Origin of the sequence: Halospina sp. K52047b, from assembly GCF_008709855.1 — a bacterium.
In the GTDB taxonomy this organism is placed as follows: Bacteria; Pseudomonadota; Gammaproteobacteria; order Pseudomonadales; family Oleiphilaceae; genus Halospina; species Halospina utahensis_B.
In genome coordinates, this window is sequence record NZ_VYJH01000001.1 from 171207 (window position 1) to 283447 (window position 112241).

Below are 112241 nucleotides of genomic sequence, written 5' to 3' on the forward strand. Positions count from 1 at the left end.
TGGTGACGTCGACAGTGCTGACCTTGTTGGTGCTGCCAGCGCTCTATAAGTGGTTCTCGGCCCGCGTTGAGGTTGACGAGGGCTGATATTGGGAGGAAAAGCGATGAAAAAAATTGAAGCATACATTAAAGAGGATCGGATCGAGCCGGTCGCCAATGCCCTTCGGGGCATTGACGGCCTTTCCGGGGTCACTGTTATTCACGCGGAAGGGTTCGGGCGGCGCGAGGCAGCCAACGAACGGGAACCGAGCCCGGAGATGATCCATGATTTCAGGGGGGTTGGTCGTCTTGAGACGTTCTGCAGTGATGAGCTTGTTGAGAAGGTTGTCGAGACCTTGAGGGAAGCGGCCCACACGGGGTTGCGTCATGACGGGAAGATTTTTGTCCTGCCTGTCGATGATGCTTTGCAAGTGGCTTCAGGGAAACGGGGGCCTGACATTCTATAGGTCCATTTGATGGATAGGTGTATGTTTGGTGGATGCCTTTCTTTAGGGCATCCACTGTAGACTTGCCTCAGTGTCGGGAGTTTGTGGCCAAAAATGCCAACGCGTTGAGAACTGATGGGCATTTGGAGGCTATCCGCGATGGTAGACTCCGGGCACCATCTGAAAACCGATACAACAAGAGGACGTGTTCATGAAACAGATGCTGACCTTCGCGTTTGCGCTGCTGTGCGCCTTAGCGATGACGGCCCAGGCTCAGGAGATGACCGTTGAGGGCGTTGAGCTGCCGGGGACCATCAAGGTTGCCGATAACGAACTCAGCCTGAATGGTGCTGGCGTGCGCTCCAAGTGGTTCATGAGCCTGTATGTGGGGTCACTCTACCTGCCGCAGGCATTCGACAGCGCCCAGGCGATTGTTGAGGCGGATCAGCCCATGGCGATCCAGCTGGACATCATCTCGGGCATGATCAACAGCGAGAACATGACCGAAGCGACCATGGAAGGCTTCAACAATGCCACCGGTGGCAACATGGAGCCGATCCAGGACGATATTGATGCGTTCATGAGCCTGTTCGAGGAAGAGATCAAGGAAGGCGACCAGTTCAAGATCACCTATATCCCCGAAGAAGGGATTGTTGGTTTCAAGAATGGTGACCGCATCGGCACAGTGGACGGCGGCATGGATTTCAAGAAGGCTGTCTTCGGCATCTGGCTTGGCGAGGTTCCGGCCCAGGAAAGCGTGAAAACGGCCATGATGGGCGGCGAGTAAAACGGTCTCAGTCGACCGTTTTCTCCCTGTACTCGCACAGATCCTCGATGACGCAGCTGCCGCAGCGTGGCTTCCGCGCCAGGCAGGTGTAGCGGCCATGGAGGATCAGCCAGTGATGCGCGTCCTTGAGGTACGCCTTCGGGACGCGTTTCATCAGCCTGTCTTCCACTTCCCGAACGTTTTTGCCGGGCGCGATGCCGGTCCGGTTCGCCACCCGATAGATGTGCGTGTCCACCGCCATGGTGGGCTGATCAAACGCGGTGTTCAGGATCACATTGGCGGTCTTGCGGCCGACGCCCGGTAACGCTTCCAGCTCCTTGCGGGTCTGTGGTACCTGCGAATCGTGCTTATCAACCAGCATCCGGCAGGCCTTGATGATGTTCGTGGCCTTGCTGTTGTAGAGCCCGATGGTCTTGATGTACTCCTTCAGGCCCTCTTCCCCCAGTTCCAGGATCGCCTTCGGCGTGTTGGCGACGGGGAACAGTTTCGCCGTTGCCTTGTTAACGCCTACGTCAGTGGCCTGGGCGGAAAGCGTTACGGCCACCAGCAGCTCAAACGGGGAGCTGAAGTTCAGCTCCGTGGTGGGCGCGGGGTTGGCTTCCTTAAGGCGGGCGAAGATGGCTTCACGCTTGGCGTCGTTCATGAGAATGTCCCCGTTACGCGGACCCGCTTGTGCCCGCTTTCCACGGGCGCCTGGCGGGCCTGCTGCTGTTGCTGGATATGGTGATCGATGCGGTTCCGGAGTGCGATGATCAGGCCCAGGCCGATGAAGGCACCGGGGGGAAGAACGGCGATCAGCGCCTGCCGGTAGTCCGGGAAGACCGTCAGTGTCCAGCCCCGGGCGGCCTCGCCGAAGAGCAGGTGGGCGTCCGCCAGAAGCGTGCCGTAGCCCACCAGTTCGCGCATTCCCCCCAGGAGCACCAGGACGGCGAGAAACCCGAGTCCGGTCATCAGGCCATCCAGGGTTGCCTTGGGCAGGGGGTTACGGCTGGCGAAGGCCTCGGCTCGGCCCAGGATGGCGCAGTTGGTGACGATAAGGGGAATGAAGATGCCCAGGATCTGGTAGAGCCGATAGGCATAGGCCTGCATGATCAGCTCGGTACAGGTCACCAGGGCGGCGATGATCATCACGAAGGCGGGCAGGCGCATGGAGTCGGTTACCCGGTTGCGGATAAGCGACACCGCCATGTTGGAGCCGGTGACCACCATCAGCGTGGCCAGGCCCAGGCCAATGGCATTGACCACCGTGTTGGTGACCGCCAGCAGAGGGCACAGGCCCAGCAACTGCACCAGCGCCGGGTTGTTGTGCCAGAGGCCATCTCGGATGATCTGGTTGGCACCTGTACTCATGGTGTTCCGGCTCCCGTTTCCCCGCCTTCGCTGTTGAACAGACGGTCGTGATGCGCGGCCGTGAATGTAAGCCCGCGTTTGACGGCATCCACGACGGCGCGGCTGGTGATGGTGGCTCCGCTCAGGGCATCAAAGGCACCATTCTGGCCAACGCGCCATTGTTCAGGGTTTGGATTGTCCAGTGAGCGGCCATTGAAATCCAGTATCCAGTTGCTCTTCGCCACTTCGATGGCATCGCCCAGCCCCGGGGTCTCCTGGTGGTCGGTGGCGCGTACGCCCGTGAGCGTCCCATCTGCCCGGATGCCGAGGATCAGCTCGATGCGGCCGGAGTAACCATCCGGTGCCGTGACCGGAAGGATCAGGATGGGATCGGCGTCGCCGGGAGTGACCCGTATGGCCTCGGCGCCTCCACGGATACCGGTCACGTCGTTCCGTGGCAGAGTGATCGGACGGGTGGCCCCGGCTGTCAGGGACACATCGTCCGGCAGCACGGCAGCGCGGGCCCTTGCGGTCGCCAGTTCGCGCTGCTGCTCGATGCGCTCGGCGGTGAGGATCTGGGTGACGCCAATGGCCCCGGCCGTCAGGGCTGCGAACAGGCCCAGTCCCAGGGCATTGCGCTGGATGGCCTGGAGTGCCTCGCTCATGACGGCACCCCCCGCCCCGCACGTTTATGGCCTCGTGTCCGCGGCCGGGTGTAATAGTCCAGGAAGGGCACGGCCAGGTTCATCAGCAGGACCGCGAAGGCGACGGCGTCCGGGTAGCTGCCCCAGGCGCGTATCGTGTAGAGCAGCACACCGATGCCGGCACCGTACCAGAGCTTGCCCCGGTTGGAGGTGGCGGCTGAAACCGGGTCGGTGGCGATGAAGAAGGCGCCCAGCATGGTGCCGCCGGCCAGCAGGTGCAGGCTCAGGGGCACGGACTGGTCCGGGTCATAACCGAACAGCAGGGCCATGATGGTCAATGCCCCGAGCAGGCTGACCGGAATGTGCCAGGTGATGATCCGGCGCTGGATCAACAGCAGGCCACCGGCAAGAAAGCCCAGGTTGACCCATTCCCAGCCCAGGGCGACCCGATCGCCGTAGATGGGCGCGGTGGTAACCTGGCTGGCGATGGCACCGTCAATGGCATGCTTGTAGTCATCCAGGGGCGTGGCGCCGGTGAAGGCGTCCACGGAGGTCGAACCCAGGCCGGTGAACACGGACAGGCTGTCCAGGAGGCTGAGCGGTGTCTCCTGCAGTGACAGCGGCAGCGCCCAGCGCGTGCTCATGGCTTCCGGGAAGCTCACCAGAACCAGGGCGTAGCCCACCATGGCGGGGTTGAAAAGGTTGCTTCCGAGCCCGCCATAGAGGTGCTTGGCCAGGATGATGGCACTGGCGGTGGCCACCAGCGCGATCCACCAGGGCAGCAGTGGCGGCAGGGACAGGCCCAGAAGCAGGCCGGTCAGCGCGGCACTGCCGTCCATGAGGGTGTGCTGGACCGGGCGGGCGCGAATCCAGAGGATCAGGGCCTCGGTGGCCATGGCAATGCCCATGCACCAAAGCACGTTGATCAGCACGCCCCATCCGAAGAAGTGGATGAGCGCCAGCAGGCCGGGCAGGGTGGCCGCCATGACCCAGAGCATGATCCGCTGGGTGGTCAGCATGCTCAGGTATCCTCCTGCGCGTCGCTGAGCGCTTTCTCGGCGGCGTCCAGGCGTTTCTGGTGCTTGTTCAGGGCCCGTTCCAGCTTGGGCACGGCTTCCGGGGTCTGTTCCCGGGCCTCGGCCAGTTGTGCCTGCGCCTCCTCGACCTTCTGTCGGGCCTGGTCCCGGCGCTGGATCAGGGTTTCACGGTCCGGGCCGGGCGCCGTCGGTGAGGTCGCTGCTGCGGTGGCGGCTTCGGATGCCTCTGCGGGCGCCACGTTGTGGTGCTGTTCCCGGGCCTGCTGGCGCGCCCGGCGACGTTCCTCGCGTTCCGCCTGTTCCCGTTCCAGTCGGGCCTGGCGTTCCTCAAACCGCTGGCGGGCATGATCCGCCTCCGCCTGCTCCTTCTGTTCCTGGCGCAGCACGCCCTTGCTGTGTCGGTAGTACTCCGTCAGGGGCAGGTGGCTGGGGCAGACCCAGTCGCAGGCGCCACACTCGATGCAGTCGAACAGGTCGAAGTGCTCGGCCTTGCGGTGCTCACCGGCGCTGGCGAACCAGTAGAGCTGCTGGGGCAGCAGATCCACGGGGCAGGCCTGTTCGCACAGGCCGCAGCGGATGCACGGCTGCGGGATCGGCGGGTCCGGGAATTCCCCGGCGGTGCCCGCGATCAGGCAGTTGGCGGTCTTGATCAGGGGCAGGCCGGTCGTGGTCAGGTCGAACCCCATGAGCGGACCGCCCATGATAAGCCGGTGCAGCTGGTCCGGATCCAGTCCGGCTTCGAACAGCAGGTGGTCCAGGGGCGTGCCGATGCGGGCCTCGATGTTGCCCGGCGCCCTCAGGGCCTGGCCGGTAAAAGTGGTTATACGCTGGATGACCGGTTCGCCGAGTCTGAGGGCCCGGTCCGCCGCCACCGCCGTGGCGACGTTCTGGCAGAGGACGCCCACGTCTGCCGGGAGGCCCCCGGAGGGCACCTCGAGGCTGGTCAAAAGCTGGATCAGCTGGCGTTCGCCGCCGGAGGGGTAGCGGGTCGGCACCACCCGGATCTCAATGCCGGTGCCTTCCGCCGCCTGTTTCAACGCCTCGATGGCGTCCGGCTTGTTGTCCTCGATGCCGATCAGGCACTGGCCGGCTCCCACCAGTTCCCACAGGGCCCGGGCGCCGGCGATGACCGAGTCGGGGCGTTCGCGCATCAGGGCCTGGTCGGCGGTGATGTAGGGCTCGCATTCGGCGCCGTTGAGGATCAGGACGTCGGGCGCTTCCTCCGCGCTCTGGAGCTTGTCACGGGTCGGGAATCCGGCGCCGCCGAGCCCGACGACGCCGGTGCGGTGGAGGTGGTCGTAGCGTTCGAGGGTGCTGGCATCGGCCGGGCAGGGGGCCAGATCGCACCACTGGTCCCGGCCATCGGCCTCGATGTGGATGCAGGTCTCCTCCAGCCCGGACGGGTGGGGCACCTCATGGGGGCCGATGGCCGTAATAGTGCCGGAGGTGGGTGCGTGCACGGGCACCGACAGGCCCGGCTCGCCCTCGCTCAGTGGCTGGCCGGTGAGAACACGGTCACCCACCGCAACCAGCCCATGGCCGGGATCCCCCCGATGCTGGCGCAGCGGCACGATCAGCTGTTCTGGCAGGGGGGCCTGGCGGATCGGTGTCTGCAGTGACTGCTGCTTGTTGTCCGGCGGATGGATCCCGCCGGGGAAGTCGTATCGCGTGCCCATCACGCGCTGGCCTCCGCCGGGCGTTGATCGGTGGCGATCACCGGCTCATTGGTCAGGGGCCGGTCCTCGGGGCGAGGGGGAACCCAGTCATCAATGCCCTTCGCCACTTCGATCATGTCGATGCAGTCGACCGGGCACGGGTCCACGCACAAGTCGCAGCCCGTGCACTCGCTCTCGATCACGGTGTGCATGAATTTCGGCGCGCCCACGATGGCGTCCACCGGGCAGGCCTGGATGCACTTGGTGCACCCGATGCATTCGGCCTCGCGGATGTAGGCCACCCGCTTGGGCTGCTCCTCACCATGCTCGGCATCCAGTGGCTGGGGTTCCACGTCCAGCAGGGTGGCCAGGCTCTGGATGGTGGCCTCGCCGCCGGGCGGACACTTGTTGATGGCGTCGCCCTCAGCGATGGCCTCCGCGTAGGGGCGGCAGCCGGGGTAGCCGCACTGGCCGCACTGGGTCTGGGGCAGGACCGCGTCGATCTGTTCCACCAGCGAGTCGTCATCCCGACGCAGGCGCACCGAGGCATACCCCAGCAGGGCTCCGAAGGCGCCGGCCAGCAGCAGCAGGGTCGCGATGGCGAGGAGCAGGTTCATCCACATGCCGGTAACCCTCTCACACCTGCACCATGCCGGTGAAACCCATGAAGGCCAGCGACATGATGCCGGCGGTGATCATGCCGATGGCGGCGCCCTGGAATGGCTGGGGCACGTCGGCGGCGGCGATGCGCTCGCGCATGGCGGAAAACAGCACCAGCACCAGCGAGAAACCGGCGGCGGCGCCGAAGCCGTAGAGTACGGATTCGAGGAAGCTGTTTTTCTCCTGGATGTTGAGCAGCGCCACGCCCAGAACGGCGCAGTTGGTGGTGATCAGCGGCAGAAAGATGCCCAGTACCCGGTGCAGCAGGGGGCTGGTGTGGCGTACGGCCATCTCGGTGAACTGCACGACCACGGCGATGACGAGGATGAAGCTGATGGTGCGCAGGTACTCGACCTGCAGGGGCTCGAGGATCCAGGTGTTGACGAGGTAGCTGCAGACGGAGGCCAGTGTCAGCACGAAGGTGGTGGCCATGGACATGCCCATGGCCGTCTCCAGTTTGTTGGAGACGCCCATGAAGGGGCACAGCCCCAGGAACTGGGCCAGCACGAAATTGTTCACCAGGACGGTGCTGATCAGTATTAACAGATACTCAGTCATGGTTCTCTTTGTGTCTGGCGTGGTTGCCGGGGCTTGGGTCGGGTAGTGCCTTACGGGAATCGCTGTAAATACATCCCTGTACGCTGCTATTCCGCCATCCATGGCTCCATAGCTTCCCGTAAGGCACTACCCGACCCAATCCCTTCAAGCTCGCAGCTGGCTGCCAACCTCTTTGATCGGAAGCGAAACCATGGCGCTGGGTAGGCGGGGAGCCGGGAGGTCTTCCCGGGAAGCTATGGAGCCATGGATGGCGGAATAGCAGCCTACAGGGACGTACTCGTGGCGATTCCCGGGAAGACCTCCCGGCTCCCCGCCCCGCGATCCGTCATCATTCCTGAGACAATCACATAACCCGCAACCCAGGCGTCGCCCCGGAGTCGGGAGCCAGAAGCCAGATATCCTCACCCCCGGGCCCGGCCGCCAGAACCATCCCCTCGGACACCCCGAACTTCATCTTCCGCGGCTTCAGGTTCGCCACCATCACCGTCAGCCGCCCGATCAGGTCCTCAGGTGCGTAGGCCGTCTTGATGCCCGCAAACACCTGGCGCTCTTCCGCCCCGATATCCAGTGTCAGCTTCAGCAGCTTGTCCGCGCCCTCAACATGCTCGGCGTTCTCAATCTTGGCCACCCGCAGGTCCACCTTCGCGAAGTCATCGAACTCGATCTGGTCGGCAATGGGCTCCACGTCCGGGGTCTCCTTCTGCGATTGTGCGGGCTGTTGGGTGGTCTGCTGATCCTGGGCCACGTCTTCTTTCGAGGCTTCGAGCATGGCCTCAATCTGCTTGGAGTCGATGCGCTTCATCAGCGGCTTGAACTTGTTGATTCCGTGATCCAGCAGATGATCCTCAAGCCGGCGCCAGTCCAGGCTGGTGTTGAGGAAAGCCTCCGCGTTGCGCGCAGTTTCCGGCAGCACGGGCGCCAGGTAGGTCATAAGGATGCGGAACATGTTCAGCGCATTGGTGCTGATGGCCTGGACCTGGTCGCGGGTGGTCTCGTCCTTGGCCAGGACCCAGGGCTTCTGCTCGTCCACGTACTGGTTGGCCCGGTCGGCCAGTTCCATCACACGCTTCATGGCGCGGCCGATTTCCCGTTCCTCGTAATAGCCCGCAATCTCTTCGGCGGCGTCGGTGAATTCCTTCAGCCGCTCCGGTTCGGTGATTTCAGAGCCCAGGCGGCCCTCGAACTGCTTGGTGATGAAACCGGCGCTGCGGCTGGCGATGTTGACCACCTTGCCCACCAGGTCCGAATTCACTTTCTGGATGAAGTCATCCAGGTTCAGGTCCATGTCGTCCACACCGGCGGTGAGCTTGGCCGCGAAGTAGTAGCGCAGGTACTCCGGATGCAGGTGGTCCAGGTAGGTGCGCGCCATGATGAAGGTGCCGCGGGACTTGGACATCTTCTGGCCGTTCACGGTCACAAAGCCGTGGCAGTTGATGGCCGTGGGCGTGCGGAACCCGGCCGTCTTGAGCATCGCCGGCCAAAACAGGGCGTGGAAGTTGACGATGTCTTTGCCGATGAAATGGTAGACCTCGGCGGTGGAGTCTTCGCGCCAGTAATGGTCGAAGTCAATGTCGCCACGCTGGTTGCACAGGTTCTGGAAGCTGGCCAGGTAGCCCACCGGGGCATCGACCCAGACGTAGAAGTACTTGCCGGGCGAATCCGGGATCTCGAAACCGAAGTAGGGCGCGTCGCGGCTGATATCCCAGTCGTGCAGGCCGGCGTCGAGCCATTCCGCCAGTTTGTTGGCCATGCCGGGCTGTAGAGCGCCGCTGTTGGTCCAGTCCCGCAGGAAGTCGGCGAAGTCCGGCAGTGTGAAGAAGAAATGCTCGGACTCGCGCTCCTCGGGCGTAGCGCCGGAGAGCGCGGATCTGGGTTCAATCAGCTCCATGGGCGTGTAGGTGGCGCCGCAGGCCTCGCAGTTGTCGCCGTACTGGTCCGGGGTGCGGCAGCGCGGACAGGTGCCCTTGATGAAACGGTCTGCCAGGAACATGCCCTTTTCGGGATCGTAGGCCTGCGTGATGCTGCGCGTTGCGATATGGCCGCGGTCGCGCAGTTTCTGGTAGATGTAGGAGGACAGCTCGCGGTTTTCCTCGGAATGGGTCGAGTAGTAGTTGTCGAATTCGACCAGGAAACCGGCAAAGTCACGCTCGTGTTCGGCTTGGATGCGGCTGATCAGCTGTTCCGGCGTAATCCCCTCGCGCTCCGCCCGGAGCATGATGGCGGTGCCGTGGGCGTCGTCCGCGCAGACATAGTGGCAGTTCTCCCCCCGCAGCTTCTGGTAACGCACCCAGATGTCGCTCTGGATGTACTCCAGCAGATGGCCCAGGTGGATGGGGCCATTGGCGTAGGGCAGGGCACTGGTGACCAGGATGTCGCGGCGATGGGCGCTCGGCTCGCTCATGGGGGTTGGCTGGCTCCGTGTGATTGGTTTTGGAGTTGCCGATGATACCGCTCAGCCGCGTTTTTTTCATCCCGCCTGTATGGCAGCCTCCCCCGCGCCGGGCGTATCATTGAGGCATTGGAATCCTTTGTTTCGGGAGCAGCATGACGGATATTGACCAGAGCGCGGTCGAACAGGCGATCCGCCAGTACACGGACCCCTATCTTAAGCAGGACCTGTTGTCGCTGGGGGCCATCCGGAATCTGTCCATTGAGGACGGTACGGTGTCCTTTGAGGTCCAGCTGGGCTATGCATGGAATGGCATCGCGGGCGGTGCCCGGTCGCTCCTGACCCATGCCATCGAGGATGTGGAAGGCGTGGAGGATGTGCGCATCACCACCAGTCACAACATCCATCCCCACAAGGCTCAGGGCGATCTGCATGCCATGGGTGGGGTGAGCAACATTATCGCCGTGGCCTCCGGCAAGGGTGGCGTGGGCAAGTCCACAACCGCCGTGAACCTGGCTCTGGCACTGGCGGGCGAGGGCGCGCGCGTGGGCATCCTGGATGCGGACATCTACGGGCCGAACGTGGGGCTGATGCTCGGGATCCCCGAAGGTACCCGGCCGGAGACGAAGCAGGAGAAATACTTCGTACCGATTGAGGCCCACGGTATCCAGGCCATGTCCATGGCTTTCATGATCACGGATAAAACTCCCATGATCTGGCGCGGGCCCATGGTCAGCGGTGCTGTCCAGCAGATGGTTGGGCAGACCCTGTGGGATAATCTGGATTACCTGGTGGTGGACATGCCGCCAGGCACCGGCGATATCCAGCTGACCCTGGCGCAGAAGGTGCCCGTGACCGGTGCGGTTGTGGTCACCACGCCCCAGGACATGGCGCTGATGGATGGCCAGAAGGGCATCGAGATGTTCCGCAAGGTGGATATCCCGGTGCTGGGCGTGGTTGAGAACATGAGCACGCACATCTGCAGCCATTGTGGGCATCATGATCCGCTGTTCGGCAGTGACGGTGGCGAACGCCTGGCCGCGGACTATGATGTGGCGCTTCTGGCGCAGTTGCCGCTGCACCGCACCATCCGGGAGCAGACTGACGGGGGCAACCCGACGGTGGTGGCGGAACCGGACTCGGAAGTCTCGCGGATCTACGCTGATCTCGCCCGGCGGGTGGGAGCGGCACTGTCGCAGCGGGAGCGGGATACCAGCTCCCCCATCGCCGCAATGAGTTCCTGATTACAGGTCGTAAACGAGTCTTAATGGCCTGGAGGGTAACCATTGAGTTATAAACGGTGCGCTTGCAGTCTCCAGCATCCATTGGCCAGGGGCGTATGAAACGATTCCCCACACTCCAGGCCCGTTACCGGGTCCTCCGACGCCGCGGCCATAACTGGTTGGTGGGCCACCCCCGTCTGTGGCATCTGCTGTACGTGACCGGGTGCCTCAGAGGCGGCGTTGAGTCGGCTGCCCGTGGCGTCAGCGTCGGTCTGTTCGTGGGCCTGACGCCCACGGTGGGTTTCCAGACGATTTTCATGATCATCGGCTGTGTGGTGCTGCGGGGCAACTTTCCGGCGGCCTTTGCCGTGTCCTGGTTGAGCAATCCGATCACCATGGCGCCGCTCTACTGGGGGTTCCACGAGTTGGGTGAGCTGCTGACCGTGCTGCTGCCGGTGTCCATGGATTTCATCCCCTCATGGATGTTCGAGCGGGCGGGGGACACCATGACGTTCACCATCATCGGGAGCCTGATCGTTGCCGTGCCGTTCGCGGTGGGCGGCTATCTGGCGACCCATGGCCTCTCGCGATGGATTCTTGCCCGCCGTCGCCTGCGCAAGCAGCGCCGCAACGGAGCGGCTTCCGGTCCCTGACTTTCGGTGCCTGTGTCAGCTGCGGTATGATTCCCGGCTATCCCAATCATCCAATCGTGGACGTTGACGCAGCATGAGCATCAAATCCGATCGCTGGATCCGCCGGATGGCGGAGGAATACAGCATGATCGAACCCTTCGAGCCTGGTCAGATCAAGGAGACTGCGGACAAGGGCAAGGTCATCTCCTACGGTACCTCCAGCTACGGCTACGACGTGCGTTGCAGCTCCGAGTTCAAGATCTTCACCAACGTTCATTCGGCCACGGTCGATCCCAAGAATTTTGACGAGGACAGTTTCGTCAACATTTCCGGGGAATCGTGCATTATCCCGCCCAATTCATTTGCGTTGGCGCAGACCGTGGAGTACTTCCGGATTCCGCGCAACGTGCTCACCATCTGCCTGGGCAAGTCCACCTATGCCCGCTGCGGGATCATCGTCAACGTCACACCGCTGGAGCCGGAATGGGAAGGGCAGGTAACCCTGGAGTTCTCGAATACCACCAACCTGCCCGCGCGCATCTATGCCAACGAAGGGGTGGCCCAGATGCTGTTCCTGGAGTCCGATGAGGTCTGTGAGACCAGCTACGCGGACCGTAAGGGCAAGTACATGGGCCAGCGTGGCGTGACCCTGCCCAAGACCTGAACGCCGGGAGCGGCCCATGAACTCGAAGCAGTGGCAGCGGGAAATGAACCGCCTGACCGGCTGGCGCCAGTACGCTTTCATACTGGCGCTGGCCGAAAGGGCTTTCCCCAACTACGCGCTCTTTGCCGAGATCACCGAACCCGAGTGGGGTGACCGCTTCCGGGATGCCCTGGACTGGGGCTGGCGGATGCTGGCCATCAAGGACCATGACGTGGACCCTCTGAAGCAGCTCACCCGCCTGGAAGATGTGTATCCGGACCCCGCCGAGTATGATTTCTACGGGGTGGCCCCGGCCATGGATGCCTGGCACCTGCTGGAGCAGGCCTTCCTGTGCCATGTGAACCCGGAAAAGAAACGCGCCTTTGAGGCGGCAGCCCGGGCCCTGGAGACGGTGACCACCTTCATCGAGGTCACCGAGGGCGAGGGGCTGGAGGACGACGCGCTGGTGAAGCTGTTCGACGGGCATGAACTGGTGAAAGCGGAAAAATCGTTCCAGAAGACCCTGGCCGAGACGCTGCGTCGTGCCCCGGCACCGGATGGCGAAACCCTGAATGAATTGCACGAGATGGCGCACAACGACGGTGTCAGCAGCCTGGGCCTGGAAGTTCCCGAGCGCTGGGCGAACGCGAACCAATCCTGAACGGGAGCCTGCATGAAACTCTCATCCTTCGGTCAGAAGCTCGGCGAGGACGCCGGCATCAATTCGCTGATGGACGATCTGGGCGAGGCCATGGCCTCCGGTGGCGACGTGGTTATGATGGGCGGCGGCAACCCGGGCCATCTTCCGGAGGTAACCGACCGGTTGCAGGCGATCATGAAGGAGCTGGTGGACGACCCGGAACAGTTCCGGCGCCTGACCGGTGTCTATGACCCGCCCCAGGGCGAGAAGCAGTTCATTGCCAGCCTGGTGGAGCTGCTCAACCGCGAGTATGACTGGGGGCTGACCACCGAGAATGTGGGGCTGACCAATGGCAGCCAGTCCGCGTTCTTCATGCTGTTCAACATGCTGGCCGGTGAACATCCGGACGGCAGCCACAAGCACATACTCCTGCCGCTGGCGCCGGAGTATATCGGCTATGGCGATGCCGGGCTGACGCCGGGCCTGTTCCACGCGGTCCGCCCTGAAATCGAGGAGCTGGGGGACAATCAGTTCAAGTACCGGGTGGATTTCTCGCAGCTCGAGATCACGGAAGACACCGCCGCCATCTGCGTGTCCCGCCCAACCAACCCGACCGGCAACGTGCTGACCGATGGCGAAATGCTGGGCCTTGAGGAGCTGGCGCGGGAACATGATATTCCGCTGATCGTGGACGGCGCCTATGGCACGCCCTTCCCGGACCTGATGTATACCGAGGCATCCCCGCGCTGGACACCCCAGCATATCCTCTGCCTGAGCCTCTCAAAACTGGGTATCCCGGCGGCGCGCACCGGTATCGTGATCGCCGACAAGCCGGTGATCCGGGCCCTGTCAGGCGTGAACGCCATCATGAACCTGGCCACAGGGAGTTTCGGCGCCATGCTGGCGGAGCCGCTGGTGCGCAGTGGCGAGATCATCAGCATGAGCCGGGATCTGGTGCAGCCCGTCTACCAGCGCAAGATGGAGGCTGCCGTGGCAGCCTTTCGGGAAGCCATGGGTGATGAGTGCCCCTGGCGGGTCCACAAGCCGGAGGGCGCCATGTTCCTGTGGCTCTGGTTCCCTGATCTGCCCATCAGCAGTCTGGAGCTCTACAAGCGGCTCAAGGCCAGAGGGGTGCTGGTGGTGTCAGGGCACTACTTCTTCCCAGGGCTTCCGGACGAGGGCTGGCGCCACCAGCATGAGTGCCTGCGTGTGACCTATTCCCAGGACGAGGCGGACGTGGTCCGCGGTCTCCAGGCCATTGCCGAGGAAGTCAAGCGGGCCTGGGCTCAGGGCTGAATGCGTTCGCCGTCGAGGGTGGCGCTCTTGAGGTAGATCTCGAAGTCCTCGCCCTCGTCATTGGTCTGCTCCAGCCGCACCAGCAGGTGATCCCATTCAGGGGCGAACCACATCAGGGTGGTGCGGGGTGAGTCCTCGTCCCGCACCCGTTCCACCACTACGGTTTCGACCTTGCCGAACTCGCGGGTATCCAGGGTCTCCTCACGCAGCACTTCGAACTGGTAATCCTTGAATTCGCCCTCGTCCGGGATCACGTACTCCATCGTCTCCCTGCCGGCGCGCAGGTCCACCCAGAGCTGGAGCTGGGCCCCGAGCTGATCCTGAACATCCGGGTGGTCACTCATGTCCGTGCGCTGGTCGTTCACCCGGTCCACAATGACGCTTTCATCCCAGTTGAAATCGAGCTTTTTGTAGCGGTTGGACAGGAAGAAGCCTTCCAGGCTGTAGCGGTACCGCTCTGAGATCACGGTCTGGTCCTCGAAACGGAACCGGCTGGACTCGCGGATATCCGCCACGAAGGAGTCCACATCAAAACGGTAGATCCAGCGGCCGGTGTCCGTGGGTTCCAGTGAACGCGTGGCTTCGCCACTGATGGTGATGCCGCGTTCGAGCTCCGCGCCATAGGTGGTGGTCATGGGGTAGAGGCCCAGGTCCTGCGCGAAAGCGGCGGAAGGCAGAACGGCGGCGGCAGCGAGTGTGAGCACCAGGCGGCGGATCGGGTCCATGTCAGCATCCCTTGTTGGACGGTTTGCTTCTACCCTATGAGAACCCTGTGACCGGCTCAAGTGTTTTGGGAGTCGGGGTCCACCGGTTCGTCCAGGGGCGTGCCGTCGAGCTGCGCCCGACCCTGCACCAGGCGCAGCCGCCCCTGGCAGAACCAGCGTACGGCCTCTGGGTAGATCCGGCGCTCCTGCACGCCCACGCGGCCTGCCAGGCTGTCCTCGTTATCGTCAGGGTGTACCCGGACCCGGCCCTGGATGATGCGTGGGCCACCGTCCAGTTCCTCGGTGACGAAATGCACGGTGGCGCCGTGCTCCTTTTCCCCAGCCTCCAGCACCTTGCGATGGGTGTGCAGGCCGGGCCAGGCCGGCAGCAGCGAGGGGTGGATATTGAGCAGCCGCCCCTGGTAGTGCTGTACGAAAGCGTCCGTAAGAATGCGCATGAAGCCGGCCAGGACCACCAGATCCGGCCTGAACCCATCAATGGCGGCCATCAGGGCCTGGTCGAAGGATTCCCGGCTGTCATGGTCGCGGTGCGGAATGGCCTGAGCGGGAATGCCGGCGCTTTCAGCCCGATCCAGGCCCTTGACGCCGGTACGGTTGCTGATGACGCCGGCAATGGTGCCATCCAGCGTACCGGCGGCCTCGGCATCAATCAGTGCCTGAAGGTTGGTTCCCCCCCCGGAAATGAGGACAACGATACGCGGCAGGGTGTCCGGCATCAGCGTTCGTCGTTGTCGGGGACGAAGCGGACACCCGCAGGGTCATCGGATTCCTGGATATAGCCCAGGAGCCAGGCGTCCTCGCCCGCGTCATTGAGGGTTTCCAGAACCTGGTCACGCTCGGTCTCCGGAATGCAGACCACCATGCCGATGCCGCAGTTGAAGGTACGGAACATCTCGTCGGTGGCCACGTTGCCGGCGCGCTGGAGCCACTGGAAGACGTCCGGCCACTGCCAGCTGTGGGTGTCGATGACTGCTTCCGTGCCCTCGGGCAGCACGCGCGGCACGTTTTCCGTGAGTCCGCCACCGGTGATGTGGGCCATGGCCCGGACGTCGAACTGGTGCAGTATCTCCAGAAGCGGCTTCACATAGATGCGGGTGGGGGCCATCAGGGCCTCGCCCAGGGTCTCCGTGCCCACGGACTGTTTCAGGTCCGCGTCGGTGTGCTCGAGGATGCGGCGGATCAGGGAGTAGCCATTGGAGTGGGGGCCCGAGGAACCAAGACCAATAAGGGCGTTACCGGCCTCCACGCGGCTGCCATCGATCAGGCGTTTGCGCTCCACAATGCCCACACAGAAGCCGGCAAGATCGTAGTCGTTGCCCTGATACATGCCGGGCATTTCCGCGGTCTCGCCGCCAACCAGCGAGCAGCCGGCGTTCTCGCAGCCGGTTGCGATGCCCTTGATGACGTCGGCGGCGATGTCATTGTTGAGCTTGCCGGTGGCGTAGTAGTCGAGGAAGAACAAAGGTTCGGCGCCGGTGACGATAATGTCATTCACGCACATGGCCACCAGGTCGATGCCGATGCGGTCGTGGCGCTCTGTGTCCATGGCCAGGCGGAGCTTGGTGCCGACCCCGTCGGTCCCGGAGATCAGCACGGGTTCCTTATAGCCCTCGGGAACCGCGAAGGCCCCTCCGAAACCGCCCAGGCCACCCAGAACCTCCGGCCGTTGGGTGCGTGCAACGCTCTCGCCGATGCGGTCGACCAGCTCACTGCCGGCATCAATGTCGACTCCGGCGTCGCGGTAGGTCATTCCCTGGTTGGTGTCGCTCATGGGGCGTTCCTCGAAACGGGCATTGCGCGGATTCTAGCACCGTGGTCATCCCCGGCCAAATGCTGTGGGTGTCGTGGTTGGGGTGGTTGTTGTATCCTGAGCCGACCTTTGAGGGCGAGACAGTGGACAATGGGAGTTCGGGTGGAACAGCGCATAGATCGGTTCCGGGCAGGGCTGCTGGCAGGCGGTCTTCTGCTGCTGTTGATGCTGGCCGGCCCAGCTCAGGCAGTGGTTGTGGATCGTCTGTATCAGGCGGTAGTGCCGGTTGAGGATACCGGGACGGGGGCACGGGATGAAGCTTTCCGGGAAGCCCTGCGCCAGGTGCTGCTGCGCCTCACGGGTGATCCCGCCGAGGTGCGGGAGCTGGTGCCGGTTGCCGGTGGGGACAGTGCCAGCGAGCGTGCCCTGGATGGACGCACCACCCGCTTCATTGACGCCTTCAGTTATCGGCGCAATGGGGAAGAGCTGGAGCTCCATGCCACCCTGAGTGCTCCCGCGGTTGGTCAGATGCTGGCTGAGCGGGGCGTGGCGGTGTGGGGCGCCAATCGCCCCCGGGTTCTGGTCTGGTTCGCGGTGGATGATCGCGGTGATCGTGAGCTGATCCACCGGGAGAACACACTGCCCCCCTTCCTTACGGAACCCATGCAGCCTCTGGACAGGGAGGCCATTGCCGCGGAACGGGGCCCCTGGAAAGAGCCGCTCTGGGCGGAATCCCAGCGGCGCGGGTTGCCGCTGGCATTGCCCTTCCACGATGAGCGGGATCGCGCGGAAGTCAGTCTGTCCGAGCTCTGGGGGCTGTTCCAGGGACCCATAAAGGAGGCTTCCCGACGCTATCCCCATGACCTCATGGCGACGGTCAGGGTCAATCGGGCCGGTGGTGGCTGGCGGGCACGCTGGCAGTTGTGGCGAGGGGATGACCGGGTTGCGGAGGGCGTTGCCCGTGACAGCGAACGTGCCATGGTGGTGCGGCAGCTGGTGGATGCCTGGGCTGACCGGTTGGCCGGGCGTTATGCCGTGGCGCCGCCCAGGGGCGAGGACCTGCGTTCCGCCCGTATGCGGGTGACCGGTGTTGGGACACTCGCGTCCTATGCCGGTGTGCGCCGGTCACTGGCCGGGCTGGAGCCGATCCGGTCGGTGCAGGTGGACACGGTGAAGCAGGACCATCTGACTCTGGACCTGGCGTTCAATGGTGATCTGGGCGTTCTGCGTGACTACATTGGGCTTGATAAGCGGCTGGTGCTGACGGGCGGGCCGCCGGACGGTGCGGTTCCGGCTGATCCGCAGGATGACACGCTGAGGCTCTACTATCGCTGGGATGAAGAGCGGGGCAGCAGCATGCTGCCTGGCCGTGGTGAGGTGCAGGAGATCGTGCCGCTGGATTCGGCAGAGGAAACCGGAGGAAGCGGTGCCACGCTGCAGCAGTAGAATGGGGCCATGACACAGACACCTTCCCAGTTTCCCCTGCGGATCCGGCTTCGGGATGAAGCCGGATTTGCCAATTTCCATGCCGGATCCAACGGGGCCGTGGTCGAGCGGCTTCAGGCCTGGCCGGTATCGGCAGACGCCGGTTCCCTGGTGCTCTGTGGTGATGCCGGAGCGGGCAAGAGTCACCTTCTCAATGCCGTCTGCCTCGCCGCGGAGTCTGCCGGCCTCCAGCCGGTGTCGCTCAGTCTGCGCGAGGCAGCGGCACTGGCGCCGGAGGCGCTTCAGGGGTTTGAGGGGTTCGATCCCGTCTGTCTGGATGATCTGGACGGATTGCCTGCGGATCCCGCCTGGCAGGAGGCGTTGCTGCACCTGTTCAACCGTGTGCAGGATGCCGGTGGCCGCCTTCTGATCGCCAGCCGGCAGCCGCCGGCGGCGCTGGACTGGGCGCTGCCGGATCTGGCATCACGGCTCAGGGCCCTGCCCGTGTGGCAGCTGGCCCTCCCGGACGATGATCAGCGTGCGGCCATGCTCCGGGCGCGGGCGGAAAACCGGGGGCTTGCCATGCCGGAGGAGGTGACCCGTTACATCCTGCGTCGTGCCCCCCGGGATCCGGGCCAGCTCCTGGGGCTTCTGGATCATCTGGATGAGGCCTCGCTGCAACAGCAGCGGCGGCTGACGGTACCCTTCGTCAGGCAGGTGCTGGGCTGGTAGACTCCGGATCTGCAGGGATTTCATCGATAACAGCAAAAACACAGGGGGAAAGCCATGCGCCGGGTTGTTTTCAATCAGAAGGGCGGTGTGGGGAAATCCAGTATCGTCAGTAATCTGGCGGCCATCAGTGCCAGCCGTGGTGTGCGGACACTGGTGGTTGACCTGGATCCACAGGGGAATTCAACCCAGTATCTGCTTGGCAGACCCGCGGAAGAGCTGAAGGACACGGTGGCCGACCTGCTGGAGCAGTCCATCGCCTTCCGCATCTCCAGCCGTCGCCCTGAGGAGTTCGTGCATGCCTCGGCGTTCTCCAACCTGCATGTGCTGCCCTCGAGTCCCGAGCTGGACTACCTGGAGCGCAAGCTGGAAGCCAAGCACAAGATCTACAAGCTGCGCGACCACCTGAGCCGCCTGAGCGATCTCTATGATGCCATCTACATCGACACGGCACCGGCGCTGAATTTCTACACCCGTTCGGCCCTGATCGCGGCGCAGCGCTGCCTGATCCCCTTTGACTGCGACGATTTCTCCCGCCAGGCGCTGTACAGCATCATGGGCGAGATTCAGGAGCTTCAGGAGGACCACAACCCCGACCTGATGATTGAGGGCATCATTGCCAACCAGTTCCAGAGTCAGGCCAGCCTGCCGCGCCGGCTTGTCCAGGAGCTGACGGATGAGGGGCTGCCGGTGCTGCCGGTCCGGCTGCCGTCCTCGGTGAAGATGAAGGAATCCCACCAGGCGGGTCGGCCCCTGATCCACATGGCGCCGAAGCACAACCTCACGGCGCGTTTCCAGGACCTCTACGGCCTGCTCAATGGTGAGACCGTGGACGTGGAACCGCTGGGAGCCTGAGGCGCATGGCAATGGACCGGGAACACGCGCGTCAGGCGCTGCCTGGCAGCATGAAACGTGTGGAGGAGGCGTTGTCGGAGCTGGCACTGCGCAGCAGTACGCCACCGTCGCCCGAGGCCTTTGCCAGTGTGCAGCCCTTCTGTGTGGATACCATGACCTTCCCGGAGTGGATCCAGTTCGTGTTCCTGCCCAAGCTGGAGGGAATGCTGGAAGGTGGCGAACCCATGCCTCCCTGGTGTGATGTGGCCCCCATGGCCGAGGAATACTTCCGGAACCTGGAGCAGGACGGCAGCCTGCTGATCGAGGCGCTCCGGCGGTTGGATGAGCTGGTAACGGCGGCGCGCTAGCTCTCCGTCGCGCCGGCCTCGTCCGGTTCCTGGGCCAGCGGCCAGCGCTCCCGCACCCTGTACACGGGGCCGTGCAGGCCCTGCTCGCTTTCGTAGAGACAGACCTCCGCCACCGGCAGCTCCGCCTGCCAGGGCGTGGCTGTTATGGGGCGCGGCTTGCGGTCCCGGAAATGGGCGACCGTGATGTGTGGGCACCACTGCTGTTCCTGCCGGGAATGCCCGAGTGTCTCTGCCAGGCCCTCCCTGAGGGTGCGCTGGAGCGTTTCGATGGTGGGGGAGGCGTAGCCTTCCAGAACCAGGTGGCGGGGGCTTCCTGGATCGGGGAAGCCCGCCACCTGGCGGAAGTGGATCCGGCCCGGGCGTGCGTCGGCGAGCAGTTCACCCATCCGCGGGATGACCTGCTCATCCAGGACTGTTCGCGGAATGGCGCCCAGGAACACCAGTGTGAGATGCAGGTTCGCCCATGGGGTAACCCGCAGCGGCGGCAGGGCGTGGGTTGAGGCGTTGACCGTGGCCATCAGGGGTTCCGCCACGGATTGCCCCACTGGCACGGCAAGAAAGCTTCGGATCGCGTTGGCCACCTTCGGATCCTCCTCTGTCGCAGGCACCCCGTCTGGCCATTACTATAGACGTTTACCGTCCGTTGTGCCGTTCAGGCCTCATCCCGTATGCGCAGCGAAAGGTCCACGGCCGTGACATCCTTGGTCAGTACGCCCAGGGAGATGAAATCGACGCCGGTTTCCGCAATGGCTGCCAGGTTCGCCTCCGTGATGCCGCCGGAGGCCTCAAAGCGGGCCTGACCACGGTAGCGTTCCACCATCCGCACCATGCTCTCCAGCGGGAACTCATCCAGCATGATGCGTTCGGCGCCGGCAGCGATGGCCTCCGCCACTTCCGCTTCGGTTTCGGTTTCCACCTCCAGGGGCACATCCGGTGATGTCTGCCGGGCACGCTCAACGGCGGCGGTTATGGAGCCGCAGCTGGCGATGTGGTTCTCCTTGATGAGAATGCCGTCGTACAGGCCGATACGGTGGTTGGCGCAGCCACCACATCCGACCGCGTATTTCTGGGCGATGCGCAGTCCCGGCAGGGTCTTGCGGGTGTCCAGGAGTCGGGCCCCGGTATGCGCGATAAGGTCTGCATAGGCGCGACAGCGCGTTGCCACACCGGAGAGCGTCTGGAGCCAGTTGAGCGCGATGCGTTCGGCGGTGAGCAGGGACCGGGCAGGGCCGGTGATGGTGAGGAGGTGCGAATCCGCGGCGACCCGCTCCCCCTCACTGCAGTGCCAGACCACGCTCAGGCGCGGGTCCACCTGCCGGAAGCACTCATCCACCCAGGGTCTGCCGGCGACCACCGCCTCATGACGCACAATGACCCCGGCTTCGACCACGCGCGCCGGATCAATAAGGGCGGCGGTGCGGTCACCGGAGCCTTCATCCTCGGCAATACTGGCGGCGACATCGCGTGTCACGGCCTGACGCAGTGTGGCAGCGGGGATCGGGTTCATCATGGTCTGGCCCTTGCTGGCGGTGGTCACAAAAGGTGACAAATTCTGACACAGATTGACGCGCTCCGACTCTATAGTGGAACCGTTGAAAATCCAACCGGCGTTTCGCTGAAGTTCGGGAGCCAGACAGATGAGTCGTGGAGAGAATGTAGTCACCCTGGGGCAGTCCGGGGAAGGGCGCCAGCTGCCATCCCCGCTGATCAGCCTGCGCGACAGGGCGGCGGTTCGTTTCCGCACACTGCTTGACGCTTTCTTCGACAGCGCCGATGACGCGCTGTTTGATCTGTCCGAGCGCTCACGCTCCAATGCCGAGCAGACCACCTACTTTGATGCCATGCGTGAACTGCGCATGCAACGCAAGTCCATGACCCTGGCCTTCCAGCAGTGGCTGAGCCGTGCCTTCAATGAAGGTGGCCACTTCGAGCCCGCGCCGGGCCGGCACAGCGAAGGGGAGTCCGACCTGGAGTCGCTGTCGCTGGTGGAGGACGACGACCTGGAAGAGCAGGTGGCGGTGGACAATATGATCCAGCGCATCCGCAACCGCTACACCGACCAGGTGGAGCTGCTGCGCCAGCGGGTGGCGGAACTGTTGCGGAACCCGGACCTGGCGTCCTCGCGCAATCCCCTCGGGCCGGAAGTCATCTGTCACGGCCTTGCTGAGGCCTGCTCCTCGCTGTCCATCGATATACGCTCCCGGCTGGTGATCTATAAGCTGTTCGACAAGCTGCTGATCAACCAGCTGGACAACCTGTACACCGAGGCCAATCAACATCTCAGCGATGAGGGTGTGCTGCCCAACCTGAAGAATCCTATGCCGCAGCGTCAGCGCCGCAACACCAGTCAGGGTGCGCCGACCGGCACGGCAGGGCAGACCAGCAGCGGCCCGGCTTCCGGTGACGGTGCCGAGCAGTCCAGTGGCACCGACATCCGCAGCCTGATCGAGATGATGCATTCGGGCGGTGGCCAGGGCGGTGGCATGCCGGCCGGCTCCATGGGTGCCGGCCAGGGCTTCCCGGTCATTGGCGCGGGTCAGGGGGCTACACCGGTGCAGACATCCGAGCTGGTGCAGATGCTCTCCGGTGTTCAGCTCTCGGCCGAGGCCTCACAGGCGGGTGGTATGGTTCCTGTTGTGCAGGGACTGGTTAACAGCAATGATCGCAATGTGCGCCAGGTGGATTCGGACGTGATCAACCTGGTTTCCATGCTGTTCGATTTCATCCTTGAGGATCGCCGCCTGCCCGAGACGATGCAGGCACTGATAGGCCGGCTTCAGATTCCCATGGTCAAGGTGGCCCTTGTGGATCCGGCCTTCTTCGAGCGTGGTGGTCATCCTGCCCGTAAACTGCTCAATGAGCTGTCCTCGGCGGCGCTGGTGTGGAACGAGGGCAACGACAGCAGCCGTGATCCGCTCTACGAGAAGATGGAATCCGCGGTCAGCCGGATCCTGAATGAGTACAGCGATGACGTGAGCGTCTTTGAATCCGTTCTGGACGACTTCACGGCCTTCATGGAGAAGGACCGGCGGCGGCGTGAACTGGTGGAGCAGCGCCTGCGCGATGCCGAGGAAGGGCGCGCCCGGGATGAGCAGGCCAGGGCCGAGGTGGAACGTTTCCTGAGCGAGGCACGGGCCCGGTACACGGTGCCGGAGAGCCTGCAGGGCTTTCTGGAGAGTGCCTGGTTCCGTGTGCTCAAGTGGCATTACCTGCGCGAGGGTGATGAGGGCGAAGGCTGGAAGGCGCAGTGCGAGCTGACCGACAGGCTGCTCTGGAGCCTGGACCCAGCACCCTTCCTGGCCTCCACCCGCTCAGTGCTGTTGCGTGAGATCCCCGGCATTGTGCGAAGCGTGCGCGAGAGTCTGGAACAGATCGGCTGGGATCCCTTTGAAACGGACCGCAGCCTGCATCAGCTTGAGCTGGTGCATGTGGATGTGCTTCAGCGCCTGAAGACCGCACCGAAGGAAGAAGCGCCGCAGGAGACCACGGGCGGCAGTGAGCTGGATCTCACCAGCGAGGCGCCCCCAGGCCTGGCCGAAGCGTCCGGTGATGAGGTCGCCGCGGAGCAGCCGCTTGAAGCGCCTGCCGAGGTCGTGCCCGAGCAGCCCGAGGAAGAAGCCGAGGCGGTGACGCCCCCGGATCTGAGCGTGGGGGCCTGGCTTACATGGCAGCCCCCTGAGGGCAGCCCTGTGCGCTGCAAGCTGGCGGCGGTCATCCGCGCCACGGGCAAGTACATCTTTGTTAACCGCAACGGCGCCCGGGTGGTGGAGTACATGATGCCGGAGGTCAATCAGGCCCTGGCTGATGGCACCCTCGAGATGCTGGATGATGGCCTGATCTTTGACCGCGCCCTGGAGTCGGTCATCGACAGCCTGCGCCAGGGGCAGACCGCCTGAGGCTTCGGGTTCCCTCTTGCAAAATATGGCCACTGTGCTTCACTGCCGCCTGAACCCGCGAGTGAGGGAAGCGCATTGGCCAGTGATCCTGTTGAATTCCTGACGCCCAACCCGGAGGGATGGCTTCCGGCGGCGACCCCCATGCCCTCGGACAACCACGATGCCCGCCCCGAAGGCATCGATGTCTCGTTGCTGGTGGTTCACGGCATCAGCCTTCCTCCCGGTGAGTTCGGGGGCGACGCCATCGAGCGTCTTTTCTGCAACACCCTGGACTGCGGTGAACACCCCTGGTTTGAGCGGCTGGGCGACCTGCGTGTATCGGCCCACCTTCTGATCCGGCGCGACGGGCAACTGGTGCAGTTTGTTTCCCTGCTGGATCGGGCCTGGCACGCCGGGCGTTCCTGTTTCAATGGCCAGGCGGAATGCAATGACTTCGGCATTGGTATTGAGCTGGAGGGCACCGATGACACGCCCTACACGGAAGCCCAGTACGACCGCCTGATTCCGCTGGCCCGGGGCATCATGCGCAGTTTCCCGTATATTACCCCGGACCGGGTTGTGGGGCATGCCGACATTGCGCCGGAGCGCAAGACCGATCCGGGGCCCGCCTTTGACTGGCTGCGGCTCCGGCGGGGCATTGCACAGACGGCAGAGGGACTGAGCTGATGCGTCTTCTGGTGATTCTTCTGGCCTGGATGCTGCGCCGGCAACTCGATGCCCGCGGCTGGCTGGATCCGGGCCGCTGGCAGAGGCGGCTCCTGGAGCATGCACCGCCGGAAAAGGACGGGGGGCGGGGTACGCTGCGCTGGCTGCTGCCCCTGTACGGACTGCTCGTTGTTCTCACCGGTCTGCTTTCATGGGGGACAAGTGGTATCGCCGGGGGGCTCTGGGCAAGCCTGCTGGCGCTCGCACTGCTGGTGGCCGGTACCGGCATGCCGGGCTGGCGGGCACCGCTCAGGGCCTACAGTGCGGCCTGGCGCACCGGGGATATGCAGGCAGCCTGGCATCATGTCTCGCCACTGCTGCCTGTGGAGCAGCGGGGCGCGGCACTGGCGCCGGAACAACTTCACTTGAGCGTGTGCGGTGCGCTGATCCAGACCACCTTTGAGCGCTACTTCCTGCCGCTGTTCTGGTACGCTCTTCTGGGCCCCGCCGGGGTGGTACTGATCCTGGTCGCCCTGATGCTGCGCGACCACTACCCTTCCACCAGAGTCCGCGCCCGGTTCGGGCGCTGGGTTCACTGGTTCGCTGTACCGCCGCGCTGGCTGCTGTCATTCAGCTTTGCCCTGGCGGGAGACTTCTCCGGCTGGTCGGGTGAACCCCGTAATCGCCGTCCCCGGCGGACGGACAGCTGTGGCGAGGTGCTTCTGATCGCCGCCGGCAGCGCCCTTTCCAGTTACGCCCTGGATCCTGCCCGCTTCCAGGCCCATGACCCGGATGGGTGGTCGGATTACGGTCACAGGAGTCTGCTGGCCGTGCGTCATCTGCTGAACCGCAGCCTGCTTGTCTGGCTGGCGGTTCTGGCTGTGCTCGCGCTCATGGGGATTCTGCCCTGAAGGCTCAAGATCCGCGGGAAAAAGTCGTTAAACAGCCCATGGAACTGACGGATCATGCTTGTCCCGGTGCATATCTGACCTAGACTTCCGGGCACGGAATGATTCAGAGGCTACTGTGAATCGAATAACGCCGCATCGGAGTGCGGCACACAGGCGATAGCGCCGGCAGGATCCAGGGCCGGCCTGCCAGTACGACTGGTGTGTTTGAACGCTCGGAGGGCGTACCGTGAAGAAACTGCTGACCCCCGCCATTCTGCTGATGAACAGGCTGAAGTTTGTCTACAAGTTCAGCCTGATCAGTGTTCTGTTCCTGATCCCTATAGCGGGACTGGGGTATCTCCTGGTGAGCCAGCTGAATGCCTCCATTGATGACCTGAACAAGGCGATCGATGGTACAGAGGCGGTTGCCGAGGCCAATGACCTGGTGCGCAGTGCCCAGCGCTTCCGCGATTACCACACGGTGGTGCGGGTGCGGGAGCTCGAAGGCGGACTCCGGGACAAGTCGCAGCAGGCCAGGGCGGCCGTTACCGAGCAGCTGCAGGTACTGAGCGACTATGCGGATACCCTGGATAACGGGGATACCCTGAAGACGCAGCTGGATGAGGTGACCTCGGCCTGGACCCGTATGCTGGAGGAGGATCAGTACCTGCAGACCCCTGATCGTCAGTTCAATCTCTACGACCGTTTCTTCCAGAAGACACTGGCGCTGCGCAACACGGTGCTCCAGGTCAGCGGGCTGGGGCAGGATCCGTCCAACAGTGTGCAGATGCTGCTGGAACTGGTCATCAATGGCATGACGCCGGTCGCCGATGAGATGGGCCAGGCCCGTGCCTTCGGCCTTCATGGCCTCAATGAGGGACGGCTCTCGGGGCCGCTCAGTGAGCGGATGAACGGCATCTATGACAGCCTCACCAATGTCAGCAACCAGCTGCAGACGGCCTTCGACCTTGGTTTCGATGCGGCACCCGTCATCGGTCAGCGTTTCACCCAGGACGCGGAGCGGCTCAGCAAGGCGCCCATCGAGATCCGTGACCTTATGGAAGAGGAGGTGATCACTCCCTTCAGGCTTGAGTTTCCGGCGGAGGAGTACGATGCCCGTGTGTCCGAGCCCATCGGTCAGCTCTACTCCGTGGGCAATGACATACTCGACGCCATCCGGGGCCAGCTGCAGGCGCGTCTTGCCAGTGAACGCCAGCAGCGGACCATCATCTTTGCCTCCCTTGCGGTCGTTCTTCTGATCATTGTCTGGCTATATACCGGTTTCTACTACTCAGTGCGCTCCTCCATCCGCAAGTTTGCGGATTCAGCCCGCCGTGTGGCGGATGGCGACATGCGGGTGCAGCTTGAACTCAACAGCCGGGACGAGCTGGGCGAACTCAGCACCGAGTTCAACGGCATGACCGAGAGCATCCGCGAGCTGGTGGAATCCGTGCGTGAGACGGTCAACCGGGTGGATCAGCAGGCACGGCGCGTAAACGAGACAGCCACCTCCAATTCGGATGCCGTCTCCCGCCAGATGCAGGAGACGGACCAGATCAACGACGCCATGAAGCAGATGGTGGATACGGTCCAGGAAGTGGCCCAGAGCTCCCAGCAGGCGTCGGACTATGCCAATGAAGCCGATTCCGAGGCGGACCAGGGGCGGGCCGTGGTCGGCGATACGGTGCAGACGATCAACCGGCTGGCGGATGAGATCAAGGGCTCCGCGGACGTCATCAACCGGGTCAGCAACGACAGCGACAGCATCAGTCAGGTGCTGGACGAGATCAAGGCGATCGCCGAGCAGACCAACCTGCTGGCCCTGAACGCGGCCATTGAGGCGGCCCGGGCCGGGGAGCAGGGGCGCGGCTTTGCGGTCGTGGCGGATGAGGTGCGCTCGCTGTCACAGCGCACGCACAAGTCCACGGAAGAGATCGAGGAGATGGTCGGGCGGCTGCAGTCCGGCGTGAAGGACGCCGTCAGTGCCATGAACAACAGCCATGAGGTGACCAACGAGACGGTGACCAAGTCCAGTGAGGTGACCGAGGCACTGGAGAACATCGTCAGCGCCATTTCCCGGATCGTGGATATGAGTCAGCAGATCGCCCAGGCGGCGGAGGAGCAGTCCGCGGTCGCTAACAACATCAACAGTAATGTCGAGACGATTTCCGAGGTGGGTCGCGAAACGGCGGGCAACGCCGAAGAGACCCTCTCCGCAAGCCGTGAGCTATCGGACCTGACCGCCTCACTGCACGAACAGGTCGAGCGCTTCAGGGTGTAGGCTTGCTCATCTGCTGGTCCCAGAGCACTTCCGCCGCGCCCTCGCGGCGGGCCAGCACCCGGGAGGCGACGAACAGGAAGTCCGAAAGCCGGTTGAGATACTGGCGGGCGTCCGGGTTGATGGACTCCTCATGACCAAGCGCCACCGTAATCCGTTCCGCGCGGCGGCATACCGCCCGTGCCATATGGCACTGGGCCGCGGGCATGGACCCACCGGGCAGGATGAAGTTCTTCAGCGGCGGCAGGTCCTGGTTCCAGTGGTCGAGGGTGCTTTCGAGCCAATCGATGTGACTGTCCGCGACCACGCGACTCCCTGGAATGGCAAACTCGCCGCCCAGATCGAAGAGGTGATGCTGAACCCGTTGCAGCACTTCCTTCAGTTCCGTTTCCTCGCTGCCGAGTGACTCGATCAGGATGCCCATCTGAGCATTGAGCTCGTCCATGGTGCCCATGGCTTCGACCCGCAGACTGTTTTTGGCGATGCGGTTGCCATCGGCGAGACCGGTGGTGCCGTCATCGCCGGTGCGGGTGTAGATCTTGGAGAGGCGGTTGCCCATGCGTCCGTCCGTTTTCCGTTGTGACTGATTCCCGGAATACGCTGTCTTACAGCGCCCGGATCTGTTCCAGCTGCTCGTTCAGCCGCTGGCGCTGGCTTTCCGCATCCTCCAGCTTGGCCTTTTCCTTCTCCACCACCTCTGCCGGTGCCTTTTCGACAAAGCCGGCATTGCCGAGCTTGCCGCCCAGGCGCTGGATCTCCTTGTCGAGCTTTTCCAGCTCCCGGCTCAGGCGCGCGATCTCTTCATCCTTGTCGATGAGGTTGGCCATGGGCACCAGCACTTCCAGCTCGCCCACCAGCTGTGTGGCGGAGAGCGGGGCCTCGCCGTCATCGACCCAGTCGATGCTTTCAAGCTTGGCCAGGGATTTCAGGAAGGTCCGGTTGGCCTCCATGCGCTCACGGTCCTGTTCGTCGCCGTGGCGAAGGAGCACTGGCAATGCCCGGGCCGGGGAGATGTTCATTTCGCCACGGATATTGCGCACGGCCAGGATCACGCCCTTGAGCCACTCGATATCCGCCTCGGCGTCGGCATCCTCCAGGTTGCGGTCCGGCTCCGGATAGGCCTGGAGCATGACCGTTTCGCCGGTCACGCCGGCCAGCGGGGCCACGCGCTGCCAGATTTCCTCCGTGATGAAGGGCATCAGCGGATGGGCCAGCCGCAGTACCGTTTCCAGAACCTGCACCAGGGTCCGCCGGGTGCCACGCTTGTGCTCGGCGGATTCATTGTCGTCGTAGAGCACTGGTTTGGAGAGCTCCAGGTACCAGTCGCAGTACTCGTTCCAGAGGAAGTCGTAGATGCTCTGGGCAATACGATCAAAGCGGTAATGGTCGAAGAAGCTGTTGGTTTCCTCGATGCAGGTCTGGAGGCGGCTCAGGATCCAGCGATCGGCCAGTGACAGCTCCAGAGGTTCGCCCGAGGTGCCGCAGTCTTCGCCTTCCGTGTTCATCAGCACGTAGCGGGCCGCGTTCCAGAGCTTGTTGCAGAAGTTCCGGTAGCCCTCGAGGCGCTTCATGTCCCAGTTGATGTCGCGGCCGGTGGTAGCCAGCGCCGCCAGGGTAAAGCGCAGGGCGTCGGTACCGTGGGCCTGGATGCCTTCCGGGAATTCCTCGCGTGTGTTCTTAGCGATCTTTTCGGCCAGCTGCGGCTGCATCATGTTGGCGGTGCGCTTGGCCACCAGGTCCTCGCTGCTGATGCCGTCGATCATGTCCATGGGGTCAAGCACGTTGCCCTTGGACTTGGACATCTTGTTGCCGTGCTCGTCACGGATCAGGCCGGTCACATACACCTGCTGGAACGGAACCTGGGGCGTGCCGTCCTCGTGCTTCATGAACTGCAGGGTCATCATGATCATCCGGGCGACCCAGAAGAAGATGATGTCGAAGCCGGTGACCAGCACCTGGGTGGGATGGAAGGTGCGCAGGCGCTCGGTATCTTCGGGCCAGCCCAGGGTGCCGAAGGTCCAGAGTGCGGCGCTGAACCAGGTGTCCAGTACGTCCTCGTCCTGCTGCATTGTGCAATCGTCGGACAGGCTGTATTTGCTGCGGACCTCGCTTTCGGTGCGACCCACGTAGACGTTGCCGTCACCGTCGTACCAGGCCGGGATACGGTGACCCCACCACAGCTGGCGCGAGATGCACCAGTCCTGGATCTCGCGCATCCAGGCGTAGTACATGTTGGCGTACTGCTCCGGCACGAACTCGATATCGCCGTTCTCAACGGCCTTGATGGCGGGTTCGGCGAGGGGCTTAATGGCCACGAACCACTGGTCCGTCAGCAGCGGTTCAATGATCAGGCCGGAACGGTCGCCGCGCGGGACCTTGAGCGTATGGTCATCCACACCCTGCAGGCGACCTTCCGCCTTCATGGCTTCCACGATCTTCTCGCGGGCGTCAAAGCGGTTCAGGCCCGTGAAAGCCTCCGGCATGGTGCCGTTGAGCTCATGGTTGGGCGTGCCGTCGGCATTGAAGACCTCGGCCTGCTCACGGATGCTGGCATCCGGCGTGAGGATGTTCACCAGTGGCAGACCGCAGCGCTGACCCACCGCGTAGTCGTTAAAGTCGTGGGCGGGCGTGATCTTGACGCAGCCGCTGCCCATCTCCGGATCGGCGTGCTCATCGCCCACGATCGGGATGTCGCGTTCCACCAACGGCAGACGGATGGTGCCGCCGATCAGGTGTTTATAGCGTTCGTCCTCCGGGTTCACCGCCACGGCGGTATCACCGAGCATGGTCTCCGGGCGGGTGGTGCCGACCACCAGGTAGTCCGCCCCTTCGGAGGTGGTCTGCCCGCCGTTGATCGGATACCGGAAGTGCCAGAAATGGCCCTGTTCCTCGGCGTTCTCAACCTCGAGATCCGAGATGGCCGTGTGCAGTTTGGGGTCCCAGTTCACCAGGCGCTTGCCGCGGTAGATCAGGTCCTCGTCGTACAGCCGCACGAAGACTTCCTGGACGGCGCGGTAGAAGCCGTCGTCCATGGTGAAGCGTTCATGGTCCCAGTCCACCGAGGTGCCCAGCCGGCGCATCTGGCTGGTGATGGTGCCGCCGGACTGCTGCTTCCATTCCCAGACCTTGTCGATGAAGGCCTCGCGCCCGAGGTCATGGCGTGTCTGGCCTTCGTCACTGGCCAGGTTGCGTTCCACGACCATCTGGGTGGCGATGCCGGCATGGTCACTGCCCACCTGCCAGAGGGTGTTGTCGCCCTTCATGCGGCGGTGACGGATAAGCGCATCCATGAGCGTGTGCTGGAAGGCATGGCCCATGTGCAGGCTGCCGGTCACGTTGGGTGGCGGGATCATGATGCAGAAGGGATCGCCCTCGCCGGAAGGCGCGAAATAGCCGCGCTCTTCCCAGGTCCGGTACCACTGGTTCTCGATCTTTTCCGGCTGGTAGGTCTTGTCCATGCTTGTTCGGCCCGGGTCTGCTGGTGTGGGTTAAGGCATTAAAGGTTAACAGACTCGCGATTATACATGGTGGTCCGTCACCGGCGAACCGTCAGTCCCGCTTGCGGAAATCGTGGACCTGCGGGGTGATACCCAACTCACGCAGCTGCCGGTACTGGGCGCGTGCCCGCTGGAGGCTGTCGTCGTCATTGCTGGCGATCAGAGCAAGGCGGGCAAAGCCATCTGCCGTGGCGGGGAGGCTGGGCGCGACGATGATCAGCGTGTCCCAGTCTGTGGTTGTCGGCTCGCATTCCAGTACCGCCACGGGTGCGTCCGCACGCTGGTCGCTGCTCCGGAGCCGGTCATGGGGCAGGAAGGCCTCCGGGCGGAAGGACCAGAGCATCCCGTCCAGCGCTTCGGCGGTCTCCGGGGCATCACAGAAAAGGGCTACCCGGTCACCATCCTGCCAGGCTTTTTCCGCCAGTCTCGCCGCGTGCAGCAGGCGGGCGTCACGGCCGGAGCCGGCCAGGATGTGGAACCAGTGACTCATGGTGTCTTCCGGGGTTGGCTGTCATTGCTGCTACAGGTTATCTAGAATGGCCCTTCCTGTCAGGCGATGCGAGACGCTGGGACTGCCTGTGTTCATCATTTTCCGGTACCTGGGCCGTCAGGTCCTGACCACCATGACCGCCGTTGCGCTGGTGCTGCTGCTCATCTTCATGAGTGGCCGCTTCCTGCAGTATCTGGCGTCGGCTGCGGAAGGCGAGTACGCGGCCAACGTCATTTTCATCGTCATGGGCTACCGCCTGCCGGAATTCCTTGAGCTTATCCTGCCGCTGAGCTTCTTCCTGGGAATCCTGCTGACCTACGGGCGCATGTACCAGGAGAGTGAGATGACGGTGCTGACCGCCTGCGGGGTCAGCGAGCGCCAGGTCCTGTTCCTGACACTGGGCCCCGGTCTGCTGGTGGCCTGCCTGGTGGGGGCCATGAGCCTGTGGCTGACGCCGGCAGGGATCCAGCAGGTCGACCGTATCTTTGCGGAACAGGCCCAGCACACGGGCTTCGAGATGCTGGCGCCGGGCCGTTTCCAGGAAGTGGGATCGAACGACCGTGTCACCTATACCCGGGCCATGAGCGATGACAAGCAGACCCTGGAAGGGGTTTTCATGGCGGAGGGGGGTGACGACGGGCGTTTCACGCTGATGAAGGCGGTTGAGGGTACCCAGATCGTCGAAGGCGATGGTGAGCGTTTCCTGGTGTTGCATGAGGGCGTCCGTTTTGAGGGGCGCCCGGGCGGGGCGGAATTCGATGCCATGACCTTTGAGGATTACGGGCTCAGGATCGAGTCGCCCGGGGGCGTGAGCTCAGGGGGGTCCCGGGAAGGGCAGTCCACAGTGGCGCTCATGGCGTCTGATGCACGTGCCGACCAGGCCATGGTCCACTGGCGCCTGTCTCTGCCGCTGCTGGTTCTGGTGATCACGGTCCTCGCCATTCCGCTGAGCCGGGTGAATCCACGCCAGGGCCGTTTCTTCCATCTGTTGCCGGGGATTCTGGTGTTCATCAGTTATCTGGGCGTTCTGATCCTGGGGCGGGATGCCATTGCCTCGGGTCAGGTTCCGGCCAGTGCGGGGCTCTGGGCTGTGCATGGCGCCTTTCTCGCCCTGGGTGTGGCAATGCTGGGGTGGCCTGCAATGCGGCTGCGCAGGGCTGCGGGGGTGCGTCATGCGTCTGATTGACGGCTACATCATGCGGGTGGTGGCCGCCGCCATCCTTCTGGTGCTTCTGGTGGTGCAGTCACTGGATTTCGTGTTCGCCTACATCGCGGAGCTGGAGGATACGGTCAACGACTACCAGGCGTGGGAGGCTTTCCTCTTCATGCTCTATACCCTGCCACGGCGGATCTATGAGTTTCTGCCGCTGGCCGCATTCATGGGGGCCCTGGTGGGCCTGGGACAGCTGGCGAACAATTCCGAGCTGGTGGTGATCCGGGCCGCTGGCGTTTCGCTGGGGCGTGTTACCTGGTCCGCCATGAAGCCGGCGCTGGTGGTGGTTGTTATCAGCCTGCTGATCGGGGATTTTGTGGCCCCGCCGCTGGAGCAGGCCGCCCAGAGCAACAAGGCAGTCGCCCGGCACGGAGGGCAGGCCGCGGCAACCCATGGGTTCTGGCACCGCGAGGACGATGTCTTCATGCATTTCAACACGGTGCTGCCCAATGGCGAACTCCATGGCGTTTCCCTGTTCCGTTTCGGTGAGGACGAGTGGCTGGAGGAGGCCCTCTATGCCGAACGCGGGGAATACCAGGGCGATTACTGGCTGCTGCACGATGTGAGCCACTCCCGGATCCGGGAGCAGTCCGTGAGCACGGAGGAGCAGGACACGTTCCGGTGGGAGAATGGCCTCTCGCCCGATGTGCTCAGTGTTCTGACCGTGAGGCCGGATCGGCTGGCGATCAGTGGCCTCTATACCTACGCCACCTATATGGAGAACCAGGGGCTGAATGCCAGCGACTACTGGCTGGCGCTCTGGAAGAAGACCCTGCAGCCGCTGGGGACCGCCGCCATGGTGCTGCTCGCCATTTCCTTTGTCTTCGGTCCGCTGCGTTCGGTCACCATGGGGTTCCGGATCTTCTGTGGGCTGCTGGCCGGGCTCGGCTTCAAGTACACCCAGGACCTGCTCGGGCCCATGAGTCTGGTCTACGGCTTCAGCCCCGCGCTGGCCACCATCGTGCCGATTGCGATTGCCGGGAGCATCGGTGTGGTGCTGCTGCGCCGGGCAGGATGACGCCGTTTACTGCTTTTTGTTCCTTTTCGGCAGCTGCACCGTGCGGCTTCCCGACAGGCGATCCGTCCAGCTCCGGTGCTGCGGATCCAGCCACTGCCACAGCCAGCCAAGCCCGAAGGTTGCCCAGCTCACAACGCCTGCAACGATCCTCAGTAAAGCCTGGCTCCAGCTGACCACGGATCCGTCCGCGTTCTCGACCCGGATCCGCCAGGTCTGCATGCCCAGCGTCTGGCCTGCACGGCGCCAGAAGAACCCAAAGAACAGCCACAGGCTGCCGGCCAGCACCAGCGTCAGTACCGGATCATGCCCGATGCTGCCCCCGGGCTCCGCCATGGTGGCGTAGCGGTCGCTGAAAAGGCCGATGTTGATCAGCAGCTTGTGCAGGCCGGTGTAGACCGCTGTGACCACAAAGACCAGCGCAATGCACAGCAGGCTGTCATAGAGCATGGCCATCAGCCGGCGCCAGATCGGGGCCGGAGGGTGCGAGTCGGAGGTGGCGGGGGCGCTGTTCATCAGGGTCACGGCTGTTGCTGGAGGTGGTCGGTATTGTACCGGCTCAGGGCTGGCGCGGCGAGGCGGCGGGTTGCCCGCGGCGTGATGCGGTCCCCGTATGGCGCGTTCCCCGGCTTTTTTCGGCTGTGTTAGAGTGTCGCCTTCAGAATCAATGCAATCCTCATCACTAAGAGAATGGGTCCGAGTCCGCTATGAAAACAGCCGAGCTGCGCAGTGCATTTCTGGAGTATTTCCGTCAGAACGGCCACACCATTGTTCCCAGCAGTTCGCTCGTGCCGGCGGACGACCCAACCCTGCTGTTCACCAACGCGGGCATGAACCAGTTCAAGGACGCCTTCCTGGGGCGCGAGGACCGGGGCTACACCCGTGCGGTTTCCTCCCAGCGCTGTGTGCGCGCCGGTGGCAAGCATAATGACCTCGAGAACGTGGGCTACACGGCGCGTCACCACACCTTCTTCGAGATGCTGGGCAACTTCAGCTTTGGCGATTACTTCAAGCGCGAAGCCATCAACTTTGCCTGGACCTTCCTGACTGACCCGCAGTGGCTGGGCCTGCCCGCGGAAAAACTCTGGGTCACGGTCTACCAGACCGATGAGGACGCCTACCGGATCTGGAATGAGGAGATCGGGGTGCCCGCGGACCGGATCATCCGTATCGGCGACGAGGACGGCGTGCCCTACAAGTCCGACAACTTCTGGTCCATGGGTGATACCGGCCCCTGTGGTCCCTGCTCCGAGGTCTTCTACGACCATGGTCCGGACGTGGCCGGTGGCCCCCCCGGCAGTGAGGATGAGGACGGCGACCGCTACATCGAGATCTGGAACATCGTCTTCATGCAGTTCAACCGCACTGCCGATGGCGTGATGCATGATCTGCCGAGCCCGTCCGTGGACACCGGCATGGGCCTTGAGCGCATCGCCGCCGTGCTGCAGGGCGTGCACAGCAACTATGAGATCGACCTGTTCCAGTCCCTGCTGGGGTCGGTTTCCGAACAGTTGGGGGGCGTGGACAAGGATCAGGCATCGGTCTGTGTGGTCGCCGACCATATCCGTTCCTGCGCCTTCCTGATTGCCGACGGCGTGATGCCCTCGAACGAGGGGCGCGGCTTCGTGCTGCGCCGGATCATCCGCCGCGCGGTCCGCCACGGCAACAAACTGGGTGCCACCGGCCCCTTCTTTCACAAGCTCATAGAGCCGCTTGAAGCGCTGATGGGCGAGGCCTATCCGGAGCTGACCCGGGCACGCCCGCAGATCGAGAAGATCCTCAAGCAGGAGGAGGAACAGTTCGCCCGGACCCTGGAAAAGGGCCTGAGGCTGCTGGAGGATGATATTGCCCAGCTCAGCGGCAGTGAGATTCCCGGAGAGACTGTCTTCACCCTCTACGACACCTACGGCTTCCCGGTGGACCTGACCAACGACATCGCCCGGGAGCGCGGCCTGACGCTGGACCATGAAGGCTACGAGAAGGCCATGGAGGCGCAGCGTGAACGCGCACGGGCGGCGAGCAAGTTTGGCATGGACTACAACGCCGGGCTCAGCCTTGACGGCCAGACCGATTTCACTGGTTACGGCAATTTCGAGGACGAGGGCGAGGTCCGGGCCGTGCTCGTTGATGGTGAGCGCCGTGCTGCGGGCGTAGGCGAACGGGCCGTGGTGGTGCTGGATCGCACGCCCTTCTACGGCGAATCCGGCGGCCAGGTGGGCGATACCGGTGTGCTGAGCTGGTCCGGCGGCCGTTTTGAGGTAGAGGACACCCAGAAAGAGGATGGCCACCATCGACACATTGGTCGGGTCGTCGCCGGTACGGTTGAGCCGGGTATGGCCCTGCATGCCGAGGTGAACGGTGAGCGCCGGGCCCATACGGCGCTCAACCACTCCGCCACCCATCTTCTGCACGCAGCCCTGCGGACGGTGTTGGGCGAACATGTAGCCCAGAAAGGCTCGCTGGTGAATGCCGAGCGGCTCCGCTTCGACTTCTCCCACTTCGAGGCGGTAACCGGCGAGGAGCTGGCGCGTATCGAGCGGATGGTCAACGAACAGGTCCGCGCGAACACGGCAGTGGAAACCCGCGTCACGGATATGGATACGGCGAAGACCATGGGCGCTATGGCGCTTTTCGGTGAGAAGTACGGAGATACTGTCAGGGTGCTGTCCATGGGAACAGAGGGCTTCTCCATCGAGCTCTGCGGTGGCACCCATGTTGAGCGCACCGGCGATATCGGCCTCTTCCGCATTGTTACGGAAACCGGCATTTCCTCCGGCGTGCGCCGCATAGAGGCGCTGACCGGTGAATCGGCCCTCGCCCATGACCGCGAGCAGGAGGCCCGTCTCGGGCGCATTGCGGCGCTGGTCAAGGGAGCGCCTGAATCTGCGGTCGAACGTGTGGAATCCCTGGTGGAGTACAATCGCCAGCTGGAGAAGGAAGTGGAGCAGCTCAAGGGCAAGCTTGCCAGTGCCGCCGGCAGTGATCTTGCGGACAGCGCCGTGGACGTCAATGGCGTTAAGGTGGTGGCTGCAGACATGCAGGGAGCCGACCGCAAGGCCCTGATGGAAACCGTCGACCAGCTCAGGAACAAACTCGGCAGCGCCGTGGTGCTGCTGGGGGCTGCGGCCGAAGGCAAGGTCACACTCGTGGCTGGCGTGACCAAGGATCTCACTGGCCAGCTCAAGGCGGGTGACCTTATGCAGGCCATTGCACCGAAGGTCGGCGGTAAGGGTGGTGGCCGTCCTGACATGGCACAGGGGGGCGGCAGTGACCCGGAGGGCCTGCCCGAGGCGATTGCCGCCGTGGAGAACTGGGTGCGCGAGAATTCAGGGGGGGTGAGGGCCTAAGGGCTATCCCTACCTGTACAGCCGCCCAAACAGGGCTATAATTCGTCCGGCGCTAGCAGTGAACCGGGATTCATTTAATCCGTTCGGACAAGGAATACGCACGCATGGCGTTGTACGTAAAAAAATTCGGTGGCACGTCCGTCGGTTCGGTTGACCGTATCGAGGCGGTTGCGGATCAGCTCCAGGCCGCCCGTGAGGGCGGGGATGACGTGGTGGTTGTGGTTTCGGCCATGAGTGGTGAGACCAATCGATTGATTGATCTGGCCAACCAGGTGATGGACGATCCGGATCCGCGCGAGATGGACGTCCTGGTTTCGACCGGCGAACAGGTGACCATTGCGCTTCTGAGCATGGCCCTGCTCAAGCGGGGTGTGGATGCGCGCTCGTACACTGGGGGCCAGGTCCGCATCACCACGGACAGCTCCCACACCCGGGCCCGTATCCAGGACATTGACGAACACAATATGCGTGGCGATCTGGATGCGGGCCGAGTGGTGGTGGTGGCCGGCTTCCAGGGGATGGACGAGGAAGGTCACATCACCACCCTTGGCCGTGGTGGCTCGGACACTACGGCCGTGGCGCTTGCGGCTGCGCTCAAGGCCGACGAATGCCATATCTACACCGATGTGGATGGCGTCTACACCACGGATCCGCGGATCGTGGACGGTGCTCGCCGTCTTGAGACCATCACCTTCGAGGAGATGCTGGAGATGGCCAGCCTGGGCTCCAAGGTGCTGCAGATCCGTTCCGTGGAGTTTGCCGGCAAGTACAACGTACCGGTGAGGGTGCTTTCCAGCTTCAAGGAGGGCCCCGGAACCCTGATCACCTTTGATGACGAGGATGATATGGAAAAGCCAGTGGTCTCGGGCATCGCGTTCAACCGCGATGAAGCCAAGCTGACGGTGGTGGGTGTGGCGGACGTTCCCGGCGTTGCTTCACGCATCCTCAAGCCGGTCAGTGATTCGGGTGTCGAAGTGGACATGATCGTCCAGAACGTCGGGTCGGATAACCGCACCGACTTCACGTTTACGGTTCACCGGAACGACTACCGTCAGTCGCTGGAACTTCTGGAGAACCTGGGGCGTGATCTCGACGTACAGGCTGTACAGGGCGACGAGCACATTGCCAAGGTATCCATTGTAGGTGTGGGGATGCGCTCCCATGCGGGCGTTGCCTCAAGGATGTTCGATGCGCTTTCCGCTGAAGGCATCAATATCCAGATGATCTCGACCTCCGAAATCAAGATATCGGTGGTGATCAACGAGAAATACCTGGAGCTGGCAGTGCGCACGCTGCACAGCGCATTCGGCCTTGAAGAGGCTGAAATCCGGGAAGAAAGCTGAATAATCATAACAAAACATGACTGGCGAAAACGCGTGCGGGCTCCAATAATTAGGAAGCCGAACTGAAAACGACACGGGGGAGCGTCTCGCGACTGAGCCGGAAGGGGCAGTGGGGCGTATAACCGGAAAGCGGTTAAAACGGAACAAGGAGTTTGGGAAATGCTGATTCTGACACGTCGCGTCGGCGAGACACTCATGGTCGGTGATGAGGTGACTGTGACCGTTCTCGGCGTCAAGGGAAACCAGGTGCGTATCGGCGTGAATGCGCCGAAGGAAGTGGCCGTGCACCGGGAGGAGATCTATCAGCGCATCCAGCAGGAGCAGGACGAGGACGAGCCGGAACGCGAGTGAATCCGGTCCTGTGCGGCGGCTGCCATGAAATTTCGCGTCAACCCTATGAAAACGCGTCACATATGGTAGTATACGCCGCGTTCCAACGGAGAGGTGGGTGAGTGGCTGAAACCAGCTCCCTGCTAAGGAGCCGTACGCATTGCGCGTACCGAGGGTTCGAATCCCTCCCTCTCCGCCATTACTTGCGGCTGTAGCTCAGCTGGATAGAGCACGTGGCTACGAACCACGGGGTCGGGGGTTCGAATCCTCCCAGCCGCACCAGATTCAGGACTGATGCCAGAGTGGTATCAGTCTTTCTCAGAAAAACCTGCCTGTATAAGCGGCTGTAGCTCAGCTGGATAGAGCACGTGGCTACGAACCACGGGGTCGGGGGTTCGAATCCTCCCAGCCGCACCAATTCAAAACTCTGCCATTCAGTATCAGAACCTGTTCAATCAGACTGAGCAGTAACGTATTGCTGGGCGGTGAGAATCGTCGTCTGTGATCCTGACTGTAATACGCCTGCCATCTTCCTTTCCTGTCCGCCTTGGCTGGAACGACTTGCGGTTTATCAATCCTTAGCTTGCAATCATCTGAATTTGTGGGTATAAAACGCGGCGCTGCGGCTGGGCGACGGGGTTTTTCATTGCCCGCCGGAGCGAGAAACTGTAAATTGTGGCAGATTTTGCGAAGTCTCTGAGTCGGTTTCGCAATCAATGAATCCCGCTTAAAGGTGATTTCCATGGATGAAGTGATGCAGGGGGCTGTGGACCTGATGCTGGTTGGCATGGGGTTCGTGTTTTCCTTTCTGATCATTCTGGTGTTCGTCACCATGCTGATGTCCCGCATTGCGGGCCGCATCGCGCCCCCGGAGCCACCGCGCCCCACGGGTGGCGGATCAGGGGGTGCTGATCCCATGCAAGACCCGAAACTCAAGACGGCCATTTCCGAAGCTGTTGCCAGGCACCGGGCTCGTCGCCGGCAATGAGCTGCCGCGCGTAAGCGCGGCCGGGAACCCAATACGAGATAAAAAAGGTCAGAACGATGACAGATAGCAAACAACCGCTGGGGATCACGGATCTGGTGCTGCGTGACGCGCACCAGTCCCTGTTCGCGACCCGCATGCGACTGGACGACATGCTGCCGATCGCCGAGAAGCTCGATCAGGTCGGCTTCTGGTCGGTGGAATCCTGGGGCGGCGCCACGTTCGACTCCTGCATCCGTTATCTGGGTGAGGATCCCTGGGAGCGGATCCGGGAGTTGAAAAAGGCCATGCCCAATACCCGCCAGCAGATGCTGCTGCGGGGCCAGAACCTCCTTGGTTACCGTCATTACGCGGACGATGTGGTTCGGCGCTTTGTGGAACGTGCTGCCGAGAATGGCGTGGATGTCTTCCGGATCTTTGACGCGATGAACGACCCGCGCAATCTGGAAACCGCGATCCAGGCCACGAAGGAGACGGGCAAGCACGCCCAGGGCACCATCTCCTACACCGTAAGCCCGGTCCACACCATTGAGATGTGGGTGGATCTGGCCAAGAAGATCGAGTCCATGGGCGCGGATTCCCTCGCGATCAAGGACATGGCCGGGCTCATGAAGCCCTATGTCTGTTACGACCTGGTGAGTCGCCTCAAGAAGGAACTCGATATTCCCATCCAGTTCCATTCCCATGCCACCACCGGCATGTCGACCGCCAGCATCATCAAGGCGGCCGAGGCGGGTGTTGACCGGGTGGACACCGCTATTTCCTCCATGAGCATGACCTACGGGCACTCACCTACCGAGTCCGTAGTGGCCATGATGCAGGGCACCGACCGCGAAACCGGTCTGGATATCGAGCTTCTTGAAGACATTGCCAAGTACTTCCGCGAAGTCCGCAAGAAGTACGCCAAGTTTGAGGGCTCGCTGCGCGGTGTGGATTCCCGCATCCTGGTGGCCCAGGTGCCGGGCGGCATGCTTACCAACATGGAAGGTCAGCTCAAGGAGCAGAACGCCAGCGACAAAATGGACGAGCTGCTGTCCGAGATCCCGCGCGTGCGCGAGGATCTGGGCTACATTCCGCTGGTCACGCCGACCTCCCAGATCGTAGGCACCCAGGCGGTGCTGAACGTGCTGACCGGCGAGCGCTACAAGTCCATTTCCAAGGAAACCTCCGCCGTGCTCAAGGGTGAATACGGCGCCGCCCCGGCGGACTGCAACAAGGAGCTGCAGCAGAAGGTGCTGGAAGGCGGCGAGCCGATCACCTGCCGTCCGGCTGACCTGATCGAGCCCGAAATGGAGCGTCTGACCGACGAGCTCCGTCAGGAAGCGAAGGACAAGGGCTTCACCATTGCTGAGAACGAGGTGGATGATGTCCTGACCTATGCGCTTTTCCCGCAGATTGGTCTGAAGTTCCTGGAGAATCGCGGTAACCCGGAAGCCTTTGAACCGGTACCGACCGGCGAGGAAGCCACCAAACCGGCTGCGCCCGGTGAGCCCGAGACCTATACGGTCACGGTGGAGGGGCAGTCCTATGTGGTGGAAGTTGCCGATGGTGGCGACATCACCAACATCCAGCCCGCGCAGGGCGGTGGCCAGCCCCAGGCTGCGGCCGGAGGAGGCCAGGCGCCAGTGCCCGCGGGTGGGGGTGAACCTGTTTCCGCGCCGCTGGCCGGCAACATCTTCAAGGTTCATGTGAGCCCCGGCCAACAGGTCAATGAGGGCGATGTGCTGATCATTCTCGAGGCCATGAAGATGGAGACCGAGGTAAAGGCGGATCGTTCCGGTACGGTCGGCTCCGTTACCGTCAAGGTCGGCGACAGCGTGGCCGTTGGCGACGAACTTCTGACTCTGGGATAAGAAGGGCTGTACGGCATGGACAACCTTATGACTCTATGGACCGGTAGCGGTCTGTACAATCTGACGCCGGGCGCGCTCACGATGATCGTGGTGGGCCTGGTGCTGCTCTACCTGGCAATCAACAAGAAGTTTGAGCCACTGCTCCTCGTACCGATCGGTTTCGGTACCATCCTCGCCAACCTTCCGGAGGCGGGGCTGGCCCAGAGCGCGATTGAGGCGGCCATCTACAGTGAGTCGCCCAAGGTGCTCGCGGCACTTGCTTCTGTGATGGATGTCAGCTTTGACATGGGGCAACGGGTCACCCCCGAGGTCATCAAATCCTTCATTGAAGCCTATAAGAACATGGATGCGGAGACTGCCCTGAGCGCCAAACAGGTGGCGACGGACGCGGGCTATTCTCCGGGGATCATCCAGTCGTTCTATGCGGTGGCGATCGGAAGCGGCGTTGCGCCCCTTCTGATCTTCATGGGCGTCGGGGCCATGACGGATTTCGGGCCGCTTCTGGCCAACCCCAAGACAATGCTCCTCGGGGCTGCCGCCCAGTTCGGCATCTTCGCCACGGTACTGGGCGCGGCGCTGCTCAACTCGAGTGGCCTGATGGAGTTCTCCGTGGCCGAGGCTGCGGCTGTTGGTATCATCGGTGGTGCCGATGGTCCCACCTCCATCTATGTGTCCAGCATATTGGCGCCGCACCTTCTGGGGGCGATCGCGGTTGCGGCCTATTCCTACATGGCCCTCGTGCCATTGATTCAGCCGCCCATCATGCGAGCGTTCACCACTCCCGAGGAGCGCAAGCTGAAGATGAGTCAGCTGCGTGAGGTCGGTAAGCTGGAAAAGATCCTGTTCCCGGTCTGCATCCTGGTCCTTACGGGCATGTTCCTGCCGGACGCAACACCACTTCTGGGCATGTTCTGCTTCGGTAACCTCATGAAGGAATGCGGCGTGGTCGAGCGTCTGAGCGACACGGTGCAGAACTCGCTGATCAACGCCGTGACGATCATTCTCGGTCTCGCGGTTGGCTCCAAGATGGCCGCCGAGGCGTTCCTGAACACCCAGACGCTGGGCATCCTGGTGCTGGGTATCGGGGCCTTCGCGGTGGGTACCATGTGTGGTGTTCTCATGGCCAAGCTCATGAATGCGCTGACCAAGGAGAAGATCAACCCGCTGATCGGCTCAGCCGGGGTCTCCGCAGTGCCGATGGCGGCCCGGGTATCCAACAAGGTGGGTCTGGAGGAGAACCATCAGAACTTCCTCCTGATGCACGCCATGGGCCCGAACGTGGCCGGTGTGATCGGCTCCGCCGTGGCGGCGGGTGTCATGATCAAGTTCGTCGGCGGCTGATCCCGGCGTGATAGGCGCTCCCGGCAACCGGGGGCGCCTTTCCCTTTCCTGTTTCAGGCTTCGCCGGGTGACGGCGGTGGCCATCCTCCCAGAGACTTCCAGCGGTTCACGATCAGGCAGAACAGTTCGGCCGTCTTGTCCGCGTCGTACAGCGCGGAGTGGGCTTCTTTGTTGTCGAACTCAATGCCGGCCAGGCGGCACGCTTCCGCAAGGACCGTGTGACCCAGCGCGAGACCGGACAGGGCTGACGTGTCAAAGGTCGAGAAGGGGTGGAAGGGGTTGCGCTTGATGTTCTGGCGATCCGAAGCGGCCTTTACAAAGCCGAGATCAAAGGTGGCGTTGTGGCCGACCAGCACGGCGCGCTTGCACTGGTTGCGGCGCACGGCCTGGCGGATGGACTGGAAGGTGCCGCGCATGGCTTCCAGTTCCGGCCGTTCATCGCGCAGGGGGTTGCCGGGATCGATGCCCGTGAACTGGAGCGCGGCTTTTTCCAGGTTCGCGCCTTTAAAGGGCTGGACGTTGTACTGGATGCGTTCGCCCGGGTAGAGCCAGCCCTCGTCATCCATTTCCAGCAGGACCGTGGCGATTTCGAGCAGCGCGTCGGTGGCGGCATTGAAGCCTCCGGTCTCCACGTCCACCACAACCGGCAGGAATCCCCGGAAGCGCTGCTGCATCAGTGTCGGTGTTGGCTCATGGCTGCTCACTCCGGGCTCTCCCCGTCGTCGATCCGCCAGTTCAGGGTGTCGCCGGCATTCAGGGGCACAATGGGGTGACCATCTTCATGGAGGACATCGGGAATCGGGTGCGGTTCACGGCGCAGGGTGATGCGGCCGGTATTGCGCGGCAGCCCGTAGAAGTCCGCTCCATGCAGGGAAGCGAAGCCTTCCAGGCGCTCCAGGGCACCGGCTTGCTCAAAGAAATGGGCATAGAGCTCGATGGCTGCGTAGGCTGAATAGCAGCCCGCACAGCCGCAGCCCGTTTCCTTGCGGTGGCGGTCATGGGGCGCGGAGTCCGTGCCCAGAAAGAACCGGGGATCACCACTGGTGGCGGCTTCCTGCAGCGCCTGCTGATGACGCTGGCGCTTGAGGATCGGTAGGCAGTAGAAATGTGGCCGGATGCCGCCCACCAGCAGGTGATTGCGGTTGAACAGCAGGTGCTGGGGCGTGATGGTGGCTCCCAGGTTGCGCTCTCTGGATCTGACGAAGTCAGCGGCGTCCGCCGTCGTAATATGCTCCATGACCACCCGCAGCCGGGGAAGCCGTTCGAGAAGGGGCGCCAGGACCTCGTCGATGAAGACCTTTTCCCGGTCGAAGATATCGACTTCGGGGCGGGTCACTTCACCATGGGTGAGCAGCAGCAGGCCCTCTTCCGCCATGGTTTCCAGGGCGGCATCAATATGACGGATGTCGGTGACGCCGGAGTCGGAGTTCGTGGTGGCGCCCGCCGGGTAGAGCTTGCAGGCCACCACGCCCGCACGGGCCGCCTCGCGGATCATGTCCGGCGTGGTATTGTCCGTGAGGTAGAGCGTCATCAGTGGCTCAAACGCGCTGCCGGCCGGCACAGCGCTCCGGATCCGCTCACGGTAATCCAGGGCCTGAGCTGCCGTGGTGACCGGCGGTGTCAGGTTGGGCATGATGATGGCGCGTCCGAAGCGTCGTGCCGAGGCGGGAACCACCTGGCGCATGAGGTCACCATCTCGGACATGCAGGTGCCAGTCGTCGGGTCGGATCAGTGTCAGCGTGTCAGTCATGGCGCGAAGTATACCAGAAGATCCGGGGCTCAAGTTCCGGTGCTTGCTGCCGATACCCGGGGGTGAAGCGTCAGAACAATGGTTCCAATCACCATGAAATCACGTCACTGGATTGTCGCCGTGCTGGTCATGGCCGGGTTGCCCTCGGGCGCCCTGGGCACGACATTCTCCGCCGGCATCGAAAACAGCCGTTGGATCCTTTCGGATTCAATCTTTGCGTGCACGCTGACGCATCCGGTCCCCGGTTATGGCGAGGCGGTGTTCTATCACCGTGCCGGGGAGTCACTGCGCTTCTTTCTGCAGCCTGTCCGCAATCCCATGCGCGCTGGTGAGGCAGCGCTGGTGATCGAGCAGCCTTCCTGGAAAGCAGGTAAGCCAGTGGATGATCTGGGGTATGTCCGGGTTGAGGATAACCATGACCGGCCCGTGGAGCTTTCCTCCGGCACCAGCGAGCGGATGCTTGCGAGCCTTCGGGAGGGGCGCAGGCCCACCTTCACGCGCCGGGCGCGTCAGAGCGATCGGCCGGTGCGGGTTCGACTCAATCATGTCAACTATGGCAGTCCCCACCAGTCTTTCCGCCGCTGTCAGAGTGAGCTGCTGCCGGTGAACTACGATCAGGTCCAGCGCACCGTGGTCCTGTTCGATCTGGACGAGTCCGACCTCAGTCAGGAAGCCCGTGAGCGCCTTGATGACGTGGCCCTGTACGTGAAAGCCGATGACCGGATCACGCAAGTCTACGTGGATGGGCATACGGACAGTATCGGCACCCCTCTGCGCAACCGTGAGCTTTCCAAGGCGAGGGCGGAGGCGGTTGCTGGCTATCTTCAGGACCAGGGCGTTCCGGAGGATCAGCTGGTGACGCGCTTCCACGGGGACCGCTATCCGGTTGCCGGTGTGGAGACGCCCGGCCCGAGGCATCGCCGTGCCACGGTGCGGCTGGAACGGGAAAACGATGATGATGAAGCCGATCCGGTGGTGACCCAGGCCCAGCGCAAGGATCTGGTGATCGTCGACTGAACCCGGATTGGCTCCGGACCCCGCCCTTGCCGTAAAATACCCTCCACCGATCAACAGGCCCGGGTGCCGCGTGGTAGCCCGGCGTTCATGAATTCCGGATAAGGCGAAACAGCGATGTCAGACATCAACAAGGTCGTTCTGGCCTACTCCGGGGGGCTCGATACCTCCGTCATCGTCAAATGGCTCCAGGAAACCTACGACTGCGAGGTGGTGACCTTCACTGCCGATATCGGTCAGGGCGAGGAAGTCGAGCCCGCGCGTGAGAAGGCCAAGGGCCTGGGCGTGAAGGAAATCTACATCGAGGACCTGCGTGAGGAGTTCGCGCGGGATTACGTCTTCCCGATGTTCCGTGCCAACACCGTCTACGAGGGTGAGTACCTGCTGGGTACTTCCATTGCCCGGCCACTGATCGCCCGTCGCCTGGTGGAGATCGCCAACGAGACGGGGGCGGATGCCATTGCCCATGGCGCCACCGGCAAGGGCAACGACCAGGTGCGCTTTGAGCTGGGCGCCTACGCGCTCAAGCCTGGCATCAAGGTGATCGCTCCCTGGCGTGAGTGGGACCTCAACTCCCGCCAGAAGCTCCTGGACTACTGCGACCACCACGGCATTCCGGTGGAAAAGCAGCAGGGCAAGTCGCCTTACTCCATGGACGCCAACCTTCTGCATATCTCCTATGAGGGTGAAGTGCTGGAGGACCCCTGGGCGCAGGCCGAGGACGACATGTGGCGCTGGAGTGTATCGCCCGAGCAGGCGCCGGATGAGCCCACGATTCTGGACGTCTCCTACGAAAACGGTGACATCGTGGCCATCAACGGCGAGCGCATGAAGCCCCACGAGGTGCTGTCGTACCTGAACAGAGTGGCGGGCGATAACGGCATCGGCCGCATCGACATCGTCGAGAACCGCTACGTGGGCATGAAGTCCCGTGGCTGTTACGAGACGCCGGGTGGCACCGTCATGCTCAAGGCGCACCGCGCCATTGAGTCCATTACCCTGGACCGGGAAGTGGCCCACCTGAAGGACAGCATCATGCCGCGCTATGCGGAAGTGGTGTACAACGGCTACTGGTGGGCCCCTGAGCGCCGCGCCATGCAGGCCCTGATTGACGAGACCCAGGGGCCCGTCAACGGCGATGTGCGCCTCAAGCTCTACAAGGGCAACGTAGAGGTTCTGGGCCGTCGCTCAGAGGATTCGCTCTTCGATGAGAAGGTTGCGACCTTTGAGGAAGACGAGGGCGCCTATGACCAGAAGGACGCGGAAGGCTTCATCAAGCTGAATGCCCTCCGCCTGCGTATCGCCGCCTCCAAGGGCCGTTCCCTGTAGGGGGCAGCTCCTCCTACTTGATGCGTTCCGGGAAGTGCCTGCGCAGTTCCCGGGCGTTCATCTGGGAAAAATCCTTCCCGATCTCCTCCGCGATGATCGCCTTGAGTTCCGGCTTCATGTGCTTACGCAGTTCGCCCAGGAATCTGGGTGGCGCGGCAATATAGAGTTTCTCCACTTCCCCTTGCTTGCGGGCCTGCTCAAGAGTCTCTGCAAGCTCCTTGGCAAAGCGCTGAGCCTCCACCTCTTTCGGTTCGCTGTGTTCCTCCATAGCGCTGCGGCCACCATGCATGTCATCCGCCTGGCGACCGGGCCGGTCGGTGGTCAGGTCGCCGTCGTGCAGTCGGGCCTCGGGGTTGAGCAGGGTGTCCACCTCCGTGAAGTCGCCCTTGGGGGAATCGGTGGTGAACAGGCGCGCACGGCTGGCGTCGGCGACCACGATGCGAACCTTCGGCATGGTGAAGTGCGGGTTGTTCATGGAGCCTCTCCTCTACGGATCGGTGGGTGAAGAACTCCTTCACAGAACCACTGTGGGGGCTGTTTGGGGGCGGGGCAAGGGGCCTGGAAGCATCTCTTCCACCTTTACGCTGCTGCAGCAACGCGTGATGATGGGGTGGCGACACAAACAGAATGGGAGAAGGCATCATGAGCGACCTGACAAAGCAGACCTGTGAAGCCTGCAGCAAGGATTCGCCACTGGCCACGGAACAGGAGAAAAAGGAGCTGGGGGCGGAGGTGCCTGACTGGACCACGGTCACCCGTAACGGTGAAGAGCAGCTGGAGCGGACCTTCAAGCTGAAGAACTTTGCCGAGGCACTGGCCTTTACCAATAAGGTGGGTGAGCTGGCCGAGGAAGTGGATCACCACCCGATGATTACCACCGAATATGGCAAGGTGACGGTCACTTGGTGGACCCACAAGATCGGCGGGCTGCACCGCAATGACTTCATTATGGCGGCGCGCACCGACGAACTGGCGGGAGCCTGACGCCTGATCCTTCCGGGCCCCGTTCGGGGCCCATTCCGGAGACCCTGATTCCCGGATAAAGGCGTGAGCTGATGGGGAGGGGTTGAAGGAAGAGGGGCGCATCCTGTGGGATATGGGCGCAAAGCGACTAAACCCACACCCTCACCCAACAGGTGCGCCGATGAATAATGTAAAACCTCAGCCGCCTCGCGTCGAGATCGATTTCACGGATGCCCAGCTCACTGGCCAGGGTGGGCTGGCGCTGCTTGGTCAGTTGGGTCAACGCTTCGCACTGCCGCAGCGTTTGGGCGAATTGATTCAGCTCAAACGCCGTCGCCGTGGTGCCAGTGACGCGCAGATGCTGTGGGCGCTGATCGGCTCACTGGCGGCAGGCAACGGAGCACTGTCGGATCTGGATGCACTGCGCGAGGATACGCCGACGGCGACGCTGTTGGGGCTTGATGCAGTGCCCTCGGGGCGGCGCCTGGGGGAATATCTGTCACGCATGAGTGAGCCCCAGATCGAGGCGCTGCAGCGTCTGGCCCGCGAGCTGGCGGCGCAGGTCGCGCCCGATGTCGTTGCCCACCAGCGCGACACCCACGGCTATGTGCCGGTGTTTGTCGATGGCACCGCCATTGAGGTGGAAGGGCAGCTTTTTGAGCAAGCCGCCACCGGCTACGACGGCACCACTCAGTACTGGCTGCACTCGGTGTTTGTCGGAGGACTGTGGAGCAGTGCCCGGCTGCATCCGGGCGGGGTGGATGTGGCCAAGGGCTGGCGTGAGCAGCTTGAACACGATATCGCGCCGCTTTTTGACCAGACCACACCGGTGTGGGTGCATGCTGATAATGCCTATTACCGCAAGGGGTTTGTTGAGCTGTGCCGGCACTACGGTTGGGACTACTCGGTCAGCGTCACCCATGATGGGTATCGCCGTCCGGTGCTGGAGGTAATCGAAGGGCTGAGTGAACAGGGTTGGCAGCCGATTGGCGCTGGCGAGAGCGCCACCCTGGTGTATTACCGCCCCAGCGGCTGGAGCCATGAGCATGCCTACGTGGTCGTGCGCGGTGAACACCAGGGTCCCCAACAGGCGCTGATTCCGCACTACAGTGTCATCCTGGTCTCGCGCGATGATCTTCCCCTGGATGAGCTTGTGGCCCGTCACCGCCAAAAACAGGGCCAGGAGAACGCGTTCAAGGGCCCGCTGCTCGATATGGACCTGCACCATCCCCCGTGCCGGCGCTTCCGCGCCAATCAGGCGTTCTATCAATGCGGCCAGATTGCCCAGATCCTGCTGCGGGCCCTGCAGTACCAGCTGCTGCCCGCCAGCGCCCGTCGCCACGGGCTGCGTCCGCTGATCCGCTACGCCATTCGCAGCGTGGCACGCCTCGTTCATACAGGCCGACGATTACGACTCGACTTTGCCAAAACAACCCACCATCTGAAGTGGTTGTTACACGCCAGCATTCAACTCGAATAGCACTCACCGGAACAGTCATAACGGCGCTCTCGTCGCAGTCATCGCCCTGCGGCCATGGGCCGCTACGCTCAAAATCAGGCCGACAACGTGCCAAAGCGTCTTAAACCCCGACGAACTTCTCCAGCCATCTGCCTACAGCCCATCCACTGGTGACCAGAATCAGCGCCCAGGCCGGCCACTCGACCTCAAAGTCATGACTGAGTCCATTAACCGGGGATTGGGATTCCGGAGACGCCGATTCCCCGGGGTCATCCTTTCTGTGGTATTATTAGCGGCTTTGGCGTGCCCGGGCAGCACGCCGCAGACCACCGCCAGAATACAGGAAGGATGACGTCCCGATGGGAGAGCTAGCCAGAGAAATCCTGCCGGTTAACATCGAAGAAGAACTCAAACAGTCCTACCTGGATTACGCCATGAGCGTGATCGTGGGGCGTGCGCTGCCGGATGTGCGGGATGGGCTCAAGCCGGTGCACCGCCGGGTGCTTTTCGCCATGGACGAGCTCGGCAACGACTGGAACAAGGCCTACAAGAAGTCCGCCCGTGTGGTGGGTGATGTCATTGGTAAATATCACCCCCACGGTGACGCGGCCGTGTACGACACCATCGTACGCATGGCTCAGCCCTTCTCCCTGCGCTACACGTTGGTGGACGGCCAGGGCAACTTCGGTTCCATCGATGGCGACAATGCGGCGGCGATGCGTTACACCGAGGTGCGGATGCGCAAGCTCGCTCACGAGCTGCTGGCGGATCTGGACAAGGAAACCGTCGACTATGTGCCCAACTACGACGGCACCGAGCAGATCCCCGAAGTGCTGCCCACCCGGGTTCCCAATCTGCTGGTCAACGGCTCCTCCGGCATCGCCGTGGGCATGGCCACCAACATCCCGCCGCACAACCTGCGGGAAGTGGTCGAGGCCTGCCTGGCACTGGTGGACGACGACTCGCTCACCGTTGATGACCTGATGGAATACATTCCGGGGCCGGACTTCCCCACAGAGGGTCTGATCAGCGGCCGCGCGGGCATTGTTCAGGCATACCGGACCGGCCGCGGTCGGATCTACGTGCGTGCCCGTCACGAGATCGAGCATGATAAGAAGACCGGTCGGGATGCCATCATCTTCAATGAGCTGCCGTACCAGGTGAACAAGGCGCGGCTGATCGAGAAGATTGCGGAACTGGTCAAGGAAAAGCGCCTCGAGGGCATCAGCGAGCTGCGGGATGAGTCCAGCAAGGAAGGCATCCGCATCGTGATCGAGGTGCGCAAGGGCGAGAACCCCGAGGTGATCGTCAACAACCTGTTCAAGAACACGCAGCTCGAGAATGTGTTCGGCATCAACTGCGTCGCCCTGGTCGACGGTGAACCCCAGACCCTGAACCTCAAGCAGATGCTGGAGCGCTTCCTGCTGCATCGGCGCGAGGTGGTCACACGCCGCACCATCTATGAACTGCGCAAGGCGCGCGAGCGCGGCCATGTGCTGGAGGGGCTCTCTGTGGCGCTGGCCAACATCGATGAGGTGATCGAGCTGATCAAGGCCTCGCCGGGTGCCGCCGAGGCGAAGGAAAAGCTTCTGGCCCAGGGCTGGCAGCCAGGGCAGGTCAACGACATGCTCGCACGTGCCGGCGCCGATGCCTGCCGTCCGGATGACCTGCCGGAGGGGTATGGCCTGCGCGATGGGAAGTACAATCTCTCCCCGGAACAGGCCCAAGCCATCCTCGACCTGCGCCTGCACCGCCTGACCGGTCTTGAGACCGAGAAGCTGTTCACTGAGTACAAGGAAATCCTCGCGAAGATCGAGGATCTCATCGATATCCTGAGCAATCCGGACCGCCTCATGCAGGTGATCCGCGAGGAACTCGAGAAAATCCGCGACGAGTACGGCGATGAACGCCGTACCGAGATCGTGAGCTCGCGCCAGGATCTGACCACGGCGGACCTGATCGACGAAGAGGACCTGGTAGTTACCATCTCCCACAACGGCTACGCCAAGACGCAGCCGCTGGAGGACTACCGGGCCCAGCGCCGGGGTGGCCGTGGTAAGTCCGCCACCAGCATGAAGGATGAGGACTTCATCGAGACGCTGCTGGTGGCCAACTCCCACGACACCATCCTGTGCTTCACGGACAAGGGTAAGGTCTACTGGCTGCGCGTGTTCGAGATCCCGCAGGGCAGCCGCAACTCCCGTGGCCGGCCCATGGTCAATATCCTGCCGCTGGACGAGGACGAGCGGATCTCCACCTTCCTGCCGGTGCGCGAGTACACCGAGGGCCACTATGTGTTCATGGCCACGGCCAACGGCACGGTTAAGAAGACGCCGCTGGTGAACTTCTCGCGGCCGCGCAGCTCCGGCCTGATCGCCACCAACCTGGACGAGGGCGACCACCTGATCGGCGCCGTCATCACCGCGGGCAGCACCGAGATCATGATGCTGGCCACCTCCGGCAAGGCGGTTCGGTTTACCGAGGATCAGGTGCGCTCCATGGGCCGGACAGCACGCGGTGTGCGCGGCATCCGGCTCAAGGCGGGTGAGCAGGTGGTCTCGCTGATCCAGCCGGATCCCGAGGGCTATATCCTCACGGCCAGCGAGCACGGCTATGGCAAGCGCACGAAGGTGAGTGAATTCCCGGCCTACAGCCGTGGCAGCCAGGGCGTGATCGCCATGCAGCGCTCCGAGCGCAACGGCGACCTGGTCTGCGCGCTGCAGGTGTTTGAGGGGAACGAGATCATGCTGATCACCAACCAGGGCACCCTGGTGCGCACCGGTATCGAGGATGTCTCGATCAGCAGCCGCAACACTCAGGGCGTGCGCCTGATCCGGATGACCGGTGATGACGAGCGCCTGGTGGGCATCCAGCGGATCGAGGACAGCAGTGACGATGATGACGAAAACGGGGAACAGGACTGACCCATGACACGAGCCTATAACTTCTGCGCCGGCCCGGCAGCGCTTCCAGAGGAGGTGCTGACGCAGGCGCGCGATGAAATGCTGGACTGGCAGGGCAAGGGCCTGTCGGTGATGGAGATGAGTCACCGCGGTGATGCGTTTGTCAGCATCGCACAGCAGGCGGAACAGGATCTGCGTGATCTGATGGGGATCCCGGATGACTACGCGGTGCTATTCCTGCAGGGTGGCGCCAGCAGCCAGTTCGCGGGTGTGCCGCTGAATCTGGCCGGGCCCAATGACCCGGTGGATTACGTCAACACCGGTGTCTGGTCGCGCAAGGCCATTGCCGAAGCGGGCCGGATGGCGGACGTTAAGGAAGTGGCCAGTTCCGAGGACGCTGGCTACACCCATGTGCCGGACCCGGCTGAATGGCGCACCCGCCCGGACGCCCGCTATCTGCACATCACGCCCAACGAGACCATCGGCGGGCTGGCGTACAGCCGCTTTCCGGAGGCCGGTGATATGCCCGTGGTGGCGGACTGGTCTTCGGCCATCCTCTCCGAGCCGGTGGACGTGAGCCGCTTCGGTATGATCTACGCCGGCGCCCAGAAGAACATCGGCCCCGCGGGTCTGACCATCGTGATCGTGCGCCGGGATCTGATCGGCAATGCCCGCGAGGGCACGCCGGCCATGCTGGACTACGCCATTCACGACAAGGCGGACTCCATGTACAACACGCCGCCCACCTATGCGTGGTACCTGGCCGGACTGGTGTTCCAGTGGCTCAAGCGCCAGGGTGGTCTCCAGGCCATGGCGGACATCAACCGTCGCAAGGCCAACCGCCTCTACGGTTTCATCGATGAGAGCGACTTCTACGCCAATCCGGTGCAGCCGGAGTACCGCTCGCTGATGAACGTCCCCTTCACGCTGGCGGACGACAGCCTCAACAGTGCCTTCCTTGAGGGCGCCGAGGCACGCGGCCTGCTCAACCTCAAGGGCCACCGGTCCGTGGGCGGCATGCGCGCGAGCATCTACAACGCCATGCCGGAGGCCGGCATCGAGGCGCTGATTGACTACATGGCGGAATTCGAAAAAGACAAAGGCTGACCATGAGCGACGAAGAGGCGCGCCTGGCCCGGTTGCGCGAGCGCATTGACCAGATCGATGACGACCTGCTGCGGCTGATCAGCGAACGGGCCGAGTGCGCCCGGGACGTGGCCGAGGTGAAACAGGAGGCCAACCCGGGAGAAGAGGTGGCGTTCTACCGCCCTGAGCGTGAGGCCCGGATCCTGAGCCGCGTGCGGGAGCGTAACCCGGGCCCGCTGGCGGACGAAGAGATGGCGCGCCTGTTCCGGGAGGTGATGTCCGCCTGCCTGGCGCTGGAAAAGCCCATGACCATTGCCTTCCTGGGGCCTGAAGGGACCTTCACCCAGGCGGCGGCGCTCAAGCATTTCGGTCATTCGGTGCTCAGCACACCGCTGGCGGCCATCGATGATGTCTTCCGCGAGGTGGCGTCCGGCAACGCCCAGTACGGAGTGGTGCCGGTGGAGAACTCCACCGAGGGCATGATCAATCACACCCTCGATATGTTCATGGGGTCGGCACTGAAGATCTGTGGTGAGGTGCAGCTGCGCATCCATCACCATCTTCTCAGGCGCCCGGACCAGGACGAGGCCGGCATCACGCGGATCTATTCGCACCAGCAGTCTTTCGCCCAGTGCCGCAAATGGCTGGACAGTCACTGGCCGGCGGTCGAGCGCATCAAGGTTTCCAGTAATGGTGAAGCCGCCCGCCTGGCCAGTGAGGAAGAGGGCGCGGCCGCCATTGCCGGCGACATGGCCGCCTCCCTCTATGGCCTCGAGCCCGCGCACAGCAACATCGAGGATCGCCCGGACAACACCACCCGTTTCCTGATCATTGGTACCGAAGCGGTGCCGCCCAGCGGGCAGGACAAGACCTCCATCCTGGTCTCCACACGCAACCGCCCGGGGGCGCTCTATGAGCTGCTGGAGCCGTTCAAGCGCGAGGGGATCGACCTGACCCGACTGGAAACGCGGCCCTCGCCCAGCGCCACCTGGGCCTATGTGTTCTACATCGATTTCGTCGGGCACCGGGATGCGCCGGCCGTCCGGGCGGTGCTGGATGAGATCGAAGCCCAGAGTCAGGAGCTGAAGCATCTGGGCTCCTATCCCATGGGGGTGCTGTGATGAGCTGTGATTACGAGGCACTGGCCGCACGTGGGGTGCAGGGCCTGCAGCCGTACCAGCCCGGCAAGCCGGTGGATGAACTGGCCCGTGAGCTGGGTCTGGATCCGGCGCGGATCGTCAAGCTGGCCAGCAACGAGAACCCGCTCGGCCCCAGTGACCGCGTGACGGCGGCTGTTGAAAAAGCCCTGCCTGAAGTGACCCGCTACCCGGATGGCGCCGCCTACACACTGCGCCAGACCCTGGCGGAGCGCCTGAACGTGACACCGGAGATGCTGACCTTTGGCAATGGCTCCAACGACGTGCTTGAGCTGGTGGCTCGCGCCTTTGCCGAGCCGGGCGCCGAAATTGTCTATTCCGAGCATGCCTTCGCCGTCTACCCCATCGTGACCCAGGCCATCGGCGCGGATCACGTGAAGGTGCCCGCCGTGAACTGGGGGCATGATCTGGACGCCATGGCGGCGGCGATCACCGAGCGTACCCGGGTGGTGTTCGTTGCCAACCCGAATAACCCCACGGGAACCGTCGTGGAAAAAGACGCGGTGTATCGCTTCCTCCAGCGGGTGCCGGAGAACGTGATCGTGGTGCTGGACGAGGCCTACTGCGAGTACCTGCAGGGGCCCCAGTACGCGGACGGCGTCCAGTGGCTCAGCGAGTTCCCGAACCTGGTGGTCTCGCGCACCTTCTCCAAGGCCTGGGGCCTGGCGGGGCTGCGCATGGGGTATGGCATCTCCAGCCCCGAGATTGCAGACGTTATCAATCGGGTCCGCCAGCCTTTCAATGCCAATGCGCTTGCCCAGGCGGCGGCGACGGCTGTGCTCGACGACCAGGCCTACATTGACCGGGCCATCGAGGTGAACCGGGCAGGGCTGGAGCAACTGGCAGGCGGCTTCGACCGGCTGGGGCTGGACTACATCCCGTCTGCTGCCAACTTCATTGCCCTGGATACCGGCAGGGACGCCAACGAAGTGAATGACGCACTGTTGCGTGAGGGTGTCATTGTCCGCCCTGTGGGCGCTTACGGCATGCCCCGGCACCTGCGTGTGTCGGTCGGGCTCGAGCACGAGAACCGGCGCTGTCTCGAGGCGCTGGAGAAGGTGCTGGGCTGATGGCCGCCAGCGGCGCGCCTTTGTTCCAGCGCATGGTCGTGATTGGCCTGGGCCTGATCGGCGGTTCCCTGGCGCGGGCCGCGAAGGCCCGGGGGCTGGTGGCCACGGTGGTGGGCTGTGACGAGCGCCCGGGCCCTCTGGAGGAGGGGCGCCGTCTGGGACTGATCGATGAAAGCGAGACGGAGGCGGCGCGCGCGGTCCAGGGGGCGGATCTCGTGGTGCTGGCCGTGCCCGTGCGCGCCAACCGCGCCGTGCTGACGCAGATCCGTGATGCCTTGCCGGAGGGCGCGGTGCTCACGGATGTGGGCAGTGTTAAGGGCGGGTTCGTCGCGGATGTGCGTGGCGTTTTCGGCGAACTGCCCGCGAGAGTTGTTCCCGGTCACCCGATCGCCGGCTCCGAGAAGAGCGGGGTGGGTGCTGCTAATCCGGACCTGTTCCGGGAGCACAAGGTGATCCTGACCCCGGAACCTGAAACCGATGCCGGGGCGCTTGAGAAGGTGTGCCGCCTCTGGTCGGCCTGTGGGGCGGAGGTTCTGACCATGTCCGTCGCCCGGCATGACGAGGTCCTCGCCGCCACCAGTCATCTCCCCCACCTGATCGCTTTCTCGCTGGTGGATACCCTGGCCGGCGAGGACGACAGCCAGGATATCTTCCGCTATGCCGCCGGTGGCTTTCGGGACTTCACGCGCATCGCTGCCAGTGATCCGGTGATGTGGCGGGACATTTTCCTGGCGAACCGCGAGGCGGTGCTGGAAGCGCTGCGGCATTTCCGTGGTGATCTGGACCAGCTCGGTGCGGCCATCGAGGCCGGCGACGGCCAACGTCTGCAGCAGGTGTTCACCCGCGCCAAGGCGGCGCGCGAGCATTTTTCACGAATCCTTTCCGGTGAGGCCTATCTCAACACCATGAACGACCAGACCGTAACCTACACCGCCCGGCCGGGCGGTCCCGTCCAGGGCGACATCCGCGTGCCCGGGGACAAGTCCATGTCCCATCGTGCCATCATGCTCGGTGCCCTGGCTGAGGGCATAACGGATGTCTCTGGCTTCCTCGAGGGCGAGGACAGTCTCGCGACGCTCCAGGCCTTCCGTGACATGGGGGTAACCATCGAGGGGCCGGATGCTGGCTTCGTGCGTATCCACGGCGTGGGCCTGAATGGGCTTCAGCCTCCCCATGGTTCGCTCTACGTGGGCAATTCGGGCACCGCCATGAGGCTTTTTGCTGGGTTGCTGGCAGGGCAGCGCTTTGATACCGAGCTGACCGGCGATGCCAGTCTCACGCGCCGGCCCATGGCACGGGTAGCGGATCCGCTGCGGCTGATGGGAGCGCATATTGATACGGCCGAGGGTGGTCGCCCGCCGCTGCACATCGCCGGCGGCCAGCCGCTGAAAGGTATTGATTACGAGCTGCCCGTGGCCAGCGCCCAAGTCAAATCCTGCCTTCTGCTGGCCGGACTCTATGCTGAGGGTGAGACCGTGGTGACGGAGCCGGCGCCCACCCGGGACCATACTGAGCGCATGCTCAAGGGCTTCGGCTACCCCGTGGTGCAGGACGGCCCGACCGCGCGTGTGACCGGCGGTGGCCGCCTGAGCGCCTGTTCTATCGATGTGCCGGCGGACATTTCCTCGGCCACCTTCTTCATCGTGGCTGCCGCCATTACGCCGGACTCGGACCTGTGGCTGCGCCACGTGGGCGTCAACCCGACCCGTATCGGTGTGGTCAATATCCTGCGCGCGATGGGCGCGGCCATTGAGTTGCATAACGAACGCGAGGCCGGCGGTGAGCCGGTGGCGGATCTGCGGGTTCGCCATGCGCCGCTGAAGGGCATCCGCATTCCCGAGGACCAGGTCCCGCTGGCCATTGATGAGTTCCCGGCGATTTTCGTCGCGGCCGCGAACGCCGAGGGCAGCACCGAGCTGACCGGTGCCGCCGAACTGCGGGTCAAGGAAAGCGACCGGATCCAGGTCATGGCCGATGGGCTGGATGCTCTGGGTGTTGTCAGTGAGGTCCGGGAGGACGGGATCCTGATCCAGGGTGGTGCCTACGGCGGCGGGCGGATCAACAGCCACGGTGACCACCGTATCGCCATGGCCTTCGCGGTGGCGGCCCTGCGCGCATCCGGGCCGGTGATCATTGACGACTGCGCGAACGTCGCTACTTCCTTTCCGGGCTTTGTGGCACTGGCCAACCAGGTCGGGCTGACGGTTGAATCTTCCGAGGAGACGCAATGACAGCATCTGAACAGGCACCGGTGATTGCCGTGGACGGCCCCGGTGGCGCTGGCAAGGGCACCATCACCCAGCTCCTGGCGCGGCGTCTGGGCTGGCATCTGCTGGACAGTGGCGCGCTCTACCGCCTCACGGCACTGGCTGCCATGAAACAGGCGGTGGATTTCGACGACGAGACTTTGCTGGCTGGGGTGGCGGCGGCGCTGGACGTGCGTTTTGAGCCCAGTCCGGGCGACGAGCCCGCTAGAGTCTTTCTGGATGGTGAGGAGGTAACGGGCGCCATCCGCACGGAGGAGTGCGGTGACCGTGCCTCGCGTGTGGCGGCCCTCCCGTCGGTCCGCGAGGCGCTCCTTCAGCGCCAGCGCGACTTCTGCCAGCCGCCGGGGCTGGTGGCCGACGGCCGCGATATGGGCACGGTGGTTTTTCCGGATGCGAGTCACAAGATCTTCCTCACTGCCTCAGCCGAGGAGCGGGCCCGGCGCCGGCACGAGCAGTTGCTGGCCCAGGGGGAGAATGTTAGACTCCCCGACCTTGTAAAAGAGATTCAGGCGCGGGATGAACGGGACATGAACCGTTCCACAGCGCCGCTCAAACCGGCGCACGATGCGCAGGTTGTGGAAACAACCGGATTGTCCATTGACGAGGTGCTGGACCAGGTCCTGGCAGTAACGGGCCGTACCTGACAGCGCCTTTTTGTTATTGGAAAAGTGCCGGCGGGCCGCGTGAGACCAGCATGGCGGTGCGTGGGTGTATGGTGAACAGACCCCGGAGGGCTGGCTCGCGGGGAGCTTGGTATTGATCACATAGGACACACAATGAGCGAAAGCTTTGCGGAACTTTTTGAAGAGAGCCTGAAAGACATTGATATGCAGCCGGGGTCCATTGTCAAGGCCACGGTTGTGGACGTTGACAGTGACTGGGTCACGGTCAACGCGGGACTCAAGTCCGAGGGCATCATCCCGGTTTCCCAGTTCTACAACGAGAACGGGGAGCTGGAAGTCGCGGCAGGCGATGAGGTTGACGTGGCGCTGGACGCCGTGGAAGACGGTTTCGGGGCAACCCGCCTGTCGCGCGAGAAAGCGAAGCGCGCTGAAGCCTGGAAGGAACTGGAAAAGGCCTTCGAGGCGGAAGATGCAGTCAAGGGTGTGATCAATGGCAAGGTCAAGGGCGGTTTCACTGTCGACCTCAAGGGCATTCGGGCCTTCCTGCCGGGCTCCCTGGTTGACGTCCGCCCGGTGCGCGACACCACGCACCTTGAGAACAAAGAGCTCGACTTCAAGGTCATCAAGCTCGATGCCAAGCGCAACAACGTGGTTGTTTCCCGCCGCGCCGTGCTGGAAGCCGAGAACAGCGCCGAGCGTGAGCAGCTGCTCGAGACGCTGACCGAAGGCATGGAAATCAAGGGTATCGTCAAGAACCTGACCGACTACGGTGCCTTCGTGGACCTGGGCGGCGTGGACGGCCTGCTCCACATCACGGACATGGCCTGGAAGCGCATCAAGCATCCGAGCGAGATCGTGAACGTTGGCGACGAGATCAACGTCAAGGTCCTCAAGTTCGACCGTGAACGCAACCGTGTATCCCTGGGTCTGAAGCAGCTGGGCGAGGATCCGTGGGTCAACATCAAGGGCCGCTATCCGGAAAACACCCGCGTACCGGCCAAGGTTACCAACCTGACCGACTACGGCTGCTTCGCCGAGCTGGAAGAGGGCGTCGAAGGTCTGGTGCACGTCTCCGAAATGGACTGGACCAACAAGAACATCCATCCCTCCAAGGTTGTGGATGTAGGCGATGAGATTGAGGTGATGATCCTCGACATCGACGAGGAGCGCCGTCGTATCTCGCTGGGCATCAAGCAGTGCCAGCCGAACCCCTGGGAAGAGTTCTCCCAGAACTACAACAAGGGCGATCGGATTACCGGCAAGATCAAGTCCATTACGGACTTCGGTATCTTCATCGGCCTTGAGGGCGGCATCGACGGCCTGGTGCATCTGTCCGACATCAGCTGGAACGAAACCGGCGAGGAAGCGGTCCGCAAGTACAAGAAGGGCGACGAGGTTGAAACCGTCATCCTGTCCGTGGATCCGGAGCGTGAGCGCATCTCGCTGGGTATCAAGCAACTCGAGAGCGATCCCTTCGCCGAGTTCACTCAGGTCAATGACCGCGGCAGCATCGTGACAGGCACCGTGAGCAGTGTTGATGCCAAGGGCGCAACCGTGACCCTGAATGAAGAGGTGGAAGCCACGCTCAAGGCCTCTGAAATCAGCCGTGACAAGGTTGAGGACGCACGCAATGTGCTCCAGGAAGGCGATGAGGTGGAAGCCAAGATCATCAGCGTTGACCGCAAGAACCGCGTGATCAACCTGTCGATCAAGTCCAAGGACGTTGAGGACGACAAGGAAGCCATGCGGGATGTGCGCGAAAAGGCTGACAACAGCAGCAGCGCCACCACCATTGGTGACCTGATCAAGGAGCAGATGCAGCAGAACGACAACGGCTGAAGCCGGTTCTGCCGCAAAGCATTAAAAAAACGGGCTGTAACAGCCCGTTTTTTTTGTCTTTTTCATCAGGTTCGCTAAACTTAAGGCGTTGCTGAACCTGTGAGGAAGGACAGGACCATGACGAAATCCGAACTGGTAGAAGTGATCGCCTCGAAACAGTCCCAGCTTTCCGGCAAGGATGTGGAGCTGGCGGTCAAGACGATCATTGATCATATGTCCCAGTCCCTTGCCGAAGGGGAGCGGATCGAGATCCGCGGATTCGGGAGCTTCTCCCTGCACTACCGGGCGCCGCGGGTGGGTCGCAATCCCAAGACCGGCGAATCCGTGAATCTGCCCGAAAAGTATGTTCCCCATTTCAAACCGGGCAAGGATCTGCGCGAGAAGGTCAATGACAGCATGAAGGCCGGCTACTGATCCGGCAGGGAGGGCCGGATGGCCAGGATACGTCGTATTGTTCTTGTTCTGCTGGCGCTGGTGCTGGGACTGGCGGCGATGCTGTTCAGCTTCAGCAATCGCCAGGAGGTGGTGCTGGATCTTCTGTTGGTGCAGACGCCACCGATAAGCGTGGCGCTGGTCCTGGTGCTGACCCTGATCGTGGGCGCCCTTCTGGGGGTGGCCGCCATGCTGGTACCGCTGATGCGGGCAAGGGCCGGGCGCAGGCGGGCGGAACGGAAACTTCGCAAGTCTGAACAGTCATCTCGTGGGCTGCAACGGGATCCAGTCAAGAGTATTGAATGAACACCATCCTGCAGTGGCTGTTGCTGGCGGTGGCTGTCGGCACCGGCTGGGCGCTGGGGCGTTGGCGGCTGCGTCGGCAGGCCTCACCCGCTCCCATTGATGATGAGGATCGGCTCCGGGAACGTCTCCAGTTCCTGTTCACCAACTATTCCGACGAAGCCATTGAATCCTTCCTGGACTCGCTGGATGTCAACCGGGAGACGGTGAACCTCCATCTCTCCATTGGTGCCCACTTCCGTGATCGGGGCGAAGTCGAGCGGGCAACCCTGATCCACCAGAACCTGCTGGCGCGACCGGAGCTGCCGGGCCGCTATTCCTCGCAGGTGACCTACGAGCTGGCACTGGACTATCTGGCAGCCGGGCTCCTGGATCGGGCCGAGGCGCTGTTGCACGAGCTGCTGGGCACCCGCTCCTATGGCGCCCGTGCGGCGGAGCAGCTGGTGCTGATCTATCAGCGCGAGCGGGACTGGGAGAAGGCTGTGGAGGTGGCGCGCACCCTGGTAGGTATCAACGATACCCGGGAAATCCGTAAGCAGCTTGCCCATCTTCTGTGTGAACAGGCCTCGGATCAGGGAGCGGTGAGCCGGGTTCCGGACCCACGGGAGCTCCTTGAGCAGGCTCTGTCGTACGATCCGGGCTGTGTCCGCGCCAGTCTGCTTCTGGCGGACCTGGCGCGTGAACGGGGCAACTGGCGCGAGGCCCAGCAGCTGCTTCTGAAGGTATTCGACCAGAACCCGGCCTTTGGTCCGGAGGCGGTACGACGCCTGCTCGGCCTGGCCCGGGAGTTCGGGGTTGAGCGAAAGCTTCGCCGGCGCCTGCACCGGATCTATCGGCATCATCCCTCGACCACGCTGCTGCTCTGCCTGGTAGAGGAGGAGGAGCGCTTCAACTCCAGGGACCAGGCACTGTACCTGCTCCATGGTGAACTGCAGCAGCGCCCGAGCCTTCGGGCCCTGATGCATCTGCTGGAAATGGAGGAGGGGCGGGAGCCGCGCCAGGGCACCACGCCCCATCTGGTACGTCAGGTCGGGCAGCGGTTGCTGGAGAAGCGGCCCGCCTATCAGTGCACCCGCTGTGGCTTTGGTGGCCAGCAGCTGCACTGGCTGTGTCCGAGCTGCAAGAACTGGGAGACCGTCGAGCCCTATCAGGGTGTCGAGGGCGAGTAGTTACGGGAGTCATTGATGGCATCGATTATTGTGGCGCTGGATTTTGCGGACCGGCTGGAGGCACTCCAGCTGGTGGATCAGCTGGACCCGGCCCGTTGCCGGCTGAAAGTGGGCAAGGAGATGTTCACCCGCTTTGGTCCAGGGTTCGTGCAGGCCCTGCAGGGGCGGGGGTTTGAGGTCTTTCTGGATCTGAAATTCCATGATATTCCGAATACCGCGGCCGCTGCTGTGGCCTCGGCGGCGGAGTTGGGAGTGTGGATGGTGAACGTCCATGCGTCCGGCGGACGCCGGATGATGGAGGCCTGTGTCCGCGAGCTGGAGAACTTTGGTGAGGATCGGCCGTTCCTCATCGGGGTGACGGTCCTCACGAGCCTGACCGATTCCGAGCTGAAGGAGATAGGTTGGGAAGAGGGTGCCGGTGCGACGGTGGATCGTCTTTCCAGCCTGGCCCGTGAGTCCGGTCTGGACGGGGTGGTATGTTCGGCGGCCGAGGCGCCGTCGTTGCGTGACGCCATGGGGGCTGACTTCCGGTTGGTGACGCCGGGGATCCGGCCGGCCTTTGCGGCCCAGGGCGATCAGCAGCGGGTCATGACGCCGGCAAAGGCGGTTGCCGCCGGCAGTGATGACCTGGTGATCGGTCGGCCGATCACTCGGGCGGAGGATCCGATGGCGGCACTTGTGGCGATCGAGCAGGAGTTGTCTGAAAGCCGGGGCGTCTAGCCGCCGGCTTTCTTCGCTTTCCAGCCTTTCTTTTCGAGCTCGGCAAGCAGGGTGTCGCGGTGGTCGCCCTGGATTTCAATGACGCCGTCCTTGATGGTGCCGCCGGTGCCGCATTTGGCCTTGAGGGTTTTGGCGAGGGCCTTGAGGTCTTTTTCGGGGAGGTCGAGGCCTGTGATGAGGGTGACGCCTTTGCCTTTGCGGCCCTTGGTTTCGCGCTGGATGCGGACGGTGCCGTCGCTGCTGGTTGAGCGGGTTTCGTTGCTGCACTGGCACTGGTCGAGGGGGTGGCGGCATTCGGGGCAGGTTTTTCCGCCTGCTTCGGTGGAGTAGACGAGGCCGCCTTCTTTGTTCTTGCTCATTGCGTGTGATCCTCCAGCCTGTTGTGTTGCTGCATGGGGCAGGATGAGGCAGCACTAATCGGGAAACGCTGTAAATACATCCCTGTACGCTGCTCTTCCGCCCGTCGCGCTACGCTGTCCTGCTCCGCGCGCCGGTCCTGGGTTGCCCTCCATGACAACCCGTTGGCCCTCAATCGGGCCAACCCATGGCTCCAGAGCTTCCCGCTTAGTGCTGCCTCATCCTGCCCTGATAGTTCTTGGGTGGTTCCGGCCGTTAGAAGTGCTTGGACAGGATCTCAACAGCCTTTCGGAACAGCTCTTCGTCAAATGACTCTTCTGGAGTGAACCCCTCACTCCGCCATTCCAGCGATCCTGAGATAAACGCTCCACCACTGGCTTCAATACCACAATCCAGCATCAGGTTATCGCACAGGCCGAATCCTTCAACCAGGGTGCCATTGGTGTCGGTTTCGGAGCCGCCTGAGACGCGCTGGTTATAGGGGGTGGCGCAGGTGGTGTAGGCGGCGACGGGCTTGCCCTGGGCGGTCATGAAGCCGAGTTCGAAGATAGTGCCGGCGTCGGCGCTGGGGCCTCGGAAGGGGGTGAGGTTGGCGATGAGGCCGTCGGCCTGGTTCATGAGGGTGCGGTTGGCCTCGTAGATGGCGCGGGCCGGGTTGTCGGTGTTTTCGAGGTCCAGGTTGTTGTCGCAGGGGGAGAGGGCCTCGAGGCCGTGTTCGGCGAGGATGGCCTTCTTGGTGGCTTCGATGCGGTTGCGGATGGTCTCGGGGAAGAAGACGTCCGGTCCGGCGAGGTAGATGCTTGCCATTGGGGCCCCTGAAACAGAAAAAGCCGCTCCGTGGAGCGGCTTTTTGTGATGTCTGGCTCCCCGAGCTGGGCTCGAACCAGCGACAACCTGATTAACAGTCAGGTGCTCTACCAACTGAGCTATCGGGGATAAGCGCTGCGTATATTAGGGGCGCTTGGCCCCTTCGTCAAGTCTTGAGAGCCTTCCCGAGTCGCTCGATGGCGTTTTTCAGGTTATCCATGCTGGTGGCGAAGCTCAGGCGCATATGGCCCGGGGTGCCGAAAGCGGAGCCGGGAACCAGGGCGACGCCGGCGGTGTTGAGCAGGTGTTCGGCCATTTCCACGTCGTTGTTCACGCCCTCGGTCGCCTCGATGGCGCCCTGGAAGCCGGGGAAGGCGTAGAAGGTGCCATCGCTTTCGATGCATTCCACACCGGGCAGTTCGTTCAGGGCCTTCACGACATAGTCATGACGCTCGTGGAAGGCCTTCAGCATCTCGGTGACACACTCCTGGGGGCCGTTCAGGGCGGCGGTGGCGCCGGCCTGGGAGATGGAGGCCGGGTTGGAAGTGCTCTGGGACTGGATTTTCTTCATGGCGCCGATCACATCCGCCGGGCCAGCGGCGTAGCCGATGCGCCAGCCGGTCATCGAGTAGGCCTTGGAGACGCCATTGAGTACGAAGGTGCGATTCTTGAGCGAAGGCGTGGCGTTGACGATGTTGATGAACTCGCCGTTCCAGAGGATGTGTTCGTACATGTCGTCGGTGGCGATCATGACGTCCGGATATTCCTCCAGGACTTCGCCGATGGCCGCCAGCTCCTCGCGGCTGTAGGCCTTGCCGCTGGGGTTGGAGGGGCTGTTGATCACGACCAGCTTCGTGCGTTCGGTCAGCGCCCCCCGGATCTGGTCTGCAGTGACCTTGAACCCGGTGTCGGCGCTGCTCTCAAGGATGACGGGCGTGCCCTCGGCGATCTTGACCATATCCGGGTAGGAGACCCAGTACGGCGCGGGGATGATGACCTCGTCACCCGGGTTCAGCAGGGCCAGGGCCAGGTTGAAGAAGCTCTGCTTGCCGCCGCAGGAGACCAGAATCTGGTTGCGTTCGTAGGTCAGGTTGTTGTCCCGGCGGAACTTCTCGATGATGGCGTCCTTGAGCTCGGGCGTGCCGTCCACCGGGGTGTACTTGGTCTTGCCGGCATTGAGGGCGTCCACCGCCGCCTGCTTGATGTGCTCGGGGGTATCAAAGTCGGGCTCGCCGGCACCCAGGCCGATGATGTCCTGGCCGGCAGCGCGCAGCTCGGCTGCCTTGCTGGTGATGGCGAGGGTGGGTGAGGGCTTGATCTGCTGGACGCGGTTGGACAGTTGCGCGCTCAAACTCGGGCTCCTGTTGAAAAGTCGGTGTGCCGGAACAACGTTGTGAACATGATAGCATGAGCTTTCCTGCCATGTGCGATCCCCCGGATCCGAAAGAGACGTAACCCTATGTCGAAAGACGACCTGACGTTCCGAGTGGCTTCGGATTTCGAGCCTGCGGGCGACCAGCCCCAGGCGATTGAGAAGCTGGTTGAGGGCATTCATGACGGCCTGATGCACCAGACACTGCTTGGTGTTACCGGCTCGGGCAAAACCTTCACCATGGCCAAGGTGATTGAGCAGGTGCAGCGCCCGACCATCATCATGGCCCATAACAAGACGCTGGCTGCCCAGCTCTACGGTGAATTCCGGGACTTCTTTCCGGACAACGCCGTCGAGTACTTCGTCTCCTATTACGACTACTACCAGCCGGAGGCCTATGTGCCGGCCTCGGATACCTTCATCGAGAAGGATGCCTCCGTGAACGAGCACATCGAGCAGATGCGGCTTTCCGCGACCAAGGCCCTGCTGGAGCGCCCGGACGCCATTATCGTCTCCACCGTGTCCTCCATCTACGGCCTGGGGGATCCGGAGTCCTACCTGCGCATGATCCTGCACGTGACCCGGGGCGAGCAGGTGGACCAGCGCGACATCGTGCGGCGGCTGGCGGAGCTGCAGTACACCCGTAACGATACCGAGCTGCAGCGGGGTAATTACCGGGTGCGCGGCGAGGTGATCGATGTTTTCCCGGCGGAGTCCGAGGACCAGGCGGTACGTATTGAGCTGTTTGATGACGAGGTGGAGAACATCGCCTGGTTCGATCCGCTGACCGGGGAGATCATCCAGCGTGTGCCGCGTGTCACCATCTACCCCAAGACGCACTATGTGACGCCGCGCGAGAAAATCCTGAATGCGGTGGATTCCATCAAGGAGGAGCTGGATGAGCGCTTGAAGCAGCTGCGTGCCAACAACAAGCTGCTGGAGGCCCAGCGGCTGGAGGAGCGGACCCGCTACGACATGGAGATGATGCTCGAGCTGGGGTACTGCAACGGCATCGAGAACTACTCCCGCTACCTGTCGGGGCGCGAACCGGGGGCGGCACCGCCAACGCTCTTCGACTATCTGCCGGACAACGCGCTTATGATGATCGACGAGTCCCACGTGACCATTCCCCAGATCGGGGGCATGTACAAGGGCGACCGCTCGCGCAAGGAGACGCTGGTGGAGTATGGCTTCCGCCTGCCATCGGCCCTGGACAACCGACCCATGCGGTTTGATGAGTGGGAGCGCATAGCGCCCCAGATGATCTTTGTTTCAGCGACGCCGGCCAAGTACGAGGCGGAGCATGCGGGCCAGGTGGCCGAACAGGTGGTACGGCCTACGGGGCTGGTGGATCCGGAGATCGAGGTGCGCCCGGCCACGACCCAGGTGGATGATCTGCTTTCGGAAGTTCGCCGCTGTGCTGAGGCAGGGGAACGGGTGCTGGTGACCACCATGACCAAGCGCATGGCGGAGGATCTGACGGACTTCCTGGAGGAGCACAATGTGCGGGTGCGTTATCTGCACTCGGATGTGGATACCGTGGAGCGTGTGGAGATTGTGCGCGATCTGCGCCGGGGTGAGTTCGATGTGCTGGTGGGTATCAACCTGCTGCGCGAGGGGCTGGATATGCCCGAGGTCTCGCTTGTGGCGATCCTGGATGCGGACAAGGAGGGCTTTCTGCGTTCGGATCGATCCCTGATCCAGACCATGGGGCGTGCTGCCCGGAATGTGAATGGCAAGGCGATCCTGTACGCGGACCGTGAGACGGGGTCGATGCGCCGCGCTATTGATGAGACGGAGCGCCGGCGCGAGAAGCAGATGGCTCATAACGAGGAGCACGGGATCACGCCCAAGGGGCTGGATAAGAAGGTGGCGGACATCATGGAGGGTGTGCATGTGCAGCGTAAGCGCGGCGACGGGAGCCGTGAGGTGGCCGAGTCGTCGGCGGATTATTCGGTGGATGTGCACGGCAAGGATGCGGATCAGATGATGAAGGAGATCGACCGGCTTGAGGATGAGATGTACAAGGCGGCGTCGAATCTGGAGTTTGAGAAGGCGGCTCGGTTGCGGGATGAGGCGAATAAGTTGAAGGAGGCGACTTTAAGGTATGGCTGAGGTGTTGTCTCAAGCCTGTTGATAGGCTGCCTGGCGCTCAGGGGAGCAGGGGATGCTCTCCGGGAAACGCTGTAAATACATCCCTGTACGCTGCTCTTCCGCCATCCATGGCTCCAGAGCTTCCCTCCGAGGATCCCCTGCTCCCCTGAACACCGAGTTTGTTTTCATTGCGTATCGCGGGAAGCCGCTCCTGCAGAGGGGAGAGTGCAGGGTCAGTTCTGGTTCGGACCGGTGCGGAACTCGTCGGCGTACCAGATGCGGATATCGCCGATCCAGGGCAGGTCGCTGGTGCGGGACTTGAGCTGGCAGGTGAGGCACTGCTGGTTGCGGGAGGCCTCGTTCACCGCGGTGCGGCTTTCCAGGTAGAGCTCCACGGAGACTTCGTCCGACAGGTAGTGCAGCCGGGGCGGGCAGGTGTTGTGGAAGTTGATCAGGTCGCCCCAGCGTTCCTCCAGCTGGTTGGCCACGGCGCTGCGTGAGGGCAGGATGGCGGCGTGGACGTTCTGCTGGACGGCTTCGTCCTCGGCGTCGATGTGGAAGGTGACCTCGCGCACGTCCGGGACGGCTTCCAGGAGGCGGTGTTCAGCGCGCACGCCGATTTCGTGGCCCTCGGAGACGCTGACTTCGGGGTCCACCTGGAGGTGGATGTCGAGGAGGAAGTCGGAGCCCATGCGGCGGCTCTTGATGGCGTTCACCGAGCGGACGCCTTCGGTGGCTTCGGCAACCTCGCGCAGGTGGCGCTGTTTGTCCACCGGCATGGCGGTGTCCACCAGTTCCTTGACGTTGTCCCAGGCGAGGTGCCAGCCGACACGGGCAACGATAACGGCGATGCCACAGGCGGCGACGGCGTCGAGCCAGGGATAGCCCAGCATGGCGCCGGAGGCGCCGAGCATTACCACGACGGAGGAGAAGGCGTCCGTGCGGCTGTGCCAGGCGTTGGCCACCAGCAGGTCGGAGCGTATGGCTTTCCCCACCCTGAGGGTGTAGTGGTAGATCCATTCCTTGCCGAGGACGGCAGCAGCGGCCACCACCAGCACGGGCCAGCCGGGCACGCCGAGGTCGACGTGCATGACCCGCTGCACAGCTTCCCAGGCAAGGACGCCGGCGAGTGCGATCAGGGCGCTGCCGAGTATGACCGCGCCCAGGGTCTCGAAGCGTTCGTGACCGTAGGGGTGGTCTTCGTCCGGCTCCTCACGGGAGATACGGAACAGCACCAGTACCATGATGTCCGAGGCGACATCGGAGAAGGAATGGACGCCGTCCGCGATCAGGGCATACGAGTTGTAGAAAAAGCCGATGATGACCTTCACAACGCCCAGCAGGGCATCCAGAACGAGCCCGACGAGGGTTACCCGGCGAGCGGACTGGAGTTCGCTTTCCGGCGCATGATCAAGGGCTGTGTCTTCGGATGCATTCATAAACCGCACTGCTTCTCTCGGGCGCGCTCAGGATAACCCGGATACGGCGACCGGGGACAGGGCGCAGTGTAAATGGTCTGGCCAACCTTTTCATCCTTCAATGGTAAGGATTGGGGTTGATTTTATGCACAGAAGTGGTTCCGGGGCCTGTTGTTCGCAAAATGCCGTCAAAAGCCGGACTTAGCGCACGGACTTTTATAAGTATCTGAAAAACAATAGAAAATTAGTGGTCAAAAAATAAACAATCTGTAGATTTCCGCCATTGGCAGGCGGTTTGGCGGTTTGCCACAAAAAAATTCACAGAGTTTTCCACAGATTCCGTGGAAAAGGTCACGGCGCTGTCATCGTTCTGACACGGAAAGCCTTTCGCGGCCACCGCCTCCATTCCTGTATACTGCTGGCTTTACAGCAGAAAACCACCCCGGTGATTCCCCATGTACCAGGCCCTGCGCCCCCTTTTTTTCCGGCTTCCTCCCGAAACGGCCCACTGGCTCGCCCTGGAATCGGCCCGGGCGGTTGCGGGAAGCGGGCTGCTTGGGCGTCTGTGGCCCGCACCCCCTGCTGCGCCCGTCGAGGTGATGGGGCTGACCCTGCCGAATCCGGTAGGGCTGGCCGCAGGCCTGGACAAGGAGGGACGCTACATTGATGCTTTGGGGGAGCTGGGATTCGGGTTTCTGGAAATTGGCACGGTCACCCCGCGTCCGCAGCCCGGAAACCCGAAGCCCCGGCTTTTCCGGCTTCCGGCCCATGAGGCCATCATCAACCGCATGGGCTTCAACAACCATGGGCTTGAGGCCATGGCCGCCAACATCCGTGCCAGCCGCTACAGCGGCATATTGGGGATCAATGTCGGCCGTAACAAGGATACTCCGGCGGATCAGGCACTGGATGACTATCTGGCCGGGATTGAGCGCATGTGGTCGCTGGCCGATTATCTCACCATCAACGTGTCCTCTCCCAACACGCCCGGTCTCCGGGATCTGCAGCACGGAGATGCGCTGCGGTCGCTGCTCGCCGGCATCCGGGAGAAGCAGCTGGCGCTGACCGAGTCCATGGGCCATTACGTGCCCATCGCGGTCAAGGTGGCGCCGGACATGGATGAAGCCGCCGTCCGCTTTATGGCGGAAACGCTGCGTGAGGTGGGGATGGATGGCGTCATCGCCACCAATACCACGGTGGATCATTCAGCGGTGCTGCGGGATCCACTGGGCGAGGAAACCGGAGGCCTGAGTGGTCGCCCGCTGGCTGAGCCTTCCACAGCGGTGATCCGCCAGCTCCGTGCTGAGCTGGGGGTGGATTTCCCCATCATCGGGGTGGGCGGCATTACCAGCAGTGCCGCGGCGCTTGCCAAGATCCGGGCGGGGGCTTCGGCGGTCCAGCTCTATTCCGGGCTGATCTATCGGGGTCCGCATCTGGTGGCGGACTGCGCTCGCGCCATTGCGGGTGGTTCCGGGGCCTGAACGAAAACGGGCCCGCGCCGGCGGGCCCGTGGGGGACGAGTGGTCCCCCTTTCGCGTATGCAGAGATGGAGCCTCTGTATGTGTCAGGGGGCGAGTGGCCCCCTCAGGTCTGTAGCCCCTTTACGGTGGCATGCAGTGCTTTCAGGTTTTTCCGGGTTGGCCGCCTCGCGGCGGTCAGTTCACGCTGTCAGATTCGGCATCTTGTGTATTGAGGAGACACCCTGTGTCAGTCCGCTCCAATGGTCTTCCCGACCTTCCCGCCACCCGTTCATCCATTCCTGACGGGTTTCCGGTTTATCCAGTGGGCAGTTTTCCTTGGACCTGCCGGACAAACCTGCCATATAACCGCGTTTGTAGGCGCGGGCTGACATGTCTCGCTTCTGTCTTTTCATGCTCTCTACCTCATGTGGTCACATCGGTCATGAGCGTGCGCACGAATCCGCCACCCTTCATTGAGCGCCCGTCGCGGTCTGTCGGCAGCGTGAAACCGACGGTGATCCGCTCAGGGGCGTTGGCGGATGGATCGATCCTGTCAGGGCCCTTGCCGCCCGATCTTCTCAGGCGGTGTCATTGACGCGTCATAGTCAGTAAAGCGCAAAATCTGAGCAGTGTATACCCAGATAAAACCAATCATGCCCGGGGTTCTGATTGGCGACGCCAATAACCCTTCTGTGACGGGCACAAACGCCAAGGATCCGTGGAATTGAAGACCGATGATTTTTTTGTAACCGCCTCATGGGGCCTTCTGGAGCTGCTGGCAGACGAGATGGCCGCCTTTGGTATTGAGGTGACCGGGCGTGCGTCCGCTGGGCTCTGGGTGCGAACGGACATGGCCGGTGCCCGTGGCATATGCCTGTGGTCACGGCTGGCAAGCCGGGTCACTCTGCATCTCCACCGGGCGCCGGCGGACAGCGCGGACACTGTCCGCAGGGCGGCGAGAGCCATTCCCTGGGAGGCGTGGCTGCGACCGGAGATGACGTTCCGGGTCCGTTTCCAGGGCACCCATGGGGACATCCTGAGCCCGCGTTTCGGCGCCCAGTGCGTCAAGGACGGGTTGATGGAGCGGGTCCGGAGCCAGGGGGGAGCGGAGCCGATCATGACGCCTGATCAACCGGATCTGCCGATACAGGCAAGGCTGCGCCACGGCCAGCTTGAGCTGGGGCTGGATATGGCCGGTGTCAGCCTGCATCAGCGTGGATACCGCAGCGAGGCCGGCGAGGCACCGCTGCGCGAAACGCTGGCCGCCGGGCTGCTGTACCGGGCCGGCTGGCCGGAGGTGGCCAAAGCGGGCGGGGATCTGGTGGACCCGTTCTGCGGCTCGGGGACCATCCTCGTGGAGGCTGCCATGATGGCGACGGATACCGCGCCGGGGCTGTTCCGTGGCTTTGCCTTTGAGGGCTGGCCGGGGGCGGTTACCGAGGGCTGGCCCGCGCAGCGGGCGGAAGCGGACGAGCGCCGGAAACAGGGGCTGGCGGACAGTCGTTCCCGCTTCCGCGGTACGGACATGGATGGTCGTGTGGTGGCGGCCGCCTGGCGCAACATTGAGCGGGCCGGTTTCAGTGACCGGATCCACGTGGAGAAATGCGACGTGGCGGAGTGGCGTATGCCGGAAAAGGCCAGAACCGGCCTGGTCCTGACCAACCCGCCCTACGGTAATCGGCTGGAGTCCCGGGAGCGGGCGGCGGAGCTGTTCCGGATCCTGGGGGAACGGCTCCGCAGCGAGGCTGTGGGTTGGCGTTTCGGGCTGCTGCTGTCGGAATCGGAGCTCGGCCACCAGCTGGGCCTGCGCTCACGGCGCCAGTACCGGTTCTACAATGGCTCACTGGAAACCACGCTGCTGCTGTTCGACATCCGCGAGAACGAGTTCCGTCAGCCGGAGCAGTCGCTGGAGGAGTTGCGCACGGGCATCCCGGAGCCCGCGATCCACAACGAGGAGCGGGCTGCAATGCTGGCCAACCGCCTGCGTAAGAACCGGCGTCACCTGCGCCGGCGGATCAACCAGGCGCCTGACGAGTCCCACTGCCTCTATGATGCGGATATACCGGAATACGCGGTGCGCATCACCCAGACCGGGGAACAGTTGACGGTTACGGAGTACGCGCCGCCGGCCTCGGTACCGGAGAAGGCGGCCCGCCAGAGGCTTGCGGAGGTGCTGGCGGTGGCGCCGGACGTGCTGGGGATTGATCCCGGGGCGGTCTCGTACGAGTACGTCAGGCGCTGAAGAAGCCGCTCAGAAGTCCAGCCGCAGGCCGACGTTCCACTGGCGGATCCGGATGCTGGTGGTAGTGTCCTGATGCAGTTGGCCGTATTCCACGAACAGGCTGGAATTGCCGATGAAATCCACATCCGTGCCCACCAGCCAGCTGCGGCTCATACTGGTTTCGAGGTAGGGCTCCTCGGTCACGGTCACATTGCCGTCGTCATCCTCACTGGTGCGCGTGGCCGTGGTCTCCACGTGGCTCATGCCGAACTGCGCATAGGCGCGTGAGAACATGGTCCAGTGGTAGTAGACGCCGATGTAGGCGCTGGCGTAGTAGTCGATGTTCAGTTCCAGATCAGCGGTCTCTTCCTCGGGGGAGGGCGCTGCGCCCCCCCTTGCCTCAACCTTGATGTGGTCATTCAGGAACTTGCCGAACACGATGCCCGAGGTGGTGACGGTGGCCTTGCCATTGCCGCCACTGAGGTTCTTGTGCCGGAAGTGCGAGCCGGTTACGCCGAGATAGTACTCGCCGGCCTTGCTTTCAGCTTCCGGCTGCTGGGGGCGCTGTGGTCTCTGCTGGGCCATGGCCGGCAGGCTGGTGACCACCAGGAGCGCGGTGCAGGTCAGGAGAACGGGAATGCGGCGCATAGGCTGGCTTATCCGTGGCGCTGAATTGCCGCGGATTGTCACCCACCTGCAGCGCGCTGTCGTCGAAACCGGTCACAAAGTCCGCGTTCAGCCGGAAGAGTCCGGATCGGTGAGGCCCTCCTCGCGTGCGAGCAGCAGCTGGGCATAGACCGCGTTCTCCGCCACGCTGGCATCCAGCGTCTCGCGCAGGATGATGTCCTGGTAACGGTCATTGAGGCTTTCAAAGCTCTCATGATGGAGCAGGGCGGTCATTGGGGCCAGTTCGAACCCGGCCTGGATGCCCAGGGCCTCGCAGAGGAAGTCCAGCAGCTGATCGTCCGGATCCAGGCCGTCCGAGAACACCGTGGTTTCCCCCAGGTCCTCGTTCATTTCCCGCAGCACATCCACCGGTGCCACGCCCCGGTCGCGGAAGAACTCATCGTCCAGCAGGCGCTCATCCAGGTCCTCTGCCAGCCAATCATCCTCCGGGCGGATGATGACGTACTTGATCCGGCCGTCGCTCAGTGACCAGGCCACGGCGGTGGGGAACAGCTGCGGCCCGTTGTCGTCGTACTCGAATTTGAGAAACTGTGGAATCCGCATGGGGGTCTCATCCTGCGCTATGCTGTGGGAGCCCAATGGTAAACCCGCACACTTTCTGAGGCGAGACGCAGACGGGAGTCCGCATGGAACTGAATACTTTCAATGAGGGCCTGCTCGAGTTCCTGGGGCAGTCTCCAACCCCCTGGCACGCCGTGAGCAACATGGCCGGGATGCTCGACGCCGCTGGATTCCAGCGCCTGGACGAAGGCGACCCCTGGTCCCTGGCGCCGGGGCAGGGCTATTACGTGGTGCGCAATGAGTCGGCGCTGGTGGCATTTCACACCGGCCGGCGATCGCCCGCGGAGGCAGGCTGGCGCATGATGGGCGCGCACACGGACAGCCCCTGCCTGCGCGTGAAACCCAACCCGGAGATCCGCCGGAACGGCTGCCTTCAGCTGGGCGTGGAGGTCTACGGTGGCGCACTGCTCAATCCCTGGTTCGACCGGGATCTATCCATGGCGGGACGGGTGACCTATGAAGACGATCAGGGGCGGAGACGGGATACCCTGGTCGACTTCCGCCGCCCCGTGGTGGTGATTCCCTCGCTGGCGATCCACCTGGACCGGGACGCCAACAGCAGTCGCAGCATCAACAACCAGCAGCACCTGCCCCCGGTTACCCTGCTCACCGCCGAGCACCCGGATACGGATTTTGAGCAGCTGTTGGCGCAGCAGTTACGGGCCGATCAGCCGGGAATCAACCTGCGCCGGATCCTGGAGCATGAGATCTGTCTCTATGATACCCAGGCCCCGGCCCGAGTGGGCATGGCCGGGGAATTCATCACCTCCGCCCGACTGGACAATCTGCTCAGCTGCTGGCTGGGCATGCAGGCGTTGTTGGCCTCGGACGGTACCCAGCCGGCCCTGGCGGTGTTCAATGATCATGAGGAAGTGGGCAGCATGACTGCCGAGGGTGCTCAGGGCCCCCTCCTGGAATCCGTGCTGCAGCGCTGGGTCGGGGGCGAGGATCGGCACCGGGCACTGGCCCGTTCGATGATGATGTCCGTGGATAACGCCCATGCCATCCATCCCAATTACCCGGAGTATTACGATGACGCTCATGGGCCGGTGATGAATGAAGGGCCGGTGATCAAGATCAACCGCAATCAGCGTTACGCCAGCAGTACCCGCACCAGTGGCCTTTTCCGGCACCTGAGTGGTGAACTCGGGGTGCCCTGCCAGACCTTTGTGGTGCGTTCTGACATGGGGTGTGGCAGCACCATCGGTCCACTGACCGCCGCAGGTATCGGGATCAGTACTCTTGATGTGGGGGTCCCCCAGCTTGCCATGCATTCCATCCGGGAGATGGCCGGAAGCCGTGATGCGCACTCGCTCTATCGGGTATTGCGCCGCTACTTTGAACTGGACAGTCTCTGGGACTGAAAGGCGGGAATTGGCTCCCCGAGCTGGGCTCGAACCAGCGACAACCTGATTAACAGTCAGGTGCTCTACCAACTGAGCTATCGGGGAGCTGCAGAAGAGGGCGAATACTACCCATCCTGGCGTGAGGCGTCAATCCGGGACAGGGCCCGGGCACGGCGGCGTTCCGCTTCCGAATCGAAATGCTCTGAACGCAGCCGTTCCAGCGCCCGGCGCAGGTCGGATTCGGTCAGGCTGTCATTGCTCCGGATACGCTGTTTTTCCCGCTGGTAGCGCGCCAGCCGTTGCTGCCACCGGGCACGCTCCTCATCCAGTTCCGCCAGCTGGTCAGCCGCCTCCGCTCCGAGTTCGCGGCTGCGCAGGGCGTGGATCTCGGCGTCACTGGCCCCATCCTCGCGCATCCGGCGCGTCTTCTCACGCAGGGTATTGTAGGTCCGCGAGCGCTCCCGCACCTGCTGGACGTGCTCCGGCAACATCTCTTCGAGATCCCGCAGGCGCTTGCGTTTTTCGTCGGCGCTGAGGTCCGGGTTATTCTCGATCCGCTGGCGTGCCAGCTGATTTTCGATCCGCTGCTGTTCTCGCCCGAAGAAACCCTCGGCCATGGCCTCGCCCAGGTGACTGCGGCGCAGCTGCTTCAGCTGGTTCAGCACGTGCCGGGTTTGCTCCGGGGTCACCTCGCCCATCCGGGTTTCCAGGTTGCCCGCGGCCTCCCGGTAATCCAGGTAGCGGTCGAGCGCCTCCATAACGTCCTCGCGGATCGCCCCGGGAACCTCCCTCTCAACCATGGCCTGGCGCATGCGATCACGCATGGCGGCTTCGTCGTCCTGTGACCGGGTCAGGCCGATGAAAAAGTCCATGAATCGGCGCAGGTCCCGGTCAAAGACCAGGTTGCCGTTCATGTCCACCCTTATGGCCCCGTCAATGGCAATGTTCTTGACGGTGTCATCCAGGGGCAGCGCCTGCTTCGGGGGTTCCCTGGGGGGACTGTTGCGGTTACCGGCGGTGGCCGGGGTGTCATGCTTGAGGGTCGTCACCGAGCCTGCCGGGGAGGGAGCTTCGGGGCTTTCCGGTGACAGCAGGAAAAGACTGAATCCGAGTGTGGCGATGCCGGCAAAGGCACCCGCCAGGATTCCTTGTCTGATGCCCATGTCAGAGTACTCCTGTGCTCCCGGCCCACAGGGGGCCGGGATGCTCTCTGGGATGCAGGATCAGAGTCCGGCCTGTTGCAGACGGTTGGCCTGTTGGCGGTAGAGCTCGACCGGATCCGCTGCATGGCGGGAGGTGATGCCGAACAGATGGTTCACCGTGTCCAGATGGTTGAGCTCATAACCGACACTGATGACCCTGCCCAGTTTCATACTGCAGGCGGGAACCAGTCCGTCGTTGGGCTCGTCAATGAGGGTGCCGGTCGCCGCCAGCAGAGGATCACTGGCATCCAGAAGGTTGGTCTTCACCGCGTCCCCGCCCCAGGAGTAGTAGCGGATACCGTTTGCTTCCGCCGCACCATCGTTGCCGCAGTACTCCGAGGGAACACCGGCCGGGAAGTCCTGGTTGAAGGCAACGCTGCCCTCAGTGCTCAGTGACTGGATGGCGGCGCCGGTATCCTGGGGCAGACCGCCGCCGGAGGCACCGTCCACGATGCTGAATACAATGTCGCCAAGGCCATCGAGCTCGCCGCTGGCCGTCGCGTCCGCCACTGGCGTACCCCAGTTGACGCCGCTCACGCTGGTCGCTGAGGCCACCAGGTCCGGCGCTACACCCGCCACGTAACGCACTGTTGGTCCGCCATGACTGTGACCAATCAGGTTCACCTTCTCGGCGTCGGTGGTGGCGACAATCTCCTGAACCTGGGCCAGAAGCTGTTCGCCACGCACTGCTGTGGAGTTGGCGGCCGAAACCTGTGGCACGTAGACCTCGGCGCCATCCTCGGCAAGCGCTCCGGGGATGCCGTTGAAATAGTCAACAATCCCGAAGAGGTTATCGAAGCCGGAGAGTCCGTGGACCAGCACGATCGGGTGCTGGGTTTCGGTGTAGCCCTGGTCGTCGTTACCCCAGCTGAAGAAGCTGTCGAGTAAGCCGGCACTGGCACTGTGTGCTCCCAGAGTGAGGGCCAGGGCCGTGCCCGTGAGGACCGGTGCGGTATGTTTGCGGAAGGTCATATCGATTTCCTTTTGTTGTTGGTCGATTAACCGTTTGTCAAAATCTGATCCAATCACAAAAAGTCGCGTCACGACATTGTTCGCGAAGGCATCTTTGTTGTTCCGCCCGGACAATGGCCGAACGTTATGTAAACTGGTGACGTGGGTCACAGAGTTCAGCGGATCAAAAGCACTTCCGGAGCGGGCGGGCAAGCCGATACACTCGTCTCCCATGACGCAGAAAAACCGCAGTAACGAGCAGTTCCAGCCCCCGGTGTGGCTCCGTAACCCCCATCTGCAGACCGTCTGGCCCACGCTTTTCCGCCGGATCGACTTTGTGCCGGATGCCGCGGAAAGACTGGAGACGCCGGACAATGACTTCCTGGATCTCGACTGGTACCAGCGCGGCAACGGACGGCTGCTGGTACTCAGCCATGGGTTGGAGGGCTACAGCCGCCGCCCCTACATGCTGGGTATGGTGCAGGCGGCGCTTGCCTGCGGCTGGGACGTGCTGGCCTGGAACTTCCGTTCCTGCAGTGGTGAGATGAATCGCCAGCCCTGCTTCTATCACAGCGGTTCCAGCGACGACCTGTCGCTGGTGGTCGAGCGGGCGCTGGCTGAGTCGCCGGCCTATGACAGCATCGCGCTGGGCGGTTTCAGCATGGGTGGCAACGTCACCCTGGTCTATCTGGGGGAGCGTGGGGCGTCACTGGATCCCCGGATCCGGGGCGCCGCGGTTTTCTCGGTGCCCTGCGATCTGGCGGGCAGCGCCCGGGAACTGGCGAAGCCCGGCAACCGCTTCTACATGAGCCGCTTCATGGATGAGCTGAGAGTCAAGATCCGCGCGAAGCACGAGCTCTATCCCGATCTCATCCCGCTGGAGGGACTGGATCGCATGAAAACCTTTGCAGAGTACGACGATCAGTACACCGCGCCCCTGCACGGATTCCGGGATGCTGAGGACTACTGGTACCGCTGCTCCAGCACCCGATTTCTGGGTGGTGTCCGGGTGCCGGCGCTGATCGTCAACGCGGCGGATGATCCCTTTCTGACCCCCGGAAGCTATCCCCATGCAGAGGTGATGGACAACCACCGGATCAGGCTGGAAGTGCCCCGATACGGCGGCCATGTGGGGTTTGTGGGGGATGAGCGCAACGGGCAGTACTGGTCCGAGTGGCGGGCGATGCGGTTCCTTGAGTCCCTGGACTAGTCCGTTTCCGCCAGCAGCGGCTGCAGCGCCTGCCACACGCGATCCCGTATCAGCGGCTGAGCCTGGGCCGTGGGGTGGATGCCGTCGTCCTGCATCATGCCGTCCCGGTTGTGGATTGCCTCAAGCAGGAAGGGGATGAAGGCCAGATCCTTTTCCTCTGCCAGAGTTCGATACTGCTGGCGGAACGCGTCCGTATAGGCGCGCCCGTAGTTGGGCGGGATCTCGATGCCCACCAGCAGAACCCTCGCACCGTCGGCGCGGATGCGTTCAACCATGCTGGTGAGATTGGCGTGGATGGTAGCCGGGTCCTTGCCACGCAGCCCGTCATTGCCACCGAGTTCCAGGATGACCAGCTCCGGGGACTGGGACTCCAGCATCCGGTCGATCCGCCGCAGCCCGCCGTCAGTGGTTTCGCCGCTGATGCTGGCATTGACCACGTCCCATTCCGGCGCCTCCTGCGTCATGCGCTCCTCCAGCAGGCTGACCCAGCCGTTCTCTTCAGCCATGCCGTAGGCCGCGCTCAGGCTGTCGCCGTAGACCACCAGGGTGTTCGCCTGGGCCAGCACGGGCAGGAGGGCAGCCATAAGAACCAGCGTCATGGCCCGCAGGAATGAACCGGGCAGGCTTTCGCGCGTATCAAGTGAGGGTATACCGCGCCAAGTGTGGCGATTAGGATTCACAGCTGTCATAGACCAACCGGAGACCATGGGTGAGTGAGGCAACTGACGCAATCATAAGGGCACAGGACCTGAGTCACCAGGTGGAAGTGGGGGCGGAGACGCTGACCCTTCTCAGTGACATCAACCTCAGCGTCGCCGCAGGGGAGTCGGTGGCCATCCTGGGCCGCTCCGGTTCGGGCAAGACCACGCTGCTGGGCCTCCTGGCGGGGCTGGACCTGCCCTCTTCAGGAACCGTGGATCTTGCCGGTGAGCGCATCAGTGCCATGGATGAGGACAGTCGGGCCCGGCATCGCGCCAACCGGGTGGGCTTCGTGTTCCAGTCATTCCAGCTGCTGCCCACCCTGAGTGCCCTGGAAAACGTTCTGCTGCCGCTGGAACTCGGTGATGTACGTGATGCCTCGGGCCGGGCAAAGGAACTGCTGGAGCGTGTGGGGCTGGGCGAGCGCCTGGGCCACACCCCCCGTCAGCTTTCAGGGGGTGAACAGCAGCGCGTGGCGATTGCGCGGGCCTTTGCCGCCAACCCGGCGGTGCTGTTTGCCGATGAGCCCACGGGTAATCTGGACACGACCACGGGGCAGCAGATTGCAGACCTGCTGATGGCGCTCAACGCTGAGCAGGGCACCACCCTGGTGCTGGTGACCCACGACGAGGAGCTGGCCGGGCGCTGCAACAGGCGCATCCGAATGGACGGTGGCAGGCTGCTCGACGCAGCCACGGAGCCTTCCTTATGAGCGGTCTTCACCGGCTCGGGTGGCTCTCGCGGCGGGACTGGCGCCAGCGGGATGTGCGGGTGATGCTGGCCTCGCTCATGGTGGCCGTGGGAATTGTGGCAACCATTGGACTGTTTGCTGACCATCTGCAGCGCACCATCATGACCTCGGCCACCAGCTTCCTGGCCGCGGACCGTCAGCTGGCGTCCTCCCATCCACTGCCGGAGGCTTTCCGGAGCGAGGCGGAGAACAGGGGGCTGGCCACCGCCCGCCAGATCGCGTTTGCCACCATGCTCCAGGGTGGGGAGGGCATGGGACTGGTACGCGTGCGGGCGGTGGATGGCGACTACCCCCTGCGCGGTGAGGTTGAGATCCAGGACGCGCCCGGCGAACCGCGCCGTATGGTGGGTCATGGCCCGCAGGAAGGTGGGATATGGGTGAACTCGCGCCTTCTCCGGCTTCTGGATGTGGCCCCCGGAGACCGCGTCGGCGTCGGCGACGTGCGCCTGCGTATTACCGGTGTTCTGGTGCGCTCCCCGGATGCGGGTTTTGACCTGGCAGCACTGGCGCCGCGGGTGATGATGCATCACGCGGATGTTGAGGCGGCCGGGGTGGTGCAGCCGGGCAGCCGCGTGACCTATCGGGGCCTTTACGCCGGTACGGAGTCGCAGCTCAGCGGTTTCCATGAATGGCTGCAACCCCGGCTCAGGGAAGGGCAGCGCTGGCGCAGTGTAGAGGATGGCCAGGCTGGTGTCTCGGATGCGCTGGACCGGGCGGAGCGTTTCCTGCTGCTGGGCGGGAGTCTGGCAGTGCTTCTGGCGGCGGTCGCGGTGGCCGTTGCCAGCCGCCAGTATGCTCTGGGCCAGCGCGACACGGTCGCACTGCTCAAGACCCTGGGGCTGGACGGACGTACCATCGGCCGGCTCTACCTTTTGCGTCTGGGGCTCTGGGGTGTGGTCGGTACAGGCCTCGGCCTGTTGCTCGCGTTGCCGCTGTTCGCGGTTCTGGCCCATATCGCCAACCGCTTTCTCGAGGAGCCGGTGGCCTGGCAGGTGAGCCCGACGGCACTGCTGCCGGCGCTGGTCACCGCCTTCGTGGCCCTGTTCGCCTTTGCCTGGCCGCCCATCCGGCGCCTTCGTGGCGTTACCGCCATGCAGGTGCTGCGGGCGGCACCGGGGGAACAGGGACGCTGGGTAGTACTGGACCTGACGGTTGCGGTGGTCGCCATATTCGGTCTGCTGTGGTTCTACAGCGGTGAAGTCTGGCTGGTGCTGGCGCTGCTGGGGGGGCTGGCTGCGTTGCTGGCGGTGCTGACACTGCTTTCCGCAGGCATCGTCAGCATTCTCGGGCGCATCCGGGGCGGCAATCGCGCCTGGCGTCTGGCACTGGTGGCGCTGTACCGCCACCGGCGCTCCGGGCTGGCCCAGATGTCGGTCTTTGCCATGGTTCTGATGCTGGCGGCGACACTCTTCCTGACCCGCTCCGCGTTGCTGGAGGACTGGCACCGCCAGCTTCCGGAAGATGCGCCCAACCATTTCCTGATCAATATCGCGCCGGAAAAAGTGGAGGCCGTGGGCGACTTCCTCGAAGCGCATGGCATGAGCTTTGAGGCCCTGTACCCCATGGTCCGGGGCCGGCTGGTGCGGATCAATGGCGAGCCGGTGCGCCAGGCCGTCTCCAAACACGACGAGATCGGCGCTCTGAACCGGGACCTGAACCTGACCTGGATGGCAGAGCTGCCTTCGGACAACCGTCTGCAGCGGGGGCAGTGGTGGGATGACACCGGTGGCGAGGGCGTCTCGGTTGAGGCTGAGCTGTTCGAGGAAATGGGGCTGTCGATGGGCGATGAGCTGACGTTCCGGATCGGGGGACAGCAGGTCACGGCGCCGGTACGCAGTGTGCGCAGTGTGCAGTGGGAGAGCATGCAGCCGAACTTCTTCATGGTGTTCGCGCCGGGCAAGCTGGATAACCTCTCTGCCACCTGGCTGACCAGCTTCCACCTGGAGGAGGGGCGCAAGGATCTGCTCAATGAGCTGGGTCGGCAGTTTCCGGCAGTGTCGATCCTGGAAGTGGACCACTTCATCGAGCGCATCCGGATCATCATCGCCCAGGTGACACGGGCCATGGAGGCCCTGTTGAGCATGATCCTGGTGTCAGCGCTGCTGGTGATGGCGGCCGTGGTCAGTGCCACCCTGGGCGCACGCCAGCGCGAGGGCGCCCTGCTGCGGACTCTGGGCGCGCGGCGGGGGTTGCTGGTGGGGAGCAGCATGCTGGAGTTCGCACTCATGGGGTTGATCGCAGGGTTTCTCGGGGTGCTGGCAGCGGAGCTGGCAGTGTGGGCGCTGCAGTACCGGCTGTTCGAGGGCAGCTTCCGGCTGCACGCGGAGCTCTGGCTGGTGCTTCCGGCGGTCAGCGCTCTGGTCCTGGCCCTGATGGGGCGCTGGCAGCTGTCACCGGTGCTTAACGTCTCGCCCATGCTGCTGTTACGCCGACTGGAAGACTGAGCCCGTGGAAAAACGGCGGGCGAGCCTGCATACTATCAGGGTTCCTATCCCCAAATTCCCGGAGGGAGAGATTCGATGAACAACGAGCAGCTTCAGGCTCTGAAGGAGAAATACGTTGCCGCTGGCGGTGCCAGCCCCAACAAGCAGTTCGCCGATCACGCGGAAAACGCCGTGCTCTGGGACGCGGACGGCAAGCGCATGATTGACTTTGCCGGGGGCATCGGCGTCCTCAACCTGGGGCATCGCCATCCCCGGGTGGTTGAAGCGGTCAAGGGCCAGCTCGACAAGCTGATGCATACCTGCCAGACCGTCATGCCCTACGCTCCCTACGTGCAGCTGGCCGAGAAGCTGAGCAACATCGTGCCGGTGCGCGGCCATGGCAAGGTCTTCCTGGCCAACTCCGGAGCCGAAGCCCTGGAAAACGCCGTCAAGATCGCGCGCTCCAGTACCGGGCGCAGCAACGTCATCTGCTTTACCGGCGGCTATCACGGTCGGACCTTCATGACCATGGCGATGAACGGCAAGGTCCACCCCTACCAGACCGATTTCGGCCCCATGCCGGGTGGTGTCTTCCGGGCGCCCTATCCAGTGCCCTATCACGGTGTGAGCGAGGAAGAAGCCCTGCGCGGCCTCGAGGCCACCTTCAAGGCGGACTCCGCGCCCCAGCACACTGCTGCCATCGTTATTGAGCCGGTTCTGGGCGAGGGCGGTTTCTACGCCGCGTCGCCGGAGTTCCTGCAGAAGATCCGCTCCATCTGTGATGAGCACGGTATCCGCATGATCGTGGACGAGGTCCAGTCCGGTTTCGGCCGTACCGGCAAGATGTTCGCCATCGAGCACAGTGGTGTTGAGCCGGACATGATGACCATGGCCAAGAGCATGGCCGACGGCATGCCGATCTCCGCCGTGGTGGGAACCGACCACATCATGGACAGCTCCGGCGGCAACTCCCTGGGGGGCACCTACACCGGTAACCCCCTGGCGTGCGCGGCGGCCAACGCGGCTATTGATGTGTTCGAGGAAGAGGACATCCTTGGCAAGAGCCGTGCCCTGGGCGCGCGCCTCGAGGAGCGCTTCAACGACTGGCACCGCCGTTTCCCGCACGTGGACAACGTGCGCCGTGTCGGCGCCATGGCAGCTTTCGAACTGGTGAAGAGCCGCGACAGCCACGAGCCTGATGCCGAGATGGCGGCTGCCATCGTGGGCAAGGTCAAGGAGAAGGGCCTGATCCTGTTGAGCTGTGGCATGTATGGCAACACGCTGCGGTTCCTGATGCCGGTGACCATTGAGAACGAGGTTCTCGAGGAAGGTCTGGGCATGATCGAGGAGGCGCTGGCCGAAGTTCACGGCTGAGCACCTGCTCCAGGATCGTAAAAAAGGGGCTCCCACGGGAGCCCCTTTGTCGTTGCGGATCCTGTGCCCGCGTTACTCCACTTCGATCCGCCGCGAACTTCCGGCCTGTTCCGGATCACGGCCAATGGTGATGGTCAGTACACCGTTGCGGAACTTCGCCCGGAGGTCCTCGGCTCTGGCGTCCGCGGGGAGATCCAGGATCCGCTGGAAGGCGCCGTAGCGGCGCTCGACGAAATGGTAGTTGTCGTCGCTGTCGTCCCGTTCCTGTTGTTTCTCACCCCGGATGACGAGGGCGTCACCCTCCAACTCGACTTTCACGTCATCCTTTTCAACACCGGGCATATCCACGTGCAGTGTGTAGTGTCTGTCGCTCTCCTTGATGTCCACCGACGGCCGGAAGAAATCCTCCGTGATGCCGCCACCCAGCGCTGGCCACTGGGAAAGGCCGAACTGGCGGTAGAAATCATCAAAGAGCCGGTCCATCCGGTCGTGCAGGCTTGTGACCGGATCACTGCTTACGGGCTGTGACCCGCCTTCCCGGGTGGCCGGTACAGCGTTCATGTTCTGTTGTTCACGAGCCTGCTCCTGTTCCTTGCGGAACCAGTTCCACGGGGAGATCTTTTTCAGGTCCATAGCATCACCTCCTCCGGTAGATTCATCATGACCTTCTATTCCTTTAGATGTGGGGCGGAAACGGTGGTTTCAAGAGGCGGCCTGTACACCCGCCGCCTCAGCGGTTAAGGTTTCAGACCGTCTTGTAACGCCACTCACTGGGCACCGCAGGAGGATTCCGTGACAAGCTGGCTGATGGCATTGATGGCGTTCGCCGTCTTTTTCCTGGGTTACCGCTATTATTCCCGTTTTCTTGCTGAACGGCTGTTTCAGCTGAGCCCGGACTACCGGACTCCGGCGCGTCGCTATGAAGACAGTGTGGATTTCGTCCCGACCAACAAGTTCATCCTCTGGGGCCATCACTTCACGTCCGTGGCGGGTGCCGCGCCCATCATCGGGCCCGCCATTGCGATGATCTGGGGCTGGGGGCCGGCCCTCGCGTGGGTGTTGATCGGCACGGTGTTCATGGCCGGCATCCATGACTTCGGTACGCTCTGGGCATCCGTCCGCAACCGGGGCCAGTCGGTGGGTGTGATTGCCCGCAATGTCATCAGCCCGCGTGCGCTGATGCTGTTCCTTCTGATCATCTTCTTCCTGCTGTTGATGGTGAATGCGGTCTTTGCCGTGGCCATCGGTACGCTGTTCTCCACCTTCCCGGAGAGTGTGCTGCCGTACTGGCTGCAGATTCCGATCGCCATCACCATCGGTGTCCTGGTCTATCGTCGCAACTGGCACATCCTGATGCCGTCGCTGGCTGGGCTCATCCTGCTGCTGTTCCTGGTCTACGCCGGCACACTCGCACCGCTGGGGCTGCCCGAGCAGATGGGGGGCTATTCCAGCACCGCCTGGTGGGTGCTGATCATGCTGGGTTACGGCGCTATTGCCTCGCGCCTGCCGGTCTGGCTGCTGCTTCAGCCCAGGGACTTCATCAACTCGCATCTGCTGTTCATCTGCCTCGCGCTGGTCTATCTGGGGGTGTTCATCGGGCAGCCCGAGATTGTTGCGCCGATGTACAACACGGCCGTTCCCGATGATGCGCCACCGCTGCTGCCGCTGCTGTTCGTGACCATCGCCTGTGGTGCGATTTCCGGGTTCCACGGTCTGGTCAGTTCCGGTACCTCCTCCAAACAGCTGGCGCACGAGACGGATGCCCGGTTCGTGGGCTACCTGGGGTCCACAGGCGAGGGGCTGCTGGCGGTTGCGGCCATCCTGGCAACGGCTGCCGGTTTTGCCACCGTTGGGGACTGGAACGAGCATTACGGTTCATGGGCCGAGGCCAGCAGCCAGGGGATTGCGGCTTTCGTGGAAGGGGCCGGTAACCATGTGAACCAGCTTGGTATTCCCGTGGAAGTGGCGACCACCTTCATGTCCATGATGGTGGTGGCATTCGCTGCGACCACCCTGGATACCAGCATGCGCCTGCAGCGGTTCATCCTGGGTGAAATCGGTCGCCAGTACCGGATGCCAGCCCTGGGCAACATCAACTTTGCGACCGTTCTGGTTTTCCTGAGCTGTGCTGCGTTGGCGTTCTTCGCCGATCCCTCGAATCCAGGGGCCGGGGGTATGGTGCTCTGGCCGCTGTTCGGCACCACCAACCAGCTCACAGCCGGACTGTCGCTGCTGGTCCTGACGCTCATCCTCTGGCACCTGAAGCGTCCCATCATCTACAGCCTGGTGCCGTTCCTGTTTGTGGGCGTGATGACCATCTGGAGCATGATCATCAATATCGGCACCTACCTGCGGGAGGGCAACATGCTGCTGGTGGTGATCGGTGGTTTGATCTTCGTGCTCAACATCTGGCTGATTCTGGAAGGGATCAACGCGGTGCGCCAGAAGCGCGATCCCTCCGAACTGCTGGATACGGACAATGATTAAGGAAGGGCTGCGGCGCCTGTTCGCGTTCTACGACGAGATGTACCAGGCGCCGTATCGCCGGATTGAACGCCGTGCCCAGCGCCGCAGGGACGATCTGTTCCGGCTCATGGTGCTGTCCGAGTCACTGGGCGTGCCCAATCCAGCGGCCTTCTACACCCTTGAACTGGTGCCCTTCATGCTGGAGGACTTCCATGAATGGCACCAGCGCATGGGGATGGAGCATTCCCCGCTGGAGGGCTTCCGTTGCTGCTAGGGCGCCTCTTCGGCCGTAAAGCCGCACCGGTGGATACCGGCGAGGGCGCGCGGCTGGTGTTCTTCGGTGGCAAGGGGGGCGTGGGCAAGACCACCTGTGCTTCCGCTTATGCCCTTGCCAGGGGGCGTGAAGGGGAAAGGGTGCTGGTCATTTCCACGGATCCGGCCCACTCCCTGGGGGATCTATGGTTGGTCTCCCTGGGACCATCCCCCAAGCGGGTAGCCGAAGGCGTGGAAGCGCTGGAGCTGGATCCTGCTAAGGCCCTTGAGAATTACATCAGCCAGGTGCGTGAGAACCTGCGCGACCTGGCCAGCCCGGAGGTGCGCGAGGCGGCGGAACGCCAGGCCTCGCTTGCGGCCGGGGCGCCGGGGGCCGAGGAGGCGGCCCTGCTGGATGAACTGGTGCGCCTGACCCTTGGGAATGAGAGCCGGTACGACCGGATCGTGTTCGATACCGCGCCCACGGGCCATACGCTTCAACTGTTGCAGTTGCCGGAGGTCATGCGCACCTGGACGGAGGCGCTGCTGGAAAAACGCCGGGAGGCGGTGGATACCAGCAGTGCGCTGCAGGGGTCGGAGGGAAGCCCCGAAGATCGGGCCGCGCGGATTCTGGCGGAGCGCCGGGATCGCTACATGGCGATGCGGGATCGCCTGAGGGATCCGAATCGGACCCGCTTCATTCCGGTCCTTAATCCGGATCGCCTGTCACGGGAGGAAACCCGTCGCATGGTGGCGACCCTGGAAGAGGTGAATGTCCGGGTGGATACGCTCATCCTCAACCGGGTCCTGCCTGAAAGCGCGGACGGCGATTTTGCCCGCCGGCGCCGCGAGTCCGAAGCGGATCACATCGCGGCGACACGTCAGGCCTTTCCCGGCATGACCCTGATCCAGCTGCCCCTGAATGCGGCTGACGTGAGCCGTGACCAGGGGCTTGAGGAACTGGCCGGGGCGCTTTAGGCCCAGGCCTTTTCCAGCACCGCACGGGCATCCTCGAGCGAGGCTTCCTTCGGATTGAACATGATGGAGCCGTCGTCGATGGTCATCTGCGCAATCCGGTCCAGCTGGCTCTTCTCGACCTTGCCGGTTTCCTGGAGGGTGCGCGGCAGCCCACAGTGGCGATGGAGGTCGTCACGCAGCTTGCGGATGGTCGCAATGGACTCCTCGGCACGCTGGCTCTTGGGCGTCATGGCGTAGATCTCGGGGCCGGCCAGGTGCAGCAGCAGCTCGCTCAGCGGCTCACGGATCTCTTCCAGGTTGTATTCCAGCACGTAGGGCAGGAACAGGCTCATGCACAGCCCGTGGGGCAGGTGGCAGGCCGCGCCCAGTGAGTGGCCAAGGGCATGGACCAGACCAACCATGGAGTTCGAGAAGGCAATCCCCGCCATGGTGGAGGCCTGGGCCAGCTCCAGGCGGCGCTCGGCGTCGTCCGGCTTTTCCATGACCTTGAGCAGGTTGTTGCTGATCTTCCTGATGGCTGCCGCCGCGTAGGCGTCACTCAGCGGGTTCTTGGCGAGACAGGTGAAGGCCTCCACCGAGTGGGTCATGGCATCCATACCCGTGGCCGCCGTGATCTGCGGGGGCAGGGTGAGCGTCATGCGCGGATCGAGCACCGCCGCGTCCGGAAGCATGAAGCCGGAGGCAAAGGGCAGCTTGACCTCTTTCTCGGTATCCGCGATCACGGCCACGTTGGTGACCTCGGAACCCGTGCCGGCCGTGGTCGGGATCACGAAGAATGGCTTGAGCGGGCGCTTGAGCACGCCGGAACCGGCGTACTGGGCAATGTCATCACCGCCTTCGGAGACCAGGATGTTCACCGCCTTGGCCGTGTCGATTGGCGAGCCGCCGCCGATGGCGAGAATCCCGTCGCACTTCTGTTTGCGGTATTCCTTCGCGATCGCAGTGACCGTCTGCTTGGAGGAGTCAGCGGGCACGTCGTCATAGACTACGGTGATGTCCATGCCGCCTTCCTCGCAGGCAGCCAGGACCTTGTCCAGAAGGCCTGCGTTACGCACTCCCTTGTCGGTGACCACCATGGGTCGCTCCACAGCGCGGGAGCTGAACTCGTAGGGCAGGTGTTCGAGTGCTGCCTGGCCGGCAATGACCTTGACCGGGCAGAAGAATTCGTAATAGCTCATGATGACCTCACCGTGTCCACAAAATTCATTGCCACTTTCAGATAGATGCGGGCCGCGCTGAAGACTTTCTCAGGCAGGCCCAGATTATCCGGGTATTCCTTGACCGCGCGGGAGGCAACCAGCCGCGGCAGGATGAAGGTCTCGAGGCGGTTGAGTACACGCGTCATGCGCACCGCGTAGCCCAGGTCGCCATCCACCAGCATGCGGTCATTGGCGAAGGACTGGGCGGTTTTCTCCTGGAACGACAGGACCAGAAAAGCGTGATGCAGGTGCTTGAACTGGATGCTCAGGTCGGGCCTCTGGGCCACGCTGCCGCCCAGATACTGGAGGCTGCCGTCGCGCTGCTTGCGGATGAACAAAGCCGGGCCCTTCGGCATGACCTGCATCGAGAAGAGGAAGCCATCCGGAAGGACGGCCACTTCGCCACGGACTTCATCGTCCACCTGGCTGATCGCTTCCAGCGAGCGGCCAACAACATCCAGCATCAGCTGGACATAGGTACGCTTGGCCTGGGAGGCCAAGGGTCTCAGACGTTCTCGGATCATGATGGTCGATTCCCTGCGTAGAAAGCGGTTTCGCGTTGAACGTGATAGGCTACGCCACCGTGCGCAGGCCCACCTGAATTGTCCGACGCCTTTTGTACCACAGCGCCGGAACCGATGACAGGGTGGCAGGTTATCCAGAACGGGAGGACATGGCATTGGCACAAACGGCACCCGCACCCATTCCCGGATTGCAGTACTGGGAGCGCCGCACGTCCGCGGGCCATCTCGTCACAGGCTGGCACTCACAACCCAGTGGCCGACCGGTGGTGCACTTCATCCATGGCAACGGCTACAACAGCCTGGTCTATCTGCCCCTCCTGGAGCGCCTTGCCGAGGACTATGACCTGTTCCTGAGCGACGTCCAGGGCCATGGCGCCAGTGAAGAGAACGGTGAATTTCTGGGCTGGAACCGGACCTCCGAGCTGTGTGAGGAAACCTGGCAGGCATTCGCCCATCTCTGGGAAGGGCAGCCCCATTACGCCATGGGCCACAGCTTCGGCGGCATCATGAGCCTGTTGATGATGGAGCGGGATCCGGCCCTCTTCGACCGCGCCGTCCTTCTGGACCCGATTATCTTCTCCAGGCGGATGCTGTGGGTGATGCGCATTGGTACCTGGCTTGGACTCTGGCAGAACAACGGCTTCTCGAAGAAGACACGGCAGCGCCGGCGTGAGTGGCCGGATCGTGCCACCGCGCTGGAAAGCCTGGAAGGGCGAGGCATGTTCCGGGGCTGGACTCCGGAAGCGCTCCGGGCCTACGTGGACCATGCGCTGATCGAGCAGGACGGCCAGGTGGTGCTGCGGTGTCCGCCAGAGGTGGAGGCGGCGATTTTTGCCGGCTATCCACGTGGACTGTGGCGGGCCATGAAGCGCTTGCGCACCCCCAGCCATGTGATCCATGGCGAGAGTACCTACGACTTCGTGCGCGACTCCGTTGCACAATGGGTCACACTCAACCGGAACGTGAGTGCCGAGACACTGCCCGGGGGGCACTGCTTTATGCAGCAGGCCCCGGGAACCGCGGCCGAAAAGGTGCGCGCAGCGCTAGCCGCCGCTCAGTGACTCCAGCCTCTGGCGGGCAATATCGCCAATCCTGCCTTCGCCCTGGGCGGCCTTCTGGTAGTACTGGCGGGCCTCGCTGGTACGCCCCTGGCCGGAAATCGCATCGCCGAGCCCAAGGTAGGCGATGCTGGTGGGCACGACCTCCAGCGAGGCCTTGAAGTCCTTCTCCGCGGCGTCAAAGTTGTCCAGCTCCTCATGGGCCAGACCCCGTCCGATGCGGTAACTGAACATCTCCGGGTAGAGCTCCACCGCCCGGTTGTAGTCCGCCAGTGCGGACTCGGTCTGACCCTGCTGCATCCGGATGTCGGCGCGCAGTTCCCGGAACGCGGCCTCGTCTGGAACCTGCTTTATGGCCTGCTCCAGCAGAGCCAGAGCCTTCTCGGACTCCCCTTCGCCGGCGGCCTTACGGGCCCGGTCGTAGGCTTCGTAGGCATCCGCATCCTCGCGTAGTCCGGCCATCATGCGCTGATAGCGTTCTTCCCCGAAGGTGCCTTCGCGCCCCAGTTCATCAGCAATCCGGCGGTTGGCCTCGACGCGCTCCTGGGACGGTGGGTGGGAACGGAAAAGCCCGGTTACGAAGTTGCTCTGCTCGTTCTTCGACAGACGCACGAAGACCTCCTGGAGCTGGACGGCGGCTTCCGGGTTGTAGCCGGCCTCGGCCATGTACTGCATGCCGTAGCGGTCGGATTCCAGCTCGTGGCTGCGGCTGTACTGCGCCATGATCAGCTGCGAGCCAAGGGCGGCGCCGCCCATGATCAGCCCGGCGTATTCATTGCCGTTCAGCGCCAGACCCAGGCCTATACCGGCCACCCCCAGGTTGATGAGGGTGCCGCGCTGCATGCGCTGCGCACTGTGGCGGGCTGCCGCGTGTACGATCTCGTGCCCCATGACGGCTGCCAGCTGGGCTTCGTTCTCAAGTTCCGTGAGCAGGCCCCGGTTGATCGCGATCTTGCCTCCGGGCAGGGCCCAGGCGTTGGGTACGCCGCTGTTGATCACGGTGAACTCGTAGGGGAGGTCGGGGCGGTCGCTGACGTCCGCCAGGGACTGGCCCACCTCGGACACGTAGTTGTTGAGTTTCTCGCCCCGGTAGTAGCGCCCGCCCTGGGTCTGGATGGTGGGCTGGTACTGCTCCCTGCCGATCTGGAGCTCATCGGACTCAGAGACCAGGCGCAGCTCACGCTCACCGGTGACGGGATTGACACCACAGCCGCCCACGAGAAGGGTTGTGAGGATCAGGGCCGGAAGGGCATGAAGGTGTTTCAGGCGCCGCATGGGTCAGGGTACCTCGTCTGTGAAAGGGAGTCAGTTTCCGTTATAGTGCGCCGGATTCCACGCAGATTGCAAAGCCGCCATGAATGATGAAACCCTGCTCGCACGGGTCTCGCGCTTCATCGGGACCCTGCGTCACTGCCAGCATCTGGGTATCCGGGCTGTATCCGCCACGGAGAATGAGCTGGTCGTTGAACTGCCTTATTCCGATGCCATTGTAGGCAACCCGGAGACCGGGGTGATCCACGGCGGGGCGATCACCACGCTCATGGATACCGCCTCCGGTACGGTGGTGATCTGCGCGCTGCCGGAGTTCGAGCTCTGCCCTACACTCGATCTGCGGGTGGACTACATGCGGGCGGCTGAGCCGGGGCATCCGGTGTACGCACGGGCACGGGCCTACCGGGTAACCAGTAATATCGTCTTTACCCGCTGTGAGACCTTCCAGGAGGATCCGGAGCAGACCATTGCCCACTGTGTGGGAACCTTCATGCGGATCGGCCCGGAAGCCACGCCCAAGGCCTACCGTGACCTGATCACGGGAGGGTATGACGAATGAGCCTGTCCGGTGAGATGCGCAGTGCCCTGGAGGCCGGGGATTACCAGGCCCTGATCCAGGCCGTGCCCTACGCCCGAACCCTGGGCATGGAATGCGAGACCTTCGGGGAGGAGGTGGTTTTCCACCTGCCCCGCAGCGATGACAACCTCGGCAATCCCATCCTGCCTGCCATCCATGGTGGCGTGATTGGTGGCTTCCTTGAGATGTCCGCCATGATCTCGCTCATGATGTCCCAGGAGACCCCCAGGCTGCCACGGATCGTGGACTTTTCCCTCGACTATCTGCGTGCCGGGCTGGACCGGGATACCTTCTGCGAGTGCCACCTGACCCGCCAGGGCAACCGGGTGGCGAACGTGATCGTGACCGCGTGGCAGCAGTCCCGGCGCAAGCCCATTGCGACGGCACGCGCGCACTTCATCATGGATTGACCCCGAAACCTGAACCTGTAGGAGCTTGCTTTGCAAGCGATATCGCGAGCAAAGCTCGCTCCCACGGTAATATCGCTTGCAAGCAAGCTCCTACAGGTTGACGACACCCCTTGAAATCCGCCGCATAGCCCCAAGATTGCCAGCTGACAACAGGTTCAAGCAGGCAACAACCATCAAGGAGTGCGGCGCATCATGACTGCCGAAGCACAGAAAGAAACCCTCGGCTTCCAGACCGAGGTCAAACAGCTCCTCAACATCGTTATCAATTCCCTGTACTCCAACCGGGAAGTCTTCCTGCGGGAGCTGATCTCCAATGCCTCCGACGCTGAGGACAAGCTCCGCTTCGAGGCCCTGTCCAATAATCAGCTTCTGGAGGAAGACCCGGATCTGGCGATTCATCTGAGCTACGATTCAGAGGCCGGCACCATCACCATCCGGGATAACGGCATCGGTATGACCCGGGACGAGGTGATCGAGAACCTGGGCACCATCGCCAAGTCCGGTACCTCGGACTTCCTCAACCAGCTCACTGGTGACCAGCAGAAGGACGCCAAGCTCATTGGTCAGTTTGGTGTGGGCTTCTATTCGTCCTTCATCGTTGCCGACCAGGTGGAAGTGACCACCCGCAAGGCTGGGACGGGCTCCTCTGAAGGCGTGCACTGGGTCTCCAGTGGCGACGGTCAGTTCACCATTGAGCCTGTTGAAAACGCGCCCCGGGGGACAACCGTGGTCCTGCACCTGCGTGAGGATGCGAAGGATTTCGCGGACGGCCACCGTCTGCGCCATCTGGTGAAGAAGTACTCCGATCATATTTCGTTCCCGGTCCGCATGCCCCCGGAGCCGACCGGTGAAGAGGACGAGAACCAGGAGGACAAGCCCGCCGAGGAGACCGTCAACGAGGCAACGGCCCTGTGGACCCGGCCGCGTAATGAGGTTTCCGAGGACGAGTACAAAGCGTTCTACAAGCACATCGCGCATGACTTCGAGGACCCGCTGACCTGGTCCCACAACCGGGTTGAAGGCTCGCTGGACTACACCAGCCTGCTCTACATTCCGGGCCGGGCGCCGTTCGACCTTTACAACCGCGAAGCCTCACGTGGCCTGAAGCTGTACGTGCAGCGCGTCTTCATCATGGACGACGCCGAGCAGTTCCTGCCGCTGTACCTGCGCTTCGTGCGCGGCGTGATCGACAGCAATGACCTCTCGCTGAACGTCTCGCGGGAGATCCTGCAGAACGACAGCACCGTTGAGAGCATCCGCACGGCGCTGACCAAGCGGGTGCTGGACATGCTCAAGAAGCTGGCCAACAACGACCCGGAGAAGTATCAGCAGTTCTGGGACCAGTTCGGTCAGGTACTCAAGGAAGGGCCCGCGGAAGACTTCGGCAACCGCGAGAAGATCGCGCCGCTGCTGCGGTTCGCCTCCACCCATACCGGCGAGCCCACGCAGAACGTGTCGCTGGATGACTACGTGGCCCGCATGAAGGAAGGCCAGGAGAAGATCTACTTCCTGACATCGGACTCCCACCAGGCGGCCAAGGCGAGCCCGCACCTGGAGATCTTCCGCAAGAAGGGCATTGAGGTGCTGCTGCTGTCGGATCGCATCGATGAATGGATGATGGGGTACCTCAGCGAGTATGAGGGCAAGCACCTGCAGGACATCTCCCGTGGCGAACTGGACCTGGACGAGGTCGAGTCCGAAGAGGAGAAGAAGGAGCAGGAGCAGGCCTCCGAAGAGCACAAGGACCTGGTCGAGCGTATCCAGAAGGTGCTGTCCGACCGGGTGAAGGAAGTGAAGGTGACCAAGCGCCTGACCGAGTCACCGGCTTGCCTGGTGGTTGGCGATTACGACATGGGCCAGCAGATGCGCAAGATCATGGAAGCCGCCGGCCAGCCGCTTCCGGATTCCAAGCCCATCTTTGAGATCAACGTGGATCATCCATTGCTGCAGCGGCTTGAGAAGGAGCAGGGCGAGGAGCGGTTCTCGGATCTGACCCAGGTGATCTTTGATCAGGCGACACTCGCCAGCGGTCAGGAGATCGAGGATCCGGGCACCTATGTATCCCGCCTCAACCGTCTGCTTCTGGAACTCGCGGAGTAAGCGGGAGGACGTATGGCCGGAGAGTCAGTGGTCGTGGATGTGGTGATCCATCGGGATGACTGGCTCCGGGTCTATGAAGGGACCGCCTGGCGCGTCTGGGTCAAGGCGCGTGACGGGCGGTCCGTCGTCTTTCCTGCCCGTATCCTTCAGCGCTGGATGGAGCATGACGGTGTCTTCGGCACGTTCATGATCCACTACGATGGCGAGGGTAAATTCCACTCTGTTGCAAAAATCGGCGACGTTCCGCGGAACACACCGGCCTCCCCGATCGGCTGAACGGAACTGAACTGAACGGGAATCCGCCCTCACCGAGGGTCAGCGATTGACGTGGAAGTGCTGTTCCAGCGCATCAAATACCCGTTCCGGGTACCACACCTTGCCGACGCTGCCGTTGTAGCGGGCCAGCGCCTTTGCGAGGTTCCCGTCTTCCTTTTCCAGGTAGTGCGCCAGAATGGTGGTGCCGTAGACCAGGTTGGTTTCCACCTTGGTGAGGTTGTCCTCGGGGCGGCCGATCTCCTTTTTCCAGAAGGGCATGACCTGCATCAGGCCCTGGGCGCCAACCGGGGAGATGGCGAACCGGTCGAAACCGCTTTCCACCTGGATCACTGCGAGGACGACTTCCGGGGAAAGGCCGCGTCGGCTGGCTTCCCGATGCACCAGCCGGAGAATGCGCAGGCGGCGGTCGTGGTTATCCAGCCAGCGTTCGGTGCGGCCGGACATATCCACAAGCCAGACCTCGGCGTCGAAGCGGTCGTCGAAACTGTCCGCGGCATTCACGGCCTCGCGGAGTTTGGACCGCAGTTCCGGATCCGGCTGGCTGGTGGCGGCATGGATCGGGCTCGCCAGCAACAGGGCAAGCCCGAGTACAGCGATGCTGACGGCGGTGCGCATATTCCGGAGTCTAGTCCGCGATCACCCTGGCCGCCAGGAAGCGGATGATGTCATCCGCCGCCACATCCTGTTTGTCCGCGTCGGTGCGGCCCTTGTATTCAAGGGTGCCGGCTTCCAGGCCGCGGTCACTGATGACCACTCTGTGGGGTATGCCGATCAGCTCCATGTCCGCGAACTTCACCCCCGGGCGCTCTTTGCGGTCATCCAGAAGCACGTCATAGCCGGTCTGGCGCAGCTGGTCATAGAGCTTCTCCGCGGCCTGTGCCACGCGCTCGGACTTGTGCCCGTTGAGCGTGACAATGGCGATCTCGAAGGGGGCGATGGCGGTGGGCCAGGTGATGCCGCTGTCGTCGTGGTTCTGCTCGATGGCGGCCGCCACCAGGCGGGAAACCCCAATGCCGTAGCAGCCCATGTCCATGTGCACGGACTTGCCGTTTTCATCCAGAACGGTGGCGTTCATGGCCTCGCTGTACTTGCGGCCCAGTTTGAACACATGGCCTACCTCAATGCCACGCTGGATGCCAAGAACACCATGGCCGTCCGGGCTGGGATCGCCTTCCTCAACCTCGCGCAGGTCGGCGGTCTCGCCCAGGGCAACATCGCGGTCCCAGTTCACGCCGGTCAGGTGGTAGCCGGTACGGTTGGCGCCACACACAAAATCCGCGAGATGGGCCGCGGCGTGATCCACGATCATGGGGACCCTGAGGCCCACAGGGCCGATGGAGCCGGCGTCGACGCCCAGCGCCTTACGGATCTCCTCATCACTGGCCATGGTCAGCGGCTCGGCAACGTCCGCACGCCGCTCCGCCTTGAGGTCGTTCAGGGTATGGTCACCGCGCAGTACCAGTGCCACCAGTGGCTGCTCGTTGCTGTCCTCATCCTTCGGGGCATGGACCAGCAGAGTCTTGAGGACCCGGTCCGGTGTTGTGTTCAGGTAGCCGGCCACCTGTTCGATGGTGTTCTGGTCCGGGGTGGCCACTTCCTGCATGGTTTCGGTGGCGGTGGGGCGCTCACCTTCCGGCGCCAGGGCTTCGGCCAGCTCGGTGTTGGCGGCGTAGTCGCTGTCCGAGCTGAAGGCAATGGCGTCTTCGCCGGAGCTGGCCAGTACGTGGAACTCCTGGGACTTGCTGCCGCCGATGGCGCCGGAGTCTGCCTCCACGGCCCGGAAGTCCAGGCCCAGGCGACGGAAGATGGCGCTGTAGGTGTCGACCATCACCTGGTAGGTCTCGTCCAGTGACTCCGGGCTGGCATGGAAGGAATAGGCGTCCTTCATCAGGAATTCGCGCGAGCGCATCACGCCAAAGCGCGGACGGCGCTCATCCCGGAACTTGGTCTGGATCTGGTAGAAGTTCGCCGGCAGGTCGCGGTAGCTCTTGAGCTCGTTACGGGCGATGTCGGTGATCACTTCCTCGTGTGTGGGGCCGTAACAGAAGTCACGCTCGTGGCGGTCCTTCAGGCGCAGCAGTTCGTCACCGTACTCCTCCCAGCGGCCGCTCTCCTGCCAGAGCTCGGCCGGCTGAATGGCCGGCATCAGCACTTCCTGGGCGCCGGACCGGTCCATTTCCTCGCGCACGATCCGCTCAACCTTGCGCAGCACGCGCAGACCCAGCGGCAGCCAGGTGTAGAGGCCACCGGCGAGGCGGCGGATCATGCCGGCGCGAAGCATCAGCTGGTGGCTGACAATTTCAGCGTCTGCCGGGGTTTCCTTGAGGGTGGCGATCAGGTACTGGCTTGCTCGCATAGGGGCTGAGTCCGTCTGGATGATGCAAAGATGACTGTTCGGTAAGTGGGGGTTATTCTACGAAGTCCGCCGGCCAGGGTACAGGGTGGCGGTTACGCCAGCAGTAATCGGGAGGCAGAGACAGCATGAAGTTGAGTGCCGAGGAAGTGCAGCAGTTGATCCGGGACGGCGTGCCGATGGCCGAGGATATTGATTTCCGCGTGGAAATCATTGAGTACCACGCGGCCACTGCCCGTGTGCCCTTCAGCGAGCGTATGGTGCGCCCGGGCGGCACGCTCTCCGGCCCGGTACAGATGGCGCTGGCGGATGCCACCATGTATGCGGCGGTCCTGGGGGCGCTCGGAGAAGTGCAGATGGCGGTCACCAGCAACCTGAACATCAACTTCCTGCGCAAGCCGGGTCGCTGCGATCTGATCGCCCGTGGTCAGGTTCTGAAACTGGGCAGCCGCAACGCCTTCTGCGAGGTGCAGCTGTTCTCCGAGGGCAGTGATGAACTGGTGGCTCATGTCAGCGGGACCTATTCCCTGCCATGAGACAGCCGATCACGGGTTATCACCGGGATGAGGAGGGGCACTGGGTGGCGCAGCTGGCCTGTGGTCACAATCAGCACGTACGCCATGACCCGCCATTCATCAACCGCCCCTGGGTGGTCACCACCGAGGGGCGTGATTCAATGCTCGGCACGGCGCTCGCGTGCAAGAAATGTGATGAGGGGGCGCCGCCGGATGAGCAGCCACTGCAAACCTGAGCCCGCCTTCAGAGGTACTTCAGCGGCAGCTCCGTGTTGTCGATCACACGCCGCATCACGAAGCTGGAGTGCACGCCGCTGACGCCGGTGATGCGAGTAATCTTGTTGAGCAGGAACTGCTGGTAGTGCTCCATGTCCGGCACCACCACCTTGAGGATGTAGTCCGCCTGCTGTCCGGTGATCAGGTAGAGTTCCTGGACTTCCGGGTAGGTGGCGACCTGGTCCTCGAATTCCTGGAAGCGTTCCGGGGTATGGCGGTCCATGCCGATCTGCAGGATGACCGTCAGTGAAAGGCCGAGCTTGCGCCGTTCCAGCAGGGTCTTGCGGCCCAGGATGATGCCGGCCTCCTCCAGTGCCTTCACGCGGCGTGAGCATGGGGAGGGGGATAGGCCAACGCGCTCTGCCAGCTGCTGGTTGGTGAGGCCGCCGTCTTTTTGCAGGTATTCCAGGATCTGGCGATCAATGCGGTCGATCCGGACCAGTTCCGAGTCTGTTTTTGCCATGGAATAACGCCGTTTTTCGTGGGTTAGCTATTATTTGCCAATTTATGGATTGATAGTAGCATAATATTGCTTAAAAGTCGGAAATAACCACAAATTCGCAAACACATTGCTCGGTATTTTGGTTACCTTGGACATGTCCCCGGGAGGTGAGCCGGCGTTACCGCGCCGGGCCAGGCTTCCGGAAAGACGGCCCCGCACCAGGGGCCGTCGGTGGCGGTCCGCGACGCCACCCTGGACCGGGTGCCAAAAGCATCCGAAAGCGGAGCAGACGGTGTGATCCACCCTCCGCAGCGCAGGCGCGGCGGCAGGGCAGGCCCCGGGGCTTGCCCCACGCTTGTGCCGCTGGTGTTTCGACCACAGTATTGATGATAGACAGAGGCATCCGGGAAGCCGCGTGGACGGGTTCCCCGATGCCTTGATCCGATTTCAGGCACAGCAGGCAACGCAGAGAAGGAGCAGATCATGGCTTTTGACCATCGCAGGTACCGGCCCTTCAAGCCGCTCAACAAGTCCGATCGGCGCTGGCCGGATAAGGTCATCGAGAAGGCGCCGACTTATTCCGCGGTGGATCTGCGCGATGGCAATCAGGCACTGGTCAAGCCCATGAACATTGCGCAGAAGCAGCGCCTGTTCGACCTGTTGGTGAAGCTAGGCTACAAGCAGATCGAGATCGGCTTCCCGGCCGCCAGTCAGCCCGACTTTGATTTCTGCCGCAAGCTGATCAGTGAGGATCGCATCCCCGAAGACGTCAGTATCCAGATCCTGACCCAGGCGCGGCCCGACCTGATCAAGCGCTCCTTTGAGGCGCTGGACGGCGTACACAGTGCGATCGTTCACGTCTACAACTCCACCTCCACTGCCCAGCGTGAGCAGGTGTTCGAGATGGATATGGAAGGCGTGAAGCAGATCGCGGTGGACGGTGCGAAGGAAGTCCAGCGCCATGCGAAGAACTATCCCGATACGGAGTGGATCTTCCAGTATTCCCCGGAAAGCTTCTCCGCGACCGAGGTGGATTACGCCGTAGAGGTGGTGGATGCGGTTAATGACGTCTGGCGCCCGGACCGGGGCCAGCAGGTGATCATCAACCTGCCGGCCACGGTGGAGATGGCCACGCCCAACGTGTTCGCGGATCAGATCGAGTGGTTCTGTGACCACGTGAGGTATCGCGATCACTTCAGCCTGAGCGTCCACACCCATAACGACCGTGGCTGTGCTATTGCGGCGGCGGAGCTGGCGGTCATGGCCGGCGCCGACCGGGTCGAGGGCACGCTGCTGGGCAATGGCGAGCGTACCGGCAACATGGATCTGGTGGCCTTCGGCATGAACCTGTACTCCCAGGGCATTGATCCGGAAGTGGATCTTTCCGGTATGGCCGAAATCGTGGACGTGGTTGAGGCCTGCACCGAGATCGCCACACACCCGCGCCATCCCTGGGCGGGCGAGCTGGTGTTCACGGCCTTTTCCGGCAGCCATCAGGACGCCATCCGCAAGTGCATGGCCAAGCACGGCGAGAACGACATCTGGAACGTGGCCTACCTGCCCATCGATCCCAAGGACATCGGCCGGCGCTACGAGGAAGTGGTGCGCATCAACAGCCAGTCCGGGAAGGGCGGCGTGGCCATGGTGCTGGAGCGCGACTACGGCATCAGCCTGCCGCGCTGGCTGCAGATCGAGTTCGCCAAGGTGGTCCAGAAGGAGGCGGAGATCACCGGTGGCGAAGTGGATTCATCCACCATCCACAAGCTGTTCGAGCGGGACTACCTGCAGGTACCCAAGGGCTGGACACTGCATACCTACGACCTGCACCGCACGGATGATGGCGTCCAGGCGTCGGTCGTGGTGGGCAATGGCGAGCGTACTGAACTCAAGGGTGGCGGCCAGGGCGCGGTTGAGGCCGTGGTGGATGCACTGCAGCACCGCCATGGCGTGAAGGTAGCCGTGGAGGCCTACGATGAGTTCGCGCTGGGCGAGGGCACCAGTGCCAATGCGCTTGCCTGCATCCGGATCCAGGTGAACGGCGAAGTCTACAGCGCGGCGGCGCTGGCCGAGGACACGACGTCAGCAACGCTCCAGGCGCTGCTGTCGTCTGTTGCGCGGTGTGTGAACGCCACGGCGGTGGATACCGCAGCCGTCCTGTAACGCAGGAGCGAGCTTGCTCGCGATTGGCCCCCCCAGGGGCCTTACTGAAACGAATATCGCGCGCGAAGCGCGCTCCTACAAGCGAAAGACCCTCAGCCGACGGTCTTGACCGGAATGATATTCGGATCCGGCTCCGCGCCCGGGACCTCCGGTGCCTCTGACAGCCCCAGGTTGTTCTGTTCGAACACCCGGTCCGCCCGGTAGCTGGAGCGGACCATGGGGCCGGAGGGCACTTCCAGGAAGCCCTTCTCAAGGCCCTTCTCGCGATACCACTCGAACTCCTCCGGAGTCACCCAGCGTTCCACGGGCAGGTGGTTCTTTGTGGGCTGGAGGTACTGGCCGAAGGTAACGATATCCACGCCGATGGCGCGCAGATCGTCCATGGTTTCCAGGATCTCTTCCTCGGTCTCGCCCAGGCCCAGCATCAGGCTGGTCTTGGTGATGACCTTCGGGTTGTGCTTCTTGGCATGCTCGAGCACGTCCAGTGTCTTCTTATAACCGGCGCGCGGGTCACGGACGCGCTCAGTCAGCCGCTCCACGGTTTCCACGTTCTGCGCGAAGACTTCCAGTCCGGAGTCCACAACGGTCTCAACGTGCTCGTTGATGTTGTCGAAGTCCGGGGTCAGGGCTTCCACGGCCACGTGCGGGGTGCGGCGCTTGATGGCGCGCACGCAGTCGGCGTAGTGGCCGGCGCCGAAGTCGTCCAGGTCGTCCCGGTCGACGGAGGTGAGCACGATGTAGCGCAGGCCCATCATTTCCACGGAGTGCGCTGTGTTCTCGGGTTCGTCCTGATCCAGCCAGCCCTTGGGGTTGCCGGTGTCGACGGCGCAGAAGCGGCAGGCCCGGGTACACACAGAGCCCATGACCATGATGGTGGCGGTGCCGTTGTTCCAGCATTCGCCCATGTTGGGACAGTGTGATTCCTCGCAGACGGTGCTGAGGCGGTGCTCGTGGACGTTGCGCTTGACCTGCTCGAAGCGCTCGCCGCCGGGCATACGCGCACGCAGCCAGGAGGGCTTGCGGGTGCGTTCGACTTCCTGGGCGCGGGAGGCTTTCTGGCCGTCCTTGATGGCGGCGATGCCGTGTTCGCTGCGGAACTTTTCGCCGCTGCGGGGTTTCTGGCGATCACTCATTGCGGTGTTCGGTCCCCTGGTCAGGTACCAGCCTGTAAAGGTGGCTGCCTGGAAAGGGTCCGGCAGCCTCTGCCGGGAATCGCCACGAGTACTTTTCAGTTGCGCAGTCCTGCTTCACTGAAAAGTCCTGGGTTTACATCCTTGTAAACCCGTTTGCGCTTAATCGCGCAAACCCATGTAGGCTGCTCTTCCGCCATCCATGGCTCCAGAGCTTTCCGTCAGAGGCTGCCGGACCCTTTCCGATCCAGCGCGGATCAGGCCGGTACGGTTAACGATTGGCCAACCATTATAACGGATCTGCCGCCAAAAATCGTGGGTGACTGGACTCAGCCCGGCGCTGGCGCCACAATTCCGCCCATTAAAGCCACCCGTTACGGATTGTCTGCATGGATTACGACGCGCTTGTTCCCGAGGTTCTGGCCATTGCGGCGGATGCTGGTGAGAAGATCATGGCGTTCTATCGCCAGGACTATGAGGTGACGCAGAAGCAGGACGACAGTCCGCTGACGGAGGCTGACATGGCCTCGCATCACCGGATTGTCGAGGGGTTGCGATCGCTGGAGCCGAAGCTGCCGATCCTGTCCGAAGAGGAAGAGGTGGCCTGGGAGCAGCGCCGTGACTGGGACCGGTTCTGGCTGGTGGACCCGATCGACGGCACCAAGGATTTCATCAAGCAGAGCGGTGAGTTCACGGTGAACATTGCGCTGATCGAGAACGGGGTTCCCGTGTTGGGTGTGGTGACGGTGCCGGCCCTGGGTATTGAGTACTGGGGGACGCGGTCCAGCGGGGCATTCCGCCGCAAGGATGGCGAGACGGTGCGCCTTCAGGTGGCTGAGCCGCCGGATGAGAAGCGGGTGGTGGCGAGCAAGAACCATATGAACCCGGAGACGGAGGCGTTCATTGAGAGTCTGGGGCCGCATTGTCTGGTGCAGGCAGGGTCGTCGCTGAAGTTCTGCCGGATTGCCGAGGGCGAGGCGGATATCTACCCGCGGGTGGGGCCGACCTGTGAATGGGATACCGGTGCCGCCCAGGCGGTGCTGGAGGCGGCCGGTGGTTGCGTCCTGACCTTTGAGGGGGAGCCGCTGCTCTATGGCAAGGAAAGTGTGTACAACCCGCATTTTGTGGCGGCAGGGCCCTGGTTTACGCCGGTCTGAGCCGCCTCAGTATTGATCCGGTGATTAATAGCGGCTAGGGTTTCGCGGTTACACAAAGGTTTCAGAAACAACAGAAGAAGCGGGAAGGGCTCAACCATGAATGAGAAGCGAAGCTCGGTCCACGGTGAGTGGTCCAGTGGTCTGATTTTCATCCTTGCTGCCACCGGTTCCGCCGTGGGCCTGGGCAATCTGTGGCGTTTCCCTTATCTGGTGGGCGAAAACGGCGGGTCCGCCTTCGTCATACTGTATCTCGCCTGCATCCTGCTGGTTGGCCTGCCGATCATCATCGGTGAGGTCACCATTGGTCGCAAGGGCCGGCGCAGCCCCATCAACAGCCTGCGGCTGATTGCCCGGGAGGAAGGGCTCAACCAGAAATGGGCCCTGGTCGGCTGGATGGGCGTGATCGCCGGTTTCCTGATCCTGTCTTTTTATAGCGTCGTTGGGGGTTGGTCGCTCTATTACGGTTATGAGGCCCTGATCGGTGGTTTTGCCGGCATGACCTCGGATTCCGCCGAAGGGATGTTCAATGGGCTTGTAAGCAGCCCTTCCGCCGTACTTGGGTGGCACACGCTCTTTATGCTGATTGTGTTCGGCATCGTGGCTTCAGGCGTCAAGAAGGGCCTGCAGCGGGCGGTGACGCTGCTGATGCCCCTGCTCTTTATCCTGCTGGTGGGGCTGGTGGTCTACGGCGTGACCACGGAAGGCTTTGGTGATGCCATGACCTTCCTTGCCACACCGGATTTCAGTGCTCTGGACGGAGACACCGTGCTGGCGGCCCTGGGGCAGGCGTTCTTCACGCTGAGCCTGGGTATGGGCGCGATCATGGTCTACGGGGCCTATCTGCCGCAGGAGAACTCCATTCCGGTCAGCACTGGATGGATCGTGGGCATGGATACCCTGACGGCGCTTCTGGCCGGCTTCGCGATCTTTCCGATCGTATTCACGGTTGGCCTTGAGCCAGGCGAGGGCCCGGGGCTGGTGTTCCAGACCCTGCCGATCGTCTTCGGTGAGATCACCTTCGGTGCGCTGCTTGGTGTTGTCTTCTTCGCGCTGTTGTCGGTGGCGGCGATCACCTCCGGCATGTCGTTGCTTGAGCCCGCTGTTGCCTACCTCTCCGAATCCTTCGGCGGAGGCCGGGTCAAGGCGGCGGCCATCATCTCCGCCCTGATCTGGTTGCTTGGCGCTGCCTGCGGCCTTTCCATGAATGCCTGGTCCGGCTTCCATCTGCTGCCGGGCATGACCATCTTCAATACCATCGAGTTCATCTCCAGCAATATCCTGCTGCCGCTGGGCGGGCTCTTTGTAGCGCTGTTTGTGGGATGGAAGATGCGCACCACGACAGTGGCCGCGGAACTCGATACCCACAACCACCACAACCTCTTCCTCCTGTGGTTGTGGGTGACCCGCATTGTTGCGCCCGCGGCGGTGCTGTTCATCTTCCTTAACGCCACTGGTCTGCTTTCCGTCATCACCGGGGAGTGATGCCATGGCCAAGCTGACGCTCGATCTGCATCCCATTTTCAATAAAGGGGATCGGATCGAGCAGGCGCTGGAGGACATCATCGACGAGGCGGAGCGCAAGCGCGTTCCGACCGTCGAGATCATCCCCGGCAAGGGCAGTGGTCAGCTCAAGAAGCGCGTCCTGCGCTTCCTGGATCGCAAGGACATCAAGCAGCGTTACCATCGCCTGGACAAGGACAGGGATAATCACGGACGTCTGTTCGTGTATTTCCGTTTCAGGGGGAAACGATGACGGTGCGCGTGCTGGTGCCCATTGTCATGGCCTTGATTGCTGGCTGCGGCAGCGTTACCGGGGAGGCCCCTGGAGGCTCCATTACCCTCTGCCTGCCTGCTGATGAGCGCCTGATTCCGTTGGAGGCGGAACTTGCCGTTACGCCCTCCGCCCGGCAGAAGGGTTTGAGTGGGCGGAAAGCGCTGTCGCGGCGTGCCGGTATGCTGTTTGTCTATCCCCGCCAGCAGGGGCCGGACAACAGCTTCTGGATGCACCGGACACGCATTCCACTGACCATCCTGTTCCTGGACGGCCAGGGCGTGGTGCGTTCCGTGCAGGATATGGCTCCGTGTCTGGAGGCGTCCGGTTCCGGGTGTCCCAGCTATCCGGCAGGGGTGGATCACTGGATGGCGTTGGAGGTGAACCAGGGGCTGCCGGCGGCGCTGGGCATCAGCGAAGGCGACAGCATCCGGCTTTCACGCGCCGGTGGCAGGGCGACCTGTGATAACGCCGGGAAACTGACGCCTGCGAGCCTGCCGGAGGCTCACTGAGCGGCGTTCAGCTCGCGCTCTATAACGGCTTCCAGCTGGGCCCAGTTGGCGCGCCTCAGGGGGATATTGTCCACCATCACCGTAGGGGTGCTGGTGACTCTCAGGTCCCGTGCCAGGTTGCGGCTCTCCCGGATTTCACGCTCAACCCGATCCAGCCCCATACAGCGTTCGAAAGCCCGCCTTTCCAACCCGAGAGACGCGGCGTAGTCGCTGAACAGGCGCTGCGGATTGTCCGCGCTGCTCCAGTCATTCTGGCGCTCGAACAGACGGTCGTGCATCGGCTTCCAGGCATCCTGGTCCTCGGCGCAGCGCGCCGCTTTGGCCGCTGGAACGGCATTCTGGTGCTGACGCAGAGGCAGGTCGAAGAATACAAAGCGGACCTTGCCGGGCTCCACGTACTCCTCCATCAGCCGGTCATGGTTGGCCGCGAAGTCAGCGCAGGCCGGGCACTGGTAATCCGCGAATTCGCGCACGACCACTGGCGCGTCGGGATCACCGATGCGCACACCGAGGCGGTCCCGTTCGGCCGGGAACGGTGGCTGGTCTTCGGCTGTGGGCAGCGCGGTGGGCCCGGAAAGCGAGGGACTGGTCAGCCAGAACACGCCACCGATCACGGCGAGCAGGGCCGCGGCGAACAGGCTGCCACCAATCAGGCGCTGGCGGCGGCGTTTGCGGCTCAGCGGGCTGGGTTTTCCGGTCTTCTGGCGGTGCTTTGCTTCTCCCATGATGGGCTTCCCCGTTCCCTGTTCGTTATGATGGTTGAAAGTTCCCAGAGAGTAGCGCTGTCCCTCTGGGCTGACAACACCATGGCGGGAGGTCATCATGGGCGGCCAGAAGCGCCGGTTAGTGGTTTACTACGATGGCTCCTGCCCGGCCTGTATCCGGGACCGGCAGGTCTATGAACGCCTGGCCGGAAAAGCGGGCCGGAGTGTGGTCTGGTTCGACATCACTGGCCAGGAGGCATCCCTGCGTGAACGGGGGATCGATCCGGATCAGGCCCTGCAGGAGCTCCATGTCGAGGATGCGGATGGGCGCATCCACAGCGAGATGGCAGCCTATATCCTGCTGATGGGGCGGGTTCCGGTTCTGAAGCCATTGGCCTGGCTGCTGTCTCTGGGGCCGATCAAGCGCCTTGTGTCGGCGCTCTATCACCGCTGGGTCCAGCGCCGGCTGGCGCGTGAGGGCCGTCTGCCAACATCCAACCGGGAACCGTAACCATGAGTGATGATGACCAGGAGCTGGACCGCGAGATTGAATCGCTCGCGAGCCAGCTCGATGACGACAAGATGGATGCCATTGCGCGCCGGCTGGGGTTGCGGGATGACGAACAGGTTCACCGGACGCAGGCGGATGGGCAGTGCTCATTCTGCGGGCGCCCTCAGGCCGAAGTCGGCGCCATGGTGAGCAATGGCGCCGGGGCCCGTATCTGTGGTGAGTGCCTGGCGAGCTTCCGCTCCTCCTGAACCGGCCATAAAAAAACCGCGGCCGGAGCCGCGGTTTTCTTCTGAAAGGGCCGTTGTCAGGAGGCTGCCGCCTTCTTCTTCCCGCCCTTGCTGCCGGACTCGGCCGGCTTGATGCCGCGTTTCTCCATGGCAAGGGTGCGTACCCGGTCGAAATCCTCGTCCGTGTACACGCCGTTGACCCCGGAGATGGAGGCCAGTTTCATGCCGTGCTTGAGCCCCAGCTTGTAGATCTCGCGGACCTTTTCCCACTCGATCTCGCGACCCACGGTAAAGGTCTCGTAGCGCCCTTCGAGCGCCAGAACAATGGTTTCCGCCAGGCAGGCATAGGCCACTTTGGGCGGCAGACCAATGTTCTTCATCTTCACATCGCCAGGCAACTCGACCTCACCGGACTCGATCACCAGCACGTCCGGGCGCTTGGCCACGTCCTCCGGCGGGATATCCAGTGGCCGTGCCACGTCGGTGATCACGCAGCCCGGCTTAACCTCCATAATATCGAGGATGCGCTTGCCAGCCCCCGATGTAGAGGTCACGATCATGTCCATGTCCCGCAGGTACTTGTTGGGGTTGGACGTGACGTGGATCTTGGCCTCTGGTGTCTCCTTCATGATGGATTCCTTGAGCGCCAGAAGCCGGGCGGACTCGCGGGCCACGATGTAGACCTCGTCCACGGCCTTCGCCAGCAGGCGCGCGCAGACCGCACCGATGGAGCCGGTGGCGCCAACGACCATGGCCTTCGCCTTGGCCTTGTTGTTCTCGCCAATCTCCACCAGCCCCAGCTTCTTGAGCGCTTCGTGTGCGGCCCAGAGGGCCCCGGAGGCGCTGTAGCTGTTGCCGGTGGTGATCGGCAGTGGTGAGCGCTTGGAGACCGTAAGGCCAGCATCGCCGACGACCTTGGTGAAGGCTCCGAGACCCATGATCTGGGCGCCCAGGCGCTTGGCCAGCCGCGCCGCTGCCAGCAGGCGTCGGTAGGTGAATTCCGGACTGTGCGCCATGATCTCCTTGGGCGTGCCCCCCACGGTGATCAGCCAGCCCTCGGCCTCTGCGCCGGTGGGGGATTTGATCCCCGTCACCCGTGAATAGACGAAGGGTGGTGAGTAGGCCATCACCTTTTCCACCGTGTTCATGAAGGCCTTGGGCGCGTAGTTTGCCACCGTGTCCAGCGGTTTGGCGTTGCGGAAATACTGCTGTGACAGTGGGTGGATCACGAAGGCGAAGCGGCTGATGCGCTTGTACCCGGAGGGATACAGAATGCGCGGCTCAATGCCCTCATTGGTAATGATTTCCAGGTAGTCGTCATGGGTGATCTCGGCCGGCGAACGCTCGAGCGCGGCCAGGATCATCGCCTCGACAACGTTCACGCCCACGGTCTCATTGAAGATCTGGGGGGTGTAGTCGATGACGACGTTGACGCCACGATCCCCCAGCTCCTTGAGGCGTTCATCGGAGACGGAGGCGGTAAGCACGGTCTTGCCGGCAAGCTCTTCCAGGCCCATGGCCTCCAGCTCGTTGTAGCGGGCCGCGATGACGTCGGCGTTCTGGGCACCCTTGCGCAGCACGTAGTCAGTCACATTCTTGGCAACCGGCAGCCGGCCAACGGTGTCGCCGATGTGCCATGACTGGATGGGGCCGGTGCCGGCGGCGTAACTCTCAAGCTGGCTCAGTGAGGTGAGCATCTTGGGTACGCCGAGCTGGGTCACCGGGTCGGCGAAGAACAGGTTCTCGGTGTATTCGCTGAATACACGGGCCGGGCGGTAGTTGGCCTGACCGTTCAGGAACAGCACCTTGGCGTTATTGAAGCATTCCTCCAGCTCCAGCTGGGTGTGGCGCACGGCCCAGTCCTGGAGGATGCTGCGCAGCGTTGCCCCGGTGGTTACGGGTACTGACTGAACGGCCTCCTGCAGCCGTTTGGTGTCTTCGTGAGTAATGGTATGGGTGCCGACCTGGTAATGGTCCTGCACCATGCCCAGCCCGACCACGTCGGCTTTCGGCTCCCACTCACGAATGGCGGTTTCGGCGCGATCGACGCTGCCATCGGTGCCGATCCGGATGACGCGTATGGTCTGACCAAGAAACTCGGTCTCAAGGTCATAATCGAGCCTGGCGGGCCCCAGGCTGATACTGACAACCGTCTTCATGGACTTCTCCCCTTGGTATTCCCGTTCAACAGCATGGTCCAGAACCTGTTTCCCTTCAAAGGAACCTTCAGGCTGCTGAACTCCGTTCTGATAGCCGGCGGATTCTGTGGTTGGCGTTATACGCCGGCGGACGGGATTGTGATTATGATTATGAATGCAATCGTCTCAGGCTATTTGGTCGATTGTCGGGCAGAGTATAACAGGGGGAGGAAAGGGGTCGGTACAGGGTGGAATATGATTTTTACAACAAAAAAAAGCCCGGCTCAATGAGCCGGGCTTTTCGACCTGCGGTCGCTTTACACGGCGGTTACGTTTTCCGCCTGCGGACCTTTCGGGCCCTGCGTAATAGCGAACTGGACTTCCTGCCCCTCGGTCAGCGTCCGGAAACCGGTTCCGTTGATCGCACTGTAATGTACGAATACGTCAGAGCCGTTTTCGCGAGCAATGAAACCGAAGCCTTTTGCTTCGTTGAACCACTTGACGCGACCAGTATTGAGATCAGACATGATGCACTTTCCTTAAAAAACACGATTTTCTTTCACACCCACCGTATTGTGGATGCTTTGAGCTGGGACGCTTGAAGGCCTTTCGGTGAGGAACGAACGAGGAGTCCTGATGCAGGTCGTCGTAATGCTTTCACTTACAAGAGCCGCTTAACGTGTGCAGCAAATGCAGTATCCGTGCTGTGGGGAGTCACGTCAAGCGTTTTCATCACCTGTATTCACGTTCTCGACACGGCAGTCCAGAGTACCCTCTCCGAGCCGCACGTGAACTGCGTCTCCGGGGGCGCGCTGTACGGCGTTTCTCAGGATTCTGCCGCTGTCGTCCTCGGCAATGGCGTAACCCCGGTTGAGGGTGGCGAGCGGACTGACCAGATCAAGCTGCGCGCTCAGGCTGCGTATACGGTCGTGGTCGCGTTCCAGGCGGCCACGCACGGCCCGTTCAAGGCGTTCGCGGTTTTCGGAGACGCGTTCGCGGGCCAGACGCAGACGGTGTTCCGGGCGCACGGCCGCCAGGCGCCGCCAGTACTGGTGCAGCTGCTGCTGGAGCTGGCTGAGATGGCGGCGGGTCTGCTGGTGCAGTCGGGCCTCGAGTTCATCCAGCCGCTGGGCCTGCTCCTGGAGCTGCTGGCGGGGGTGGCGCAGCCGCTGGTGCAGCTCGCCGAGCCGGTCTCTGCGCTGTTGGACAAGTTGGCGGGCGCCGAGGATCAATCGCTCCTCGAGTCCGCTCAGCCGGTCCAGGAATTCCTGCCGGTTGGGTGAGATGGCTTCGGCAGCTGCGGATGGGGTGGGGGCGCGCTGGTCTGCCACCAGGTCAGCGATGGTGATATCCACTTCGTGGCCAACCGCGCTGATGATGGGGATGCGGCTGCGGAAGATGGCCCGAGCCACCGCCTCCTCGTTGAAACACCAGAGGTCCTCGAGTGAGCCGCCGCCCCTGCCCACGATCAGGGCATCACAGCGGCCGTGTCGATGGGCGCGCTCGATGGCGGCGACAATGCCGGCGGTGGCATCGGCGCCCTGTACCGGTGTCGGGTAGAGGGTGATCGCAAGCCCCGGGAAGCGGCGGTTCAGTACCGTGAGGATGTCCCTGATGGCGGCCCCGGTCCCGGACGTGACAAGGCCCAGGTGTTGTGGCGGAACCGGCACCGGTTGCTTGTGCTCCATGGCAAACAGGCCTTCGCGCTCCAGGCGGGCCTTGAGCTCCTCGAAGGCCCGTTGCAGGGCGCCTCTGCCGGCCGGCTCGATGGCCTCCACAATCAGCTGGAAATCACCCCGGGCTTCGTAGAGGCTGACTTTCGCCCGGATCAGAACCTGTTCGCCGTCCGCCGGGGCCTGTTTCAGGAGCCGGTTGCGGTTGCGGAACATGGCGCAGCGGATCTGTGAGCGCTCATCCTTGAGCGTGAAGTACCAGTGTCCGGATGCCGGGCGGCTCAGGCCGGAGATTTCGCCCTCCACCTGAACCTCCATGAAACTGGTCTCCAGAAGGCCCTTAACCTGGCGTGTGAGCTGGCTGACGGTAAGGGCGCCGGAGGCGCCCGCGGCGGGGGTTTCGTCTTTACGCATTCAGTCGTCGCAACGTATAATATTCGTTTACTGAAACCGGCGCCACAGGCGCCCTGAAGGGGTTTTCCGAAGTGTGTCTGCCGAGGTGTGCGCAGCACCGGAGTGAACCAGAGAGAATCCCGGAAGGCAAGTTGATAAGGCGGACCCAATGCTGCGAATCGCGGAAGAAGCGCTTACCTTCGACGATGTACTCCTCGTCCCCGGCTATTCCGATGTCATGCCGAATGAGGTGGATCTGCGAACGCCCCTGACCCGGGGGATCCGGCTCAATGTGCCGCTGGTCTCGGCGGCCATGGATACGGTGACCGAAGCGGATCTGGCCATTGCCATGGCGCAGGTCGGTGGCATCGGCATGATCCACAAGAACATGACCATTGAGCAGCAGGCCGCCGCTGTCCGCAAGGTGAAGAAATACGAAAGCGGTGTCGTCAAGGACCCGGTGACCGTGTCACCGAGCACCACGGTGCGCGAGCTGGTTCAGATCACCTCGGCCAACCGGATCTCCGGACTTCCGGTCGTGGATGGCCGCGACCTGGTGGGCATTGTTACAGGCCGCGATATCCGGTTTGAAAGCGGCATGGATACACCGGTCTCGGAGATCATGACCCCGCGCGAGAAGCTGGTGACCGTGCGCGAGGGCGAGGACGTCCAGAACATCAAGGATCTGCTGCACCGCCACCGCATTGAGAAGGTTCTGGTGGTCAACGATGACTTTGAACTGCGCGGTCTGATCACCGTCAAGGATATCCAGAAATCCGAGGATTACCCGGACGCCTGCAAGGACGCCCAGGGGCATCTACGCGTGGGAGCGGCCGTCAGCACCGGCGGTGACACTGAGGCGCGGCTGGATGCGCTGGTCGAGGCAGGCGTGGATGTGGTTGTCGTGGACACCGCACACGGTCATTCCCAGGGCGTGATCAATCGCGTCCGCTGGGTCAAGGAGCGCTACCCGGATCTGCAGGTAATCGGCGGCAACATCGCTACCGCAGAGGCGGCCATTGCGCTGGCGGATGCCGGGGTGGATGGCGTTAAGGTCGGTATCGGCCCGGGGTCCATCTGCACCACCCGCATCGTCGCGGGCATCGGGGTGCCCCAGATCAGTGCCGTCTCCAATGTGGCCGAAGCGCTGCGTGACCGGGATGTCCCCGTAGTCGCCGACGGTGGCATCCGTTTCTCAGGGGACATCGCCAAGGCCATTGCGGCAGGGGCTCATACCGTCATGGCGGGCAGTCTTTTGGCGGGTACCGATGAGGCACCG

Annotated in this window: 107 protein-coding genes and 5 tRNA genes (2 of these 112 cut by a window edge); 68 read left to right on the forward strand and 44 right to left on the reverse strand. The window is 63.0% G+C overall.

Going from position 1 to position 112241, the window contains the following annotated elements; translation table 11 throughout:
- From F3089_RS00830 to F3089_RS00840, 3 genes are all read left to right on the forward strand, one after another.
- On the forward strand, window positions 1-86 hold the 3' end of the coding sequence (locus F3089_RS00830; protein ID WP_225741629.1) for an efflux RND transporter permease subunit. It extends 3025 nt beyond the left edge of the window; only the last 86 of its 3111 coding nucleotides appear in the window; the start codon falls outside the window, past its left edge; the stop codon is at window positions 84-86.
- 17 nt (window positions 87-103) lie between these two features.
- Window positions 104-445: a P-II family nitrogen regulator gene (locus F3089_RS00835; protein ID WP_151438983.1), complete on the forward strand. Its 342-nt coding sequence runs from the start codon at window positions 104-106 to the stop codon at window positions 443-445.
- A 190-nt stretch (window positions 446-635) separates the two neighbouring features.
- Window positions 636-1211, forward strand: coding sequence for a chalcone isomerase family protein (locus tag F3089_RS00840; protein ID WP_151438984.1), 576 nt, complete (start codon window positions 636-638; stop codon window positions 1209-1211).
- A gap of 7 nt (window positions 1212-1218) precedes the next feature.
- On the opposite strand, the gene nth is transcribed toward F3089_RS00840, so the two are convergent.
- From nth to metG, 8 genes are all read right to left on the reverse strand, one after another.
- Window positions 1219-1854 carry an endonuclease III gene (gene nth, locus F3089_RS00845; RefSeq protein ID WP_151438985.1) on the reverse strand — a complete coding sequence of 212 codons (636 nt, stop codon included), beginning with the start codon at window positions 1852-1854 and terminating at the stop codon, window positions 1219-1221.
- The gene (locus F3089_RS00850) at window positions 1851-2561 is read right to left on the reverse strand and encodes an electron transport complex subunit E (protein ID WP_095617522.1); all 711 of its coding nucleotides are present in this window, start codon (window positions 2559-2561) and stop codon (window positions 1851-1853) included. The genes nth and F3089_RS00850 overlap by 4 nt, the downstream gene beginning before the upstream one ends.
- Window positions 2558-3205, reverse strand: a complete 648-nt coding sequence (locus tag F3089_RS00855) for an RnfABCDGE type electron transport complex subunit G (RefSeq protein WP_151438986.1) — start codon at window positions 3203-3205, stop codon at window positions 2558-2560. The genes F3089_RS00850 and F3089_RS00855 overlap by 4 nt, the downstream gene beginning before the upstream one ends.
- Window positions 3202-4203: an electron transport complex subunit RsxD gene (rsxD, locus tag F3089_RS00860; protein ID WP_095617520.1), complete on the reverse strand. Its 1002-nt coding sequence runs from the start codon at window positions 4201-4203 to the stop codon at window positions 3202-3204. The genes F3089_RS00855 and rsxD overlap by 4 nt, the downstream gene beginning before the upstream one ends.
- Before the next feature lie 2 nt (window positions 4204-4205).
- The gene (rsxC, locus tag F3089_RS00865) at window positions 4206-5897 is read right to left on the reverse strand and encodes an electron transport complex subunit RsxC (RefSeq protein ID WP_151439256.1); all 1692 of its coding nucleotides are present in this window, start codon (window positions 5895-5897) and stop codon (window positions 4206-4208) included.
- Complete coding sequence (gene rsxB / locus F3089_RS00870; RefSeq protein ID WP_151438987.1) at window positions 5897-6499, reverse strand: electron transport complex subunit RsxB; 603 nt, start codon at window positions 6497-6499, stop codon at window positions 5897-5899. The genes rsxC and rsxB overlap by 1 nt, the downstream gene beginning before the upstream one ends.
- A 13-nt stretch (window positions 6500-6512) precedes the next feature.
- On the reverse strand, window positions 6513-7094 hold the full coding sequence (gene rsxA, locus F3089_RS00875) for an electron transport complex subunit RsxA (RefSeq protein WP_151438988.1): 582 nt from the start codon (window positions 7092-7094) through the stop codon (window positions 6513-6515).
- A 343-nt stretch (window positions 7095-7437) separates the two neighbouring features.
- Window positions 7438-9495: a methionine--tRNA ligase gene (gene metG / locus F3089_RS00880; RefSeq protein WP_151438989.1), complete on the reverse strand. Its 2058-nt coding sequence runs from the start codon at window positions 9493-9495 to the stop codon at window positions 7438-7440.
- 143 nt (window positions 9496-9638) lie between these two features.
- Here metG and apbC point away from each other — a divergent pair, with 143 nt between their 5' ends.
- The 5 genes from apbC to F3089_RS00905 all read left to right on the forward strand — a co-directional run bounded on the left by apbC (window position 9639) and on the right by F3089_RS00905 (window position 13917).
- Window positions 9639-10727 (forward strand): iron-sulfur cluster carrier protein ApbC, encoded by a 1089-nt coding sequence (apbC, locus tag F3089_RS00885; protein WP_151438990.1) that lies wholly within the window; start codon window positions 9639-9641, stop codon window positions 10725-10727.
- A gap of 95 nt (window positions 10728-10822) precedes the next feature.
- Window positions 10823-11359 (forward strand): DUF2062 domain-containing protein, encoded by a 537-nt coding sequence (locus F3089_RS00890; RefSeq protein ID WP_151438991.1) that lies wholly within the window; start codon window positions 10823-10825, stop codon window positions 11357-11359.
- 73 nt (window positions 11360-11432) lie between these two features.
- Window positions 11433-12002 (forward strand): dCTP deaminase, encoded by a 570-nt coding sequence (dcd, locus tag F3089_RS00895; protein WP_151438992.1) that lies wholly within the window; start codon window positions 11433-11435, stop codon window positions 12000-12002.
- Window positions 12003-12018: 16 nt separating this feature from the next.
- On the forward strand, window positions 12019-12642 hold the full coding sequence (locus F3089_RS00900) for a DUF416 family protein (RefSeq protein WP_151438993.1): 624 nt from the start codon (window positions 12019-12021) through the stop codon (window positions 12640-12642).
- Between the two features lie 12 nt (window positions 12643-12654).
- Window positions 12655-13917 carry a valine--pyruvate transaminase gene (locus F3089_RS00905; protein WP_151438994.1) on the forward strand — a complete coding sequence of 421 codons (1263 nt, stop codon included), beginning with the start codon at window positions 12655-12657 and terminating at the stop codon, window positions 13915-13917.
- On the opposite strand, the gene F3089_RS00910 is transcribed toward F3089_RS00905, so the two are convergent.
- From F3089_RS00910 to purM, 3 genes are read right to left on the reverse strand one after another with little or no spacing between them, the layout of a single operon-like run.
- Window positions 13908-14642 (reverse strand): DUF3108 domain-containing protein, encoded by a 735-nt coding sequence (locus F3089_RS00910; RefSeq protein ID WP_151438995.1) that lies wholly within the window; start codon window positions 14640-14642, stop codon window positions 13908-13910. The two genes, F3089_RS00905 and F3089_RS00910, sit on opposite strands and share 10 nt — an antisense overlap.
- Window positions 14643-14698: 56 nt before the next feature.
- On the reverse strand, window positions 14699-15358 hold the full coding sequence (gene purN, locus F3089_RS00915; protein ID WP_192497233.1) for a phosphoribosylglycinamide formyltransferase: 660 nt from the start codon (window positions 15356-15358) through the stop codon (window positions 14699-14701).
- Complete coding sequence (gene purM, locus F3089_RS00920; protein WP_151438997.1) at window positions 15358-16413, reverse strand: phosphoribosylformylglycinamidine cyclo-ligase; 1056 nt, start codon at window positions 16411-16413, stop codon at window positions 15358-15360. The genes purN and purM overlap by 1 nt, the downstream gene beginning before the upstream one ends.
- Before the next feature lie 141 nt (window positions 16414-16554).
- On the opposite strand from purM, the gene F3089_RS00925 reads away from it, so the two are divergent.
- From F3089_RS00925 to F3089_RS00940, 4 genes are read left to right on the forward strand one after another with little or no spacing between them, the layout of a single operon-like run.
- Entirely contained in the window at window positions 16555-17838 is a 1284-nt protein-coding gene (locus F3089_RS00925) for a DUF2066 domain-containing protein (RefSeq protein ID WP_192497234.1), read from the forward strand.
- 9 nt (window positions 17839-17847) lie between these two features.
- Entirely contained in the window at window positions 17848-18549 is a 702-nt protein-coding gene (gene hda / locus F3089_RS00930) for a DnaA regulatory inactivator Hda (protein WP_151438999.1), read from the forward strand.
- A gap of 54 nt (window positions 18550-18603) precedes the next feature.
- Window positions 18604-19401, forward strand: a complete 798-nt coding sequence (locus F3089_RS00935; protein WP_151439000.1) for a ParA family protein — start codon at window positions 18604-18606, stop codon at window positions 19399-19401.
- Between the two features lie 5 nt (window positions 19402-19406).
- Window positions 19407-19748, forward strand: a complete 342-nt coding sequence (locus tag F3089_RS00940) for a YqcC family protein (protein ID WP_225741630.1) — start codon at window positions 19407-19409, stop codon at window positions 19746-19748.
- On the opposite strand, the gene thpR is transcribed toward F3089_RS00940, so the two are convergent.
- Together thpR and nadC are read right to left on the reverse strand one after the other, a co-directional pair.
- Entirely contained in the window at window positions 19745-20329 is a 585-nt protein-coding gene (gene thpR, locus F3089_RS00945; RefSeq protein ID WP_192497235.1) for an RNA 2',3'-cyclic phosphodiesterase, read from the reverse strand. The genes F3089_RS00940 and thpR overlap by 4 nt on opposite strands.
- Before the next feature lie 71 nt (window positions 20330-20400).
- A complete protein-coding gene (nadC, locus tag F3089_RS00950; protein ID WP_151439258.1) occupies window positions 20401-21255 on the reverse strand; it encodes a carboxylating nicotinate-nucleotide diphosphorylase in 855 nt (284 codons plus the stop codon).
- A 130-nt stretch (window positions 21256-21385) separates the two neighbouring features.
- Here nadC and F3089_RS00955 point away from each other — a divergent pair, with 130 nt between their 5' ends.
- From F3089_RS00955 to F3089_RS00970, 4 genes are all read left to right on the forward strand, one after another.
- Complete coding sequence (locus tag F3089_RS00955) at window positions 21386-23644, forward strand: DUF1631 domain-containing protein (protein ID WP_151439002.1); 2259 nt, start codon at window positions 21386-21388, stop codon at window positions 23642-23644.
- A 75-nt stretch (window positions 23645-23719) separates the two neighbouring features.
- Window positions 23720-24310, forward strand: coding sequence for a 1,6-anhydro-N-acetylmuramyl-L-alanine amidase AmpD (ampD, locus tag F3089_RS00960; RefSeq protein WP_225741631.1), 591 nt, complete (start codon window positions 23720-23722; stop codon window positions 24308-24310).
- Window positions 24310-25200: a histidine kinase gene (locus tag F3089_RS00965; protein ID WP_151439003.1), complete on the forward strand. Its 891-nt coding sequence runs from the start codon at window positions 24310-24312 to the stop codon at window positions 25198-25200. Before ampD ends, F3089_RS00965 begins: the two co-directional genes overlap by 1 nt.
- Window positions 25201-25426: 226 nt before the next feature.
- Window positions 25427-27460 carry a methyl-accepting chemotaxis protein gene (locus F3089_RS00970; protein WP_151439004.1) on the forward strand — a complete coding sequence of 678 codons (2034 nt, stop codon included), beginning with the start codon at window positions 25427-25429 and terminating at the stop codon, window positions 27458-27460.
- On the opposite strand, the gene F3089_RS00975 is transcribed toward F3089_RS00970, so the two are convergent.
- From F3089_RS00975 to F3089_RS00985, 3 genes are all read right to left on the reverse strand, one after another.
- Entirely contained in the window at window positions 27450-28016 is a 567-nt protein-coding gene (locus tag F3089_RS00975) for a cob(I)yrinic acid a,c-diamide adenosyltransferase (RefSeq protein WP_095617498.1), read from the reverse strand. The two genes, F3089_RS00970 and F3089_RS00975, sit on opposite strands and share 11 nt — an antisense overlap.
- Before the next feature lie 46 nt (window positions 28017-28062).
- On the reverse strand, window positions 28063-30915 hold the full coding sequence (locus tag F3089_RS00980; RefSeq protein WP_151439005.1) for a valine--tRNA ligase: 2853 nt from the start codon (window positions 30913-30915) through the stop codon (window positions 28063-28065).
- Window positions 30916-31006: 91 nt separating this feature from the next.
- Complete coding sequence (locus F3089_RS00985; RefSeq protein ID WP_151439006.1) at window positions 31007-31444, reverse strand: DNA polymerase III subunit chi; 438 nt, start codon at window positions 31442-31444, stop codon at window positions 31007-31009.
- Window positions 31445-31490: 46 nt separating this feature from the next.
- Between F3089_RS00985 and lptF the strand changes: the two genes are divergently transcribed.
- Together lptF and lptG are read left to right on the forward strand one after the other, a co-directional pair.
- Window positions 31491-32630 (forward strand): LPS export ABC transporter permease LptF, encoded by a 1140-nt coding sequence (gene lptF / locus F3089_RS00990; RefSeq protein WP_225741632.1) that lies wholly within the window; start codon window positions 31491-31493, stop codon window positions 32628-32630.
- A complete protein-coding gene (lptG, locus tag F3089_RS00995; protein WP_151439007.1) occupies window positions 32617-33675 on the forward strand; it encodes an LPS export ABC transporter permease LptG in 1059 nt (352 codons plus the stop codon). Before lptF ends, lptG begins: the two co-directional genes overlap by 14 nt.
- Before the next feature lie 6 nt (window positions 33676-33681).
- Here the strand turns inward: lptG and F3089_RS01000 are convergent, their stop codons facing one another.
- Window positions 33682-34188: an RDD family protein gene (locus F3089_RS01000; RefSeq protein WP_151439008.1), complete on the reverse strand. Its 507-nt coding sequence runs from the start codon at window positions 34186-34188 to the stop codon at window positions 33682-33684.
- A 191-nt stretch (window positions 34189-34379) separates the two neighbouring features.
- Between F3089_RS01000 and alaS the strand changes: the two genes are divergently transcribed.
- From alaS to F3089_RS01045, 9 genes are all read left to right on the forward strand, one after another.
- A complete protein-coding gene (alaS, locus tag F3089_RS01005; protein ID WP_151439009.1) occupies window positions 34380-37019 on the forward strand; it encodes an alanine--tRNA ligase in 2640 nt (879 codons plus the stop codon).
- 104 nt (window positions 37020-37123) lie between these two features.
- The gene (locus F3089_RS01010) at window positions 37124-38362 is read left to right on the forward strand and encodes an aspartate kinase (RefSeq protein WP_151439010.1); all 1239 of its coding nucleotides are present in this window, start codon (window positions 37124-37126) and stop codon (window positions 38360-38362) included.
- 159 nt (window positions 38363-38521) lie between these two features.
- Entirely contained in the window at window positions 38522-38713 is a 192-nt protein-coding gene (gene csrA, locus F3089_RS01015; RefSeq protein ID WP_077530810.1) for a carbon storage regulator CsrA, read from the forward strand.
- Window positions 38714-38800: 87 nt separating this feature from the next.
- Window positions 38801-38891, forward strand: a tRNA-Ser gene (locus tag F3089_RS01020).
- A 6-nt stretch (window positions 38892-38897) separates the two neighbouring features.
- Window positions 38898-38974: transfer RNA gene (locus F3089_RS01025), tRNA-Arg, on the forward strand.
- A gap of 58 nt (window positions 38975-39032) precedes the next feature.
- A tRNA-Arg gene (locus F3089_RS01030) sits at window positions 39033-39109 on the forward strand.
- Window positions 39110-39434: 325 nt separating this feature from the next.
- Window positions 39435-39680, forward strand: coding sequence for an OadG family protein (locus F3089_RS01035; protein ID WP_151439011.1), 246 nt, complete (start codon window positions 39435-39437; stop codon window positions 39678-39680).
- A 56-nt stretch (window positions 39681-39736) separates the two neighbouring features.
- On the forward strand, window positions 39737-41530 hold the full coding sequence (oadA, locus tag F3089_RS01040; RefSeq protein ID WP_151439012.1) for a sodium-extruding oxaloacetate decarboxylase subunit alpha: 1794 nt from the start codon (window positions 39737-39739) through the stop codon (window positions 41528-41530).
- Between the two features lie 27 nt (window positions 41531-41557).
- Window positions 41558-42871 carry a sodium ion-translocating decarboxylase subunit beta gene (locus tag F3089_RS01045; protein WP_151439013.1) on the forward strand — a complete coding sequence of 438 codons (1314 nt, stop codon included), beginning with the start codon at window positions 41558-41560 and terminating at the stop codon, window positions 42869-42871.
- A 53-nt stretch (window positions 42872-42924) separates the two neighbouring features.
- Here F3089_RS01045 and rnt read toward each other — a convergent pair whose 3' ends face one another.
- Window positions 42925-43545 (reverse strand): ribonuclease T, encoded by a 621-nt coding sequence (gene rnt / locus F3089_RS01050; protein WP_095617489.1) that lies wholly within the window; start codon window positions 43543-43545, stop codon window positions 42925-42927.
- A gap of 26 nt (window positions 43546-43571) precedes the next feature.
- Window positions 43572-44621 (reverse strand): dihydroorotase, encoded by a 1050-nt coding sequence (gene pyrC, locus F3089_RS01055; RefSeq protein ID WP_151439014.1) that lies wholly within the window; start codon window positions 44619-44621, stop codon window positions 43572-43574.
- Between the two features lie 93 nt (window positions 44622-44714).
- Here pyrC and F3089_RS01060 point away from each other — a divergent pair, with 93 nt between their 5' ends.
- Both F3089_RS01060 and F3089_RS01065 read left to right on the forward strand, forming a co-directional pair.
- Window positions 44715-45638: a flagellar protein MotY gene (locus tag F3089_RS01060; RefSeq protein WP_192497236.1), complete on the forward strand. Its 924-nt coding sequence runs from the start codon at window positions 44715-44717 to the stop codon at window positions 45636-45638.
- A 114-nt stretch (window positions 45639-45752) separates the two neighbouring features.
- The gene (locus F3089_RS01065; protein ID WP_095617486.1) at window positions 45753-46964 is read left to right on the forward strand and encodes an argininosuccinate synthase; all 1212 of its coding nucleotides are present in this window, start codon (window positions 45753-45755) and stop codon (window positions 46962-46964) included.
- Window positions 46965-46977: 13 nt separating this feature from the next.
- Here F3089_RS01065 and F3089_RS01070 read toward each other — a convergent pair whose 3' ends face one another.
- Complete coding sequence (locus F3089_RS01070; protein ID WP_202405519.1) at window positions 46978-47439, reverse strand: VLRF1 family aeRF1-type release factor; 462 nt, start codon at window positions 47437-47439, stop codon at window positions 46978-46980.
- A 167-nt stretch (window positions 47440-47606) separates the two neighbouring features.
- Between F3089_RS01070 and F3089_RS01075 the strand changes: the two genes are divergently transcribed.
- The 13 genes from F3089_RS01075 to pyrF all read left to right on the forward strand — a co-directional run bounded on the left by F3089_RS01075 (window position 47607) and on the right by pyrF (window position 62955).
- Window positions 47607-47948 carry a 4a-hydroxytetrahydrobiopterin dehydratase gene (locus F3089_RS01075; RefSeq protein ID WP_095617621.1) on the forward strand — a complete coding sequence of 114 codons (342 nt, stop codon included), beginning with the start codon at window positions 47607-47609 and terminating at the stop codon, window positions 47946-47948.
- A gap of 160 nt (window positions 47949-48108) precedes the next feature.
- The gene (locus F3089_RS01080) at window positions 48109-49407 is read left to right on the forward strand and encodes an IS1380 family transposase (RefSeq protein ID WP_192497237.1); all 1299 of its coding nucleotides are present in this window, start codon (window positions 48109-48111) and stop codon (window positions 49405-49407) included.
- A gap of 338 nt (window positions 49408-49745) precedes the next feature.
- The gene (gene gyrA, locus F3089_RS01085; protein ID WP_151439017.1) at window positions 49746-52310 is read left to right on the forward strand and encodes a DNA gyrase subunit A; all 2565 of its coding nucleotides are present in this window, start codon (window positions 49746-49748) and stop codon (window positions 52308-52310) included.
- Window positions 52311-52313: 3 nt separating this feature from the next.
- Window positions 52314-53396: a 3-phosphoserine/phosphohydroxythreonine transaminase gene (gene serC, locus F3089_RS01090; protein ID WP_151439018.1), complete on the forward strand. Its 1083-nt coding sequence runs from the start codon at window positions 52314-52316 to the stop codon at window positions 53394-53396.
- 2 nt (window positions 53397-53398) lie between these two features.
- Entirely contained in the window at window positions 53399-54496 is a 1098-nt protein-coding gene (gene pheA / locus F3089_RS01095) for a prephenate dehydratase (RefSeq protein WP_151439019.1), read from the forward strand.
- On the forward strand, window positions 54496-55602 hold the full coding sequence (gene hisC, locus F3089_RS01100) for a histidinol-phosphate transaminase (protein ID WP_151439020.1): 1107 nt from the start codon (window positions 54496-54498) through the stop codon (window positions 55600-55602). Before pheA ends, hisC begins: the two co-directional genes overlap by 1 nt.
- Complete coding sequence (locus F3089_RS01105; protein WP_151439021.1) at window positions 55602-57833, forward strand: bifunctional prephenate dehydrogenase/3-phosphoshikimate 1-carboxyvinyltransferase; 2232 nt, start codon at window positions 55602-55604, stop codon at window positions 57831-57833. The genes hisC and F3089_RS01105 overlap by 1 nt, the downstream gene beginning before the upstream one ends.
- On the forward strand, window positions 57830-58513 hold the full coding sequence (cmk, locus tag F3089_RS01110; protein ID WP_151439022.1) for a (d)CMP kinase: 684 nt from the start codon (window positions 57830-57832) through the stop codon (window positions 58511-58513). The genes F3089_RS01105 and cmk overlap by 4 nt, the downstream gene beginning before the upstream one ends.
- Before the next feature lie 132 nt (window positions 58514-58645).
- The gene (gene rpsA, locus F3089_RS01115; protein ID WP_095617478.1) at window positions 58646-60331 is read left to right on the forward strand and encodes a 30S ribosomal protein S1; all 1686 of its coding nucleotides are present in this window, start codon (window positions 58646-58648) and stop codon (window positions 60329-60331) included.
- 99 nt (window positions 60332-60430) lie between these two features.
- Window positions 60431-60745, forward strand: a complete 315-nt coding sequence (locus F3089_RS01120) for an integration host factor subunit beta (RefSeq protein WP_479694241.1) — start codon at window positions 60431-60433, stop codon at window positions 60743-60745.
- A gap of 18 nt (window positions 60746-60763) precedes the next feature.
- A complete protein-coding gene (locus F3089_RS01125) occupies window positions 60764-61069 on the forward strand; it encodes a lipopolysaccharide assembly protein LapA domain-containing protein (protein WP_151439023.1) in 306 nt (101 codons plus the stop codon).
- The gene (lapB, locus tag F3089_RS01130) at window positions 61066-62235 is read left to right on the forward strand and encodes a lipopolysaccharide assembly protein LapB (protein WP_095617476.1); all 1170 of its coding nucleotides are present in this window, start codon (window positions 61066-61068) and stop codon (window positions 62233-62235) included. The genes F3089_RS01125 and lapB overlap by 4 nt, the downstream gene beginning before the upstream one ends.
- 15 nt (window positions 62236-62250) lie before the next feature.
- Window positions 62251-62955 (forward strand): orotidine-5'-phosphate decarboxylase, encoded by a 705-nt coding sequence (pyrF, locus tag F3089_RS01135; RefSeq protein WP_151439024.1) that lies wholly within the window; start codon window positions 62251-62253, stop codon window positions 62953-62955.
- On the opposite strand, the gene F3089_RS01140 is transcribed toward pyrF, so the two are convergent.
- From F3089_RS01140 to F3089_RS01155, 4 genes are all read right to left on the reverse strand, one after another.
- Complete coding sequence (locus tag F3089_RS01140) at window positions 62952-63314, reverse strand: translation initiation factor Sui1 (RefSeq protein WP_151439025.1); 363 nt, start codon at window positions 63312-63314, stop codon at window positions 62952-62954. The genes pyrF and F3089_RS01140 overlap by 4 nt on opposite strands.
- A 253-nt stretch (window positions 63315-63567) precedes the next feature.
- Window positions 63568-64119, reverse strand: coding sequence for a nucleoside 2-deoxyribosyltransferase (locus F3089_RS01145; RefSeq protein ID WP_151439026.1), 552 nt, complete (start codon window positions 64117-64119; stop codon window positions 63568-63570).
- 53 nt (window positions 64120-64172) lie between these two features.
- Window positions 64173-64248 (reverse strand) — tRNA-Asn (locus tag F3089_RS01150).
- 37 nt (window positions 64249-64285) lie between these two features.
- A complete protein-coding gene (locus tag F3089_RS01155) occupies window positions 64286-65470 on the reverse strand; it encodes a pyridoxal phosphate-dependent aminotransferase (RefSeq protein WP_151439027.1) in 1185 nt (394 codons plus the stop codon).
- A 108-nt stretch (window positions 65471-65578) separates the two neighbouring features.
- Between F3089_RS01155 and uvrB the strand changes: the two genes are divergently transcribed.
- Complete coding sequence (gene uvrB, locus F3089_RS01160; protein WP_151439028.1) at window positions 65579-67606, forward strand: excinuclease ABC subunit UvrB; 2028 nt, start codon at window positions 65579-65581, stop codon at window positions 67604-67606.
- Window positions 67607-67818: 212 nt separating this feature from the next.
- On the opposite strand, the gene F3089_RS01165 is transcribed toward uvrB, so the two are convergent.
- Window positions 67819-69024, reverse strand: a complete 1206-nt coding sequence (locus F3089_RS01165; protein ID WP_151439029.1) for a cation diffusion facilitator family transporter — start codon at window positions 69022-69024, stop codon at window positions 67819-67821.
- Window positions 69025-69458: 434 nt separating this feature from the next.
- Here F3089_RS01165 and F3089_RS01170 point away from each other — a divergent pair, with 434 nt between their 5' ends.
- The gene (locus F3089_RS01170) at window positions 69459-70484 is read left to right on the forward strand and encodes a quinone-dependent dihydroorotate dehydrogenase (RefSeq protein WP_151439030.1); all 1026 of its coding nucleotides are present in this window, start codon (window positions 69459-69461) and stop codon (window positions 70482-70484) included.
- 179 nt (window positions 70485-70663) lie between these two features.
- Here the strand turns inward: F3089_RS01170 and rmf are convergent, their stop codons facing one another.
- On the reverse strand, window positions 70664-70876 hold the full coding sequence (gene rmf / locus F3089_RS01175; RefSeq protein WP_151439031.1) for a ribosome modulation factor: 213 nt from the start codon (window positions 70874-70876) through the stop codon (window positions 70664-70666).
- A gap of 311 nt (window positions 70877-71187) precedes the next feature.
- On the opposite strand from rmf, the gene rlmKL reads away from it, so the two are divergent.
- Window positions 71188-72705, forward strand: a complete 1518-nt coding sequence (rlmKL, locus tag F3089_RS01180; RefSeq protein ID WP_192497239.1) for a bifunctional 23S rRNA (guanine(2069)-N(7))-methyltransferase RlmK/23S rRNA (guanine(2445)-N(2))-methyltransferase RlmL — start codon at window positions 71188-71190, stop codon at window positions 72703-72705.
- A 9-nt stretch (window positions 72706-72714) separates the two neighbouring features.
- On the opposite strand, the gene F3089_RS01185 is transcribed toward rlmKL, so the two are convergent.
- Window positions 72715-73332, reverse strand: coding sequence for an outer membrane beta-barrel protein (locus F3089_RS01185; RefSeq protein WP_151439033.1), 618 nt, complete (start codon window positions 73330-73332; stop codon window positions 72715-72717).
- Window positions 73333-73419: 87 nt separating this feature from the next.
- A complete protein-coding gene (locus F3089_RS01190) occupies window positions 73420-73914 on the reverse strand; it encodes a hypothetical protein (RefSeq protein ID WP_095617465.1) in 495 nt (164 codons plus the stop codon).
- Between the two features lie 83 nt (window positions 73915-73997).
- Here F3089_RS01190 and F3089_RS01195 point away from each other — a divergent pair, with 83 nt between their 5' ends.
- The gene (locus tag F3089_RS01195; protein ID WP_151439034.1) at window positions 73998-75296 is read left to right on the forward strand and encodes a M18 family aminopeptidase; all 1299 of its coding nucleotides are present in this window, start codon (window positions 73998-74000) and stop codon (window positions 75294-75296) included.
- 11 nt (window positions 75297-75307) lie between these two features.
- Here F3089_RS01195 and F3089_RS01200 read toward each other — a convergent pair.
- From F3089_RS01200 to F3089_RS01210, 3 genes are all read right to left on the reverse strand, one after another.
- Window positions 75308-75383, reverse strand: a tRNA-Asn gene (locus F3089_RS01200).
- A gap of 20 nt (window positions 75384-75403) precedes the next feature.
- Entirely contained in the window at window positions 75404-76441 is a 1038-nt protein-coding gene (locus F3089_RS01205; protein WP_151439035.1) for a lipase secretion chaperone, read from the reverse strand.
- Between the two features lie 60 nt (window positions 76442-76501).
- Window positions 76502-77452 (reverse strand): esterase/lipase family protein, encoded by a 951-nt coding sequence (locus tag F3089_RS01210; protein ID WP_151439036.1) that lies wholly within the window; start codon window positions 77450-77452, stop codon window positions 76502-76504.
- A 211-nt stretch (window positions 77453-77663) separates the two neighbouring features.
- Here F3089_RS01210 and F3089_RS01215 point away from each other — a divergent pair, with 211 nt between their 5' ends.
- Window positions 77664-78641, forward strand: coding sequence for a YheT family hydrolase (locus F3089_RS01215; RefSeq protein WP_151439037.1), 978 nt, complete (start codon window positions 77664-77666; stop codon window positions 78639-78641).
- On the opposite strand, the gene F3089_RS01220 is transcribed toward F3089_RS01215, so the two are convergent.
- On the reverse strand, window positions 78638-79240 hold the full coding sequence (locus F3089_RS01220) for an arylesterase (RefSeq protein ID WP_151439038.1): 603 nt from the start codon (window positions 79238-79240) through the stop codon (window positions 78638-78640). The genes F3089_RS01215 and F3089_RS01220 overlap by 4 nt on opposite strands.
- Window positions 79241-79350: 110 nt before the next feature.
- Between F3089_RS01220 and F3089_RS01225 the strand changes: the two genes are divergently transcribed.
- The 3 genes from F3089_RS01225 (at window position 79351) to gabT (ending at window position 83888) form a co-directional block, all read left to right on the forward strand.
- Window positions 79351-80052 (forward strand): ABC transporter ATP-binding protein, encoded by a 702-nt coding sequence (locus F3089_RS01225; RefSeq protein ID WP_225741633.1) that lies wholly within the window; start codon window positions 79351-79353, stop codon window positions 80050-80052.
- Complete coding sequence (locus F3089_RS01230) at window positions 80049-82535, forward strand: ABC transporter permease (RefSeq protein WP_151439039.1); 2487 nt, start codon at window positions 80049-80051, stop codon at window positions 82533-82535. The genes F3089_RS01225 and F3089_RS01230 overlap by 4 nt, the downstream gene beginning before the upstream one ends.
- A gap of 75 nt (window positions 82536-82610) precedes the next feature.
- Complete coding sequence (gene gabT, locus F3089_RS01235; RefSeq protein WP_095617458.1) at window positions 82611-83888, forward strand: 4-aminobutyrate--2-oxoglutarate transaminase; 1278 nt, start codon at window positions 82611-82613, stop codon at window positions 83886-83888.
- Window positions 83889-83960: 72 nt separating this feature from the next.
- Here gabT and F3089_RS01240 read toward each other — a convergent pair whose 3' ends face one another.
- The gene (locus F3089_RS01240) at window positions 83961-84521 is read right to left on the reverse strand and encodes an Hsp20/alpha crystallin family protein (RefSeq protein ID WP_151439040.1); all 561 of its coding nucleotides are present in this window, start codon (window positions 84519-84521) and stop codon (window positions 83961-83963) included.
- Window positions 84522-84680: 159 nt separating this feature from the next.
- On the opposite strand from F3089_RS01240, the gene F3089_RS01245 reads away from it, so the two are divergent.
- The 3 genes from F3089_RS01245 to F3089_RS01255 are packed head-to-tail and all read left to right on the forward strand — an operon-like array spanning window position 84681 to window position 87584.
- A complete protein-coding gene (locus F3089_RS01245; RefSeq protein WP_502707316.1) occupies window positions 84681-86375 on the forward strand; it encodes a carbon starvation CstA family protein in 1695 nt (564 codons plus the stop codon).
- Window positions 86368-86628, forward strand: coding sequence for a cory-CC-star protein (locus F3089_RS01250; RefSeq protein WP_151439041.1), 261 nt, complete (start codon window positions 86368-86370; stop codon window positions 86626-86628). The genes F3089_RS01245 and F3089_RS01250 overlap by 8 nt, the downstream gene beginning before the upstream one ends.
- The gene (locus F3089_RS01255) at window positions 86619-87584 is read left to right on the forward strand and encodes an ArsA family ATPase (RefSeq protein ID WP_192497240.1); all 966 of its coding nucleotides are present in this window, start codon (window positions 86619-86621) and stop codon (window positions 87582-87584) included. Before F3089_RS01250 ends, F3089_RS01255 begins: the two co-directional genes overlap by 10 nt.
- Here F3089_RS01255 and F3089_RS01260 read toward each other — a convergent pair.
- Window positions 87581-88762 (reverse strand): iron-containing alcohol dehydrogenase, encoded by a 1182-nt coding sequence (locus F3089_RS01260; protein WP_151439043.1) that lies wholly within the window; start codon window positions 88760-88762, stop codon window positions 87581-87583. The genes F3089_RS01255 and F3089_RS01260 overlap by 4 nt on opposite strands.
- Window positions 88759-89307, reverse strand: a complete 549-nt coding sequence (locus F3089_RS01265; RefSeq protein ID WP_151439044.1) for a hypothetical protein — start codon at window positions 89305-89307, stop codon at window positions 88759-88761. The genes F3089_RS01260 and F3089_RS01265 overlap by 4 nt, the downstream gene beginning before the upstream one ends.
- A 149-nt stretch (window positions 89308-89456) precedes the next feature.
- Here F3089_RS01265 and F3089_RS01270 point away from each other — a divergent pair, with 149 nt between their 5' ends.
- Window positions 89457-90368 carry an alpha/beta fold hydrolase gene (locus tag F3089_RS01270; protein WP_151439045.1) on the forward strand — a complete coding sequence of 304 codons (912 nt, stop codon included), beginning with the start codon at window positions 89457-89459 and terminating at the stop codon, window positions 90366-90368.
- Here the strand turns inward: F3089_RS01270 and F3089_RS01275 are convergent.
- The gene (locus F3089_RS01275; RefSeq protein ID WP_151439046.1) at window positions 90351-91640 is read right to left on the reverse strand and encodes a M48 family metallopeptidase; all 1290 of its coding nucleotides are present in this window, start codon (window positions 91638-91640) and stop codon (window positions 90351-90353) included. The genes F3089_RS01270 and F3089_RS01275 overlap by 18 nt on opposite strands.
- A gap of 79 nt (window positions 91641-91719) precedes the next feature.
- Here F3089_RS01275 and F3089_RS01280 point away from each other — a divergent pair, with 79 nt between their 5' ends.
- From F3089_RS01280 to F3089_RS01295, 4 genes are all read left to right on the forward strand, one after another.
- Window positions 91720-92196 carry a PaaI family thioesterase gene (locus F3089_RS01280; protein ID WP_151439047.1) on the forward strand — a complete coding sequence of 159 codons (477 nt, stop codon included), beginning with the start codon at window positions 91720-91722 and terminating at the stop codon, window positions 92194-92196.
- Complete coding sequence (locus F3089_RS01285) at window positions 92193-92624, forward strand: PaaI family thioesterase (protein ID WP_151439048.1); 432 nt, start codon at window positions 92193-92195, stop codon at window positions 92622-92624. Before F3089_RS01280 ends, F3089_RS01285 begins: the two co-directional genes overlap by 4 nt.
- A 192-nt stretch (window positions 92625-92816) precedes the next feature.
- Window positions 92817-94724, forward strand: coding sequence for a molecular chaperone HtpG (gene htpG / locus F3089_RS01290; RefSeq protein ID WP_151439049.1), 1908 nt, complete (start codon window positions 92817-92819; stop codon window positions 94722-94724).
- A gap of 12 nt (window positions 94725-94736) precedes the next feature.
- On the forward strand, window positions 94737-95000 hold the full coding sequence (locus tag F3089_RS01295; protein WP_151439050.1) for a DUF2835 family protein: 264 nt from the start codon (window positions 94737-94739) through the stop codon (window positions 94998-95000).
- A gap of 39 nt (window positions 95001-95039) precedes the next feature.
- On the opposite strand, the gene F3089_RS01300 is transcribed toward F3089_RS01295, so the two are convergent.
- Together F3089_RS01300 and F3089_RS01305 are read right to left on the reverse strand one after the other, a co-directional pair.
- Window positions 95040-95615, reverse strand: a complete 576-nt coding sequence (locus F3089_RS01300) for a lytic transglycosylase domain-containing protein (RefSeq protein WP_151439051.1) — start codon at window positions 95613-95615, stop codon at window positions 95040-95042.
- Between the two features lie 10 nt (window positions 95616-95625).
- Window positions 95626-97356 (reverse strand): proline--tRNA ligase, encoded by a 1731-nt coding sequence (locus F3089_RS01305; RefSeq protein ID WP_151439052.1) that lies wholly within the window; start codon window positions 97354-97356, stop codon window positions 95626-95628.
- Between the two features lie 131 nt (window positions 97357-97487).
- Here F3089_RS01305 and F3089_RS01310 point away from each other — a divergent pair, with 131 nt between their 5' ends.
- Both F3089_RS01310 and F3089_RS01315 read left to right on the forward strand, forming a co-directional pair.
- Complete coding sequence (locus tag F3089_RS01310; RefSeq protein ID WP_225741651.1) at window positions 97488-97889, forward strand: PaaI family thioesterase; 402 nt, start codon at window positions 97488-97490, stop codon at window positions 97887-97889.
- Window positions 97886-98104 (forward strand): DUF3565 domain-containing protein, encoded by a 219-nt coding sequence (locus F3089_RS01315; protein ID WP_151439054.1) that lies wholly within the window; start codon window positions 97886-97888, stop codon window positions 98102-98104. Before F3089_RS01310 ends, F3089_RS01315 begins: the two co-directional genes overlap by 4 nt.
- Before the next feature lie 8 nt (window positions 98105-98112).
- On the opposite strand, the gene F3089_RS01320 is transcribed toward F3089_RS01315, so the two are convergent.
- On the reverse strand, window positions 98113-98607 hold the full coding sequence (locus F3089_RS01320) for an Lrp/AsnC family transcriptional regulator (RefSeq protein ID WP_151439055.1): 495 nt from the start codon (window positions 98605-98607) through the stop codon (window positions 98113-98115).
- 462 nt (window positions 98608-99069) lie between these two features.
- On the opposite strand from F3089_RS01320, the gene F3089_RS01325 reads away from it, so the two are divergent.
- On the forward strand, window positions 99070-100746 hold the full coding sequence (locus F3089_RS01325; protein WP_151439056.1) for a 2-isopropylmalate synthase: 1677 nt from the start codon (window positions 99070-99072) through the stop codon (window positions 100744-100746).
- Window positions 100747-100838: 92 nt separating this feature from the next.
- On the opposite strand, the gene lipA is transcribed toward F3089_RS01325, so the two are convergent.
- On the reverse strand, window positions 100839-101879 hold the full coding sequence (lipA, locus tag F3089_RS01330; RefSeq protein WP_151439057.1) for a lipoyl synthase: 1041 nt from the start codon (window positions 101877-101879) through the stop codon (window positions 100839-100841).
- 386 nt (window positions 101880-102265) lie between these two features.
- On the opposite strand from lipA, the gene cysQ reads away from it, so the two are divergent.
- From cysQ to F3089_RS01350, 4 genes are all read left to right on the forward strand, one after another.
- Window positions 102266-103033, forward strand: coding sequence for a 3'(2'),5'-bisphosphate nucleotidase CysQ (cysQ, locus tag F3089_RS01335; RefSeq protein WP_151439058.1), 768 nt, complete (start codon window positions 102266-102268; stop codon window positions 103031-103033).
- Between the two features lie 96 nt (window positions 103034-103129).
- Window positions 103130-104515 carry a sodium-dependent transporter gene (locus F3089_RS01340; RefSeq protein ID WP_151439059.1) on the forward strand — a complete coding sequence of 462 codons (1386 nt, stop codon included), beginning with the start codon at window positions 103130-103132 and terminating at the stop codon, window positions 104513-104515.
- 4 nt (window positions 104516-104519) lie between these two features.
- Complete coding sequence (locus F3089_RS01345) at window positions 104520-104786, forward strand: Smr/MutS family protein (RefSeq protein ID WP_151439060.1); 267 nt, start codon at window positions 104520-104522, stop codon at window positions 104784-104786.
- Window positions 104783-105316, forward strand: coding sequence for a DUF192 domain-containing protein (locus F3089_RS01350; RefSeq protein WP_151439061.1), 534 nt, complete (start codon window positions 104783-104785; stop codon window positions 105314-105316). The genes F3089_RS01345 and F3089_RS01350 overlap by 4 nt, the downstream gene beginning before the upstream one ends.
- On the opposite strand, the gene F3089_RS01355 is transcribed toward F3089_RS01350, so the two are convergent.
- Window positions 105310-106041, reverse strand: a complete 732-nt coding sequence (locus tag F3089_RS01355; RefSeq protein ID WP_151439062.1) for a DsbA family protein — start codon at window positions 106039-106041, stop codon at window positions 105310-105312. The two genes, F3089_RS01350 and F3089_RS01355, sit on opposite strands and share 7 nt — an antisense overlap.
- A gap of 97 nt (window positions 106042-106138) precedes the next feature.
- On the opposite strand from F3089_RS01355, the gene F3089_RS01360 reads away from it, so the two are divergent.
- A complete protein-coding gene (locus tag F3089_RS01360) occupies window positions 106139-106531 on the forward strand; it encodes a thiol-disulfide oxidoreductase DCC family protein (RefSeq protein WP_151439063.1) in 393 nt (130 codons plus the stop codon).
- A gap of 2 nt (window positions 106532-106533) precedes the next feature.
- Window positions 106534-106779 carry a ClpX C4-type zinc finger protein gene (locus F3089_RS01365; RefSeq protein ID WP_095617435.1) on the forward strand — a complete coding sequence of 82 codons (246 nt, stop codon included), beginning with the start codon at window positions 106534-106536 and terminating at the stop codon, window positions 106777-106779.
- Window positions 106780-106835: 56 nt separating this feature from the next.
- On the opposite strand, the gene F3089_RS01370 is transcribed toward F3089_RS01365, so the two are convergent.
- From F3089_RS01370 to xseA, 3 genes are all read right to left on the reverse strand, one after another.
- The gene (locus F3089_RS01370) at window positions 106836-108917 is read right to left on the reverse strand and encodes a DUF8754 domain-containing protein (protein ID WP_151439064.1); all 2082 of its coding nucleotides are present in this window, start codon (window positions 108915-108917) and stop codon (window positions 106836-106838) included.
- 296 nt (window positions 108918-109213) lie between these two features.
- Entirely contained in the window at window positions 109214-109423 is a 210-nt protein-coding gene (locus F3089_RS01375) for a cold-shock protein (protein ID WP_077530880.1), read from the reverse strand.
- 192 nt (window positions 109424-109615) lie between these two features.
- On the reverse strand, window positions 109616-110983 hold the full coding sequence (xseA, locus tag F3089_RS01380; protein WP_151439065.1) for an exodeoxyribonuclease VII large subunit: 1368 nt from the start codon (window positions 110981-110983) through the stop codon (window positions 109616-109618).
- Between the two features lie 148 nt (window positions 110984-111131).
- Between xseA and guaB the strand changes: the two genes are divergently transcribed.
- Window positions 111132-112241, forward strand: partial view of an IMP dehydrogenase gene (gene guaB, locus F3089_RS01385; RefSeq protein WP_151439066.1) — the 5' portion only. Its footprint extends 354 nt past the window's final position; only the first 1110 of its 1464 coding nucleotides appear in the window; it begins with the start codon at window positions 111132-111134; its stop codon lies off the right edge, out of view.

Excerpts from the sequence above, each read along its gene's own strand:
- F3089_RS01250 (WP_151439041.1), top strand. The coding sequence starts at position 86,368 with ATGATTAAGGAAGGGCTGCGGCGCCTGTTCGCGTTCTACGACGAGATG.
- F3089_RS01170 (WP_151439030.1), top strand. The coding sequence starts at position 69,459 with ATGTACCAGGCCCTGCGCCCCCTTTTTTTCCGGCTTCCTCCCGAAACG.
- pyrC (WP_151439014.1), bottom strand. The coding sequence starts at position 44,621 with ATGACTGACACGCTGACACTGATCCGACCCGACGACTGGCACCTGCAT.
- rmf (WP_151439031.1), bottom strand. The coding sequence starts at position 70,876 with ATGAAAAGACAGAAGCGAGACATGTCAGCCCGCGCCTACAAACGCGGT.
- F3089_RS01000 (WP_151439008.1), bottom strand. The coding sequence starts at position 34,188 with ATGAACAGCGCCCCCGCCACCTCCGACTCGCACCCTCCGGCCCCGATC.
- F3089_RS00905 (WP_151438994.1), top strand. The coding sequence starts at position 12,655 with ATGAAACTCTCATCCTTCGGTCAGAAGCTCGGCGAGGACGCCGGCATC.
- F3089_RS00890 (WP_151438991.1), top strand. The coding sequence starts at position 10,823 with ATGAAACGATTCCCCACACTCCAGGCCCGTTACCGGGTCCTCCGACGC.
- rnt (WP_095617489.1), bottom strand. The coding sequence starts at position 43,545 with ATGCAGCAGCGCTTCCGGGGATTCCTGCCGGTTGTGGTGGACGTGGAG.
- rsxB (WP_151438987.1), bottom strand. The coding sequence starts at position 6,499 with ATGTGGATGAACCTGCTCCTCGCCATCGCGACCCTGCTGCTGCTGGCC.
- purN (WP_192497233.1), bottom strand. The coding sequence starts at position 15,358 with ATGCCGGACACCCTGCCGCGTATCGTTGTCCTCATTTCCGGGGGGGGA.
- F3089_RS00940 (WP_225741630.1), top strand. The coding sequence starts at position 19,407 with ATGGCAATGGACCGGGAACACGCGCGTCAGGCGCTGCCTGGCAGCATG.
- F3089_RS00850 (WP_095617522.1), bottom strand. The coding sequence starts at position 2,561 with ATGAGTACAGGTGCCAACCAGATCATCCGAGATGGCCTCTGGCACAAC.
- pyrF (WP_151439024.1), top strand. The coding sequence starts at position 62,251 with ATGGCATCGATTATTGTGGCGCTGGATTTTGCGGACCGGCTGGAGGCA.
- rsxA (WP_151438988.1), bottom strand. The coding sequence starts at position 7,094 with ATGACTGAGTATCTGTTAATACTGATCAGCACCGTCCTGGTGAACAAT.
- F3089_RS00935 (WP_151439000.1), top strand. The coding sequence starts at position 18,604 with ATGCGCCGGGTTGTTTTCAATCAGAAGGGCGGTGTGGGGAAATCCAGT.
- F3089_RS00980 (WP_151439005.1), bottom strand. The coding sequence starts at position 30,915 with ATGGACAAGACCTACCAGCCGGAAAAGATCGAGAACCAGTGGTACCGG.
- F3089_RS01230 (WP_151439039.1), top strand. The coding sequence starts at position 80,049 with ATGAGCGGTCTTCACCGGCTCGGGTGGCTCTCGCGGCGGGACTGGCGC.
- rsxD (WP_095617520.1), bottom strand. The coding sequence starts at position 4,203 with ATGCTGACCACCCAGCGGATCATGCTCTGGGTCATGGCGGCCACCCTG.
- F3089_RS00910 (WP_151438995.1), bottom strand. The coding sequence starts at position 14,642 with ATGGACCCGATCCGCCGCCTGGTGCTCACACTCGCTGCCGCCGCCGTT.
- pheA (WP_151439019.1), top strand. The coding sequence starts at position 53,399 with ATGAGCGACGAAGAGGCGCGCCTGGCCCGGTTGCGCGAGCGCATTGAC.
- F3089_RS01375 (WP_077530880.1), bottom strand. The coding sequence starts at position 109,423 with ATGTCTGATCTCAATACTGGTCGCGTCAAGTGGTTCAACGAAGCAAAA.
- F3089_RS00965 (WP_151439003.1), top strand. The coding sequence starts at position 24,310 with ATGCGTCTTCTGGTGATTCTTCTGGCCTGGATGCTGCGCCGGCAACTC.
- F3089_RS01260 (WP_151439043.1), bottom strand. The coding sequence starts at position 88,762 with ATGAGCTATTACGAATTCTTCTGCCCGGTCAAGGTCATTGCCGGCCAG.
- F3089_RS01360 (WP_151439063.1), top strand. The coding sequence starts at position 106,139 with ATGGGCGGCCAGAAGCGCCGGTTAGTGGTTTACTACGATGGCTCCTGC.
- F3089_RS01190 (WP_095617465.1), bottom strand. The coding sequence starts at position 73,914 with ATGCGGATTCCACAGTTTCTCAAATTCGAGTACGACGACAACGGGCCG.
- F3089_RS01355 (WP_151439062.1), bottom strand. The coding sequence starts at position 106,041 with ATGGGAGAAGCAAAGCACCGCCAGAAGACCGGAAAACCCAGCCCGCTG.
- F3089_RS01370 (WP_151439064.1), bottom strand. The coding sequence starts at position 108,917 with ATGAAGACGGTTGTCAGTATCAGCCTGGGGCCCGCCAGGCTCGATTAT.
- F3089_RS01145 (WP_151439026.1), bottom strand. The coding sequence starts at position 64,119 with ATGGCAAGCATCTACCTCGCCGGACCGGACGTCTTCTTCCCCGAGACC.
- F3089_RS01340 (WP_151439059.1), top strand. The coding sequence starts at position 103,130 with ATGAATGAGAAGCGAAGCTCGGTCCACGGTGAGTGGTCCAGTGGTCTG.
- htpG (WP_151439049.1), top strand. The coding sequence starts at position 92,817 with ATGACTGCCGAAGCACAGAAAGAAACCCTCGGCTTCCAGACCGAGGTC.
- F3089_RS01105 (WP_151439021.1), top strand. The coding sequence starts at position 55,602 with ATGGCCGCCAGCGGCGCGCCTTTGTTCCAGCGCATGGTCGTGATTGGC.
- csrA (WP_077530810.1), top strand. The coding sequence starts at position 38,522 with ATGCTGATTCTGACACGTCGCGTCGGCGAGACACTCATGGTCGGTGAT.
- lptF (WP_225741632.1), top strand. The coding sequence starts at position 31,491 with ATGGCCCTTCCTGTCAGGCGATGCGAGACGCTGGGACTGCCTGTGTTC.
- F3089_RS01265 (WP_151439044.1), bottom strand. The coding sequence starts at position 89,307 with ATGATCCGAGAACGTCTGAGACCCTTGGCCTCCCAGGCCAAGCGTACC.
- cysQ (WP_151439058.1), top strand. The coding sequence starts at position 102,266 with ATGGATTACGACGCGCTTGTTCCCGAGGTTCTGGCCATTGCGGCGGAT.
- F3089_RS01315 (WP_151439054.1), top strand. The coding sequence starts at position 97,886 with ATGAGACAGCCGATCACGGGTTATCACCGGGATGAGGAGGGGCACTGG.
- hda (WP_151438999.1), top strand. The coding sequence starts at position 17,848 with ATGACACAGACACCTTCCCAGTTTCCCCTGCGGATCCGGCTTCGGGAT.
- oadA (WP_151439012.1), top strand. The coding sequence starts at position 39,737 with ATGACAGATAGCAAACAACCGCTGGGGATCACGGATCTGGTGCTGCGT.
- F3089_RS01350 (WP_151439061.1), top strand. The coding sequence starts at position 104,783 with ATGACGGTGCGCGTGCTGGTGCCCATTGTCATGGCCTTGATTGCTGGC.
- xseA (WP_151439065.1), bottom strand. The coding sequence starts at position 110,983 with ATGCGTAAAGACGAAACCCCCGCCGCGGGCGCCTCCGGCGCCCTTACC.
- F3089_RS00985 (WP_151439006.1), bottom strand. The coding sequence starts at position 31,444 with ATGAGTCACTGGTTCCACATCCTGGCCGGCTCCGGCCGTGACGCCCGC.
- lptG (WP_151439007.1), top strand. The coding sequence starts at position 32,617 with ATGCGTCTGATTGACGGCTACATCATGCGGGTGGTGGCCGCCGCCATC.
- F3089_RS00855 (WP_151438986.1), bottom strand. The coding sequence starts at position 3,205 with ATGAGCGAGGCACTCCAGGCCATCCAGCGCAATGCCCTGGGACTGGGC.
- F3089_RS00975 (WP_095617498.1), bottom strand. The coding sequence starts at position 28,016 with ATGGGCAACCGCCTCTCCAAGATCTACACCCGCACCGGCGATGACGGC.
- alaS (WP_151439009.1), top strand. The coding sequence starts at position 34,380 with ATGAAAACAGCCGAGCTGCGCAGTGCATTTCTGGAGTATTTCCGTCAG.
- F3089_RS01320 (WP_151439055.1), bottom strand. The coding sequence starts at position 98,607 with ATGGCAAAAACAGACTCGGAACTGGTCCGGATCGACCGCATTGATCGC.
- F3089_RS01285 (WP_151439048.1), top strand. The coding sequence starts at position 92,193 with ATGAGCCTGTCCGGTGAGATGCGCAGTGCCCTGGAGGCCGGGGATTAC.
- rpsA (WP_095617478.1), top strand. The coding sequence starts at position 58,646 with ATGAGCGAAAGCTTTGCGGAACTTTTTGAAGAGAGCCTGAAAGACATT.
- F3089_RS01300 (WP_151439051.1), bottom strand. The coding sequence starts at position 95,615 with ATGCGCACCGCCGTCAGCATCGCTGTACTCGGGCTTGCCCTGTTGCTG.
- dcd (WP_151438992.1), top strand. The coding sequence starts at position 11,433 with ATGAGCATCAAATCCGATCGCTGGATCCGCCGGATGGCGGAGGAATAC.
- nth (WP_151438985.1), bottom strand. The coding sequence starts at position 1,854 with ATGAACGACGCCAAGCGTGAAGCCATCTTCGCCCGCCTTAAGGAAGCC.
- F3089_RS01045 (WP_151439013.1), top strand. The coding sequence starts at position 41,558 with ATGACTCTATGGACCGGTAGCGGTCTGTACAATCTGACGCCGGGCGCG.
- F3089_RS01210 (WP_151439036.1), bottom strand. The coding sequence starts at position 77,452 with ATGACCTTCCGCAAACATACCGCACCGGTCCTCACGGGCACGGCCCTG.
- F3089_RS01220 (WP_151439038.1), bottom strand. The coding sequence starts at position 79,240 with ATGACGCTGGTTCTTATGGCTGCCCTCCTGCCCGTGCTGGCCCAGGCG.
- F3089_RS01060 (WP_192497236.1), top strand. The coding sequence starts at position 44,715 with ATGAAATCACGTCACTGGATTGTCGCCGTGCTGGTCATGGCCGGGTTG.
- F3089_RS01365 (WP_095617435.1), top strand. The coding sequence starts at position 106,534 with ATGAGTGATGATGACCAGGAGCTGGACCGCGAGATTGAATCGCTCGCG.
- F3089_RS01275 (WP_151439046.1), bottom strand. The coding sequence starts at position 91,640 with ATGCGGCGCCTGAAACACCTTCATGCCCTTCCGGCCCTGATCCTCACA.
- serC (WP_151439018.1), top strand. The coding sequence starts at position 52,314 with ATGACACGAGCCTATAACTTCTGCGCCGGCCCGGCAGCGCTTCCAGAG.
- apbC (WP_151438990.1), top strand. The coding sequence starts at position 9,639 with ATGACGGATATTGACCAGAGCGCGGTCGAACAGGCGATCCGCCAGTAC.
- hisC (WP_151439020.1), top strand. The coding sequence starts at position 54,496 with ATGAGCTGTGATTACGAGGCACTGGCCGCACGTGGGGTGCAGGGCCTG.
- gabT (WP_095617458.1), top strand. The coding sequence starts at position 82,611 with ATGAACAACGAGCAGCTTCAGGCTCTGAAGGAGAAATACGTTGCCGCT.
- F3089_RS01325 (WP_151439056.1), top strand. The coding sequence starts at position 99,070 with ATGGCTTTTGACCATCGCAGGTACCGGCCCTTCAAGCCGCTCAACAAG.
- F3089_RS01195 (WP_151439034.1), top strand. The coding sequence starts at position 73,998 with ATGGAACTGAATACTTTCAATGAGGGCCTGCTCGAGTTCCTGGGGCAG.
- F3089_RS01080 (WP_192497237.1), top strand. The coding sequence starts at position 48,109 with ATGAATAATGTAAAACCTCAGCCGCCTCGCGTCGAGATCGATTTCACG.
- F3089_RS01140 (WP_151439025.1), bottom strand. The coding sequence starts at position 63,314 with ATGAGCAAGAACAAAGAAGGCGGCCTCGTCTACTCCACCGAAGCAGGC.
- cmk (WP_151439022.1), top strand. The coding sequence starts at position 57,830 with ATGACAGCATCTGAACAGGCACCGGTGATTGCCGTGGACGGCCCCGGT.
- F3089_RS01305 (WP_151439052.1), bottom strand. The coding sequence starts at position 97,356 with ATGCGAGCAAGCCAGTACCTGATCGCCACCCTCAAGGAAACCCCGGCA.
- gyrA (WP_151439017.1), top strand. The coding sequence starts at position 49,746 with ATGGGAGAGCTAGCCAGAGAAATCCTGCCGGTTAACATCGAAGAAGAA.
- metG (WP_151438989.1), bottom strand. The coding sequence starts at position 9,495 with ATGAGCGAGCCGAGCGCCCATCGCCGCGACATCCTGGTCACCAGTGCC.
- F3089_RS01215 (WP_151439037.1), top strand. The coding sequence starts at position 77,664 with ATGACGCAGAAAAACCGCAGTAACGAGCAGTTCCAGCCCCCGGTGTGG.
- F3089_RS01240 (WP_151439040.1), bottom strand. The coding sequence starts at position 84,521 with ATGGACCTGAAAAAGATCTCCCCGTGGAACTGGTTCCGCAAGGAACAG.
- uvrB (WP_151439028.1), top strand. The coding sequence starts at position 65,579 with ATGTCGAAAGACGACCTGACGTTCCGAGTGGCTTCGGATTTCGAGCCT.
- F3089_RS00835 (WP_151438983.1), top strand. The coding sequence starts at position 104 with ATGAAAAAAATTGAAGCATACATTAAAGAGGATCGGATCGAGCCGGTC.
- lapB (WP_095617476.1), top strand. The coding sequence starts at position 61,066 with ATGAACACCATCCTGCAGTGGCTGTTGCTGGCGGTGGCTGTCGGCACC.
- F3089_RS01295 (WP_151439050.1), top strand. The coding sequence starts at position 94,737 with ATGGCCGGAGAGTCAGTGGTCGTGGATGTGGTGATCCATCGGGATGAC.
- purM (WP_151438997.1), bottom strand. The coding sequence starts at position 16,413 with ATGAGCGACACCAACCAGGGAATGACCTACCGCGACGCCGGAGTCGAC.
- F3089_RS00840 (WP_151438984.1), top strand. The coding sequence starts at position 636 with ATGAAACAGATGCTGACCTTCGCGTTTGCGCTGCTGTGCGCCTTAGCG.
- rsxC (WP_151439256.1), bottom strand. The coding sequence starts at position 5,897 with ATGGGCACGCGATACGACTTCCCCGGCGGGATCCATCCGCCGGACAAC.
- F3089_RS01035 (WP_151439011.1), top strand. The coding sequence starts at position 39,435 with ATGGATGAAGTGATGCAGGGGGCTGTGGACCTGATGCTGGTTGGCATG.
- lipA (WP_151439057.1), bottom strand. The coding sequence starts at position 101,879 with ATGAGTGATCGCCAGAAACCCCGCAGCGGCGAAAAGTTCCGCAGCGAA.
- F3089_RS00900 (WP_151438993.1), top strand. The coding sequence starts at position 12,019 with ATGAACTCGAAGCAGTGGCAGCGGGAAATGAACCGCCTGACCGGCTGG.
- F3089_RS01165 (WP_151439029.1), bottom strand. The coding sequence starts at position 69,024 with ATGAATGCATCCGAAGACACAGCCCTTGATCATGCGCCGGAAAGCGAA.
- F3089_RS01280 (WP_151439047.1), top strand. The coding sequence starts at position 91,720 with ATGAATGATGAAACCCTGCTCGCACGGGTCTCGCGCTTCATCGGGACC.
- F3089_RS01010 (WP_151439010.1), top strand. The coding sequence starts at position 37,124 with ATGGCGTTGTACGTAAAAAAATTCGGTGGCACGTCCGTCGGTTCGGTT.
- F3089_RS01065 (WP_095617486.1), top strand. The coding sequence starts at position 45,753 with ATGTCAGACATCAACAAGGTCGTTCTGGCCTACTCCGGGGGGCTCGAT.
- nadC (WP_151439258.1), bottom strand. The coding sequence starts at position 21,255 with ATGAACCCGATCCCCGCTGCCACACTGCGTCAGGCCGTGACACGCGAT.
- F3089_RS01205 (WP_151439035.1), bottom strand. The coding sequence starts at position 76,441 with ATGGGCATCAGACAAGGAATCCTGGCGGGTGCCTTTGCCGGCATCGCC.
- F3089_RS01345 (WP_151439060.1), top strand. The coding sequence starts at position 104,520 with ATGGCCAAGCTGACGCTCGATCTGCATCCCATTTTCAATAAAGGGGAT.
- F3089_RS01075 (WP_095617621.1), top strand. The coding sequence starts at position 47,607 with ATGAGCGACCTGACAAAGCAGACCTGTGAAGCCTGCAGCAAGGATTCG.
- F3089_RS01070 (WP_202405519.1), bottom strand. The coding sequence starts at position 47,439 with ATGAACAACCCGCACTTCACCATGCCGAAGGTTCGCATCGTGGTCGCC.
- F3089_RS01270 (WP_151439045.1), top strand. The coding sequence starts at position 89,457 with ATGGCATTGGCACAAACGGCACCCGCACCCATTCCCGGATTGCAGTAC.
- F3089_RS01185 (WP_151439033.1), bottom strand. The coding sequence starts at position 73,332 with ATGCGCCGCATTCCCGTTCTCCTGACCTGCACCGCGCTCCTGGTGGTC.
- F3089_RS01125 (WP_151439023.1), top strand. The coding sequence starts at position 60,764 with ATGGCCAGGATACGTCGTATTGTTCTTGTTCTGCTGGCGCTGGTGCTG.
- F3089_RS00955 (WP_151439002.1), top strand. The coding sequence starts at position 21,386 with ATGAGTCGTGGAGAGAATGTAGTCACCCTGGGGCAGTCCGGGGAAGGG.